105 protein-coding genes, 3 tRNA genes and 3 pseudogenes (2 of these 111 running past the window's edge) are annotated in these 115,343 nt (G+C 64.9%); 54 read left to right on the top strand and 57 right to left on the bottom strand.

The annotated features are described in order from the left end of the window. Positions 1-509 carry the start of a hypothetical protein gene (locus MVA47_RS04005; protein WP_247206763.1) on the bottom strand. 838 nt of this gene lie to the left of the window's left edge, so the window shows 509 of its 1,347 coding nt (coding positions 1-509); its start codon is at positions 507-509; its stop codon lies off the left edge, out of view. A gap of 163 nt (positions 510-672) precedes the next feature. Between MVA47_RS04005 and MVA47_RS04000 the strand changes: the two genes are divergently transcribed. Beyond that, positions 673-2,244, top strand: coding sequence for an acyl--CoA ligase family protein (locus tag MVA47_RS04000; protein ID WP_247206762.1), 1,572 nt, complete (start codon positions 673-675; stop codon positions 2,242-2,244). A gap of 24 nt (positions 2,245-2,268) precedes the next feature. Here MVA47_RS04000 and MVA47_RS03995 read toward each other — a convergent pair whose 3' ends face one another. Then, on the bottom strand, positions 2,269-3,006 hold the full coding sequence (locus MVA47_RS03995) for a DJ-1/PfpI family protein (protein ID WP_247206761.1): 738 nt from the start codon (positions 3,004-3,006) through the stop codon (positions 2,269-2,271). A gap of 150 nt (positions 3,007-3,156) precedes the next feature. Between MVA47_RS03995 and MVA47_RS03990 the strand changes: the two genes are divergently transcribed. Beyond that, positions 3,157-3,837 carry an alpha/beta hydrolase gene (locus MVA47_RS03990; RefSeq protein WP_247206760.1) on the top strand — a complete coding sequence of 227 codons (681 nt, stop codon included), beginning with the start codon at positions 3,157-3,159 and terminating at the stop codon, positions 3,835-3,837. A gap of 5 nt (positions 3,838-3,842) precedes the next feature. Here the strand turns inward: MVA47_RS03990 and MVA47_RS03985 are convergent, their stop codons facing one another. Then, the gene (locus tag MVA47_RS03985; RefSeq protein WP_247206759.1) at positions 3,843-4,172 is read right to left on the bottom strand and encodes a hypothetical protein; all 330 of its coding nucleotides are present in this window, start codon (positions 4,170-4,172) and stop codon (positions 3,843-3,845) included. Between the two features lie 467 nt (positions 4,173-4,639). On the opposite strand from MVA47_RS03985, the gene MVA47_RS03980 reads away from it, so the two are divergent. The 3 genes from MVA47_RS03980 to MVA47_RS03970 all read left to right on the top strand — a co-directional run bounded on the left by MVA47_RS03980 (position 4,640) and on the right by MVA47_RS03970 (position 6,861). After that, positions 4,640-4,879 carry a hypothetical protein gene (locus MVA47_RS03980; RefSeq protein ID WP_374474470.1) on the top strand — a complete coding sequence of 80 codons (240 nt, stop codon included), beginning with the start codon at positions 4,640-4,642 and terminating at the stop codon, positions 4,877-4,879. 101 nt (positions 4,880-4,980) lie between these two features. Beyond that, entirely contained in the window at positions 4,981-5,721 is a 741-nt protein-coding gene (locus tag MVA47_RS03975; RefSeq protein WP_062796012.1) for a glucose 1-dehydrogenase, read from the top strand. 63 nt (positions 5,722-5,784) lie between these two features. Then, entirely contained in the window at positions 5,785-6,861 is a 1,077-nt protein-coding gene (locus tag MVA47_RS03970; RefSeq protein ID WP_247206758.1) for a diacylglycerol kinase, read from the top strand. 28 nt (positions 6,862-6,889) lie between these two features. Here MVA47_RS03970 and MVA47_RS03965 read toward each other — a convergent pair whose 3' ends face one another. Next, complete coding sequence (locus MVA47_RS03965) at positions 6,890-8,593, bottom strand: bifunctional diguanylate cyclase/phosphodiesterase (protein WP_247206757.1); 1,704 nt, start codon at positions 8,591-8,593, stop codon at positions 6,890-6,892. A gap of 356 nt (positions 8,594-8,949) precedes the next feature. On the opposite strand from MVA47_RS03965, the gene MVA47_RS03960 reads away from it, so the two are divergent. Next, positions 8,950-10,014 carry a GAF domain-containing protein gene (locus tag MVA47_RS03960; RefSeq protein ID WP_247206756.1) on the top strand — a complete coding sequence of 355 codons (1,065 nt, stop codon included), beginning with the start codon at positions 8,950-8,952 and terminating at the stop codon, positions 10,012-10,014. A 309-nt stretch (positions 10,015-10,323) separates the two neighbouring features. Here MVA47_RS03960 and MVA47_RS03955 read toward each other — a convergent pair whose 3' ends face one another. Continuing rightward, on the bottom strand, positions 10,324-10,497 hold the full coding sequence (locus MVA47_RS03955; RefSeq protein WP_247206755.1) for a hypothetical protein: 174 nt from the start codon (positions 10,495-10,497) through the stop codon (positions 10,324-10,326). A 404-nt stretch (positions 10,498-10,901) separates the two neighbouring features. Here MVA47_RS03955 and MVA47_RS03950 point away from each other — a divergent pair, with 404 nt between their 5' ends. Continuing rightward, complete coding sequence (locus tag MVA47_RS03950; RefSeq protein WP_247206754.1) at positions 10,902-11,279, top strand: Lsr2 family protein; 378 nt, start codon at positions 10,902-10,904, stop codon at positions 11,277-11,279. A 13-nt stretch (positions 11,280-11,292) separates the two neighbouring features. Here MVA47_RS03950 and MVA47_RS03945 read toward each other — a convergent pair whose 3' ends face one another. From MVA47_RS03945 to MVA47_RS03935, 3 genes are all read right to left on the bottom strand, one after another. Continuing rightward, entirely contained in the window at positions 11,293-11,703 is a 411-nt protein-coding gene (locus tag MVA47_RS03945) for a hypothetical protein (protein ID WP_247206753.1), read from the bottom strand. A gap of 203 nt (positions 11,704-11,906) precedes the next feature. Beyond that, positions 11,907-13,226 carry a transcriptional regulator gene (locus MVA47_RS03940; RefSeq protein ID WP_247206752.1) on the bottom strand — a complete coding sequence of 440 codons (1,320 nt, stop codon included), beginning with the start codon at positions 13,224-13,226 and terminating at the stop codon, positions 11,907-11,909. Between the two features lie 70 nt (positions 13,227-13,296). Beyond that, on the bottom strand, positions 13,297-15,447 hold the full coding sequence (locus MVA47_RS03935; RefSeq protein ID WP_247206751.1) for an MMPL family transporter: 2,151 nt from the start codon (positions 15,445-15,447) through the stop codon (positions 13,297-13,299). Positions 15,448-15,658: 211 nt separating this feature from the next. Between MVA47_RS03935 and MVA47_RS03930 the strand changes: the two genes are divergently transcribed. After that, positions 15,659-16,777 carry a histidine kinase gene (locus tag MVA47_RS03930; protein WP_247206750.1) on the top strand — a complete coding sequence of 373 codons (1,119 nt, stop codon included), beginning with the start codon at positions 15,659-15,661 and terminating at the stop codon, positions 16,775-16,777. Then, positions 16,765-17,409, top strand: coding sequence for a response regulator transcription factor (locus tag MVA47_RS03925; RefSeq protein WP_247206749.1), 645 nt, complete (start codon positions 16,765-16,767; stop codon positions 17,407-17,409). The genes MVA47_RS03930 and MVA47_RS03925 overlap by 13 nt, the downstream gene beginning before the upstream one ends. A 2-nt stretch (positions 17,410-17,411) precedes the next feature. On the opposite strand, the gene MVA47_RS03920 is transcribed toward MVA47_RS03925, so the two are convergent. After that, positions 17,412-17,627, bottom strand: a complete 216-nt coding sequence (locus MVA47_RS03920) for a hypothetical protein (RefSeq protein ID WP_247206748.1) — start codon at positions 17,625-17,627, stop codon at positions 17,412-17,414. 101 nt (positions 17,628-17,728) lie between these two features. On the opposite strand from MVA47_RS03920, the gene MVA47_RS03915 reads away from it, so the two are divergent. After that, a complete protein-coding gene (locus MVA47_RS03915) occupies positions 17,729-18,148 on the top strand; it encodes a YccF domain-containing protein (protein ID WP_062796028.1) in 420 nt (139 codons plus the stop codon). Positions 18,149-18,166: 18 nt separating this feature from the next. Here the strand turns inward: MVA47_RS03915 and MVA47_RS03910 are convergent, their stop codons facing one another. From MVA47_RS03910 to MVA47_RS03895, 4 genes are all read right to left on the bottom strand, one after another. Beyond that, positions 18,167-18,568 carry a nitroreductase/quinone reductase family protein gene (locus MVA47_RS03910; protein WP_099382834.1) on the bottom strand — a complete coding sequence of 134 codons (402 nt, stop codon included), beginning with the start codon at positions 18,566-18,568 and terminating at the stop codon, positions 18,167-18,169. A 21-nt stretch (positions 18,569-18,589) separates the two neighbouring features. Further along, on the bottom strand, positions 18,590-19,462 hold the full coding sequence (locus MVA47_RS03905; RefSeq protein WP_247206747.1) for a hypothetical protein: 873 nt from the start codon (positions 19,460-19,462) through the stop codon (positions 18,590-18,592). A gap of 87 nt (positions 19,463-19,549) precedes the next feature. Continuing rightward, positions 19,550-20,020 carry a guanosine-3',5'-bis(diphosphate) 3'-pyrophosphohydrolase gene (locus tag MVA47_RS03900; RefSeq protein ID WP_247206746.1) on the bottom strand — a complete coding sequence of 157 codons (471 nt, stop codon included), beginning with the start codon at positions 20,018-20,020 and terminating at the stop codon, positions 19,550-19,552. 58 nt (positions 20,021-20,078) lie between these two features. After that, the gene (locus tag MVA47_RS03895) at positions 20,079-20,573 is read right to left on the bottom strand and encodes a DUF6328 family protein (protein ID WP_247206745.1); all 495 of its coding nucleotides are present in this window, start codon (positions 20,571-20,573) and stop codon (positions 20,079-20,081) included. Positions 20,574-20,672: 99 nt separating this feature from the next. Between MVA47_RS03895 and MVA47_RS03890 the strand changes: the two genes are divergently transcribed. After that, positions 20,673-21,566 (top strand): alpha/beta fold hydrolase, encoded by an 894-nt coding sequence (locus MVA47_RS03890; RefSeq protein WP_247206744.1) that lies wholly within the window; start codon positions 20,673-20,675, stop codon positions 21,564-21,566. Between the two features lie 43 nt (positions 21,567-21,609). Beyond that, complete coding sequence (locus MVA47_RS03885) at positions 21,610-22,995, top strand: MFS transporter (RefSeq protein ID WP_247206743.1); 1,386 nt, start codon at positions 21,610-21,612, stop codon at positions 22,993-22,995. Between the two features lie 80 nt (positions 22,996-23,075). Here the strand turns inward: MVA47_RS03885 and MVA47_RS03880 are convergent. Next, positions 23,076-23,158, bottom strand: a tRNA-Leu gene (locus MVA47_RS03880). Between the two features lie 352 nt (positions 23,159-23,510). Between MVA47_RS03880 and MVA47_RS03875 the strand changes: the two genes are divergently transcribed. The 7 genes from MVA47_RS03875 (at position 23,511) to pknB (ending at position 33,216) form a co-directional block, all read left to right on the top strand. Next, entirely contained in the window at positions 23,511-24,893 is a 1,383-nt protein-coding gene (locus tag MVA47_RS03875; protein ID WP_247206742.1) for an FhaA domain-containing protein, read from the top strand. 157 nt (positions 24,894-25,050) lie between these two features. Next, a complete protein-coding gene (locus tag MVA47_RS03870) occupies positions 25,051-25,515 on the top strand; it encodes an FHA domain-containing protein (RefSeq protein WP_030167109.1) in 465 nt (154 codons plus the stop codon). After that, complete coding sequence (locus tag MVA47_RS03865) at positions 25,512-26,999, top strand: PP2C family serine/threonine-protein phosphatase (RefSeq protein ID WP_247206741.1); 1,488 nt, start codon at positions 25,512-25,514, stop codon at positions 26,997-26,999. The genes MVA47_RS03870 and MVA47_RS03865 overlap by 4 nt, the downstream gene beginning before the upstream one ends. Then, positions 26,999-28,426: an FtsW/RodA/SpoVE family cell cycle protein gene (locus MVA47_RS03860; protein ID WP_023955257.1), complete on the top strand. Its 1,428-nt coding sequence runs from the start codon at positions 26,999-27,001 to the stop codon at positions 28,424-28,426. The genes MVA47_RS03865 and MVA47_RS03860 overlap by 1 nt, the downstream gene beginning before the upstream one ends. Beyond that, positions 28,423-29,925: a penicillin-binding protein 2 gene (locus MVA47_RS03855; RefSeq protein ID WP_247206740.1), complete on the top strand. Its 1,503-nt coding sequence runs from the start codon at positions 28,423-28,425 to the stop codon at positions 29,923-29,925. Before MVA47_RS03860 ends, MVA47_RS03855 begins: the two co-directional genes overlap by 4 nt. Before the next feature lie 4 nt (positions 29,926-29,929). Further along, positions 29,930-31,309 carry a protein kinase gene (locus MVA47_RS03850; protein ID WP_247206739.1) on the top strand — a complete coding sequence of 460 codons (1,380 nt, stop codon included), beginning with the start codon at positions 29,930-29,932 and terminating at the stop codon, positions 31,307-31,309. Next, the gene (pknB, locus tag MVA47_RS03845; RefSeq protein WP_247206738.1) at positions 31,309-33,216 is read left to right on the top strand and encodes a Stk1 family PASTA domain-containing Ser/Thr kinase; all 1,908 of its coding nucleotides are present in this window, start codon (positions 31,309-31,311) and stop codon (positions 33,214-33,216) included. The genes MVA47_RS03850 and pknB overlap by 1 nt, the downstream gene beginning before the upstream one ends. 75 nt (positions 33,217-33,291) lie before the next feature. Here pknB and MVA47_RS03840 read toward each other — a convergent pair whose 3' ends face one another. Beyond that, entirely contained in the window at positions 33,292-33,957 is a 666-nt protein-coding gene (locus MVA47_RS03840; protein ID WP_247206737.1) for an aminodeoxychorismate/anthranilate synthase component II, read from the bottom strand. Between the two features lie 100 nt (positions 33,958-34,057). Between MVA47_RS03840 and crgA the strand changes: the two genes are divergently transcribed. Together crgA and MVA47_RS03830 are read left to right on the top strand one after the other, a co-directional pair. Beyond that, entirely contained in the window at positions 34,058-34,348 is a 291-nt protein-coding gene (gene crgA, locus MVA47_RS03835; protein ID WP_023959067.1) for a cell division protein CrgA, read from the top strand. 118 nt (positions 34,349-34,466) lie between these two features. Further along, a complete protein-coding gene (locus tag MVA47_RS03830; protein WP_247206736.1) occupies positions 34,467-34,880 on the top strand; it encodes a PH domain-containing protein in 414 nt (137 codons plus the stop codon). A 29-nt stretch (positions 34,881-34,909) separates the two neighbouring features. Here the strand turns inward: MVA47_RS03830 and MVA47_RS03825 are convergent, their stop codons facing one another. After that, positions 34,910-35,797 carry a rhomboid family intramembrane serine protease gene (locus MVA47_RS03825; protein WP_247206735.1) on the bottom strand — a complete coding sequence of 296 codons (888 nt, stop codon included), beginning with the start codon at positions 35,795-35,797 and terminating at the stop codon, positions 34,910-34,912. Positions 35,798-35,843: 46 nt separating this feature from the next. Continuing rightward, on the bottom strand, positions 35,844-36,383 hold the full coding sequence (locus tag MVA47_RS03820) for a peptidylprolyl isomerase (RefSeq protein ID WP_189339215.1): 540 nt from the start codon (positions 36,381-36,383) through the stop codon (positions 35,844-35,846). Positions 36,384-36,547: 164 nt separating this feature from the next. Here MVA47_RS03820 and MVA47_RS03815 point away from each other — a divergent pair, with 164 nt between their 5' ends. The 5 genes from MVA47_RS03815 (at position 36,548) to MVA47_RS03795 (ending at position 39,124) form a co-directional block, all read left to right on the top strand. Next, entirely contained in the window at positions 36,548-36,745 is a 198-nt protein-coding gene (locus MVA47_RS03815; RefSeq protein WP_247206734.1) for a hypothetical protein, read from the top strand. Beyond that, positions 36,742-36,996 carry a DUF6480 family protein gene (locus tag MVA47_RS03810; protein WP_247206733.1) on the top strand — a complete coding sequence of 85 codons (255 nt, stop codon included), beginning with the start codon at positions 36,742-36,744 and terminating at the stop codon, positions 36,994-36,996. Before MVA47_RS03815 ends, MVA47_RS03810 begins: the two co-directional genes overlap by 4 nt. A 173-nt stretch (positions 36,997-37,169) precedes the next feature. Next, positions 37,170-37,787 (top strand): hypothetical protein, encoded by a 618-nt coding sequence (locus MVA47_RS03805; RefSeq protein WP_247206732.1) that lies wholly within the window; start codon positions 37,170-37,172, stop codon positions 37,785-37,787. A gap of 371 nt (positions 37,788-38,158) precedes the next feature. Further along, positions 38,159-38,500, top strand: coding sequence for a DUF4190 domain-containing protein (locus MVA47_RS03800; RefSeq protein ID WP_247206731.1), 342 nt, complete (start codon positions 38,159-38,161; stop codon positions 38,498-38,500). An 81-nt stretch (positions 38,501-38,581) separates the two neighbouring features. Continuing rightward, positions 38,582-39,124 carry a DUF1707 domain-containing protein gene (locus MVA47_RS03795; protein ID WP_247206730.1) on the top strand — a complete coding sequence of 181 codons (543 nt, stop codon included), beginning with the start codon at positions 38,582-38,584 and terminating at the stop codon, positions 39,122-39,124. A gap of 31 nt (positions 39,125-39,155) precedes the next feature. On the opposite strand, the gene MVA47_RS03790 is transcribed toward MVA47_RS03795, so the two are convergent. The 12 genes and pseudogenes from MVA47_RS03790 to dnaA all read right to left on the bottom strand — a co-directional run bounded on the left by MVA47_RS03790 (position 39,156) and on the right by dnaA (position 52,990). Then, on the bottom strand, positions 39,156-40,082 hold the full coding sequence (locus MVA47_RS03790; protein WP_247206729.1) for an LLM class F420-dependent oxidoreductase: 927 nt from the start codon (positions 40,080-40,082) through the stop codon (positions 39,156-39,158). 82 nt (positions 40,083-40,164) lie between these two features. After that, positions 40,165-40,237 (bottom strand) — tRNA-Ala (locus MVA47_RS03785). A 10-nt stretch (positions 40,238-40,247) separates the two neighbouring features. Then, the gene (locus MVA47_RS26640) at positions 40,248-40,376 is read right to left on the bottom strand and encodes a hypothetical protein (RefSeq protein ID WP_281504639.1); all 129 of its coding nucleotides are present in this window, start codon (positions 40,374-40,376) and stop codon (positions 40,248-40,250) included. 49 nt (positions 40,377-40,425) lie between these two features. Further along, positions 40,426-40,499: transfer RNA gene (locus MVA47_RS03780), tRNA-Ile, on the bottom strand. A 65-nt stretch (positions 40,500-40,564) separates the two neighbouring features. Beyond that, positions 40,565-41,614 carry a DUF3566 domain-containing protein gene (locus MVA47_RS03775; protein ID WP_247206728.1) on the bottom strand — a complete coding sequence of 350 codons (1,050 nt, stop codon included), beginning with the start codon at positions 41,612-41,614 and terminating at the stop codon, positions 40,565-40,567. Between the two features lie 23 nt (positions 41,615-41,637). After that, the gene (gene gyrA, locus MVA47_RS03770) at positions 41,638-44,145 is read right to left on the bottom strand and encodes a DNA gyrase subunit A (protein ID WP_023954152.1); all 2,508 of its coding nucleotides are present in this window, start codon (positions 44,143-44,145) and stop codon (positions 41,638-41,640) included. Between the two features lie 48 nt (positions 44,146-44,193). After that, on the bottom strand, positions 44,194-46,230 hold the full coding sequence (gene gyrB / locus MVA47_RS03765; RefSeq protein ID WP_247210570.1) for a DNA topoisomerase (ATP-hydrolyzing) subunit B: 2,037 nt from the start codon (positions 46,228-46,230) through the stop codon (positions 44,194-44,196). Positions 46,231-46,609: 379 nt separating this feature from the next. Further along, a complete protein-coding gene (locus tag MVA47_RS03760) occupies positions 46,610-47,197 on the bottom strand; it encodes a DUF721 family protein (RefSeq protein ID WP_281504638.1) in 588 nt (195 codons plus the stop codon). Then, positions 47,197-48,369, bottom strand: coding sequence for a DNA replication/repair protein RecF (gene recF, locus MVA47_RS03755; RefSeq protein ID WP_247206727.1), 1,173 nt, complete (start codon positions 48,367-48,369; stop codon positions 47,197-47,199). Before recF ends, MVA47_RS03760 begins: the two co-directional genes overlap by 1 nt. Before the next feature lie 20 nt (positions 48,370-48,389). Further along, positions 48,390-49,286: a phosphogluconate dehydrogenase (NAD(+)-dependent, decarboxylating) gene (gnd, locus tag MVA47_RS03750; protein ID WP_247206726.1), complete on the bottom strand. Its 897-nt coding sequence runs from the start codon at positions 49,284-49,286 to the stop codon at positions 48,390-48,392. A gap of 184 nt (positions 49,287-49,470) precedes the next feature. Further along, a complete protein-coding gene (gene dnaN / locus MVA47_RS03745; RefSeq protein ID WP_099382810.1) occupies positions 49,471-50,640 on the bottom strand; it encodes a DNA polymerase III subunit beta in 1,170 nt (389 codons plus the stop codon). A gap of 716 nt (positions 50,641-51,356) precedes the next feature. Continuing rightward, positions 51,357-52,990, bottom strand: a pseudogene (gene dnaA, locus MVA47_RS03740) (chromosomal replication initiator protein DnaA). Positions 52,991-53,423: 433 nt separating this feature from the next. On the opposite strand from dnaA, the gene rpmH reads away from it, so the two are divergent. From rpmH to MVA47_RS03695, 9 genes are all read left to right on the top strand, one after another. Further along, complete coding sequence (rpmH, locus tag MVA47_RS03735) at positions 53,424-53,567, top strand: 50S ribosomal protein L34 (RefSeq protein WP_081729590.1); 144 nt, start codon at positions 53,424-53,426, stop codon at positions 53,565-53,567. A gap of 42 nt (positions 53,568-53,609) precedes the next feature. Continuing rightward, complete coding sequence (gene rnpA / locus MVA47_RS03730) at positions 53,610-53,978, top strand: ribonuclease P protein component (protein WP_308280475.1); 369 nt, start codon at positions 53,610-53,612, stop codon at positions 53,976-53,978. Next, entirely contained in the window at positions 53,978-54,337 is a 360-nt protein-coding gene (gene yidD, locus MVA47_RS03725) for a membrane protein insertion efficiency factor YidD (RefSeq protein ID WP_374474064.1), read from the top strand. Before rnpA ends, yidD begins: the two co-directional genes overlap by 1 nt. 4 nt (positions 54,338-54,341) lie before the next feature. Further along, positions 54,342-55,574 (top strand): membrane protein insertase YidC, encoded by a 1,233-nt coding sequence (yidC, locus tag MVA47_RS03720; protein WP_247206724.1) that lies wholly within the window; start codon positions 54,342-54,344, stop codon positions 55,572-55,574. A 47-nt stretch (positions 55,575-55,621) separates the two neighbouring features. Continuing rightward, on the top strand, positions 55,622-56,236 hold the full coding sequence (locus tag MVA47_RS03715; RefSeq protein ID WP_247206723.1) for a protein jag: 615 nt from the start codon (positions 55,622-55,624) through the stop codon (positions 56,234-56,236). 145 nt (positions 56,237-56,381) lie between these two features. Continuing rightward, positions 56,382-57,047 (top strand): 16S rRNA (guanine(527)-N(7))-methyltransferase RsmG, encoded by a 666-nt coding sequence (gene rsmG, locus MVA47_RS03710; protein ID WP_247206722.1) that lies wholly within the window; start codon positions 56,382-56,384, stop codon positions 57,045-57,047. 11 nt (positions 57,048-57,058) lie between these two features. Continuing rightward, entirely contained in the window at positions 57,059-58,060 is a 1,002-nt protein-coding gene (locus MVA47_RS03705; protein ID WP_081906721.1) for a ParA family protein, read from the top strand. A gap of 20 nt (positions 58,061-58,080) precedes the next feature. Further along, entirely contained in the window at positions 58,081-59,145 is a 1,065-nt protein-coding gene (locus MVA47_RS03700) for a ParB/RepB/Spo0J family partition protein (RefSeq protein WP_247210566.1), read from the top strand. Positions 59,146-59,365: 220 nt separating this feature from the next. Continuing rightward, the gene (locus MVA47_RS03695; RefSeq protein ID WP_247206721.1) at positions 59,366-60,079 is read left to right on the top strand and encodes a hypothetical protein; all 714 of its coding nucleotides are present in this window, start codon (positions 59,366-59,368) and stop codon (positions 60,077-60,079) included. A gap of 79 nt (positions 60,080-60,158) precedes the next feature. On the opposite strand, the gene MVA47_RS03690 is transcribed toward MVA47_RS03695, so the two are convergent. The 3 genes from MVA47_RS03690 to trxB form a co-directional block, all read right to left on the bottom strand. Next, positions 60,159-61,340 carry an N-acetylmuramoyl-L-alanine amidase gene (locus MVA47_RS03690; protein ID WP_197037757.1) on the bottom strand — a complete coding sequence of 394 codons (1,182 nt, stop codon included), beginning with the start codon at positions 61,338-61,340 and terminating at the stop codon, positions 60,159-60,161. Positions 61,341-61,549: 209 nt separating this feature from the next. After that, positions 61,550-61,882 carry a thioredoxin gene (gene trxA, locus MVA47_RS03685; RefSeq protein WP_023954118.1) on the bottom strand — a complete coding sequence of 111 codons (333 nt, stop codon included), beginning with the start codon at positions 61,880-61,882 and terminating at the stop codon, positions 61,550-61,552. A 60-nt stretch (positions 61,883-61,942) separates the two neighbouring features. After that, entirely contained in the window at positions 61,943-62,929 is a 987-nt protein-coding gene (gene trxB, locus MVA47_RS03680; RefSeq protein WP_023954116.1) for a thioredoxin-disulfide reductase, read from the bottom strand. Positions 62,930-63,122: 193 nt separating this feature from the next. On the opposite strand from trxB, the gene MVA47_RS03675 reads away from it, so the two are divergent. Continuing rightward, positions 63,123-64,022 carry a phosphatase PAP2 family protein gene (locus MVA47_RS03675; protein ID WP_247206720.1) on the top strand — a complete coding sequence of 300 codons (900 nt, stop codon included), beginning with the start codon at positions 63,123-63,125 and terminating at the stop codon, positions 64,020-64,022. 677 nt (positions 64,023-64,699) lie between these two features. Here the strand turns inward: MVA47_RS03675 and mug are convergent. Together mug and sigM are read right to left on the bottom strand one after the other, a co-directional pair. Next, the gene (gene mug, locus MVA47_RS03670) at positions 64,700-65,278 is read right to left on the bottom strand and encodes a G/U mismatch-specific DNA glycosylase (RefSeq protein WP_247206719.1); all 579 of its coding nucleotides are present in this window, start codon (positions 65,276-65,278) and stop codon (positions 64,700-64,702) included. 91 nt (positions 65,279-65,369) lie between these two features. After that, positions 65,370-65,957: an RNA polymerase sigma factor SigM gene (gene sigM, locus MVA47_RS03665; protein ID WP_247206718.1), complete on the bottom strand. Its 588-nt coding sequence runs from the start codon at positions 65,955-65,957 to the stop codon at positions 65,370-65,372. Between the two features lie 379 nt (positions 65,958-66,336). Here sigM and MVA47_RS03660 point away from each other — a divergent pair, with 379 nt between their 5' ends. Then, positions 66,337-67,776 (top strand): stealth family protein, encoded by a 1,440-nt coding sequence (locus tag MVA47_RS03660; RefSeq protein ID WP_247210564.1) that lies wholly within the window; start codon positions 66,337-66,339, stop codon positions 67,774-67,776. A 16-nt stretch (positions 67,777-67,792) separates the two neighbouring features. Here the strand turns inward: MVA47_RS03660 and MVA47_RS03655 are convergent. Then, positions 67,793-68,703 (bottom strand): annotated as a pseudogene (locus MVA47_RS03655) (phosphodiesterase). Positions 68,704-68,922: 219 nt separating this feature from the next. On the opposite strand from MVA47_RS03655, the gene MVA47_RS03650 reads away from it, so the two are divergent. Next, on the top strand, positions 68,923-69,387 hold the full coding sequence (locus tag MVA47_RS03650) for an NUDIX hydrolase (RefSeq protein ID WP_247206717.1): 465 nt from the start codon (positions 68,923-68,925) through the stop codon (positions 69,385-69,387). Positions 69,388-69,445: 58 nt separating this feature from the next. On the opposite strand, the gene MVA47_RS03645 is transcribed toward MVA47_RS03650, so the two are convergent. Genes MVA47_RS03645 through MVA47_RS26935 form a run of 4 tightly spaced genes read right to left on the bottom strand, consistent with a single transcriptional unit; the run spans position 69,446 to position 77,564 of the window. Then, on the bottom strand, positions 69,446-70,054 hold the full coding sequence (locus tag MVA47_RS03645; RefSeq protein ID WP_247206716.1) for a DNA-3-methyladenine glycosylase I: 609 nt from the start codon (positions 70,052-70,054) through the stop codon (positions 69,446-69,448). A 12-nt stretch (positions 70,055-70,066) separates the two neighbouring features. Beyond that, complete coding sequence (gene murJ / locus MVA47_RS03640) at positions 70,067-73,906, bottom strand: murein biosynthesis integral membrane protein MurJ (RefSeq protein WP_374474062.1); 3,840 nt, start codon at positions 73,904-73,906, stop codon at positions 70,067-70,069. Further along, positions 73,903-76,455, bottom strand: coding sequence for a DUF6049 family protein (locus tag MVA47_RS03635; protein WP_247206715.1), 2,553 nt, complete (start codon positions 76,453-76,455; stop codon positions 73,903-73,905). Before MVA47_RS03635 ends, murJ begins: the two co-directional genes overlap by 4 nt. Next, entirely contained in the window at positions 76,452-77,564 is a 1,113-nt protein-coding gene (locus MVA47_RS26935) for an NUDIX hydrolase (RefSeq protein WP_247206714.1), read from the bottom strand. Before MVA47_RS26935 ends, MVA47_RS03635 begins: the two co-directional genes overlap by 4 nt. A 137-nt stretch (positions 77,565-77,701) precedes the next feature. On the opposite strand from MVA47_RS26935, the gene MVA47_RS03625 reads away from it, so the two are divergent. Continuing rightward, positions 77,702-79,177, top strand: coding sequence for a CCA tRNA nucleotidyltransferase (locus MVA47_RS03625; RefSeq protein WP_247206713.1), 1,476 nt, complete (start codon positions 77,702-77,704; stop codon positions 79,175-79,177). A 16-nt stretch (positions 79,178-79,193) separates the two neighbouring features. On the opposite strand, the gene MVA47_RS03620 is transcribed toward MVA47_RS03625, so the two are convergent. The 3 genes from MVA47_RS03620 to MVA47_RS03610 form a co-directional block, all read right to left on the bottom strand. Beyond that, positions 79,194-80,000, bottom strand: coding sequence for a transglutaminase family protein (locus MVA47_RS03620; protein WP_247206712.1), 807 nt, complete (start codon positions 79,998-80,000; stop codon positions 79,194-79,196). A 97-nt stretch (positions 80,001-80,097) separates the two neighbouring features. Beyond that, positions 80,098-80,997, bottom strand: coding sequence for a diacylglycerol kinase (locus MVA47_RS03615; protein WP_247206711.1), 900 nt, complete (start codon positions 80,995-80,997; stop codon positions 80,098-80,100). Beyond that, a complete protein-coding gene (locus tag MVA47_RS03610; RefSeq protein ID WP_374474058.1) occupies positions 80,994-82,619 on the bottom strand; it encodes an FAD-binding oxidoreductase in 1,626 nt (541 codons plus the stop codon). Before MVA47_RS03610 ends, MVA47_RS03615 begins: the two co-directional genes overlap by 4 nt. A 20-nt stretch (positions 82,620-82,639) precedes the next feature. On the opposite strand from MVA47_RS03610, the gene MVA47_RS03605 reads away from it, so the two are divergent. From MVA47_RS03605 to MVA47_RS03595, 3 genes are read left to right on the top strand one after another with little or no spacing between them, the layout of a single operon-like run. After that, a complete protein-coding gene (locus MVA47_RS03605; protein ID WP_247206710.1) occupies positions 82,640-83,236 on the top strand; it encodes a TetR/AcrR family transcriptional regulator in 597 nt (198 codons plus the stop codon). Further along, positions 83,233-84,798 (top strand): glycerol-3-phosphate dehydrogenase/oxidase, encoded by a 1,566-nt coding sequence (locus tag MVA47_RS03600; protein WP_247206709.1) that lies wholly within the window; start codon positions 83,233-83,235, stop codon positions 84,796-84,798. Before MVA47_RS03605 ends, MVA47_RS03600 begins: the two co-directional genes overlap by 4 nt. Before the next feature lie 15 nt (positions 84,799-84,813). Next, positions 84,814-85,980 (top strand): acyl-CoA dehydrogenase family protein, encoded by a 1,167-nt coding sequence (locus MVA47_RS03595; RefSeq protein WP_247206708.1) that lies wholly within the window; start codon positions 84,814-84,816, stop codon positions 85,978-85,980. Here MVA47_RS03595 and MVA47_RS03590 read toward each other — a convergent pair. Continuing rightward, positions 85,974-87,064: pseudogene (locus MVA47_RS03590) on the bottom strand (aminotransferase class V-fold PLP-dependent enzyme). The gene MVA47_RS03595 and the pseudogene MVA47_RS03590 overlap by 7 nt on opposite strands. Positions 87,065-87,178: 114 nt before the next feature. Between MVA47_RS03590 and MVA47_RS03585 the strand changes: the two are divergent. Together MVA47_RS03585 and MVA47_RS03580 are read left to right on the top strand one after the other, a co-directional pair. Beyond that, on the top strand, positions 87,179-87,724 hold the full coding sequence (locus tag MVA47_RS03585; RefSeq protein ID WP_247206707.1) for a hypothetical protein: 546 nt from the start codon (positions 87,179-87,181) through the stop codon (positions 87,722-87,724). A gap of 188 nt (positions 87,725-87,912) precedes the next feature. Further along, positions 87,913-89,415: an AMP-binding protein gene (locus MVA47_RS03580; RefSeq protein WP_247206706.1), complete on the top strand. Its 1,503-nt coding sequence runs from the start codon at positions 87,913-87,915 to the stop codon at positions 89,413-89,415. 19 nt (positions 89,416-89,434) lie between these two features. Here the strand turns inward: MVA47_RS03580 and MVA47_RS03575 are convergent, their stop codons facing one another. From MVA47_RS03575 to MVA47_RS03565, 3 genes are read right to left on the bottom strand one after another with little or no spacing between them, the layout of a single operon-like run. After that, positions 89,435-90,238, bottom strand: a complete 804-nt coding sequence (locus tag MVA47_RS03575) for a hypothetical protein (protein WP_247206705.1) — start codon at positions 90,236-90,238, stop codon at positions 89,435-89,437. Beyond that, positions 90,235-90,651 (bottom strand): hypothetical protein, encoded by a 417-nt coding sequence (locus MVA47_RS03570; protein ID WP_030166927.1) that lies wholly within the window; start codon positions 90,649-90,651, stop codon positions 90,235-90,237. The genes MVA47_RS03575 and MVA47_RS03570 overlap by 4 nt, the downstream gene beginning before the upstream one ends. Then, positions 90,648-91,061: a hypothetical protein gene (locus MVA47_RS03565; RefSeq protein WP_030166924.1), complete on the bottom strand. Its 414-nt coding sequence runs from the start codon at positions 91,059-91,061 to the stop codon at positions 90,648-90,650. Before MVA47_RS03565 ends, MVA47_RS03570 begins: the two co-directional genes overlap by 4 nt. Positions 91,062-91,121: 60 nt before the next feature. On the opposite strand from MVA47_RS03565, the gene MVA47_RS03560 reads away from it, so the two are divergent. After that, positions 91,122-91,838, top strand: a complete 717-nt coding sequence (locus tag MVA47_RS03560; protein WP_247206704.1) for a hypothetical protein — start codon at positions 91,122-91,124, stop codon at positions 91,836-91,838. 3 nt (positions 91,839-91,841) lie between these two features. Here MVA47_RS03560 and MVA47_RS03555 read toward each other — a convergent pair whose 3' ends face one another. Together MVA47_RS03555 and MVA47_RS03550 are read right to left on the bottom strand one after the other, a co-directional pair. After that, positions 91,842-92,648, bottom strand: coding sequence for an LLM class flavin-dependent oxidoreductase (locus tag MVA47_RS03555; protein WP_247210560.1), 807 nt, complete (start codon positions 92,646-92,648; stop codon positions 91,842-91,844). A gap of 48 nt (positions 92,649-92,696) precedes the next feature. Further along, entirely contained in the window at positions 92,697-94,055 is a 1,359-nt protein-coding gene (locus tag MVA47_RS03550; protein ID WP_247206703.1) for an MFS transporter, read from the bottom strand. A gap of 24 nt (positions 94,056-94,079) precedes the next feature. On the opposite strand from MVA47_RS03550, the gene MVA47_RS03545 reads away from it, so the two are divergent. Both MVA47_RS03545 and MVA47_RS03540 read left to right on the top strand, forming a co-directional pair. Then, positions 94,080-94,676: a YqgE/AlgH family protein gene (locus tag MVA47_RS03545; RefSeq protein WP_374474054.1), complete on the top strand. Its 597-nt coding sequence runs from the start codon at positions 94,080-94,082 to the stop codon at positions 94,674-94,676. 100 nt (positions 94,677-94,776) lie between these two features. After that, on the top strand, positions 94,777-96,825 hold the full coding sequence (locus tag MVA47_RS03540) for a CocE/NonD family hydrolase (protein WP_374474052.1): 2,049 nt from the start codon (positions 94,777-94,779) through the stop codon (positions 96,823-96,825). Positions 96,826-96,861: 36 nt separating this feature from the next. On the opposite strand, the gene MVA47_RS03535 is transcribed toward MVA47_RS03540, so the two are convergent. After that, positions 96,862-97,275 (bottom strand): SdpI family protein, encoded by a 414-nt coding sequence (locus MVA47_RS03535; RefSeq protein ID WP_247206702.1) that lies wholly within the window; start codon positions 97,273-97,275, stop codon positions 96,862-96,864. 83 nt (positions 97,276-97,358) lie between these two features. On the opposite strand from MVA47_RS03535, the gene leuS reads away from it, so the two are divergent. Then, positions 97,359-100,211 (top strand): leucine--tRNA ligase, encoded by a 2,853-nt coding sequence (gene leuS, locus MVA47_RS03530; RefSeq protein ID WP_247206701.1) that lies wholly within the window; start codon positions 97,359-97,361, stop codon positions 100,209-100,211. Positions 100,212-100,247: 36 nt separating this feature from the next. On the opposite strand, the gene MVA47_RS03525 is transcribed toward leuS, so the two are convergent. The 3 genes from MVA47_RS03525 to MVA47_RS03515 form a co-directional block, all read right to left on the bottom strand. Further along, entirely contained in the window at positions 100,248-100,688 is a 441-nt protein-coding gene (locus MVA47_RS03525) for an SRPBCC family protein (protein WP_062797405.1), read from the bottom strand. Positions 100,689-100,787: 99 nt separating this feature from the next. Further along, entirely contained in the window at positions 100,788-103,082 is a 2,295-nt protein-coding gene (locus MVA47_RS03520; RefSeq protein WP_247206700.1) for an FHA domain-containing protein, read from the bottom strand. An 11-nt stretch (positions 103,083-103,093) separates the two neighbouring features. Continuing rightward, a complete protein-coding gene (locus MVA47_RS03515; RefSeq protein ID WP_247206699.1) occupies positions 103,094-103,885 on the bottom strand; it encodes an LppX_LprAFG lipoprotein in 792 nt (263 codons plus the stop codon). A gap of 160 nt (positions 103,886-104,045) precedes the next feature. Between MVA47_RS03515 and MVA47_RS03510 the strand changes: the two genes are divergently transcribed. The 5 genes from MVA47_RS03510 to MVA47_RS03490 all read left to right on the top strand — a co-directional run bounded on the left by MVA47_RS03510 (position 104,046) and on the right by MVA47_RS03490 (position 109,468). Beyond that, positions 104,046-105,539: a cytochrome b5 domain-containing protein gene (locus MVA47_RS03510; protein ID WP_374474049.1), complete on the top strand. Its 1,494-nt coding sequence runs from the start codon at positions 104,046-104,048 to the stop codon at positions 105,537-105,539. 48 nt (positions 105,540-105,587) lie between these two features. Further along, complete coding sequence (locus MVA47_RS03505; protein WP_247206698.1) at positions 105,588-106,775, top strand: type III polyketide synthase; 1,188 nt, start codon at positions 105,588-105,590, stop codon at positions 106,773-106,775. 12 nt (positions 106,776-106,787) lie between these two features. After that, the gene (locus tag MVA47_RS03500) at positions 106,788-107,963 is read left to right on the top strand and encodes an ABC transporter transmembrane domain-containing protein (RefSeq protein ID WP_247206697.1); all 1,176 of its coding nucleotides are present in this window, start codon (positions 106,788-106,790) and stop codon (positions 107,961-107,963) included. Continuing rightward, positions 107,891-108,490, top strand: a complete 600-nt coding sequence (locus tag MVA47_RS03495; RefSeq protein ID WP_247206696.1) for an ATP-binding cassette domain-containing protein — start codon at positions 107,891-107,893, stop codon at positions 108,488-108,490. The genes MVA47_RS03500 and MVA47_RS03495 overlap by 73 nt, the downstream gene beginning before the upstream one ends. 105 nt (positions 108,491-108,595) lie before the next feature. Continuing rightward, complete coding sequence (locus MVA47_RS03490) at positions 108,596-109,468, top strand: DUF4436 family protein (RefSeq protein WP_247206695.1); 873 nt, start codon at positions 108,596-108,598, stop codon at positions 109,466-109,468. A 7-nt stretch (positions 109,469-109,475) separates the two neighbouring features. Here the strand turns inward: MVA47_RS03490 and MVA47_RS03485 are convergent, their stop codons facing one another. The 3 genes from MVA47_RS03485 to lon form a co-directional block, all read right to left on the bottom strand. Continuing rightward, a complete protein-coding gene (locus MVA47_RS03485) occupies positions 109,476-109,799 on the bottom strand; it encodes a TfoX/Sxy family protein (RefSeq protein ID WP_247206694.1) in 324 nt (107 codons plus the stop codon). Positions 109,800-109,884: 85 nt separating this feature from the next. Then, positions 109,885-110,166, bottom strand: coding sequence for a DUF3140 domain-containing protein (locus MVA47_RS03480; protein ID WP_247206693.1), 282 nt, complete (start codon positions 110,164-110,166; stop codon positions 109,885-109,887). Between the two features lie 171 nt (positions 110,167-110,337). Then, positions 110,338-112,674 (bottom strand): endopeptidase La, encoded by a 2,337-nt coding sequence (lon, locus tag MVA47_RS03475; RefSeq protein WP_247206692.1) that lies wholly within the window; start codon positions 112,672-112,674, stop codon positions 110,338-110,340. A gap of 219 nt (positions 112,675-112,893) precedes the next feature. Between lon and MVA47_RS03470 the strand changes: the two genes are divergently transcribed. After that, on the top strand, positions 112,894-113,502 hold the full coding sequence (locus tag MVA47_RS03470; protein WP_247206691.1) for a hypothetical protein: 609 nt from the start codon (positions 112,894-112,896) through the stop codon (positions 113,500-113,502). 49 nt (positions 113,503-113,551) lie between these two features. On the opposite strand, the gene MVA47_RS03465 is transcribed toward MVA47_RS03470, so the two are convergent. After that, positions 113,552-114,790, bottom strand: coding sequence for an acyl-CoA desaturase (locus tag MVA47_RS03465; protein ID WP_247206690.1), 1,239 nt, complete (start codon positions 114,788-114,790; stop codon positions 113,552-113,554). Positions 114,791-115,318: 528 nt separating this feature from the next. Then, positions 115,319-115,343, bottom strand: the final stretch of a protein-coding gene (locus tag MVA47_RS03460) for a GAF and ANTAR domain-containing protein (RefSeq protein ID WP_247206689.1). It continues 782 nt past the right edge of the window; only the last 25 of its 807 coding nucleotides appear in the window; the start codon falls outside the window, past its right edge; its stop codon occupies positions 115,319-115,321.

The following is a 115,343-nucleotide window of genomic DNA, read 5'->3' as shown; positions in this document are numbered from 1 at the left end:
TCTACCCAAAGCTCCTCGAACTCTTCGGAGCCCAAGAGTGATCTCACGGTTTGGTCGATGAACGATTTCGCCTGTTCGGTCAGCACCGGGGCCAGCCCGACGACCGTCGGGGGCACGTTGGGCGCATTCTGTGTGAGCGCGGACAGCGCCTCTCGCGTCACCTCTGCGATCTTTGCTCGCTCCATGATGACTGCGGTGATCTGGGTTGAGAGTTCGTTCTGGAGTGCGGTGTTACGGGCCAGCGGGGACACGGTCTCGACGTATCGATCGGTATCCAACACCTCGCTGCGCGCGAAGCGGGCAAGCACTCCCGAGATTGCCAGTGCGGCAACGATGATGAGGAGCAGAATGGTTGCCGTCCATCGCAGTGCCCGGCGATCGGTGGGGATACCGGAGCCGGCACCTCCGTCGAGTTGGTCGCGCCGGCTCTCTGCAACCTGTCGGCGCAAACGATCGAGCTCGGCTCGCTCGGCACGATCGAGAGGTTGATCGGCCCTGGTAGCCATCATGTTTGCCCCACATCGTCGAGAAAGGCGTCCGACCGCAGACGACCTGCTGCCCTTGTAACTCTTCGTCCTGCCACGCGGACGTGCATCATCCCTTTGGGGTGAATGCAACCAGACGCGGAGCATACGATTGCAGGATCGCGATTTGTACGAGGGAGCTATGACGATGCCAGCAGCACGAGCAGCCGACCCCGATCCGGGCGACTTCACCTTCGCCCCACTGACCCCGGCGGCATTTCTGACGCGTGCGGCGCAGGCCTTCGCGCACCGAACCGCCATCGTCGACGGCGATCTCACTTTCACTTACGCCGACTACCACCGACGCGCGCTTGCCCTCACCGGCGTGCTCGAAGACCTGGGGATCGGTGAGGGCGACAGGGTGGCGGCTCTGTGTGCCAACAGCCACGTGATGCTCGAACTGCACAGTGCCATCCCTCTGCACGGTTCGGTTCTGGTGCCCCTCAACATTCGCCTCTCTGCGCCCGAGATCGAGTACATCCTCGACCACAGTGGAGCGAGGGTCCTTGTGGCAACAGCCGAGTTCGCCGACGTTGCTGCGAAAGTCGCCACTGCAGTGGGTATTCGGCTGATCGTGGCAGGAGGACCCGACGACGAGTACGAACAGTTGCTCTCTCAGTCTCCCGGCGCGGTACAGCGCCAACCCAGCGAACGTGGTCTGTTGGCCATCAACTACACCTCTGGGACAACCGGGCGGCCCAAAGGCGTTATGTACCACCACCGGGGCGCATACCTGCAGGCCGTTTCGATGGCCTACCAGTCGCGTCTCGACCCGGGCTCGAACTACCTGTGGACCCTCCCGATGTTCCATTGCGACGGTTGGTGTTTCACCTGGGCCGTCACCGCGGCAGGCGGAACTCATGTCTGTTTGCGGGCGATCGACACGGCCGAGATCTGGCGCCTGGTCCGCGACACCGGCATCACCCACTTCTGCGCTGCGCCGACAGTGTTGACGATGATCGCCGAGGATCGTTCTGCCTCACCGCTCGACGCCCCGATCCAGGTGTCCACCGGCGGTGCTCCGCCGTCGCCCGCCCTGTGCGCCCGGATGGCCGCACTCAACGTCGAAGTGACCCACCTGTACGGGATGACCGAGACCTTCGGCCCCATCGTTGTCAATCAATGGCAACCCGAGTGGGACGCAGCCACCCCCGATGACGTGGCCGAGAAGAAGGCGCGTCAGGGCATCGGGAACATCACCGCCGGGCCAGTGCGGGTCGTTTCACCCGACGGCGACGACGTGCCGGCCGACGCCGTGACGCTCGGGGAGCTGGTGGTCAGCGGCAACAACGTGATGCTGGGCTACTACCGCGATCCCGACGCCACCCGGGCCGCGACCATGGACGGGTGGCTGCGCACCGGCGACCTGGCAGTGATGCATCCCGACGGTTACGTGGAACTCAAAGACCGCAGCAAGGACGTCATCATCTCCGGCGGCGAGAACATCGCCTCGGTCGAGGTCGAACGTGTCCTCGACGCGCATCCAGATGTTGTGGAGTCGGCTGTCGTCGGCCGTCCCGACGAACGCTGGGGTGAGGTGCCGGTCGCCTATGTCACCGTCCGGTCAGGCCACGACCTCACTGCAGCCGACCTGATCGAGTTCGCCCGAACCAGACTCGCCCGGTTCAAGGTCCCCAAAGAGATCGTGTTCAGCAACCTGCCGAAGACCTCGACTGGGAAGATCCAGAAGAACGTGCTGCGGTCGGGCCATGGAGGGTGAAATCAGGCACCGCCGTCGAATCTCTCACTGCCGGTTCTGATGCCTGCTCATCTTGACCCGCGCCGCGGAGATCACCTGCTCCCACAGCAGTTTCGACGCGGCGGAGATCTGAGCCTTGTTGAGACTCTCTTTGGCGAGTATTGCTGTCGCGAGCGCCTTGGTTCCCATATCGGCTTTGCTCTGGTGCCCCGAATTGAAGGGTGGTTGCGGGTCGTACTCGATGGCCAGCTGGATCGCTCTGGCTCGCTTGTCATCGGCGATCTGAGCAGCCAGCCACAGGGCCAGGTCGATACCGGCCGACACCCCTGCGCTGGTCGCGATCTTTCCCTCGTGCACGATTCGCTGGTCCCCCACCGGCGTGACACCGAACAACTTCAGGGCACTCAAGGTCTGCCAATGTGACGTTGCCCGCTGACCGTCGAGCACGCCGGCAGCAGCGAGCACCACTGATCCGGCACACACTGAGGTGGTCCAGGTGCTCGAGGTGTGGACGGATCTCAGCCACTGCAGTAACTGCGCGTCCCGGGCCTGATTCATCACCGAGGCGTTGCCCCCAGGAACGAGGACCACATCGGGCGACGGCGTTTCGTCCAGTGTGTGGGTTGCACCAAGGATCAACACCCCCGAATCGGCCACAACGGGACCAGTCTCGTGCCAGACGAAGCGGACGTCTGCATCGGGCAACATGCGAAACACCTCGTACGGCCCTACGACATCGAGCGCTGTGAAACCCGGGTACACAACCAGCGCAATCTGTGTCATGTGAACTCCTCTCTCATCGATAAAAATCGGCAATGCCGTCCGTCGCGGTTCCGGGTCGACAGGACGAGCCCTCACTCATCCCGGCCATCGGTTCGTGCGTATCGCTCTCGACCAATCTCGCCATCGCTTGATCTCAGGCAAACTCAGGGTATGGAGACCATCGATTACGCACCCGGACGACAGGCAGACCTCTTCGGCGACCCAGCACATCCCACCGTGTTGCTCTGGCACGGGATGCAGACCGATGCACGTGCAGCTGTTCGCCCGCTCGCAGAACGCATCGCCGCACACGGGGTGAACGTGATTGCTCCGGACTGGGATTCGCACTCCGCCGATGGCGGTCGAGCAGATCTGCTCCGATCAGCGCAGGTCGCAATGGACCGGACCGAATCTTCGAGCGGATTTGTCATCGTCGGGTGGTCACTCGGTGGCCTCGCAGCGGCCGGACTCACCATCGACGCCGACGCACTCGGAGTCCGTATCCATCACGCCGTGTGCCTCGCCGGAGCCTTCACGGCGACCAATCCGCTCACCGGTGAGAAGCTCCCCGAGGAACTGACGTCGACCGGTCAGCGACCGCCGTTCACGTTGCTGCACGGCCGATCCGACGACGTCGTACCGATCAGCTCCAGTCAAGGTTTCGCCGCCACCCTTCAGCGCAGCGACTGGCCGGTCGAACTCGTCGAACTCGACGCCGATCACGGTTCGATCGCCGGAGCGGCCTACGACGTCGCCTCCGACCACTACGTGCCCTCGGATGCGCCCGACACCGCAACAGTCACCACTGACGTGGCATCCCGTGTCGCGGCCGCCTGCGGCGTCACTCCCTGAGGTCGTCAGTCAACCAATGTGAAATTGTTGTTGTCCCAGTTGACGTCCCATGAAGTGGTCGCTGCGAAGATTCGCTGCGGCCACGAGAGGTCATAGAAGTAGCAATCGCCGTAGTTCAACGTCTTGGTCTCACCTGGCGCGATCGTTCCCACCCACCGAGGAGCGACTGGCGCCGGCGTCGTCGGTACGACAAAGACGTTGTCGGCCGCCGCGGTCCCGGTGTTCGTCACGTTCACAGGACAGCCGAAACCGGTGCCCCAGGACAGCGCCACGTCCGTGTACCCCGGTGCCGCAGTAGCGGGCGCCGCGGCAGCCCACCCTCCCGCCAAGGCCATTACACACGCCAATGAACCAAGGATGCTCCTCATCCAACCCACCCCATTGATCTCGATTTCGGATTCTTTCTGAGAAAAAGATAGTCCGGGATGAATGAATTTATCGTGGAACAAAGAGCGCATCAAAACACAATAGATTTTTGTAGCGTCAGTAATTAAATCGGTACAACGCGCATCGCACCCAGCTGAATGTGAGGGTGACACTCCGCCGCCGAGCGGCGTATTCGGCTCCCCCGACGAACCGCACGGACTCATTCGTTCCGGGGACGCGCACACCTGCCGTCACGAGATATCAATGAGGGTCGCAAAGTTTGCTCATTGCCGATCCCGGGGGTTCGCGTGCCGTATTTGAGTCTGATCGTGCTCGTTGTCATGATCGCCGCGCTGGTCGACATCATCGGCAGTGACGCCGCCGGCATTCGGGGCCTCCCCGCTGGGCGTGGCTTCTGCTGGTGATCATCCTGCCGTTGGTCGGCTCTATTGTGTGGTTCCTCGCGGGCCGTCCGGTCTCCGGCATCTCGGGCCGGGTCAGCGGTTCAGGTCGCGCCTCCGCACTCGGCTACCCCGAATACGACGTACCGGGACGATTCGAACCGCAAGACCCCGAGGCAGATGCGGAGTTCTTGCGTCGATGCCGCGAACGCGCGGAACAGCAACGACGTCAGGGTGAACTCGACCGCCGTCGACGTGAGCGCGAGGCCGACTGACTCGCTCTCCAGTTGCCAGACTGCAGCGTCCGTGGGCGTTGGACCAATTGCGCGACACGGGTCTGGACACATGTCTGGATTTGCAGGTACCGTGACGCCCCATGGGACGCGTGGACGGAAAAGTGGCAATCATCAGCGGCGGTGCGCGAGGAATGGGCGCATCGCATGCGCGGTTACTCGTCGCCGAAGGCGCCAAGGTCGTGATCGGCGACATCTTGGACGACGAGGGCAAAGCGCTTGCCGACGAGCTCGGTGACGCCGCACGCTATGTGCACCTCGACGTGGCCCAGGCGGATCAGTGGCAAGAGGCTGTGGGCATTGCCGTCGGTGAGTTCGGCAAACTCAACGTTCTGGTGAACAACGCCGGCATCGCCAATGGCAGTTCCATTCAGGCGTTCAAGCACGACAAGTGGCAGAAGATCATCGACGTCAATCTCACGGGCACGTTCTACGGAATCCAAGCCTCGACGGATCCGATGATCGCGGCCGGCGGCGGTTCGATCATCAATGTGTCGTCGATCGAAGGACTTCGCGGAGCACCCTGGGCCCACGGGTATGTCGCCACGAAATGGGCCGTCCGCGGGCTCGCGAAGTCGGTGGCACTCGAACTCGCCCCCCACAACATCCGGGTCAATTCACTGCATCCGGGTTTGATCCGCACACCCATGACCGAAAAGTTCCCTGACGATTTGGTGACGATCCCCCTTGGCCGCCCGGGTAACTCCAGCGAGGTCTCCACGTTTGTGTTGTTCCTGGCAAGTGACGAGTCGTCGTACGCGACGGGTACCGAGTTCGTGGTCGACGGCGGGTTGGTCACCGACGTGCCGCACAAGTCCATGTAGGGCACACCTGGCAGCACTCGAACTCTGATCGCAACTCGCACAACATTTCACGAGGAGACACCCATGGCGATTCGCGTCGCTCACATCGGAACCGGGAACGTGGGGAGTTTGGCCTTGACCCAACTCATCACCAGCGCGGACTACGAACTGACCGCTGTCGGCGTCTCCACAGAGTCCAAGATCGGCCGCGACGCGGGTGAACTCGCGGGCCTGGACGTCGTCACCGGGATCACCGCGGTCGGCGACATCGACGCGGTGCTCGCGACCGAACCCGACTGCGTCGTCTACTGCGCGATGGGAGACACCCGGACCGGTGATGCACTCCGGGACTGCCAGAAGATCCTGGAAGCCGGCGTCAACGTCGTCGGGTCGTCTCCCGTGATCCTGCAGTACCCATGGCAGCTGTTACCCGACAAGAACATTGCCAGGGTCGAGGCGTCGGCGAAGCAGGGTGATGCCAGCATTTTCATCACCGGAGTCGACCCCGGTTTCGCCAACGACCTCATCCCGCTCGCGCTGGCCGGGACGTGCCAACGCATTGAGCAGGTCCGCGTCATGGAGATCGCCGACTACGCCACCTATGACGGCGCCATCGTGATGTTCGACGTGATGGGCTTCGGCAAACCGCTCGACGAACTCCCCATCCTCTTCCAGCCCGGCATCCTCGGGTTCACCTGGGGCACAACGATCCGTCAGCTCGCTGCCGGCCTCGGCATCGAGGTGGACGAGATCACCGAGAGCTTCGAGCTCGAACCCGCGCCGGATTCGTTCGACGTCGCTGTCGGACGAATCGAGAAGGGCACTGTCGCGGCCATGCGTTTCGAGATCCATGGGAAGGTCAACGGCCACTCGGCGATCGTGGTCGAACACGTCACCCGACTACGCGACGACCTTCGGCCCGATTGGGCCCGCCCGGCCCAGGAAGGGGGTTCGTACCGCGTGGAGATCACCGGCGAACCCAGCTACACGGTCGACATCTGCCCCACCAGCGAGAAGGGCGACCACAATCATGCCGCGATCGTCGCCGCGGCAGGCCGCATCGTCAACGCGATCCCTGAGGTCATCGCAGCGGCGCCGGGCATCCACACCACGCTTGATCTGCCGCTGGTGACCGGTCGCGGGCTGTACGCCCACGCCTGACGCCCGCGAAGCCCGATCCTGACCGAGCTCAGCGCACCAATTTGATTGCCGCCGGGGTGAATTCCCGACTCGGGTGTGCCTTGTCGTGCTCCACCGTATGGCCGCCACCGCGGAGTTTGGCCTGGTACATGGCCGTGTCTGCATCGCTGATGATGTCCTGGGCGGTGCGCTTCTCTCCGTCGCGAATCCGGACGATGCCTACACTCGTGCGCATCCGGAACTCCTCCCCGTTGATCTCGATCGGATCGAGGAGCAGCAGGTGGATGTCGTCGGAGATGTCTTCCATGTCCTCTTCGTCGGCCCCGATCAGCACAGCTACGAACTCGTCGCCGCCGACACGCCCCACGAAATGCGGTGCGGGCAACGCCGCACGCAGCCTCCGGCTCACCGCTATGAGGGCGCGGTCGCCGGCGCGATGTCCGTGAGAGTCGTTGACGTGCTTCAGTTTGTCGAGGTCGATGTACATCACCACGTCGATGCTGCCCGAATCATGTTGTGCGGCACGGTTCTCCAACATTGTGGTGAGGCGACGCAGCACATAGGAACGGTTGGGCAGATCGGTCATCATGTCGTGGTCGGCGGCGTACTCGAGTCGTGCTGCACGCGCCCGACTCTCGGTGACGTCGGTGAACGAGATCACCACCGACGAGTGGTCGGGGTCGTTGGGGCTCAGGACAAAACCATTGCACGACAGCCACACTCTGCTGCCATCGAGGCGGTCGAAACCGACTATCGCATCGATGACCGGCTTGTGCGTGGCAGTCACGATCTGCGACGGCCAGTTCTGCGGCGGAATGGGTATGCCATTCAGGTCCACGATGGTGATGCGCTCCGCGGTGGAGCCTGCGGCCCTGCGCTGTTCGCTCTCGAACATTCGCCGAGCAGCGGGGTTGGCGGATTCGATCAGTCCGTCTTGAGAGATGAGCAGCACGCCCTCTTGGAGTGAATTGACGACCGAGGTGAACTTGGTCTCGGCTTCGATCTGTGCGGTGTTGTCCGAACAGACCACCACATATCCGCCGTCCATCTCGGAGACAGCCAGACGCATCATCCTGGGAGTGCCATCTTTTGCATAGTGCACAACGCTTTCGGCGGGTTTGCCGACACGGCGACGGAGGTTCATCGGCGCCCCCAGTACCTCGGCAACCGGACAGCCGATCGCCTCGACCGCGGTGGAGCCGTAGATGGACTGTGCGGCAGGATTCCAGCTGACCACTGTTCCGGCGGAATCGGTGGCGATGATGGCGTCGCTGACGGTGGCCACCAGCGCGACCTGATGACGGATCGCCTGCTCCGCGGCCTTGGTCGCCGTCAGGTCCCGGAAGATGACCTGGTAGGCAAGCGCACCTCGCCACTTGGTGCGGACAGACACGATCTCCATGTCGATGACCGAGCCGTCGAATCGGACCATCCGGACCTCGACTGCGTCGGTGAAGTCGCCGTCCGTCGTGAGCGAGACCAACTTCGTGGTGATCTCGCGGATCGAGTCAGGATGCATGAAGTCGGTGATCGGCCGGCCGACCAAGTCGTCAAGCGAAGTGGCGCCGATCTCCACGATCGCCGCGCGGTTGACATAGACGATGACGCCGCCGGAGTGGACGGCAATCGGATGGGGGTTGTGCTCGACGAGAGTTTGATAGTGCTCGTGCTCCCGCAACGCACGCTGCTCGGACGCGTCCTCAACGGCCCCGATGGCCTTTCCGCTGATCACGTCTCTGTTGTTGTCGCTCATCGCACGGCTGTCCCCCTCTCGATCAAGTACAGCATGCGACCCCTGAGACCGTGCTGTGAGAATCCACCAACCTGGATGAGGTTGTTTTGGAGTTGTCGCCGTGTGGAGACCGATCAGAAAGACCCGGGTGATATTCAGTGGAATTGCAGGTCCGTCGAAACATTTCCGGTCGGCCGTCTTTGCAAGTAAATAGCCACGCGTCCAGAACTGAAATCGTGCGATGCCCGGCTGCTGCCCCGTAGGCCGGCACGCGATTGTTGAGACGTCGGCGCACACCGCACAATGGGGCTTGGAATGATGGGGGTTTCCGTAGGGATCGAGATGTCACCCGCGGGAGGCGGCGACATGGGGGGCAGATGACTGTTTCACCCGGCACGTGGTTGCTGATCGCGACCTTTCGCGGTTCCATCGCGGGCGTGGTGGCCAAGGGCGACAATCCTGCGGTGCCCCCCGGTGCCGATGGGTTCCAGCAGCTCAAGCGAGTCGACCTTCCGCTGCCCGTCATCTCGAAACTCGTCAAGCCGGCCGTCGAGGTCGCGGTGGCGTCGCAGGCTCCTGTTCGCAGGGAGCTATTCCTTCGAGGGGACCGACTGCACGCGTACGCCGAGCCGGTGACCTCTGGTTCGGGGAACGTTCACGCGGTCTGGGTATGGGTCGGCGGTGCAGCCGAACCGGTGTATCCGCATGTCAGCACCGGCGCTTGGGAATGGGACCTGGAGAGCCTGACCGTGATCTACGGCCCTGGCATACCCGATATCTATGGGCGCGATTGGGCGATCGGGAAGCCGTATCCACTGCACAACACGGTCGACACTTTCTCCGAAGCGGACATGGTGGCGGCTGCCGAAGTGCTTGCGAGTCGCGCAGACGGCACCCGTTACCCGATGACCGTCCGGATCGATCGCCCATCAGATGGCCCCAACGGCAGTTCAGACCCCAGGTCGCTACGGGCGGCCACCGAGGTGGTCAAGACAGATACCGGGTGCTTCTGGCGCGGGGTGACCTGGGACGTGACCCCGTTCGACCCGCCTCGCGAAAATCCCCTCCACGCTGCCAACAACCTTCTGGCACAAGAAATGGCCGGGTGGACCGCGATCGTCTACTGGAAGCTGGATCGGTCACAAACGCATGGTGACCGCTTCCCCATCATGGTGGCCCGCTGGCAGGGCCAGAAGGTGCTCGATGGCATCTATGTGGACCCAGATACCGGGCGCGCCCGTGTTCATCCCGACGATCACGGACTCCCGCACCGTTGGGCGGAAATACTCGAACGCGAGGCTGAACTCTCGGTAACGCTTCGGCTGTGGGGCGACGACGCGCGCTGGCACACGCTGGATCTCGTCTGCCAACGAGTCAAGGGCACCGAACCGCCGGCGGCCACTGTTCGCATCACCCGACGCGCAGAGCGGCATGGAGATTGACGCCTCCGTACGCCGCCGTGACCTGCTCACCGGCGACACCCCAGCGGTCTCGTATCGGACCGCATACGTCGGCGGCAATGGAGAAGCAGATTCATCCACGACATTAAACACGTCCGTCCCGAGCGATGTTTCTATCGGGACCGATTGATCGTGACATCAATGGGCCCACCATTCACTCCAGCCAATTCGCGTAAACGAAGCTTTGGACTGTGCGTGTCCTGCGGGTCAATTATTAGACGAGTGTCCACGGCGGACGAACAGTTTCATTAATGCCCCGACGACAATGAGTCAGCGGTTGCTACGCTGTCGTCAATTGGCCAGTTCGATGAGCACGATCACGCCTATGACCAGGCCTAAAAGCGCAGTGAGGGCAAGGACCTTGATCAGATCGCCCCCGATCAAGGTCTGTTTTGCCGGCGGCACCCGGTCTGCATCGACAACTGACGCATCCTGCGGCATCGATGAATCATCCTTGATTTCCATTGATTCGTTGTAATCGTTCACGAAATACCGACCAGCTCTGATTTGTACACTTCATAACCCCCCATCCGGCTTATCTTGCCACGCCGGAGTTGTAATCGCGAGGTCGATAAGACCTACACGGTGATCTTTACCGTCAGAGATGAAGCGTCACCGATCGCTGCCGATACTGCCCCGAATGTCGAGAGACCACTTGCAACAACGGCGAGGGCTCGGAGAACCGATCACCCGAGGTTCGCCCCAGCGGGCACAACCCTTCGGCCGAGCGGTCAGAAGTGGCCAGAACATTCTTGCCAGCCGAGCCATTCATCTGTTCGGACGACGAATCACATCGTCCGCGAGACGTTTTGCGGACGGATTGTCTTTTTAGCCCGCGTACCGACACCAACTTGGCTATCTTTAGCCGCATGGCGAAAAAGACCGTCGTTGAATATGTCGACGACTTGGATGGCAAGCCGGTTCACATTGATCAGTTGCACACGATCGAGTGGTCGTGGCTGGGAGTGGACTACGTAATCGACACCAGTGCAACGAATTTGGAGAAGATAGAGAACGGCAGAGTTCCGGTCTCGACATTGCTGAGCAAGTCGGCCCGCGTAGGTGGCCGTAGGCGGTCAAGCGCACCCAAGCACCACACCAACGGCCGCCAGGGGCCTGTTGTCGGCGCCGACGAACGGACATCCATTCGGCAATGGGCCCGTGAGCAAGGCTATGACATCGGCGATCGCGGACGCATCAGCCAACAGATCACTGCCGCCTACCGGGAGCAATCGGACGGGCGTTGAACGAAGACCCGCGCTACCCGCGGGACCACCCACCCTTGGTGGGCTCCTCACGAGCTACCGACGGCACCAGCCACTGGCAATTCTCTATCGCCGAACCGACCCCACTCGAGTAGGACGAGGTGCGGTCCAGCCGTATGTGCATCTCCACGCAGCCTGCGGGGTAGCGCGCCGCCACTTGCGCGATCCTGTTCGCCCACAGCAAGTTCGACCCCAGCAGGAAGCCGTCGGGCAGCGGGGTGGCCCAGACAGCCTCAGCCAGAGCCCCTGCCTGATCGGTCGCGAACAGCTTGGTGGTCAGAGGATCGAGTCTGACGACGTAGCCCTCCTCTGAACCGACGGGTTGTGCCGCCACAACGGGGGCGGTAAGAGTGGCAGCGCCGATGACGGCCACCGCCGATGCTGCTGCTCGGATCCATCGGGTCATGTCCGCCTCATTCTTCGCGTGTATACATCGGCCGGCCGACCACGGCGCCGCTCGCGACAGATGTTCGGCCCTGATATGCCTATCAGCTGGAGGTCGGTGCCGATAGGTACCAATTGTGGGGGCACGTACATCGTCCCCGTGAGTAATTGTTGAGGGCTATTCACCCTCGGACTTCACAAGCGGGGATGAAAATGGTGCGACGATCAGATCCCGAAACGCCGATCGAGCAACCGGACCCTGCCGCGGACGAGGGCTTCGTCGCGATGACCTGGGGGCAGCGTCTGTGCCCAGCGACGCCACGCCGTCAGGTCTTCGCGCCCGTGCACCGAGCCGGTCCACACGCGCAGCAGCTCGGGGTCGCGTGCCGCGAGGACCGTCGAACGCATGTCTTCCTTCAGCTCCTCGAAGACATCGGCTATCCCAGGGGCCAGTGACGCGGCGAGCAACCCACCGCGACCGAACTTCTCGAGGGCGCCGGCGACATCACCTCCGCGCAGCAAGCGACGCACCTGCTCGATGTCCGACTCGACGGGCACCGTGAGGCGATACGGTCGCGACGCCACCAGGTCCGCACCCAGGTCGCGTCGGAGCCGGGAGATCTCGGCACGTACGGTCACCGGGTCGATCCCGTCCTCGGCGAGCATGGTGGCGATCTCCTCGGTACCGAGACCATCCGGGTACTCACCCAGCAAAACCAAGATCTCCGCGTGACGGCGGGACAGTCGGAGCGCAGGCGCCGAACCGGTCCGCCAGAAGTACCGATCGCCGTCCAGCACAAGCAATTCCGGGCCCGTCGCCGGCGCCACCGCAGGCGCATTGCCGGTCAGGGTGCGCACCCGCAGCTCGCTCTCCACCGCCGCGACAACCGATTTCACCATCGACAGGGCAAAGGGCGCAGCCACCCGCTCGCCGCCCGTCACATCGATCACGCCGATCACGGCGCCGGTCACGGGATCGTGCACCGGAGCCGCCACGCAATTCCACTCCTGGACAGGTACCGAGAAGTGCTCGGCGCCGAAGATCTGCACACCGTGGTCGACCTCGAGAGCCAGGCCGGGGGCATTGGTGCCGGCAACGCGCTCCGCCCACACCGCTCCTTCGACAAAATTGATGCCGCCGGCCTGGTCTCGGGCTTTGTGGTCGCCCTCTACCCACAACAGCCGACCCACGTCATCGGTGAGAGCTACCACCACACCTGAGTCGGACACCTCGTCGAGCATCAGCGAGCGGACCAGAGGGTAGGCGGCTGCCATCGGGTGTCCGGCGCGGTACTCGAGGAAGTCGTTCCACGACATCCCTCCCGCGTCGATCATTCCCGACGGGTTGACGCCGCCCTTGACCGAGCGCAGCCACGAGTCCCGGACCACCGACCGCACCGAGGTGGGGCCGGTGGCCGGGGCAAGTGTGCCCGTCTGCACAAAGAGCTCGTGGGCGCGGCGTACCTGTTCGAGCCGGGCAGCCGGGTCTTCGCCGGGGGTGAGAGCAGTCCAGAAGTCGCGGGCCGGTGACGTTGTCTCACTCATCGCGTCCTCCGATCTGTTCTCGGCGTCTGTCACGGCGCGGCCGTGAGCCTGCCCTCAATTGTGCACTACCTCACACCCGGACAGGTGCGACCCGAGGATCCGGAGCCTGACGCCGGACAGCGCGGTCACGCCGTGGCCACCACGCCCGGTCACCGAGGAGTACCAGGATGGACGGCAACAGGAGCAAGCGCACGATGGTCGCGTCGATCAGGATCGCTGCTGCCAGCCCCACCCCCATCTGCTTCATCTCCACCATGCTCTGCGCCGCGAACAACGCGAACACCGAGACCATGACCAGCGCCGCGCTTGTGACGACCCCGGCGGTCTGGGTGACGCCGGCGCGCACCGCGGCCTTAGGCGTCAATCCCATGTCGATACCTTCACGAATGCGGCTCAGGACGAACACGTGATAGTCCATCGACAACCCGACGAGCACAGCCAGCATGAACAGCGGTATCCACTCCACCACGGTCCCGTTCGAGTTGAAGTCGAGAATGCTCTCGGCCCACGAATGCTGGAACACCAGGGCCAGCACCCCGAACGCGGCACCCACCGACATCAGGTTGAGCAGCGTGGACACCACTGCGATCACCGGGCTCCGGAACGTCGCGATCAGCATCAGCATGGTGAGAGTCAGGATCACCGCGATGACCACCGGCAGACCATCGGACTGGTTGTTCGCCGAGTCGTACTGTTCGGCGAGGTCGCCACCGACAGCAAACCGCGCGCCGTCCACAGGGTCGATCTGATCGGGCACCACGCTTGTCCGAAGTGCCACCAGGGCGTCATCACCTTTCGCGTCGTCCGGCGGGTAGGTACTGGCGAGTTCGAGGACGCTGGTGCTGCCGGACGGCGAGATCGTCGGCTCTCCGGTGACCGTCCACTCGCCTGAGCTCTCGGCCTGTTTGCCGATGTTGTCCAGTGCAACAGCAACTTCGGCAGCATTGCCGCCCTGTACAACAACCTTGGCCGAAGGGCCCTCTGACGGGAACTGCGTGTTCATCGTCTGCGCGACCTGCACCGGAGGTAGATCCTGTGGCAGCGTGTCGAGGTTGGCGCTGCGCATCGTCATCGACAACGCGGGCACTGCCAGGGCGAGCATCACGACCAGCCCCACCAGCAGCGCGGTGATGGGCCTACGGATGACGGGTCCGATGATCCGCGAGCTGATCCCGCCCTGACCGATCCGGTTGTTGACGCGCCAGAGCAGCGGCACCCCGGGACGATCCACCCATTTGCCGAGCTTGGCCAGCAACGCCGGCAGCACGGTGAGGGAACCGATCACCGCCACCGACACCACGATGATCGCCGACGTGGCGAGCGAGTTGAACGTCGCACTGCCCAGCGCATAAACGCCGGCGAGTGAGGCGATCACCGCAACACCGGACACGATGATCGAGTGCCCGGAGGTGGCTGCCGCTATCTCCACCGCATCGATCGTGCTGTGACCCTTACGCCGCTCCTCGCGTTCACGTTTGAGGTAGAAGAGCGAATAGTCCACTCCGACAGCCATTCCGATGAGCATCACCATCGACGACGCAGTCGACTCGGAAGGAACGAGGTAGGAGATGGGAGCGTAGATTCCGATGGTGGCGACCACTGAGGTGATCGCCAGCAACACCGGGATGCCGGCGGCTATCAGCGCACCGAAGGCAACGAGCATGATGCCGAACGTGATGGGGATGCTGATGATCTCGGCCGAGACCAGGTCGTCGGCCACCCGCTCGTTGATCGACTCGTCGAGCGAGACATCGCCGGTCTGACCGAACGTCAGTTCCGGGTGATTCGAACCAACCGCCGCGACGGCGGTCTTGATATCGGTGATCGACGCGTCCTCGTCGCCCGGTGGGGCACGTAGCGAGATCGCCGTCAACAGCGTCGTGCCATCAGGACTCCACACCGGCGCCACGACCTCTTGCACTTGATCCGAGCCGGCCAGTGCCTCGCGCAGCTCGTTTGCGGCGAGCAGCGCCGCGTCGCGGTCGCCGGTGACGACGACGTACTCGGTTTCCGGTGCGGCGAGACCGGCTTCGTGGATCATCTGGTCGGCAGTCCCCGACTGACCGACCCGGTAATCGGCGTCGTCGGTCGTCTGGGTGGGGATCAACGCGCTCAATCCCACGGCCAGCACCACAAGCGCAAGCCAGAGTCCTATTGCGCGCCAAGGGTTGTGCGCACTCCACCGCGCCACTGCCTGTGGCCCTCGGGTCATCTTTCCCATGTCAGCTCCTGATGCGTGAGGCGGTGCGCCTCGACGGGTGGCCCGGCGAACACCGAGCACCACCTGAGACTGCTCGCTTCCCGGAGCCCGGTCAGGAGCGTCAATCCCCCAGGTGAGGGCGGAATATCCCACCCCTGGGGTAGGCCCAGGTCTACTGTCATCTACTGCCCGCTTCGGTCACGATGGAGACCTGAAGAGTGGAAGGACCGCTGTGAGATCCGACGAAGAACCGAGGCCGATTGTTCGGTGGCTGAGGGCGGCCATGTATGCCGTTGTCACCACTCTGCTCGCGCCGGTCGCACTGGTGCTGTTCGTCGTCCAGGTGGTCGCGATCCCACTGGTCCTGGTCTCCGTCGGCGCCCTGGTGCTGTGGGTCAAGGTGCCGATCACCGGCGCGTTCTGTGACCTTCATCGGCGGATGGCGGCAGGCGTTCTCGACCGGCCGTGGCAGCCGGGTGATTACCGGCCCACGAACAATCGAGGGATCTTCCATCTGTTGTCCGTGTGGAGTACCGATTCCCTGCGCTGGCGCGACCTCGGCTGGCTGGTGATCGCGTCGACGGTCGGATTTGTCATCTCCCTGGTGGGGGTGATCTTCACGGCGACCCTCATCCTGCTGCCCTTCGTGGAGCCATTGATGAAAACCCGTGCCGTGATGGACCTGTGGGCGCTGGGCCGCAGCCGCAACGAAGTCCTCGAGGCACGCGTACACGAGGTGACCGAGTCACGGGCTGCGACAGTTGATTCCGCGGCAGCCGAGCTGCGCCGGGTGGAGCGGGACCTCCACGACGGGGCTCAGGCGCGGCTGGCCGCCCTCGGTATGACGATCGGCCTGGCCGAGAGTCAGATCGCCACCGACCCGGAAGGGGCCCGACAACTGATGGCCGAAGCGCGGGCGTCGGCCACCTCGGCCCTCGGCGATCTGCGATCAGTGGTCCGCGGCATCCATCCCCCGGTGCTGGCCGATCGCGGCGTCGGACCGGCAGTCGAAGCGCTGGCCCTCGACATGCCCCTGCCCATCACACTCAATCTCGGTGTGCACGAACGTCTTCCCGTCGCCACGGAGAACGCTGTGTACTTCGCGGTTGCCGAGGCGCTGGCCAACATCGGAAAACACGCCCGTGCACGTAACGCGTGGATCGCCATGGGTATCTTCGACGGTGTGCTGCGCGTGGAGGTCGGCGACGATGGAGTGGGCGGCGCTGCGCCCTCGGGTTCGGGACTGCACGGTGTCACCCAGCGACTGACAGCACTGGACGGAAGGCTCTTCGTGCACAGTCCGATCGGTGGCCCGACCATCGTGTCGATGGAGGTGCCATGCGCGTCGTGATCGGCGAAGACCACGCCCTGCTGCGGGACGGGCTCACCCGGATCCTTCAGGCCCACAGCATGGACGTGGTGTCCGCCGTCGACAACGCCACCGAGCTCGACGTCGCGCTCGGCGACGACTCCATCGACGTTGCGGTGCTGGACGTTCGGATGCCACCCACCTTCACGGACGAAGGTCTGCGCGCTGCCATCAAGATCCGGGCCTCCCGCCCCGGCTTCCCGGTCCTGGTGCTCTCTCAGTACGTAGAACAGCTGTACGCGAGGGAGCTGCTGGAGAGCGGCGAAGGCGCGGTCGGCTATCTCCTCAAAGACCGGGTCGCCAACGTGGCCGGGTTCATCGACGCCGTACGGCAGGTTGCCGCGGGCGGCACCGTCCTCGACCCGGAGGTGGTGTCGCAGTTGCTCACCGGTCAGCGGGCCGACGGGCCACTGGAACGTTTGACGGTGCGGGAACGCGAAGTACTGGCGTTGATGGCGGAGGGCCGCTCGAACGCAGCCATCGCCGAGGCCATGTACTTCTCCGAGAAAGCGGTCAGCAAGCACTCGAACAGCATCTTCACAAAACTCGATCTGCCGGTGTCGGCCGACGACAATCGGCGGGTCCTGGCGGTGCTCGCCTATCTCGGGGTCTGACCTCAGCCGCGGATCACGTTGTAGAGAAAGGTGCTGCCGGCCAGCAGGATGCCCGAGACAGCGGCCGGCCAGAACCAGTTGTTGAGCAGGTCCGACCGAAACGCCACCACAACCCAGCCGATGATCAGCAACGCCGTGGTGAGGGTGGTGACGATCCGGACCAGCAGGATCATGATCATCCCCAACGACCACACGAGCTCTCGAAGCCCAGATCTCATCAGACTCCTCAGAAGCGAAAGTCCCGTCAGCTTCTCAGAAGAACGCACAGGGTAGCTGCGTTCATCCATGCGGAGTCGGTCACATTTGGCAGACTGAACTGATGAAGACCATTCTGAATGTCATCTGGCTCGTGCTCTGTGGATTCTGGATGGCGTTGGGCTACGTCGCCGCCGGAATCATCTGCTGCATCCTCATCATCACCATCCCCTTCGGGATCGCATCGTTTCGGATCGCCGCGTACGCCCTGTGGCCGTTCGGCCGAACCGTGGTTCGCAAACCCACAGCCGGGGTCGGCTCGGCCATCGGCAACGTGATCTGGTTGATCTTCGCCGGTATCTGGCTTGCCATCGGCCACATCGTCACCGGAATCGCTTTGTGCCTCACCATCATCGGCATCCCGCTAGGCATCGCGAGCTTCAAGATGGTCCCGGTATCGCTGCTGCCGCTGGGCGCGGAGATCGTCGATTCGGACGAGGTCGGTGTCATCACCGCTCCCCCGCCCCGCCAGCGCACATACTGATCGCGCGCCCGCCCGACCTCAGGCTCGAGACAACGCCAGCACCGGAATCGTGCGGCTGGTCTTCTTCTCGTAATCCGCGAAGCCCGGCATCAGACCGGCCTGCTCGGCGTAGATCCGGTCGCGGTCGGCGCCGGTGACCTCGGAAACGGTCACCGGGACGGTGTCGTCGCCGATTTCCACCTCGGTCGCCGGATCGGCGAGCAGATTCCGGTACCACTGGGGGTCCTCGTCGGCGCCCGCAGCGCTCGCGAAGATGTACGAGACGCCGTCCTTGGGCAGATAGACCAGCGGCGTCACGTACTGCTTACCGCTCTTGATCCCCTTGTGATGCAGCAACAGAAGCGGCGCACCCTCGAAATTGCCACCGACCTTGCCGTGATTGGCGCGGAACTCTTTGATGATCTCGTCGTTGAAGCCCATGGCGAAAAGTCTAGGCGCTCATCACCCGACATCGTCGAGATCGAGACCCATCGGAGTGACCGACGGGATGTCGCCGCTCGCGACCACTGTCTTCGTCAACGTCATCAATGCCGAGGTGAGTTCATCGACCTCGACTTCGGACAGGATGTTGTACGCAGGTGCGGCCAGCCGATCGGTGGTGGTCTCGATGTCACCCTTGAGTGCTCTCCCGGACGGCGTGATCGCCCCTGAGTGGTCGAGCAGGCCGCGCTCGGCCAAACGTTCTGTGAGCGCAGACCATTCGTCGGGTGTGTACTTTCGGCTGGTCTCGAGAACCGACCGTGGGATGGCAGCGGCACTCGAATGCAGCACCCCCGCCTCGCGACCGGTGACACCGGCGGTCGTCAGGGCGGCCACGTGGCCGTCACCGCGATGTTCGCGCAGCAGGGTCGCGGCATGCCAGAGTGCCCCGTATCGATCCTCCGGCCACGGCAGCGCGGCGTTCGCCGCGAACAGCGCCCGACCACCCAGGTCTGCGTTCTGCGCTGCCGGCCTCAGCAGCGCCACCACCCGATCGACCACCTCGTCGTTCCCCGCCGAACCCAGCATCCGCTGCAGAGTGGCCACCGCGGCCTGTCGGCGCACATCGATCGCCGTCTCCGGCGGAGCGAACCGCCAGGCGTCCGGGATGGCGCGGGCGACATGGTCGGGCGCGAAGTTGTAGAACAGCGCGGTCACGATCTCGGGACCCACCTCGCCCAAGGGCGCGGCACGACCCGCGAAGTACCCCATCCAAAAACCGCGATAACCGGCCGCTGCCAGTGCCTCTCGCGTCTCGTCCGAGAAGTAGGTGACGGCGTGGATCGGTTCGAGCAGTCGCCACAGACGACGCGCTGTGGACAATTCGATGGCCATGGGCTCGACAATGCCATTGCGCGCGCAGATCAGCCATGGTTCTGCGACGCCCGACCCAATGGATCCGCGACCGGCAGGCGTTGCCGACTACAGGGCGTCAGCGAGAGACTCGACCCCGAGACACCGGTAGGCGCTGCGGTACTTGATGCGCAGCCGTGCCTGGATGTCATCGGGCAGGCGGTTCAGCCGAGCCGGATCGGTGTTGTCGGCGAGGTCGGCGAGTTTGACGGCCAGAGCCATCCGGTTCGTTCGGATACGTGCGTAATACTCCTGCGGCGCAACATCTTCGGTTCGGGTCAGCAGCGTCACCGCATCCACCACGGTTCCCGGGATGCCCTCTGCCAGCAGATCCGAGGCGGTGATGTCGGAGTCCTCGATCACGTCGTGCAGCAAGGCGGTTGCGATGTACTCGGCCGACTGAGGCGTGACCCTCGTCGCGACCGAACGAGGATGCACGATGTACTCGCCACCGACCTTGTCGACCTGCCCGTGATGCGCGCGGTCTGCGATGGCTTCGGCTGCCGCGATCAGATTTTCACCGCTGCGAGATTGCGCCATGATCCGCCTTTCCCAGATGCTCCGACTGTAAGGGACCGCCAGGCCCATGTCTGGACGATCAGCTATCGCGCCGGCGATAGCGCCAGGGATAGGCGAACCAGAAGAACGCGAAGGTGAGCAAAGCGACCAGACCCGCGACCCACCCCACCGACTTGCTGACCACCAACTCGAACACCAACGTCATGACGCCGGTCAGCGCCACTCCGAGCAAGACGATCCCACCGAGGGCGAATCGCTGGGCCGAGTTCACCAGCTCTTCGAGACGATGCCTCCGGAACAGCAGCCGGTGCATGGCCACCGGCGCGAGCAGCAACACCGTTGCACCGACCGAGGCGGTCACCGTCACGAGATACACGTTCTGGAACAGACCGTCCTGCTCGTAGAAGCGGTCCTGGAACGGCACCGTCAACAGGAATCCGGTGAGTAGCTGAACGCCGGTCTGCACCACCCGGAGCTCCTGCAGCAAACTCGCCCAGTTGCGGTCGAGACGCTGTGTGGGACTCTCGTTGCGCTCCCTGCGCAGCCAGTCGTCGTCGATCGTCTCGTCGCTCATCTGCCAATGGTCGACTCCTTCCTTCGCACTGGCAAGTGCCTGCCGAAACGCGGTGGATATGGTCAGCCGAGAGGTTTCACCGTGGCGAAGGAGCAGGCAATGGCAACGGGTCGGTCCGGAACAGCAACACCCGCGTGGTTCACCGCCGCCATCGAGCAGTCGCCCGACCATCGCGACGTCGAGGTCGAGGGTGCGTCGGTACATCTGCGTTGCTGGGGCGAGCCCGGCACGCCCGGTGTTGTCCTGGTACACGGCGGCTCCGCGCACTCGGGTTGGTGGGATCATGTCGCGCCACTTCTGGCTGTTTCCCACCGAGTGGTCGCCCTGGACATGACCGGTCACGGCGACAGCGATGCACGCCCCGACTATCCGCTGGAGATCTGGGCCGCCGAGGTTCTGGCCGCCGCCGAAGCCGGCGACATCGCGGGCAAGCCGTACGTGGTGGGGCACAGCATGGGCGGCTGGGTGACATCGGCAGTCGGCGCCCTGCACGGCGACTCCGTGGCGGGCATCGTGGTGATCGACTCGCCCCTACTCGACGAACCGCCCGAGGAAGTGATCATCCGGCAGCTCAGCCGCAAGTCGCGGGCGTATCCGTCCAAGCCCGAGATCGTGGCCCGCTTCCGTACCGAACCGGCACAAGAACTGTTGCTGCCCTACGTGGCCGAGCATGTCGCCGGCGAATCGGTGCGAGACACCGAGGCCGGCTGGATGTGGAAGTTCGACCCCGACATGTTCCGCAAACGGCACGAAGGCGGCCAGCGCGTCAAGGTACGGGACTTCCTGGCGCAGGTGAGCACGCGGGCGACTTACATCCGCTGCCAGAACGGCATCGTTCCTTCGGAGACCGCCCAGGAGATCGCCGGGCTGTTCGTCCCGCGGGCCACCGTGGTCGAATTGGCCGAGGCCGGGCACCACCCGATGATGGATCAGCCTCTGCCATTGGTTGCCACATTGAGAACCATTCTTGCGCACTGGGATTCGGCTCAGTGACATCCAACGCCGCGCCGACGGCGATGGCGGTGCTCCACCACTGATGCCAACGGAGGATGGCGGCGCGCCGCGATACCGCACCTTGTTGCTGACCCTGGGTCTGCTGACCACCATCACCGCGATCGTCAGCAGCCTCGGGGCCCCGCTGATCCCGGCCATCGCCGACGAACACAACGTGACGCTCACCGAAGCGCAGTGGGCTCTGACCGCCACCCTGCTCACCGCGGCGGTGGCGACACCGATCATCGGAAGGCTCGGAGCCGGACAGATGCGTCGGCCGACGATCATCACCGGTCTGGTCATCGTCACCCTGGGTTCGATGCTGGCCGCACTTCCCTGGGGCTTTGCCCCGCTGTTGATCGGCCGGGCGATGCAGGGCGTCGGACTCGCGCTGGTCCCCCTTGCGATGGCCGTTGCTCGCGACGTCATCAGACCACCCAGGATCTCGGCCGTCATCGCGATGTTGTCGGTGACAGCTGTCGCCGGTACCGGCCTCGGATACCCGCTGACGGCCGTGGTGGCCCAGACCTGGGGCTTGGCTGCCGCTTACTGGATGGGCGCCGTGCTCAGTGCCTGCACCCTGCTGATGGCGCTGAGTTTTGTTCCGCGGGCCCAGTCGGTGATCCGCGCACCTGTGGACTGGGCAGGCGCGGTGATGCTGTCCGCCGGTACCGGGTCCACACTCCTGGCGGTCAGCAGGGGTGAGACATGGGGCTGGACGTCGCTTCGCACCGTTGTCCTTGCGCTGGTGGGACTCACGTTCCTCGTCGTGTGGGGGCGATGGAGTTTGCGACGCGATCACCCGCTGGTCGATCTCCGCCTGGCCACTCGCTCCGGAATCGCGGCACCGAATCTGGTGGCCTTCGGCGGCGGCATCGGTATGTACACGTTGCTGACGTTGACCATCGTGCTGGTCCAGAGTTCGGATCCTGGCTGGGGGCTTGATCATTCGGTCACCGTCGCCGGGCTGATGCTGGTGCCCTACTCGCTGACGAGTGTTGTCGGCAGCAGACTCGCGCTGGCGGCCGGCGCCAAGTACGGCCCCGACATCCTGCTGCCGCTGGGCTCGGTCGTGTTCATGGGTTCCACTCTCGGTCTGGCCTTCGTGCACAGCAACGTCTACTGGGCTCTGGGCTGGATGGCCGTCGGCGGACTGGGCAGCGGCTTCACGTTCTCGTCGCTGGCCGTGCTCATCGTCCCGCACGTTCCGCAGGAGGAAACCGGTAGCGCGATGGCGTTCAACATGGTGCTGCGCTATCTCGGCTTCTCGGTGGGAAGCGCGGTCAGCGTGACGTTGATGGCCGTGTACGGCGGCGGGCAACAGGGGTTCGTCTGGACGCTCGTGACCATGGCAGCGGTGTTCGCCGTTGTCGCGGTGGGTGCGTGGTTGCTGACCACTCGGCAGAGACCACCCGCTGTTCCGGCATGAACCCGTCGAGGCCACAAAAGAAGTCGAGGCCACAAAAGAACAGGCCAGGAACTCTTGGTTCCCGGCCTGATCTCACTCTGTGGGCGAAGGGGGACTTGAACCCCCACGTCCCGAAGGACACTGGCACCTGAAGCCAGCGCGTCTGCCATTCCGCCACTCGCCCGTGGCTGCTCGTCGGTCTTCAAACGAACTGGAAAACGGTAACATGGGCCGGCCCTGCGTCAGAAATCGGCCAGCTCTGGACCGCGAGGGTGACAGGTCGAACACGCGGCGCGTCAGGGGCACGTGCGACCCGATGAGTTGTACGTCACTTCTCGCACATCTTTTGCATGGCCTATCCCCGCCGATCATCCCACGTATACGGCCGAAACGGACACCAGGCGTCTACTGGGACATCTGTGGCGGACGGTGCAGAAGTTCCGCCTGGAGTGTCCAACGCGGGGTGTGAGTCGCTATCATCAAACAGCACGATTGGCACGCCGACACGCTGAGAACTCGAAGGGAGGTCGTCGGTAGTGGGGATTCTGCAAAGAATCGAACGCAAACTCGAAGGTGCGGTAGATGACGGCTTCGCCCGCGTCTTCGGCGGCAAGGTCGCCCCGCAAGAGGTCGAGAACGCTCTGCAACGCGAAGCCGAAGACAACTTGGAAGACCTCGGCGATGGTGGCAAGCTCGCCCCGAACGCCTACAACCTGGTGGTCAGCTCCACCGACCACCGCGAGATGGTTGCCGAGTACGAGCTCAACCGGAAGACCTTCTCCAAGCATCTCGAGAATTTCATCCGTGACAACGGATGGCAGACATACGGTGACGTGGTGGTCGAGTTCTCCCACTCACCCACCCTGCACACCGGTCAATTCCGGGCGCGGGGCACGGTCAATCCGGACGTCCGGCCGATGCCTGTGCAACAAGCAGGCCATCGTCCTCCAGATCAATCAGGGCCGCCGTTGCCCCACCCGCCGCCCGCGGCGCCAAACCGAAACCCACAAGTAGGAGCCACTCCCATGACGCAGAACTCCGGATACGACCCCCGCGGAGGTTACGAACAGGGCTCCTACCCACCGCAGGCGGCCTACAGCCAGCAGCCCTACGAGCAGGGCCAGGACAACTCCGGCGACGGGGCGCAGGCGTACAGCCAGCAGGGTGGCTACGACCAACAGGGCTACAACCAGGCCGGCTACGACCAGCAGGGCTACGACCAGCGTGGCTATGACCAACGCGGTTATGACCAGCACGGTGGTTACGACCAGGCCGGGTACGACCAGGGTGCCTACCAGCAGGGCGGCCATGACCAGCAGGGTTACAGCCAGGGCGGCTACGCCCAGCCGCCGGCTAATCAGGAGCAGGGCTTCGACCCGCGCAACTACCAGCAGAACTACGACCAGGGTGGCTACCAGCAGCCCGGATACGACCAGCAAGGTTACGACCAGGGCGGCTACCAACAGCCCGGGTACAGCCAGAACGAGTACGACCAGCAGGGCGCCTACAACCAGCAGGGCGGCTACGCCCAGGGATATCCGCAACAGGGCGGGTACGACCAGCAGGGTGGCTACGACCAGCAGGCCGGTTACGCCCAGGCTCCCGGCTACGGCGCTCCCGCCGCTTACGCACCGACGGCGATCACGCTACTGCTCGAAGACGGCAGCAACCGCACGTTCCAGCTGCGCAACGGATCGAATGTCATCGGCCGCGGCCAGGACGCCCAGTTCCGCCTGCCCGACACCGGTGTTTCGCGTCGCCACGTCGAGATCCGCTGGGACGGTTCGAGCGCCCTTCTCAACGACCTCAACTCCACGAACGGCACCACGGTCAACGATGTCCAGGTCAGCAGCTGGGAGCTCGCGGATGGTGACCGGATCCGCGTGGGGCATTCCGACATCACCGTCCGTTTCCAGTGACGCCCGCACAAACCGTCACTACCCAGTAGCGCGCTCCCTCGATTCGCGTGGCTCACAGCTGCTCGATGCACAAGTGAGACATCCGAATGCGTGATGGAGCGACACTGGGCCATAAGATGCACTGGACGTTGATGGCTGGCCCAGGAGGTGGAAAAGCGTGCAGGGCATAGTGCTGCAACTGACGCGTGTCGGCTTCTTGTTGCTGCTGTGGCTCCTGGTGTGGGCAGTACTACGGGTCATCCGCACCGATGTGTACGCCGCCACCGGCCAGCGACCCATGACACGCTACGAACGCCGCAATCGCGGTGGCTCCCCTGCCAAGGTCAAAGGCGGGGCCAGATACCTCGTGGTCACCCATGGCGCCCTGGCCAACACGAGGATCACCCTCGGCACGCAACCGGTGTTGCTGGGGCGCGCCGACGACTCGACCCTGGTGCTCACCGACGAGTACGCCTCCGAGCGCCACGCACGGCTCATCCGCCGGGGAGATGACTGGTACGTCGAAGACCTCGGCTCCACCAACGGCACCTACCTCGACCGTGCGAAGGTCACCACCGCTGTGCGCGTGCCGCTCGCAACTCCGGTCAGGGTGGGCAAAACCGTGATTGAGTTGCGCCCGTGACCCTGGTGTTGCGCTATATCGCGCGTAGCGACCGCGGCTTGGTCCGTGCGAACAACGAAGACTCCGTGTACGCCGGTGCCCGACTGCTGGCCCTTGCCGACGGCATGGGCGGCCACGCAGCCGGTGAGGTGGCCAGCCAGCTGGTCATCCAGGCACTACGTCCCCTCGACGACGACGAGCCCGGCGGCGACCTCCTCGCGAAACTCGAAGAGGCCACTCGCCATGGCAACGAGGCGATCGCCGACCAGGTAGCCGAGGCCCCCGAACTCGATGGCATGGGCACCACCCTCACCGCCATCCTCTTCGCGGGCTCGCGCCTGGGTCTGTGCCACATCGGCGACTCGCGCGGCTATCTGTTGCGCGACGGCCAGCTCACCCAGATCACCCGCGACGACACGTTCGTTCAGACCCTTGTCGAAGAAGGTCGGATCACGGCCGAAGAAGCACACACACATCCGCAACGGTCGTTGATCATGCGTGCGCTCACCGGCACCGAGGTCGAGCCCACGCTCACGGTGCGCGAGGCCCGCGCCGGCGACCGCTACCTTCTGTGCAGCGACGGCCTGTCCGACGTGGTCAGCGAAGAGACCATCGCCGACACCATGACGTCGGTGGAGAACTACCGTGACTGCGCCGACCGGCTCATCGAGCTGGCCCTGCGTGGCGGTGGGCCCGACAACGTCACCGTCGTGGTCGCCGACGTCGTCGATGTGGATTACGGCGACAGCCAGCCAATCGTCGGCGGAGCGGCCGGAGGCGACGATCAGGAGTACGTCCCCGATCCGCGGACCTCGGCCGGTCGTGCGGCGGCGCTGCGCCCGCCTGCCCAGTCGCCCCGGCGGCCGACCATCGGAACCCCCGAACCCGAACCGCCGCAAGCACACCCGCGGCGCAAATGGATTCTCGGCGGCATCGCTCTCGCCGTGATCGCCGTACTCATCGCCGGTGTCTTCGTGGGCCGCGCGATCGTCAGGTCGAATTACTACGTCAGCGCCGACAACGGCGAGGTGGTGCTCTACCGCGGATTGCAAGGGTCATTCCTGGGCCTGAGCCTGCACGAGCTGAGCAAGATCACCTGCACCGGAGCCATGGACACCGACAGGCCGACGGTCACCATCGCCGACTACGACAACCGTCCCGAGAACTGTGTACCGCTGAAGGTGTCCGACCTCACCGGCACGGCGCCCGCGTCACTCGACGGCCGCGACCCGGTGCCTCTCGACGATGCCGAGGAACAGGTCCGAAACCTGATGGACAACCTCGTGCCGCTGTGCCCCGAGGAAGAGTCCGCCTCGGCCGAGGGCGTCACCCCGGGCCCGGCCCAGCCCCTTGCCCCGGGTACCGAGAGTCCCGCACCGCCGCCGGCCACACCGGGACAGCCCGCTCCGGTGCTCCCACAGTCGGGCAGTGCCAGCACGCAGCCTCCGCTGACGTCCACCACCACGCCGCCCGTCACGGCCCCGGAAAACTGTCGGGGGCGCTGATGTCACAGGCCGCCGTCACACAGACACCGGCTTCCGGGCCGATCCGCAACTACACAGGCCGCAACTCCGAACTGGTGTTGCTCGGCCTGTCGACCATCATCGTCTTCACCGCGCTCATCCTGGTCGAGGCTGCGCAGTCCCAGAGCATCACCTGGGAACTGGCCAAGTACATGGCCGCCTACGTCCTGCTCTACGGTTTCGCCCACCTCGTCGTGCGGCGATTCGCGCCCTACGCCGATCCGCTGATCCTGCCGCTGGTGGCCACCATCAACGGTCTCGGGCTCGTCCTGATCCATCGACTCGACCTCGGGACCGGTCAGAACGGTGAGACCGCCAACCCCATCGACCGCACCAACGACGCCGATCAGCAGGTTCTGTGGGCCGTTCTCGGCATCATCGCGTTCGCGGCCATCCTGATCCTGATCCGCGACCACCGGACGCTGTCGCGGTACAGCTACCTACTGGGCCTGAGCGGTCTGATCTTCCTGGCCATCCCGGCGATCCTGCCGTCGTCGATGTCGGAGATCAACGGTTCCAAGATCTGGATCCGCACCCCGCTGTTCAACATCCAGCCAGGTGAGTTCTCGAAAATCCTGATCATCATCTTCACCGCGTCGCTGCTGGTGTCCAAGCGTGATCTGTTCACCACCGCGGGCAAGCATTTCCTCGGTATGGACCTGCCCCGCGCTCGCGACCTCGGCCCGCTGCTCGCCGCGTGGATCATCTCCATCGGCGTCCTGGCGTTCGAGGCCGACCTCGGCACCTCACTTCTCATCTTCTCGACCATGCTGGTGATGCTGTACGTGGCGACCGAGCGGGTGAGCTGGCTCATCATCGGCGTCAGCCTGTTCGCCCTGGGCGCACTGGTGGCCTACCAGCTGTTCTCGCATCTGCAGGTGCGTGTCGCGGTGTGGCAGGACCCGTTCAGCGACTTCTACGGCCAGGGCTACCAGGTCGGCCAGAGTCTGTTCGGTCTGGCCACCGGCGGTCTCTTCGGCACCGGTCTGGGTTCTGGCCGACCCAACATCGTGCCGTTCGCCAACACCGACTTCATCATCGCCACCATCGGTGAAGAGCTCGGCCTGGTGGGACTCGCGGCGATCCTGCTGCTGTATCTGGTGTTGATCGTGCGCGGTCTGCGCACCGGCATCGCCGTTCGTGACAGCTTCGGCAAGCTCCTCGCCACCGGGTTGTCGTTCACGATCGCCGTGCAGATCTTCGTGGTGGTCGGCGGTGTGACCAAGCTGATCCCGCTGACCGGCCTGACCACACCGTTCATGTCCTACGGCGGCTCATCGCTGCTGGCGAACTACATCCTGGTCGCGTTGCTCATCCGCGTGTCCAACGCCGCACGTGAGCCCGATCCGACCAAGAAGAAGTCGACGCCCATCGCCGAGGCGCCCACCGAGATGGTCAAGCGCTCATGAACATTCCCATTCGCCGCGTGGTCATCGCGGTCATGGTGATCATCCTCGTGCTGCTCGCAAACGCCACCTACGTGCAGGTGTTCAAGGCCGACAAACTACGGGCCGACCCCCGCAATCAGCGGGTGCTCCTCGACGAGTACTCGCGTCAGCGTGGCCAGATCACCGCCGGACAGGACGTGATCGCCCAGTCGGTGCCGACCGACGACCGGCTCAAGTACCTGCGCACCTATCCGGGACCGTGGGCGCCGGCCTTCGCACCGGTCACCGGCTACTACTCGTTCCAGTACGCAAGTTCGGGACTCGAGCAGGCCGAGGATTCCATCCTCAACGGCAACGACGACCGACTGTTCGGACAGCGCTTCGCCGACATGTTCTCCGGTCGTGATCCTCGCGGCGGCAACGTGATCACCACCATCGACCCGCGGGCGCAGCAGATCGCCTTCGACGAGATGAACAAGGGATGCAACGGGGGCTGCCGCGGAGCCGTGGTGGCGCTCGCACCGAACACCGGCGCGATCCTGGCGATGGTGTCCACACCCAGTTACGACCCCAACCTGCTGGCCAGCCACGACACCACCGTCCGTGAAGACGCCTGGGCCGCCTGGAATCCCACCGAGGATTCAACCGGGTTCCAGCCGATGCTGAACCGGGCCCTCAACGAGACCTACCCACCTGGTTCGACGTTCAAGGTGATCACCGCTGCCGCAGCGCTCGAGCAGGGCATCGGCCAAGACGAACGCCTCACGGCGGCAAGCAGTTACACGCTGCCGCAGACCGAGACCGGGCTGACCAACTACGGCGGTCAGACCTGCCCCGACTCCAGCGGTGGCCAGGTGACGATGCATCAGGCCCTCGAATACTCGTGCAACACAGCGTTTGTGCAACTGTCCACCGAGAAGCTGCAGAACCCGATCGAAGCGGTCAAGAACCAGGCCAACGCTTTCGGTGTCGACACCGAACTACCCGACACCCCGCTGCCCGTCTCCGAATCGTCGGTCGGCCCGATCCCTGACCTCGCCGCTCTCGGCCAGAGCTCCATCGGCCAACGTGATGTGCGGTTCACCCCACTACAGAACGCGATGATCGCCGCGACCATCGCCAACGGTGGGGTTCGCATGCAGCCGTACCTGGTGGACAAGTTGCAGGGTCCGGACCTCAAGACCCTGAACACCACCCGGCCGAATTCGCTCAACGAGCCGATCAGTGCTCAGACCGCCGCGACCCTGACCGAGATGATGATCGACTCCGAACGCAACACCCGCGGATCCGGCGGGCCGGTGTCGATCGCATCAAAGACCGGCACCGCCGAGCACTCCAACACCCAAGGCACCGATGAGACCCCCTACGCCTGGTACATCGCGTTCGGTCCGTCCAGCAATGCCAAGGTGGCGGTGGCGGTGATCGTCGAGAACGGCGACGGCGGACTACAGGCAACGGGCGGCTCGTCAGCCGCCCCTATCGGGCGTGCCGTGATCAACGCGCTCGCAGGTGAGAGGTGACCGGGTGAGTTTGCAGGGTGGCACGACCATCGCAGGCCGGTATCGGCTGATGCGGTTGATCGCGACCGGAGGCATGGGCCAGGTGTGGGAAACCATGGACACCAGGCTCGATCGGCGCGTGGCCGTCAAGGTCCTCAAGGCCGAGTTCTCCGACGACCCCGAGTTCTTGGAACGGTTCCGCACCGAGGCCCGGACCACCGCCCAACTGAACCACCCCGGAATCGCCAACGTCTTCGACTACGGCGAGGCGCAGGATCCGGGTGCGGGTTCGGTGGCCTATCTGGTGATGGAACTGGTCAACGGGGAGCCGCTCAACGCCGTGCTGTCCCGTGTCGGCCGGCTGTCATTGAACAACTCCCTCGACATGCTCGAGCAGACCGGCCGGGCGCTCAAGGCCGCCCACGACGCCGGTCTGGTGCACCGCGACGTCAAGCCCGGCAACATCCTCATCACGCCCACCGGCCGGGTGAAGATCACCGACTTCGGTATTGCCAAGGCAGTGGATGCGGCGCCGGTCACCCAGACCGGAATGGTCATGGGCACAGCGCAATACATCTCACCCGAGCAGGCGCTCGGCGAAGACGCGACTGCGGCGTCCGATGTGTACTCACTCGGCATCGTCGGCTACGAGGCGATCGCAGGCCGTCGTCCATTCCTCGGTGACGGCGCCATCACCGTGGCGATGAAACACATTCGCGAAGAGGCACCACCGCTGCCGACCGACCTCCCGGTCAACGTCCGGGAGCTGATCGAGATCACCATCGCAAAGGACCCCACACAGCGGTACGCCGATGGCGGAGAGTTCGCCGATGCGGTGGCTGCGGTGCGCGCGGGCCGTCGGGCACCGTTGCCGGGTACCGCCGCCGCAGCGGGAGCGCGGCCGGCCACCGCGATGATGGCCCCGATGACGGGCGCTACCCGTCCCACCCCACCGCCGCAGCACCGTGCCGCGGTCGCACCGGTGCCGGTGGACCGCCAAGACGGTTGGTCCACAGGGCAGAAGGCGCTCGCCGCCGCAGCCGTACTCCTGCTGCTCGGTGCGCTGGTCCTGGTCGGCTTCTTGATCCTCAACTCCGACGACACCACCGGCGACGTCCCGACGAGGTCGACGACACCGACCACGACGACAACAACGAGGACCACCACGCCTCCGCCGACGACCACCGAAGAAACCACCACCGAAGAAACCACGACCACAACGACGCGTACGACCACGACAACCACTGAAGAAACGACGACGACCACCGAGTCGACGACCGGTGGGTTCACCTTGCCGAGCATTCAGATCCCCGGCCTGCCGGCCCGGGAGAGCGATGACCAGCTCGGCCAGGGCGACGAAGACGCCAGTACGAGTGCGCAGCCCGAACCGCAGGATGGTGGTTGATGGCCGACCCCCGGCAGATCTCTGATCGATACGAACTGGGCGAGACCCTCGGTTTCGGCGGCATGTCCGAGGTCCACCTCGCGCGTGACCTGCTCCTGCACCGCGATGTGGCCATCAAGGTGCTGCGCGCCGATCTGGCCCGCGACCCCACGTTCTACCTGCGCTTCCGGCGTGAGGCGCAGAATGCGGCGGCCCTCAACCACCCGACGATCGTCCAGGTCTTCGACACCGGCGAGGCGACCACCCCCGAGGGGCCGCTGCCATACATCGTGATGGAGTTCGTCGACGGCGAAACCTTGCGTGACGTCCTGCGCGCCGAGGGGTACATCAAGCCTCGGCAGGCGATGACGTGGATCGCTGACGTGGCTGCGGCACTGCACTTCTCACATCAGAACGGCATCGTTCATCGAGACGTGAAGCCGGCGAACGTGATGATCGACAAGTCCGGCGCGGTGAAGGTGATGGACTTCGGCATCGCCCGCGTGCTGGCCGACACCGGCAACTCCGTGACCCAGACCGCGGCCGTCATCGGCACCGCGCAGTACCTGTCGCCCGAACAGGCCCGCGGCGAGAGCGTCGATGCCCGCAGCGACGTCTACTCACTCGGCTGTGTGCTGTTCGAGCTGCTGACCGGAGAACCGCCGTTCACCGGCGACTCGCCGGTGGCCGTCGCCTACCAGCACGTACGTGAAGATCCCCCTACCCCGTCGTCGGTACGCGAGGGAGTGCCGCACGAGCTGGATTCCGTGGTTCTCAAGGCCATGAGCAAGAACCCGGCCAACCGCTACCAATCGGCCTCCGAGATGCGGTCGGATCTGATGAAGGTGCTCGCCGGCGGCAAACCCAGTGCCCCGATCGTGATGTCGGACGAGGACCGCACCGCGCTGATCGACACCGGTCCTCGCGCGCGGGTCTCCCGGGTCGGGCCGAGCGGCACCAGCCACCGTCGCGACGATGACGACGATGACTCACAGACGCGACGCAAGGCCCTCAAGTTCGCCGGATTCGGTGTGCTCGCGGCCTTGGTGATCGCTGCTGTGAGCCTGTTGCTGCTGCGTCCCTGGGCGTCGGATGTGACGCCGCAAGTGTCGATTCCGCGGGTCACCGACATGTCCGCCGTGGACGCAAAGGCCGAACTCGAACGGATGGGCTTCCGCGTGAACCAGCGCGACGAGCCGAGCCCGACCGTCGCGGTTGGTGCGCCCACCCGGACCACCCCGGGTGAAGGCGTGAAGGTGGACAAGGGGGCCACGGTCACCTTGTACGTCTCCACCGGTCCACTGCGCCAACAGGTCCCGGATCTGCGTGGTCGGACGTTGGCGCAGGCGACGGCGGAGCTCGGGAATCTGGGATTCACCAACACCCGGTCGATCGAGGTGTCCTCCACCGCCGACCTGAAGGACAAAGTGGTCGCCACCGCACCTGCCGCGCGTAGTACGCAAGCGGTCACCGAGCTCATCACCATCCAGGTCGGTACCGGTCCACGCAAGGTCACCGTCCCCGACCTCACCGGGCAGCGCGAGGCGCAGGCGCGAACCAATCTCGACCAGCTCAACCTCGATATCGCTGTGGTTGCCACCGACTCGGAATTGCCGTCGGGCACGGTGATCAGCTCATCGCCGAACGCCGGCGAGGTGGTCGACGAGCGCAGTGTCGTGCAGGTGACCATCAGCCGCGGCAACATGTTCGTGGTGCCCGACCTGCGCGGCCGGACGGCGGCGCAGGCCCAGTCGATCCTGACGTCGGCAGGGTGGGAACGAACCACCCTCACCACCGTGCAGCGCAACGTGCCGCTGGGCAGTCCCGACGACGAGAAGGTCCTCGAACAGGCTCCCGTGGCCGGCAGTCTTCTCCGTAAGGACGCGGCGGTGTCGATCACGGTCGGACGGGCGAGCCTACTTCCCTGACCGCTACTTCCCTGACTGCGGGGAGGACAGCAGTCACACCAATCCGTCCGGCAATGGGGAGCGGTCCGGTGGTCCTCAGCCGAGCGCTGCGGCCACCTGCGCTTCGAGGGTGCTGACCTGTCCATCGGGGACGGTCATGCCGCACACGGTCAGCCAGTTCGCCAGCATCCGGTGCCCGCCCTGGGTCAGCACGCTCTCCGGATGGAACTGCACACCGTGGATGGGGAGTTCGCGGTGCTTCATGGCCATCACGATGCCGCTCTCGGTGTGCGCGGTCACCTGGATCTCGGCCGGAATCGTCTCGGGTAGCACGGTGAGTGAGTGGTACCTGGTTGCCGTGAACGGGTTGGGCAGGCCCGCCAGGACGCCATCTGCGTCGTCGTCATGGGTGACCAACGACGTCTTGCCGTGCAGTAGTTCGGGCGCGCGGTCCACGGTGGCACCGAAGGCCGCGCCGATCGCCTGGTGGCCCAGACAGACCCCGAGCAAAGGGGTGCCCTGGTCGGCCGCAGCTTTCACCAAGGGCATGGTGGCGCCGGCACGCTGAGGGGTGCCCGGACCCGGCGACAGCAGAACACCGTCGAAATCCTTGATCGCACCGTCCGGCTCGGCGAGCCGAGCATCGTCGTTGCGCCACACCTGCGCATGCACACCCAACTGGCCCAGATACTGGACCAGGTTGTAGACAAAGCTGTCGTAGTTGTCCACCACGAGTATTCGCGCGGGCTGTGGCTCATTCACAGTGGTCAACAATACCTGGGTGCGCGCGAGGGCCTCCCATCGTCGATCCCAGGTGGGCTAGGTTATAGGGAGACGTTTTTGCCCGCGAACCGAGGAAACCATGCCCAAGTCGAAGGTCCGCAAGAAGACCGATTACACGATCAACCCCGCCAGCCGCACTCCGGTCAAGGTGAAGACCGGACCGTCGAGCCCGGTGTACGTCTCCACCATGCTCGGCCTGATGGTGCTGGGACTGCTCTGGCTGATCGTCTTCTATCTGGTTGCCACCCCGGAGTCGCTCGGCGCCGACGGCAAGATCCTCAACTGGATGTACGAGTTGGGACCCTGGAACTTCCTGATCGGTTTCGGTTTCATGGTGGCCGGACTCCTGATGACCATGAAATGGCGCTGACCAGGCGTTATGGTTCATCCACAGTCTTGAACAACATGTGTGTAATTCATCCCCACTGTGGATAAGGCCTGTGGATAACTCGGCACAGCCTTCTCTCGCGTGGTCCACCCCGGCTTCGATGGGCGCGGTCATGGTAGTCGGCGGCATACTCCTCGGCGGCGCCGCAGCATTCTCTGCTCCTGACCCGGCCGGCCTTGTGCTGATGTCGATCGCAGCACTGTTGTTGGTGGTGCTCGGCGTGATCGCGCTGGTGGTGCGGCCCAGGCTCGCCGTCATCGACGGACACCTGATCCAGATCCGCACGGTGACCGGCGCGCGCAGATATCCATTCGATGCGGTGCGCCGCGCCCAGGTGCTCACCTACTCGCGCTACGGCCGCCAGGTGCCGCATCTCGAGTTCGACCTCGACGACACCGCGGCCCGCGAAGGGGAGAGATTGGTGATCCTCGGCCGGTGGGATCTCGGGACCAACCCGCTGGATGTGGCAGATGCACTACGCGGGGCCGGATTGCCCGTGGAGACGAGAAAGTAGCTGCCGCTCGCGTCTTGCGATCGGCTGGATCAGGCGGTGAGAGTTGCTGCGCGCACCACGCCGATCAGCAAGGCCAGCACGATCAGCCCGGCAATCGAAGCCCACCCGACGGCGGCGACGTTGCGGGCGGTACGCGAACTAGCGGGTAGAAGACCGGGGCCGTAGAGGACCCCTGCGGCCGCGGCGGCGCCGAAGACCAGTCCCCCGAGGTGGGCCCACAGGGAGATGTTGGGGATGGTCAGCGAGAGAACGATGTTCAGCCCGATCACACCGAGTACGAACCCCGCCGGAACCTTGGCCCGCAGCACCACCACCAGCGTGGCCCCCATCAACCCGAAGATGGCTCCGGAAGCGCCCGCGTTGATGGCGTTCGGGTTCTCGAACAGCATGACCATCGCGCTGCCACCGAGCAGCGACGCCAGGTAGATGCCTACGAAACGTGCTGTGCCCAAAGTGATTTCGACGTCACGGCCCAGGATGTACAGCGAGAACATGTTGACCGCGACATGAATCAACGAGAAGTGTAAGAAGCCGGCGGTGAGCAGGCGCCAGTACTCGCCATCGGCGAGGAAGGGCCCGAAGAGCGCGCCCTCGTAGAAGATTCGCGAGCCGCGGACTTCGGTGAAGCTACCGGCCTGCGCCACCGTGGCCACGAACACCGCGATGTTGACGGCGAGCAGGACATACGTCGCCCACGGGGTCTTCGACCCGATGCCCCGAGGTCCGGCCACGGTTGCCCGTGGGGTGTCCCGCCCGGATGCCCGGACGCAGTCGACACAGTGCTGGCCGACTGCGGCCGGGGTGAGACATTGTGGACATGCCCGACGGCCGCACCGGCTGCATGCCAGACCCGTCGGCCGGTCAGGATGCCGGACGCACACCTGGGTGGGCGGCGACGGCGGATTCTGGAATGTCACACAGTCCTCATCTGAGCAGAACTCGGCACGACCGAATGGCGGTCTGTCAGGACTCGATGGTGACCTTTTCGATGATCACGTCGTCCAGCGGACGGTCACGACGGTCGGTCGGGACGGCCTCGATCGCGTTGACGACCTTCTGGGACTCCTCGTCCTCGACCACACCGAAGATGGTGTGCTTGCGGTTCAGGTGAGGGGTCGGGCCGACGGTGATGAAGAACTGCGACCCATTGGTGCCGGGTCCGGCGTTTGCCATGGCCAGCAAATACGGCTGGTTGAACGTGAGTTCCGGGTGGAACTCGTCCTCGAACTGGTAGCCCGGTCCGCCCATACCGGTCCCGGTGGGATCGCCGCCCTGGAGCATGAAGCCCGAGATGATGCGGTGGAACACCGCGCCGTCGTAGAACGGTCCGGCGTCGCCGCCGGAAGCGTTGGGCTTGGAGTACTCCTTCGACCCCTCGGCGAGGCCGGTGAAGTTGGCGACGGTCTTGGGCGCGTGGTTACCGAACAGGGCGATTCTGATGTCACCGTGATTGGTGTGCAGGGTCGCGGTTGCGGTTTTCAATGCTGTGGTCACGGCCTCCATGGTGCCACTGAACGCCGTCGGCGCAGACGTCAGCCGACGAGCATGCCAGGTTTTGCCATCGCCACCGCGGGTACTACCCACCTCACGGGAGCCCGGCAGTAGTCCGTGGCCCCTCCACCTTCGAGATCCTCGCTGGTGACGAGTCGAGACGAAAGTGAGAGACGATGACCGACGCAAAGAAGGACGTTTCCGGCACCACCCCGGGAGTCGACGAGGCACCGCAGGAGCCAGAGACAGCCCTCGACGGAACCACCGCTCCGGACGCAACCGAACTCCCGAAAGACGGCAGCGATCTACCCGACAATTGGGACAACAGCTCGGGATACGCGGGGGCATCTGCCGAACAACTCGAGGATCGATGACCCAGAACTCAGGCCCGGTCCACAGCGAGACCAACCCGGATCCGGCGAACACACCAGGACTCGAGGCTGGGGGCGGGGTGGCGCCGGGATCGACGCCACCTGATGCACCACAGACCTCAGGCCTGTCGGACTCCGAACCGAGAACCAGTAATCGGTTCCCACCCACCGGCATCGCCATGGTCATCGGGCTGATCATCCTGGTGCTGTTGTTCGTCGCCGCGGCGGTCGCGATAGTCGTCCAGATGGCTTAGATCCACCCTCCACAACGCCGCACCTTGTAGCCCCCGGCATGGGTTCGCCGAAGGTGCGGCGTTGTGGTGTGTGCAGGCGTATCAGGGGCAGTCCCCGCTCCCCACCGGGTGAACCCCTGACCCCGCCCCGCGCACTAGGGTGGTCAAGAGTCTGGTTTCACCGAGGAGGTTTCATGAGCAAACTCGAATCCGAACTGAAAGCGGTCCGTCAACGTGCCGCTGCCCGCAGCGCCGGGCAGCGGGTGAAGCTCGGCGGTCGACAGACCCTGGCCGGGTTGTCGAACCTCACCCGTGGGTCCGCCGGGTTGAGCGTCGCCGGCGCGCGCAAGTCGCTGCTCGGTGCCTCCGTGGCCACCCGAGGGGCCGGCAATGTCGCACTCGCCGGCGCCAAGAAGGTCGCGGCCCAGGCGCGTTCGAAGGAGTCCGAGCTCGCCGCCGAGGCTCGCGAACTCACCGCTGCGTACCGCGACCGGGCCGCCGACGTGCTCCCGGTGACGATCAGCAACCCCACCGTCATCGATGCGCTCGAACGCGCCGGTCTCGTCGATGCCCTCCCCAACCAGCTGGTGACCACGAAGTCGCCGTCTCGTCGTCGCCTCAGGATCGCCCTCATCGTGGTCGGGCTGGTGGGCGCAGGTGCGGCCGCATTCACGATCAGTCGTCGCACGCGTCCGCAGCCGCCATCGGTGGCCGCTGCGCCCCCGCGTCTGGCCGACGTACCGGTTGTCGAGACCGAAGCCGAGTCCGTCGACCCCGCCGGCCAGTCCACGAACGGGCAATCCGCCAATTGAGGTTCGCGCGGCAGTTGAGGTCGCTGCGGCAGGTACGGTGTGACGGGTGAGTGTTGAGAACGGCGAGGGCAACCGACGCCGCCATGGCGAGCCCATCCCGGCATGGCAACCGCGCACCGGGCCTGCCGAGGGCCCACCGCCGGGTTACCGGCCCGGTCCCCCGCAGGCTCCGGCACCTCACGGTGGCCTTCCGCCCGAGCCGGGTCGTGGTTATGCCCCACGGCCTGGTCCCAGCGGACCACCGCCTTTCGATCCCGGCCCGGTCGGCCGCCCGCGAGAAGATCCTCGGCGCCGTCAGGCGCCTCCCTCCTCTCCGGCACCACTGAGCGGCCCCGCGGCTGGTCTCGGTGCCTCACCCGCGCCGTTGAGCAGTGCCGTACTCGCAGACGTCCGATCCGGCAGAAACCCGATATGACGGTCCGCAGGGCGACAACCCAGCAGATCAGGAGTCCGGAGCCGAGATGAGTCCTGCGCCCGCGTCGCGATCCAACAAGACCAATGTCACCGCCATCATCGCCTTGATCCTGTCGGTGCTGGGAGTCACCTCGGTGATCGGGATCGTCTGCGGCCACGTTGCGCGGTCGCAGATCCGGCGGACCGGCGAGCAGGGTATGCCGTTCGCCGTGGCTGCCCTGTGGGTCGGGTATCTCTATCTGGCAGCGGGCATCTTGGTCCTCGCCGGATATCTGTACATCGTCGGCCAAGGCAACTGAGCCTCTCGACCACAGAGCCTTCCAACCGCAGAGCCTTCCAACCACAGGGCACGGACCGCCGGCGCGTGATCGAATTGCTCCATGGACGATGACAAAACCCGCGACATCCGGATCGGCAACGATGAGCGGGGTCGCGCACTCGACGCACTCGGTGAGCATTTCACCAGTGGTCGACTCGACCACACCGAGTACGAAGAACGCGTTCAGCTGGCCGCGGCCGCGCACACCCGCTCCGAGCTCGACAAGCTCTTCGGCGATCTACCCGAACCCACCCCGTTCGGCTCGGGGTCGTCGGCGCCTGCCCTCGCGCGTGATTCTTCCCCTGCGCAGGCACCTCGCAACAGCGTCCAGAACGCGCCGGGCAAGAAGCTGATACAAACGCTCAACCTGTTCGCCGGTGGCGGCACCCTGCTGCTCTTTCTTCTGCTGCAAGTGGTTTTCGACGTCCCAAACGCCTGGCTGGTGTTCATCGTCTTCCCGCTTGTCCTCGGCGGTATCCGCATCTGGTCCGGCCAAGCAGGCGGTGACGAAGCTGACTACGACGACACCGGGCACCTCGATCAGGCCGAACTCCGGCGTCGGCGCGAGATCGAGTCACGCCGACGTCGGGAGTTCGGCTACTGAGCGACGCTCACACGGTCAAAGCGCTGCGAGATCAGAGTTGCGGGATCACAGTCTCGGCGATGAACTCGACGTGCTCGAGGTCCGACATGTCGAGCACCTGTAAGTAGATCCTCGTGGCGCCGATGGCCGCGTAGGTGCCGATCTTGTCCACGATCTCGTCCGGTGATCCCGCCAGCCCATCTCGGCGCAGATCGTCGAGCCCGCGCCCGATGTTGTCGGCGCGGCGGGCCAGCTCGGCGTCGGAACGACCGGCGCACACCACCAGCGCCGCTGAGTACGTCAGGTCGTCGGCCGGGCGGCCCCGGTCGGTACAGGCGGCCCGGACTCGTCCGAACGCCGCCTCGACGTCCTCGACGGGTGCAAAGGGCACGTTGAACTCTGCGGCGTACTGCGCCGCCAGAGCTGCCGAGCGCTTCTTCCCGGCGCCACCGATGACGATGGGCGGTGCGGGCGACTGAACGGGCTTGGGCAGTGCCGGAGAGTCGGTCACGGAGTAGTGATCGCCCGAATACGAGAACTTCTCCCCGACCGGCGTAGTCCACAATCCGGAGATGACGGCGAGCTGCTCGGTGAGTCGGTCGAACCGTTCGCGAAGATCCGGGAACGGGATCGCATAGGCCTCGTGTTCAGCGGCATACCAACCGGCGCCGAGCCCGAAGTCCACCCGACCGCCCGACATCTGATCCACCTGGGCGACGGTCACCGCGAGCGGGCCCGGATGGCGGAAGGTGGCCGAGGACACGAGGGTGCCCAGCCGGATGGTGCTGGTCTCGCGGGCGAGTCCGGCCAGCGTGGTCCATGCATCGGTGGGGCCCGGCAAGCCCTCGACATTCATGGCCAAGTAGTGGTCGGAACGGAAGAACGCCCCGAAACCGCCTGCCTCCGCGGTTCTGGCGACCGCAAGCTGGTCGTCGTAGGTGGCGCCTTGCTGGGGTTCGACAAATATTCGCAAATCCATACAGCCACTCTTACGGGCTTTGATCGCATTCGCCACCTCGGGGGCCTGACGGCCGAATCAGGGTGGTGCAGTTCGTTCTTTGTGGAGCCTAGGAGATTCGAACTCCTGACATCTGCCTTGCAAAGGCAGCGCTCTACCAACTGAGCTAAGGCCCCGTTTGCCGGATCAACCGGCTGTCAGATCTCTCTGACCTTCGGGTAGACCATGCCACACCTCGATGTTGCGCCGAGATTCCGTGAGCAGGCCCGCGACGACGAGTGCGACTGCGGCGATCGCCAGTGCAACTGCCTTCATCCGCTCATCCCCTTGGGTGGTGGTCCCTTGGTTCGGTTCGTCGTCACAGTGGGCCTAGGAGGACTTGAACCTCCGACCTCTTCGTTATCAGCGAAGCGCTCTAACCGCCTGAGCTATAGGCCCGTGAACCGAAGTCAGAGATTACCCGACTGCGTGCCTCCGCGACAAAACGGCTGGTCAAAAGCCCCTCAGTCGCGGTCGGCGAGGGTTACCTCCACACCACCCACGAGGTCGGACGACAGGTTGTAGATGAACGATCCGACGGTCGCCAGAGCGGTGAACAGCACGACGTTGACCGCGCCGATCAGAGCCGCGATACCGAACACACCTCCGGCGCTGATCTCGAACGAGGATTCCGCCGTGGTGTCACTGGACACCAGCGTGCCGAAGGAGTTGTTCAGCTGATCCCAGACGCCCATGCCGTCGAGGATGAGATACAGCACACCCACCGCGATCATCCAGATGAAGAACGAGGCGACCGACAGGACCGCAGACACCTTGAACGCCGACCATGGATCGATTCGACGGATCTGGACAGCAGCGCGCAACGCACCCATGGCACTCGGCGAAGGCATCGCCTCGAACGACCGATTGGCCGGCTGCGAGGCCTCCGGATGATGGATGGCATCGAGGTCGGGTAGATCTTCCTGCGGAAGGTCGCGCCGGTCGATGTTGCGGGTCGGGCCGTCGATCGGCTTCGACAGCGGGGACCGGCTGTTCGCGTCGGTCTCCGAGCCCGGCAACTTGGGTGCCGCGGTGCCGGTGATCACCGGGCGTTTGGTGGTCGGCGCCGGCGCACCCTGACCGGGCTGACGGCCCGGAGGTGGGCCGGCCGGACCCCTACCCGACCCCTGCTGAGGTGGCTGCTGGGGCGGCTGCTTGATCTGCGGCTGTGGACCGGTAGCCGATGCCGACGGCTGCCCGGGACCGGTGGGCTGACCCTGACCGCCCTGTGCACCGGCGCGCTGCCAAGGAGGCACACCACCGGGGCCGGTCCCGTTGCCGGGAGGCCGACCCTGGGCCGGAGCCTGACCCTGACCGGCGTCCGGGCGCGGGGCCTGATCCTGCACTGACACCGAAGGACGTGCGCCGTTGGCCGAGGAGTTCGCCGCGGCCGAAGCCGCCGTGTCCTGCTCACCACCGCTGCCCGACGATCCCTGCGGACCTTTCGGCGGCCCACTGGTGCCGTTCGGTTCGCCCGCGACCTTGGGTTCGTTGGGCTCGTCAGTTGTGCTCATGCGTTCCTTTGCGTTCGCCTCAGCTACTTCTTGCCGGCCGGCCCGTTCTGCGTGTCAGCCGGTTCGTCCGGCTCATCGGCATTGCGGGCAATAGCCAAGAGCGTAGTTCCTTCGCCCAGGTTCATCAGGCGGACGCCCTTGGTTTGGCGTCCGGCCTTGCGAACCTGCCGCGCACCGGTGCGGATGACGCCGCCCCCGGAGGTGATCGCATAGAGCTCACTGTCGTCGTCGACGATCACTGCGCCCACCAACGCGCCGCGGCGTTTGTCGTACTGGATCGTCAGGACGCCCTTGCCTCCGCGACCCTGCACGGGGTAATCGCTCATCGCGGTGCGCTTGGCGTAGCCACCCGATGTCGCGACCAACAGGTAGGTGTCCTCACGGACCACATTCAGCGACAACAACTGGTCATCGTCGTTGAAACGCATGCCCTGGACACCGGAGGTCTGCCGTCCCATCGGACGCAAGACGTCGTCGGTGGCCGAGAAACGGATCGATTGTCCCTTCGTCGACACGAGCAGCAGGTCGTCGTCGGCGCTGCACAACTGTGCGCCCACCAACTCGTCCTCACCGCGCAGGTTGATCGCGAAGATTCCGCCGGAGCGATTGGAGTCGAAGTCCACCAAACGCGACTTCTTCACCAGTCCGTTGAGGGTCGCGAGCACCAGATACGGCGCATCTTCGTAACTCTTGATCTGGATGACCTGGGCGATGCGCTCCTCGGGCTGGAACGCCAGCAGGTTGGCGACGTGCTGGCCACGGGCGGTGCGGTTGGCCTCCGGCAGTTCGTACGCCTTCGCCCGGTACACCCGGCCCTTGGTGGTGAAGAACAGGATCCAGTCGTGCGTGGAGCACACGAAGAAGTGCCGGACGATGTCGTCCTGTTTGAGACCGGCACCCTGCACACCTTTACCGCCGCGCTTCTGGCTGCGGTAGAGATCGGTCTTCGTCCGCTTGGCATAGCCGGTTTCGGTGATGGTGACCACCACGTCTTCGCGCGCGATGAGGTCCTCGTCGGATACATCCCCGTCTGCGGCAATGATTTTCGTGCGTCGCTCGTCCGCGAACTTCTCGACGATCTCGGCCAGCTCGTCGCGCACGATGGCGCGCTGACGCTCCGGCTTGGCGAGAATGTCCTTGTAGTCGGCGATCTCGATCTCGATCTCCGCCAACTCGTCGACGATCTTCTGCCGTTCCAGCGCCGCGAGCCTGCGCAGCTGCATCGCCAGGATGGCGTCGGCCTGGATCTCGTCGACGTCGAGCAGCTCGATCAAACCGGTACGCGCCAGGTCGACGGTCTGGGACCGGCGGATCAGCGCGATGACCTCGTCAAGTGCGTCAAGGGCTTTGACCAGACCGCGCAGGATGTGCGCACGCTCTTCGGCCTTCCGCAGCCGGTAGCGGGTGCGCCGGATGATGACGTCGATCTGATGCTCGACGTACAGGCGGATCATCTTGTCCAGGCGCAACGTTCGCGGAACACCGTCCACGATCGAGAGCATGTTCACGCCGAAACTGGTCTGCAGCTGGCTGTGCTTGTAGAGGTTGTTCAGCACCACCTTGGCCACGGCGTCGCGGCGCAGCGTGACCACGATCTGCATGCCGACACGGTCCGACGACTCGTCGTCGATCCTGCTGATGCCCTTGAGCTTTCCCTCGTTCACCTGTTCGGCGATCGACAGGATCATGTTGTCGGGATTCACCTGGTACGGCAGCTCGGTGATGACGAGGGTGGTGGCACCCTTGTTCTCTTCGATCCGCACCACGCCTCGCATACGGATGCTGCCCCGGCCGGTGGTGTACGCGTCGCGGATGCCCTGGCCGCCGACAATCAGTCCGGCGGTTGGGAAGTCGGGTCCCTTGATGCGTTCCATGCAGGCTTCGAGGGTGCTCTCCTCGTCGGCCTCGTAGTTGTCGAGTGCCCAGAAGATGGCGTCGGCGACCTCACCGAGATTGTGCGGCGGGATGTTGGTGGCCATACCCACCGCGATGCCGCTCGACCCGTTGATGAGGAGGTTCGGTACACGTGAGGGCAGGACCGTCGGTTCCTGGGTCTTGCCGTCGTAGTTGGGAGTGAAATCGACTGTCTCCTCGCCGATGTCACGCAACATCTCCATGGCGAGCGGCGTCAGCCGGGCCTCGGTATACCGCATCGCGGCCGCGCCGTCGTTGCCGCGGGAACCGAAGTTGCCCTGGCCGTCGACCAGCGGGTACCGCATCGACCACGGCTGCGCCAATCGCACCAGCGCGTCGTAGATCGCGGTGTCGCCGTGCGGGTGGTAGTTACCCATGGTCTCGGCGACCGGCTTGGCCGACTTGACGTAACTGCGGTCGGGCCGGAACCCGGCGTCGTTCATCGCGTAGAGCAGTCGGCGGTGCACCGGCTTGAGTCCGTCGCGGACCTCGGGCAACGCGCGGCCGACGATGACGCTCATCGCGTAATCGATGTAGCTGCGCTGCATTTCCTGCTGGATGTCTACCGGTTCGACGCGGTCTCCGGCGCCACTGTCCGGTGGCAAGGTGTCGGTCATCAGTTCACTTTCGTCGTGTCAGGTCGTAGCAGATGGAAGCGGAGTCCGTCAGACATCCAGGAAGCGAACGTCTTTGGCGTTGCGTGCGATGAAGCTCCGCCGGGCCACCACGTCCTCCCCCATCAACACACTGAACAGCTCGTCGGCGGCAGCGGCGTCGTCGAGCGTCACCTGACGCAGGACGCGCACCGAGGGATCCATCGTGGTCTCCCACAGCTCCTTGGCATTCATCTCGCCGAGACCCTTGTAACGCTGGATGCCGTCGTCCTTGTTGATCTTTTTGCCGGCCTGGGCACCGGCCTCGAGCAGACCGTCGCGTTCGCGATCGGAGTATGCGAACTCCGGTGCAGCGCCCTTCTGCCACTTGAGCTTGTACAGCGGCGGCTGAGCGAGGTACACGTGACCGTGCTCGACGAGTGGCCGCATGAACCGGAACAGCAACGTCATCAGCAAGGTCGAAATGTGTTGTCCGTCAACGTCTGCGTCGGCCATCAGGACGATCTTGTGGTACCGCAGCTTGGAGATGTCGAACTCGTCGTGGATACCGGTGCCGAAGGCGGTGATGATGGACTGGACCTCGGTGTTCTTGAGTACCCGGTCGATTCGTGCCTTCTCGACGTTGATGATCTTTCCGCGGATCGGCAGGATCGCCTGGTACATCGAGTCGCGCCCCGACTTGGCGCTACCGCCGGCCGAGTCGCCCTCCACGATGTAGACCTCACACTTGCTGGGATCCTTGCTGCGGCAGTCGGCGAGCTTGCCCGGCAGTCCACCGATATCGTTGGCGCTTTTGCGGCGCACCAGCGCGCGGGCGTTACGGGCCGCGATGCGCGCATTGGCGGATTCGACAGCCTTACGGATGATGATCTTCGCCTCCGCCGGATTCGACTCCAACCAATGGCTGAGGTGTTCGTTGCTCACCTTCTGCACGAAGCTCTTCACCTCGGTGTTGCCGAGTTTGGTCTTGGTCTGACCCTCGAACTGCGGGTCGGCGACCTTCACCGAGATGACCGCAGCCAGTCCTTCGCGGATGTCTTCGCCGGCGAGCTTCTCATCCTTGCCCTTGATCAGGTTCTTCTCGGCGGCGTACTTGTTCACCGTCGCCGTCAATGCGGCACGAAAACCCTCTTCGTGAGTGCCACCCTCGTGGGTGTTGATGGTGTTGGCAAACGTGTGCACCGACTCGGCGTACCCGCTGTTCCACTGCATCGCGACCTCGAGCTCGTGCCCGGTGCCCTTCGCGGTGAAGCTGACCACGGAATTGTGGATGGCGGTCTTGCGGATGTTCAGGTGACGGACGAAGTCCTCGAGACCACCGGGGTAGTGGTAGATGCGAGTACGGCTCTTGTTCTTCGATCCTTCTGGCTTGCCCTCCGAGTCGACAACCGATTCCTCGGAGAGCTCGGTGTTGTCGGCTTCTTCGGAAAGCTCGTCCTCGGACTTGGGTGCCTCGGCCACCTCGACGTCTTCGGCGTCGCCCGCCGCAATGGTCGCGGGCCGCTCATCGGTCAACGTGATGGTGAGGCCCTTGTTGAGGAAAGCCATCTCCTGCAGTCGGCGTGCGATGATCTCGAACTTGTAATCGGTGGTCTCGAAGATCTTCTCGTCGGCCCAGTAACGCACGGTGGTGCCGGTCTTCTTCGTCGGTGCACCCTTTTTGAGCTCACCGGGGACCGCGTTCGTGTAGGTCTGCTGCCACGAGTAGCCCGCGTGATTGATCTCGAGCTCCACGGTCTTCGACAGTGCGTTGACCACCGAGATGCCGACACCGTGCAATCCGCCCGACACGGCGTATGAATCAGAGTCGAACTTTCCACCCGCGTGCAGCTGGGTCATGACGACCTCGACGGTCGGGATGCCGGTCTTGTGCATGCCGGTCGGTATTCCACGGCCGTCGTCGACCACCTGCACGGCACCGTCCGCGCGCAGTGTGACATCCACCCGTGAGGCATAACCCGCCATCGCCTCGTCGACCGAGTTGTCGACGACCTCCCAGATCAGGTGGTGCAGACCGCGCTCACCTGTGGAACCGATGTACATACCGGGACGCTTCCGAACCGCCTCGAGGCCTTCGAGGATGCTGATCGAATCCGCACCGTAGTCGCTGCCCTTTTTCTTGGCCGGGGCCTTCTTGGTCGGTTCCGGCTGTTCCGGCTGTTCCGGATTCTGGGGTTCGGTGCTGTCGGCCACGAGTGCGTCCGCTCCTTACATCGCCATTGAGTCACACCACGCGGTACGCGCCCGGCAGCCATCGCTGTTCTGCTTCGGGGTTCCCATGCGGCGGTCTACCCCGGTTCGGGGCAACTCTCTACATACTACTGGGTAAGGCGACAAGGAATGGCCCTGCAACACCCCTGACTTGTCCGCAGACGGATTTTCTCGGATGAGCCCTAGTCCGACCGACACAGCGGGTACGTCGTCCACGTTCTGACGGGATTCGTGGCCGGTTCGCCAAAATCCGCGTCTAGCCGTAGGTGTCGCGGGGTCCTCGGCCACGGACATGACGTTCACCTTTGCGCCAGGACGGGCTCTGCGGACCGGTGATCCGCAGGCTCGTGACAACCCCGTGGCCGGCCGAGGCCGCGATCTTGGCCAGGATCTGGCTCTGGATCAGCCGTAGTTGGGTGGCCCAGGCGGTCGACTCCGCCGTGACGTGTAAAACCTTGTCGCGCAATGCTTTGGGCTGCGCGTGCGCCGCGATCTCGGCGCCGACGATCCGGTCCCACGCACCGAAGACGGTGCCCTCACTGAGCTTGGCGTTCCAGCCGCGCCGGCCGGCGAGACCTCCGGCGACACGACCGAGAGGTTGTGGGTCGTAGGCGTCGGGGTGAGCACCTGTCCACGATCGACGGGTGACCTTGCGCGGTGCCGCCGTCCGTCTGCCAGGAGACGCACGGCCCTGACCGACCGATTTACCGGCCGCGCGGGCAGCAGCGCGGGCGTCTTCGAGAGCTTTGCGCGCCATGTCGTAGCCGCTGCCCTCGGACCTGCCGCCGCCTCCGGACTCGTTTCCTGTGCCCGGCTCTTGCCCCTTGCTGGGTTCCTCGGTCATCACCCGACCACCAATTCCGACGTTCGAACGCCTGCCGACTCGATGATATTCACCGCGACGGTCCTGCCGCCGATCTGAGAGGGGATGTCGTCGGCCACCGCCGCGGTGATGAGCACCTGTTCGGCTCCGGCCGCGACGTCGGCAAGCTTCTCGCGGCGCTTGGCATCGAGTTCGGCGAACACGTCATCGAGCATCAGTACCGGTTCGACGCCGTCGGCACGCACCAACTCCACAGAGCCCAGGCGCAGTGACAGGGCCATTGACCAAGACTCGCCGTGACTGGCGAAACCCTTCGCCGGTTCGGTGCCGAGCAAGAGATCGACGTCGTCTCGGTGGGGGCCGACCAGCGTCACACCGCGGTCTATCTCTTTCTGACGCAGCGCCGCGAGGTCGCTGAGCAGGGCCGCTTCGATGTAGTCCACATCGGCCTTCTCCCCGTCCGCCGGGATCACATCGATCGACGCCGACGACCGGTAGCGCATGTTCGCCGGCCGAGAATGCGGCGCGATCGTCGAATATGCCTGTGCCACATGTGGTTCCAGTTCGTTCACCAAGTCGATCCGCGCGGCGCTCACCTGGGCACCGTAGGCGGCGAGCTGGGCGTCCCACACGTCCAGCGTGCTGATCACCGACTCGGCGTCGCTGCCGCCCCTGCGTAGGGCGGCCGCCGCCGTCTTGAGCAGTGCGGCCCGCTGACGCAACACCCGGTCGTAGTCGGACTTGGCGGCGGCCCACCGAGGACCACGCATGGCGACCAGTTCATCGACGAAACGACGTCGCTCCCCCGGATCGCCACGCACCAGCGACAGGTCCTCGGGGGCGAACATCACCGCCCGCAGGATCCCCAGCACATCGCGTGGCCTGCGGCACGGCGCACCGTTGATGGCCGCCTTGTTGCTTCGAGCTCCGCCGATCACCAAATCCACCGTCAGTTCACGTCCGTCGTTCTCCACCGTCGCGGTGACCCGGGCCTGGTCTGCCCCGGTACGGATCAGTGGCTGATCAGTACTCACCCGATGCGACCGCAAGCCGGCGACGTAGTAGAGCGCCTCGAGCAAGTTGGTCTTGCCGAAACCGTTCCTCCCCACGAAAAGTGTTGTGCCCGGGCTGAGTTCGATCGAGACCTCATCCCAGGAACGGAAGTCGCGCAGCGACAGATTGCGGACGTACACCTGCTCAGATCAACTCCCGATCAGTCGCCCGACGACTTCGGAACCACCGAGTGTCCGCCGAACTGGTTGCGCAATGCCGACACGGCTTTGAGCGCAGGTGAGCCACCTTCTTGGCGCGAGGCGAAGCGTGCAAAAAGTGCCGCGGAGATGACATTGGCGGGTACCGAATGCCTGATGGCTTCTTCGACTGTCCAGCGGCCCTCGCCGGAATCGGTGGTGTAGTCGGAGATCTCGGCAAGGCCCGGATCTTCCTGCAGTGCCTTGACCAGCAGCTCGAGGAGCCATGACCGCACTACGGTGCCGTTTGTCCAGGCCCGCAGGGTGCCGGTGACGTCTTCGATGAGGGGTTCGGCATCGAGGATCTCGTAGCCCTCGCCGTAGGCGTGCATCAGTCCGTATTCGATGCCGTTGTGGACCATCTTGGCGTAGTGGCCGGCGCCGACCTGCCCGGCGTGGACAAATCCATCGGCCCGCTCGCCGGGAGGCCGCAGCGCGTCGAAGATGGGCATCGCTCGTTCGACGTCGTCTTTCGCACCCCCGCACATCAGGCCGTATCCGTTCTCCAGGCCCCAGATACCACCCGACACCCCGCAGTCGACGTAACTGATTCCCTTGGCGCTCAACAATTCTGCGTTGATCGCGTCGTCGGTGTACTTGGAGTTCCCGCCATCGATGACGAGGTCTCCGGGCGAAAGGATGTCCGAGAGAGTCCGCACGGTGGACCGGGTCGGTTCACCCGAGGGCACCATCACCCAGATGATCCTCGGGGCCTCGAGCGCGGAGGCGAGTTCGGCGAGCGATCCGACGTCGGTGACCTCCGGACGCGGGTCGTATCCGATGACCTCGATTCCGGCGTTCTTGACCCGGGTCCGCATGAACCCGCCCATCTTTCCCAGTCCCACCAAACCCAGCTGCATCGTTCCACCAGTCCTTTGCCAGTCACGGTCCTCGCGGTCAAATGGCCGCGAATCGATTCGAGTCGGATCAACGCTCGGGCAACCTGCGTCAGTCGCTGATCACCGCACTCATTCTCGGTCAGTGTGGCTCGGTGCGCTGACCTTTCCGGCCGACCTGGTCATCTGACGCGGTGTCGTCGACAGATCAGCCCGGCAGCCGAACCGGCATCAGCAGGTAGGTGTACTCGCTGTTGGGTGCGGCGTACGCGCCGTTCTCGTCGGTGACCGGTTCGGTCTCGGCGCCCGGCCGCAGCACTGCCGGCCTCGACGGTGTGGTGAACCCGAAGTCAACGGTGGACGAATGCAGCGACGTGAGTCCGTCGAGCAGGTAACCCGGGTTGAACGCGATGGTCAGTGGGTCGCCGTAGAACTTCACATCCAGCTGTTCCTCAGCGCGACCTGCATCGTCGCCGCCGGCGGTGAGCAGCACGGTGTCCTCGCCGAACTCGAGCCGCACCTGCGCACCGCGCTCGGCGACCAGAGCCACACGTTTGATCGCCTCGGTCAGCGGTGCGATCTCGATGTTGGCCACCGATGTGTGGGTGGGGGGCAGCAGCTGACGGAACTTCGGGAACTCCGCATCGAGCAGTCTGGTGGTGGTGCGACGGCCAGATCCCAGGATGCCGAGCAGTCCGTCCGCACCGATGCTCCCGCCAGATCCAAAGGCCAGGCCGACGGCCGAGGTTCCGTCGGATCCGGCTGTGCGAGCCGCTTCGGCAAGTGTCTTCGCCGGGACGAGCACAGCGGACGTGGTGCCTGCGACTTCCGGTTTCCAGGTGAGTTCACGAACTGCCAACCGGAAACGGTCGGTCGCGGCGAGCACCACGGTCTCGTTGTCGATCTCCAGGCGGATACCGGTGAGCATCGGCAAGGTGTCGTCGCGGCCGGCGGCCACCGCAACCTGGGTGATCGCCTCGGCGAAGACATCGGCCGGGATGGACCCGGTGTTGTCGGGCACCTCGGGAAGCTGCGGGTAGTCCTCGACCGGCATCGTCGGCAGCGAGAACTTCGCGCTACCGCAGACGATCGCGACGCGGGTTCCGTCGAGTTGCACGTCGACGGGCTTGGCAGGGAGGGCGCGCGTGATGTCGGCCAACAACTTGCCCGACACCAGGACCTGACCTTCGTCGGCGACCTCGGCTGAGACGTTCACCTGTGCCGAGACCTCGAAGTCGAAACCCGAGACTGACAGTCCGGTCTCGGTCACGGTCAGCAAGACACCGCCGAGGACCGGAACCGGTGGCCGGCTGGGCAGGCTGCGTGCAACCCACGCGACCGAATCTGCGAACTCGTCGCGAGTCACCCGAAACTTCATCGTCTTCAGTTTCCTTCTGGTTGATCGTTCCATTGCGCAAGAGGTCGCCGGCGGGCGGTGAACTCCTCGGAGCGCAGGCGTCAGGGTCTCCACTCTAAAGCGGATGACAAGTATTCGGTGGCGATGGGGTGCGCTCGCCCCGACGTCCCCGGATGTCTTGTGAGACCTGTGGACGAGGGTTGTGCACACACCTTCTTTTAAAGAGTCTTGTTAAGAGAGAAATTCTTCTTAGTAATAGGTCCTGTGAAATCTGTGGATGACAGGTCTTGTTGGCTGGTGGCCGGTCTGCGGGCCTGGGGGCGAAACGTTGGCCGATGTCGCGTGAAGTTGAAGTACATGTGAACACAACCCGGCGCCGCGGGAACGGTCCACTGTCTATCCACAGATTTCGGTAGTTATCCACGGGCTTGTACACAGGCAGATCGAGTCACGCAGATCACCAGGGAATGGGATGACAAGTCTGGAAAGTCTGCGGGAGTGGTCGAGACTTGTCGTTTTCTGCGGGACGCCGGGTGGGATGCGGCTCCCCGAGGCACGCTCTCCAGGGGCCGCGGCGCCGGCGCGGAGGTAGGTATCAGCGACGCATTGTGATCATGGAGGGTGAGTCAGGACGCAGGTATCAGCCAGGACGCAGCACCGGACCACGCAGAAGCGCTCTGGGCGCGGGAGAAGAACGGCGTGTAGGAGAAGAACAGAAGGGTGTGAGACGGCAGGCGTCAGCGGCGTGAGCGCTGCTTGATCCTGGCGGTGAGTTCCTGGACCTGGTCGTACACGCGCCGACGCTCGGTCATCTCTTTGCGAATCTTCTTGTCTGCGTACATCACCGTGGTGTGATCACGGTCGAATGTCTCGCCGATCTTCGGCAGGGACAGGTCGGTGAGTTCGCGACAGAGATACATCGCGATCTGCCGCGCCTGGGCGATCGAGCGGGTCTTGCCGGGCCCACGCAGCTCTTCGATGCTGATGTCGAAGTACTCGGCATTGACCGCGAGGATGGTCGCCGCGGTGATCTCCAGGCTGGCCGAATCGGGTAGCAGCGCTTGCAGCACCACATCCGCCAGGGCGGTGTCGAGCTCGGAGTGGTTGAGGGACGCGAAAGCGGTCACGCGGATCAGCGCACCTTCGAGTTCGCGGATGTTCCGCTCGATCTTCGACGCGATGAGCTCGAGGACGTCGTCGGGCACACGGATGTCGTCCATCTGCGCTTTCTTGCGCAGGATGGCGATGCGGGTTTCCAGCTCGGGCGGCTGGACATCTGTGATGAGACCCCACTCGAACCGGGTTCGTAGCCGATCTTCAAGTGTCGCAAGTTGTTTCGGAGGCCGATCGGACGACACCACGATCTGCTTGTTCGCGTTGTGCAGGGTGTTGAAGGTGTGGAAGAACTCTTCCTGGATGCCTTCTTTGCCCTCGAGGAACTGGATGTCGTCGACGAGCAACACGTCCATGTCACGGTAGCGGCGCTTGAACGCCACTCGCCTGTCGTCGCGAAGGGAGTTGATGAAGTCGTTGGTGAACTCTTCGGTCGACACGTACTTCACCCGCATGCCGGGGAACAGCCGCTGCGCGTAATGGCCCGCCGCGTGGAGCAGGTGGGTTTTTCCGAGGCCGGATTCTCCCCAGATGAACAGCGGGTTGTAGGCCCGGGCAGGTGCCTCGGAGATGGCAACGGCAGCGGCGTGCGCAAAGCGGTTCGAGGCACCGATGACAAACGTCTCGAAGGTGTACTTGGAGTTCAGACTGGAGTCGCCGCTGGAATTGCCCGACGTGCTGCTCCGCGACGAGTCGACGTGGCGCCTCGAACCGGAGTCGGTGTTGAAGTAGCTCGGCCAGTCTCCACCGGAGCCGCCGTTGATGTCGCGGTCGCGGTCGGCGAAGGTCTCCGGCGGCGGCGATGCCATCGAATGGACGTTCCGGGAATCGCCGTCGAGCCGTGGTCCGGCGTCGATGCGGGAGTCCCCGTTCATCCGGGGGCCACCCCCGATGTCGTCTATGCGGTGGGGCCGGCCGTTTGCCACGACCGCCTCGGGCTCGGCGGGAGGATCAGGCTCGTAGGCGTCGGCTGCGATCGGATCGATGCGCACCGCGAGATCCACCGAATGGCCGAGGTGACGACTGAGGGCGGACACGATCGGTTCCCGCAAACCGCGTTCGATCTGTTCCTGGACCCGGGGGTCGGGACGGTGAGGAGCGCGAAGCCTTCGGCGAGTGTCAGCGGGCGGACGAGCGAGAGCCACGCCTTCTGCTGTTTGGAGAGGGGGTAGCTACCGGGAGATGTGTCGTCGTTGAGTTCTGTGACCACCTTGCGCCAGATCACACTGAACGAATCGTGATCCGAATCGGCTGGCATGGTCATCCCTCTTTGTGGTTCGTCACCAATTGTCCACACCGTTATCCACAGGTGTGGAGGAACAGCGAGACACAGCGAACCCCAGAAAGGGTTGTCGCGATTCCGCCCCGGGTGGATAGCTTGGGTGAAGTTAACAGACATTGGCCGGGGCTCACAACTGATCACCACATGTTGCAGGTAAAGGCAAGAATCTGGCCGATCGAGGCGTGTCGTCCGCCGATACCGCAGGTCGCGGCCCGCTTCGTGGTACGGAGGCGGTTTGACCGGCCGTTGGCGAGTCAGTAGTCTCGAACGGTCGCCGAACGTCGATTCCGGCTGAGGTGAACCACTCGCGAGTGGTTCGGGAGCCGAAGCATCGGGGTAGCGACCAGACCACCTATTAACAAGCTGGGCTCAATCATGGACGCGAGCCCGTCACACGAGGAGTTTCACCGTGGCCAAGGGCAAGCGGACCTTTCAGCCGAACAACCGTCGTCGTGCACGCGTGCACGGATTCCGGTTGCGTATGCGTACCCGTGCGGGTCGCGCGATCGTCAACACCCGTCGTCGCAAGGGACGCTCGAGCCTGACGGCCTGAGCCGACACGGTACCGCAGCCCGCGCAGCCGGCCGCAACACACGTGTTGGCCCCACCTAACCGGATCACCCGGCGATCGGACTTCACCCGCACTCTGAAAAATGGGGTGCGGGTTGGTCGGCGTGATGTGGTCGCGCACGTGCTGGTACCCGAGTCTCCTGACTTCGTCACCCACGGTGGTCCACGGATCGGTCTGATCGTCGGCAAGTCGGTGGGCAACTCGGTGGTTCGTCATGCGGTTGCCCGACGGCTTCGTGCGGCTGCCCGTCCTCTGGTGGATCGATGCGATCCGAGCACGATGGTGGTCGTGCGTGCGCTACCCGGTAGCGCCACGTGCCTCGAACCGGAACTGGAACGACAGCTCACGGCGGCCGTCGCCAAAGCCGAGCGTCGTCTCGAATCGACCGTGTGATGTCACAGTCGGTGTCGTCCGATCAGGAAGTCCGCTCAGGTATGGGCGCGCGGACCTGGCCACGACGCGCCGTCATCTTCTTGATCGAGCTCTACCGCACGTGGATCTCCCCCATGCGGATGCCGACGTGCCGGTTCGAGCCCTCCTGCAGTACGTATGCGGTCGAGGCGCTCACCGAATACGGGGTGCTGTACGGCGGCTGGCTGTCGGTGGTCCGGCTGCTCAAATGCGGTCCCTGGCACAAGCCGGGTTACGACCCGATTCCCGAGCGGCGCGGCCATATGTCGTCGCCGACGGAACCCAATCCTGATGAACCCTCGGCCTGTGAGCCGGAATCTGCTGTAACAGTGAGGAACTGACGACGTGCTCGATTTCATCTATTGGCCGGTCTCGGCGATCATGTGGGTGTGGTACTGGCTGTTCAGCCACGTTCTCCCCGACTCCCCAGGCGGGTCCGGCATCGCCTGGGCCCTGTCGGTTGTCTTCCTTGTCTTCACCTTGCGCGCGATCCTCTACAAGCCGTTTGTGAAGCAGATTCGCACCACGCGGAAGATGCAAGAGATCCAGCCGCAGATGCAGGCGATCCGCAAGAAGTACGGCAAAGACCGGGTCAAGATGACCGAGGAGATGCAGAAGCTCCAGAAGGAGCACGGGTTCAATCCCCTGCTCGGATGTCTGCCGATGCTGGCGCAGATCCCGGTGTTCATCGGTCTGTTCCACGTGCTGCGTTCGTTCAACCGGATGGGCACGGGCTTCGGCCAGCTGGGCATGACGGCCGAGGAGACACGGTCGTACGGCAACTACATCTTCAACGTCGACCAGGTCCAGAATTTCCTCGACGCGCGGTTGTTCGGTGTGCCGCTCTCGTCGTACATCATTCAGCCCACCTCGGAATGGGTGGCGTTCAGCGCTGACGGGTCCATCGACTTCACGCGTCTGAACATCATCATCTTGGTGATCCCTCTGGTGATCATCTCCTCCATTGCGACGCACATGAACTCTCGTGCGTCAGTCGCCCGACAGAGTGCGGCGGCGATGGAGAATCCACAGACGCGCATCATGAACAACCTCGCGCTCTACGTCTTCCCGCTGGGCATCCTGGTGTCGGGCGCATTCTTCCCGGTCGCCATTCTTCTGTACTGGGTCTCGAACAACTTGTGGACCTACGTTCAGCAGCACGTTGTGTTCGGCAACATCGAGAAGGAAGAGGAAGCCGAAAAGGCTGCCAAGCTCGAGAAGCGGTCGAACAACGCACCCAAGCCCGGTGCGAAGCCGGCGGTGTCGTCCAAGCCGAAGCCCGGTGCGAAGCCGGCAGGCAAGTCGAAGACCGACGCCGCAGGCGATAAAGGCGCAGCCGTGAGCATGTCGAAGGACGCGTCGACCGACGATGAGGTGGACCTGTCGAAGACCTCGTCCAACGGTGCGACCGCTTCGGGTGCGGACAAGACCAAGAGCGGTTCACCCAAGGGCGGTACCCCGAACGCCGGCGGCTCCCCCGGATCAAACGGTGCGAAGAAGCCGGCGTCGGGACGGCCGGCCTCCGGGCCGGGCGGTCAACGCGGTGGCAACCAACAACGTCGTAAAAAGAGGCGCTGACCCATGAGCGGTCGGTTCCCGAAAGAGTGCAAAGCGAGGGTAGTTCGATGAGTGCAGAGACGAAGGACGTTGCTGTCGACGATCTGGTCGATCAGCCGGCGTCCGAGGACCATGTGTCCGAGGAGTCCGTGTCCGAAGATCCCGTGTCGGAAGAGTCGGTGTCCGATGACGACACCACCAGAGATTCAGACATGACTGACGAAGAGCGTCTGGTCGAAGAGGGCGAGATCGCGGGCGACTACCTCGAGCAGTTGCTCGATGTTCTCGACTTCGATGGCGACATCGATCTGGACGTAGACGGTGACCGCGCAGTGGTGAGCATCGACGGTGGAGCGGATCTGGTGAAGCTCGTCGGAAAGAACGGCGAGATTCTCGACGCGTTGCAGGAGTTGACCCGTCTGGCGGTGCAGCGCACCACGGGTGACCGTAGCCGTCTCATGCTTGATGTCGCACGGTGGCGGGCTGATCGCCGGGAGCGTCTTGCTCGGCTCGGTGGCGAGGTCGCTGAACGTGTGCTGGAAACCGGCGAGCGCGAGACGCTCGACCCGATGTCTCCGTTCGAGCGCAAGATCGTTCACGATGCGGTTGCCGCTGTCAGTGGCGTCTACTCCGAGAGCGAAGGGGCTGAACCCAATCGTCGGGTTGTTGTCTTGAAGTCCTGATCGAAACCTAGAAGTGGGCCCCCGGCGAATCCGCCGGGGGCCCACTGCTTTCTCGGGTCCGAATTACACCGATGTCGTTTGGTCGGTTCGTAGGTGGCGCGAGAGGATGTGTGGGGAAGTTGTTTCACGTGAAACGGAGGCGCGGGTGACCGCAGAATTTTCTGCCGAGAACGGCGAGCAGTTGCAGCGAGCCGCAGCAACGGTGTTCGGCGACCAACTGGGTAAGGCAGAGACCTACTGGGACATGCTGGCGAACGCCGGGGTTGAACGTGGACTGATCGGGCCCCGCGAAGTTGACCGACTCTGGGCGCGCCACATTCTGAACTGTGCTGTGGTTGCACAGCTGATTGCCGATGGGGAGACAGTGGTCGACATTGGCAGTGGCGCGGGTCTACCCGGCATCGCTATTGCCATCGCCAAACCGTCGCTGCGAGTGACCCTCGTAGAACCGCTGCTGCGCCGGGCGACATTCCTCGACGAGGTTGTCGCAGCGCTGGAACTGGACGTGAAGGTTGTTCGCGGACGGGCCGAGGAGAAGTTGGTGCGCAAGGCGGTGGGTGATTCCGACGTTGCGACTTCGCGCGCCGTAGCCCCGCTGGATCGTCTCGGCAAGTGGTGCACTCCCCTGCTCCGTCCCGGCGGCCGGCTCTTGGCTGTCAAGGGATCTTCCGCCGCCGACGAAATCGCCACCCACCAAGGCACCCTGAACCGCATCGGTCTCGCGAGACTGCGGGTAGAGGTGTGCGGGACAGGACTACTCCCCACCCCCACGACGGTCGTCTCTGGCGCGCGGGTTGGTGGTCGTCGGTGACAGAGCGCAGAATGTTCAGCAGGCGTAGCCGAAGGAGCCCAAGCGTGTCCAACGAATCGCACGTTTCACGTGAAACAGTTTCACGTGAAACCAGCGCGTACGAGACCACATCCACATTCCGCAAGGAGTCCCCGCTGGACACCCCGATTGCGGCTGCTGCTGAACGAGCCAGCCGCGTATTGACGCCCGGAGGCTCGGGTGCACTCCCCCGGCCCAAGCACACCCGGATCATCACTATCGCCAATCAAAAGGGTGGAGTGGGCAAGACGACCACCGCCGTGAACATGGCCGCGGCACTGGCGGTGCATCAGCTTCGCGTCCTCGTGATCGACCTCGACCCTCAGGGCAACGCGAGTACAGCCCTCGGTGTCGACCACCGGTCGGGGATCCCGTCCGTGTACGAACTCCTCATCGGTGAAGTGAGTTTTGCCGACACGATTGTCCAGAGCTCTTCGAACGAGCGGCTGTTCTGTGTGCCGGCAACACTCGATCTGGCCGGCGCCGAGATCGAACTGGTGTCGATGGTCGCGCGGGAGAACCGGCTGCGGAACGCACTCGATCAAGAAACTCTCGACCGGTACGACTTCGACTTCGTGCTGATCGATTGCCCGCCATCACTGGGACTGTTGACCATCAATGCGATGGTCGCGGCGAGAGAAGTGATGATCCCGATCCAGTGTGAGTACTACGCCCTCGAGGGTGTGAGCCAGTTGTTGTCGAACATCAACCTCGTGCAGGCGCACCTCAACCCGAACCTCCATGTGTCCACCGTGGTGCTGACGATGTACGACGGCCGCACGAAGCTGGCCGACCAGGTCGCCGAGAGCGTGCGTGAGCACTTCGGCGACCGTGTGCTCAACACGGTCATTCCACGCAGCGTCAAGGTCTCTGAAGCGCCGGGCTACGGCACCACCATCATCGAGTACGACCCGGGTTCACGTGGAGCCATGAGTTATTTGGATGCTGGCCGCGAGTTGGCGTTGCGGTCAGATCGAGAAGAGGAGAACCGGTAGTGACCGAGTCAGAGCAGGCCATCGGCCCTTCGAAAACTCCGGCCAAGACCGCGGGCGGCAAGCCAAAGGCACCACAGCGCAAGGGTGGCCTCGGGCGAGGCCTGGCGGCACTCATCCCGACCGGGCCCACCGAGGGCCCCCGGATGGGTTCCGCGGCGTCGGACGCCGTGTTCGGCCCGTCGAAGGAATCCATCACCTCGTCGGAATCCGCCACTTCTCCGGTACCCACTCCCCCGACCGTGACGGATCCGCGTGGTGTGGATGACACGGTGGGTGCCATCTACCGCGAGATCCCCCCGGCTCTGATTCAGCCGAACCCGCAGCAGCCGCGTACAGCGTTCGACGAAGAGGCGCTCGCCGAACTCGTGCACTCGATCCGCGAATTCGGATTGATGCAGCCCATCGTCGTACGCCGCCTGACGGAACCAGATGGCGGTGCCGAGTACCAACTCGTCATGGGCGAGCGTCGCTGGCGAGCGAGTCAGGAAGCCGGGCTCGAGACGATTCCCGCGATCGTTCGCGAGACCGCCGACGGTGACATGTTGCGCGATGCGCTCCTGGAGAACATCCACCGGGTGCAGCTCAATCCGTTGGAAGAAGCGGCCGCGTACCAGCAGCTGCTCGAGGAGTTCGGGGTGACACACGAGGAGCTGGCAACTCGTCTCGGTCGGTCGCGTCCTGTGGTCACGAACATGATCCGTTTGCTGCGGCTGCCGATTCCCGTGCAACGACGTGTCGCAGCCGGCGTTCTGTCGGCCGGACACGCACGTGCACTACTCGCGCTTGAAGCGGATTCAGCCGCACAGGAAGCACTCGCCGCACGAATCGTGGCCGAGGGTATGTCGGTGCGAGCCACCGAGGAGGCGGTGCATCTTGCCAACCGAGGCGATGGACCGGCTGCTCCAGCTCAGCAGAAACGCAAACCGATGCAGATGCCCGGGCTCCAAGACGTCGCCGAGCGCCTGTCAGACAAGTTGGATACGCGCGTGACGGTCGCGATGGGCAAGCGCAAAGGCAAGATCACCGTCGAATTCGGGTCGGTCGGCGACCTCGAACGACTCGTGGAGATCATCGCGCAAAGATGAGATTTGAGCCGCGAATTTCCGAGTACCCCAGTGTCGGGATGAAACGTCACTGTGACGTAGCCCCGTCACGAGGTGCTCGGAGAACGTGGAACTCGCTGTTGCACATGGTCTTTCGGAATCTGCGCGGCTCATCTCAACCGATCACCGATCATCACTTAAACTGGAAAGCGTTCAGGGCAGAATTCGTTCCAATCAGGTGTGTTCAGGAGGCGGCGGGGCCGTGTCGGTAACGATAACGCCGCTCACCATGGACGGATTCGAGTCACTGTCCACGCACACTCGTCGGTGTGTCTTCTGGGAGATGGATCCAGAGCTCATTCCCGCGAATCCAGGCGGCGGAGAGTTCGACAGCGAGTTCGACAAAGAAGCCTGGGTGTCGATGATGCTCCTCGAGTGGGGCACGTGCGGACAACTCGCGATCAACACCCATACCGGCAAAGTGGTCGGGGCGGCCTTCTACGGTCCCCCACGCAGCGTGCCGCGTTCGTTGATGTTCCCCACTTCCCCGGTGTCGGCTGACGCAGTGATCCTGACGTCGCTCTGGGTCGACCCGGGCTTTGACGGCACGGCCGACGAATTGGCCACCGCCGTCGTCGGCGATCTCACCCGTCGTGGCGTCCGGGCGATCGAGTCGTTCGGAATCGTCCGGTCGGCGCACACCACATCGGTGGAGGAACCCGATCAAGAATCGATCTGTCCGCATTGCATGATCGACGCGCACTTCCTCAAAGGTGCAGGGTTCGACGTCGTGTCGGCTCACCACCGATACCCGCGACTGCGTTTGGAACTCGATGACGATCTCGGCTGGAAGGCCGGCGTGGAAAGTGCGCTCGAGAAACTTGTCGTGATGGCAGCCATTGACGTTGCGGGGCGCGAGCGGACGGCAGTACCGGTCGGTCAGAAGGCCGGACTGCGACGGGGGACCGAGCAGTAGCCAGTCAGGGGTGCGTGCGAGGTATCCGAACCAGGCGACGTCGTGCGTTCAACCGCCAGACGCGGTCACCGGCGAGCGGTCAGCGGGCGAGTTCCTCTGAGGCGAGCAACTCGGCGAAGGTGTAGGTGCCGGTCGGCTGATCATCGCGCCCAAGTAGGTACAACCGCTTCACGGCGACCAAGATGGCCTCGGCGATGGTGTCGCGTACCGCCGGGTCACTCAGCTCGGTCGCATCGTGGAGGTTGCTGATATAGCCGACGTCGAGCTGCACGGCAGGCATTCGTGTGCGCCGCATGATGTCCCACGTGCGCTCGTGCCACCGGCAGTCGCGCAGATGGGTGCGGGCGACGATCTCACGCTGGATGAACCCGGCGAGCGATCGGCCAATGGTGGACGAAGAGCCGTGTGGCGTACCGAAATAGAACGTCGCGACGCCACTGGCGCGGTCGTTCGGATAGTGGGCGCACCGTAGCGCGAGAAGTAGATCGGCACCGATCGCGTTGGCGGTCTCGGCGCGCTCCTCATCGGTGGGGTCCTCGCCTTGGGCGCGCGAGAAGAAGGTCTCCATGCCGGCGGCGATCATTCTGCCTTCGAGCCTGCGGGCGAGGTCCCACAGGATCTCTTCTTCGATCTTTGCCGTTGCCGGGTCGGTGCCGGGGTGAGATCCGCCGGAACCCGGGTCGATGACGATCCGCTTGCCGGAGAGTTGGGGACCGAGTCGGCGGACGTGTTCTTCTTCGCGGATCGCGTGCGGTGATCCACCGGTGACACGTGTACCCAGCAGTTCGAGGGAACGAAGGGTCGCAGGCCCGCAGATGCCGTCTGAACTGAGCCCGAACTCGGACTGGTAGCTGCACAGCGCGTTGTACGTGTCCGCACCGAAGAACCCGTCGACCAATCCGGTGTAGTAGCCGAGGTTCTGCAGGCGCGCCTGCAGAGTGGCGACGTCGTCGCCGTGCATGGGAGCGGAGAGTTGGTACGAGAGCACTCGTGCACCGAGGCGGTACGACGCCTCGCGGAGGGCACGGAATGTCGCGGGCCCGACAACACCGTCGACGATCAGACCACGTTGCTGCTGAAATGCCCGGACCGCGTGGTCGGTTGCGAGGTCGAAGACGGCTTCGGGTTGTGCCCAGCCGTTCGGATCGACCAGCCGGCCGGCCGGTGAGGGGGCGTCGTTCAGCAGACCTTGTCCGGTGAGAATGCCACGAATTTCGGCCACAGCCGAGCCGTGATCTCCCAACCGGAACAACGGCGTCACGGGGCCTTCCCTTCTGGCGTCAACTCGGGCGTCGGCGGCACAGCGGTACCGCGCTCGGCGTGGTTTTCGGAGCGCAGGGCTCCGAGTCAGCTACGAGTGTCTCAGCAATCGACCGTCAGAGCCAATACGGTCACGTACCAATTTGATGACCGTAATCATCTCAGTACTGGTACGTGACCGCTGGCGAGGGGGCTGCTGATCAGGGACGACTACTTGCCGAGAACCCCGTCGAGTTCGCGGAGGAGCGCTGCCTTGCCCTTGGCCCCGACGATGGTCTTGGTGGGCTTGCCATCTTCGAAGAGGATCATCGTGGGGATCGACATGATCTGGAAATCCCTTGCGACATTTGGGTTCTGGTCAACGTCGAGCTTGGCGACGGTGAGCTTGTCGGAGTTCTCCCCGGCGATCTCCTCGAGCACCGGAGCGACCATCTTGCATGGTCCGCACCAGGTGGCCCAGAAGTCGACCAGCACCGGCTTGCCGGCACCGAGCACTTCCTCCTTGAATGTGGCATCTGTCACTGCAACGGTGTTTGCACCCATTTTGATCTCCTTTGGTTCGTTTGTGGGGGCCGGTTCGGTCGAACCGGTCGGTTCGAGCGGTCAGGCCTGAACGCCGGCTGCCTCGGGAACCTCGAGCGGGCTGATGTCGTTCTGGTCGGCCAGCCAACGCTCGGCGTCGATGGCGGCGGCACAACCGGAGCCGGCGGCCGTGATGGCCTGCCGGTAGGTGTGGTCCACCAGGTCACCGGCAGCGAATACGCCGGGCAGCGAGGTATACGTGGTACGGCCCTGAACCCGCACGTAGCCGTCGGGATCGAGGTCGACCTGGTCCTTGACCAGCGCGCTGCGCGGGTCGTGGCCGATGGCCACGAACATGCCGGTGGCATCGATCTGCGAGGTGGCGCCGGTGACGGTGTCCACCAGCTCCAGGCCGGTGACCGACGTCTCGCCGAGAACGCGGCCGATGGTCGCGTTGGTCACGAAGCGGATCTTGTCGTTCGCGCGGGCCCGCTCGAGCATGATCCGTGAGGCACGGAACTCCTCGCGGCGATGGATGACGGTGACGCTGCGTGCGAACTTGGTGAGGAAGGTCGCCTCCTCCATGGCGGAGTCACCGCCGCCGATGACGGCGATGTCCTGGTCACGGAAGAAGAAGCCGTCGCAGGTGGCACACGCCGACACACCTCGGCCGAGCAGATCCTGCTCGCCGGGAATGTCGAGGTAGCGGGCTGCGGCGCCCATGGCGAGGATGACGGCCTTTGCCCGGTGGGTCTCGCCGCCGGCGTCGACCTCTTTGATCTCGCCGGTGAGGCGGACCGCATCCACGTCTTCCATGCGCAGATCAGCACCGAACCGAATGGCCTGCTCACGCATCTCGTCCATGAGTTCGGGACCCTGGATCCCCTTTTGGAATCCCGGGAAGTTCTCCACCTCGGTGGTGGTCATCAACGCACCACCGAACTGGGTGCCCTCGAAGACCACCGGAGAGAGTTCGGCACGTGCGGCATACACGGCTGCTGTGTATCCGGCCGGTCCGGATCCGATGATGATCACGTCGTGGACGGTCTCGGTACCTGCTGAGGTCATCGGTGCTCTACTTCCTTACGGTGGTTCAACCTGGGCTCGTGGCCTGTCGGGGCGAGGCGGTGGGCTCCGCTGTCAGCGAAGCCTTGACGTTTTCTTCACCCGCGATGGACAACACCAGCCTAAAGGGATCTGTTCCCGGAACAGGTGCGCAGACCCTGTGAGAGCTCACAGAAATGTTCGGCACGATGGATCCATGCTCCTGCGACCCTCGCGACTCTCCACGTGGCCTCCGCTGGCCGGTGTGGCGACGCTGACAACTGCCATGGGCGCCGTATACCTACTGGCTGTCCGTACCCAGTGGGGTCAATATCTCGACCAGCAGGCCTACCTGACCCTCCTCGGCACCGGGGCGAGTGCTGACCTGCCCCACATGGTCGGTCTGGGGTCCATCACCGACTACCGACTGTGGACGGTTGCAGCGGCCCTGATCATCGGTCTGGGCTTTGTCGCGGGGCGGCGCTGGAGTCTGCTGCCTTTGCTGCTGTTGCCGATCGCCGGGATCCTGCTGGCTCAATTCCTGCGGGACGAGGTGCTGCTGCGCCCCGACTTCGTCGGAGACGCCTGGCTGTCGAACACCTTCCCGAGCGGGCACGCCGCCGCAGCTGCCGGATGTGTGGCGGCCATCGTACGAGCGGCTCCGAGACGGGTGGCCCCGGTATTGGCCGTCCTCGGAGTCGGATGGTTGACGCTTGTCGGTCAGGACCTGATGGTCTGGGGATGGCACCGGCCGAGCGACCTGATCGGGTCGATCCTGCTTGCGACGGCCCTGATGCATCTGGTGCCGCCGACCCGGCGACATACCTACGAACTCGGCGGTCGCACAGTGTCAGGCGTGCGGGCGGGAGTCTGGACAGCAGCCGCAGCAGCGACGGGACCGGTGGTGTGGTCGGTGGGAACGGGGCATGTGGCGGTGCTGCCGGTGGGACTCATCGCGGCAGCTGCCGTGGCGTCACTTGTTGCCGATGGTGGTGCGACTGAGCGTCGCCGGATTGGCCGTGTCGCAGTCGGCTCCGACCACCAGCGCATCGAACCGTCCCGCCATACCCGTGCTGAGCAATATCACCACCGCAGGGCCGCCACCGGCCTGAATTGAGCTCGTACCCAACACAGGAGTGGCCGGTTCTATCTCATTGGCCGCCAGACATCGGTCGCGGCGGGCGAGGTCGCCGAACGCGGTGTCGGCCGACTGGCCGAGCGCGCTGAGCAGGGTGGCATCCGAAGGCACGGCAATGGAAGTGGGGGTGGGAGCGTTCTGTTCGGCGATTGCGGGCTCGGAGCGTCCGCTGAAGGCAAAGGTGGTCGCGACCGCGATCGCAGCCACTGCTGCCGCCGCGGCGACAGCAGATAACAGAATTACACCCCGATGCCGCCTCAGTGGGGTGACAGCCTCTGTAGGTGCATCGTGATGGTCAGCGGCCATCATGTGAAGCGCCTGGTCGAGCTTGTGCTGCGCGTAGGCGGGCAATGGCTCCTCCACGACCGGCGCAGAAGCTAGTTCGCCGGCGGTTGCGTCCAGCGCTTTCCAGATGGCCATCGAATCCGGGTCGTCGAACACCTTTGCGCGCAGGGCATCGGCCACCTCGTCGGGATAGACGCCGGCGTGGAGGTCAGCGATCATGTCCAGCGGGTACGGCGGATCTGGCAGCTCGCGGTCAGTGTGGTGCCGATTGCCGATTCCGAACATCGTTCGAACCCCAGTTTCCCTCGTTTTCTTGATGTGACAGCTAGGACGCCAGTTTCTTCGCAACGGTTCCCTCGACACACTGTCTTTTATTGCCGACTTTCCTGGACCACGCCCGCCTCGATCGCCGCGGCCCGATACGCCTCCGCAAGGGTGTCGACGGTGTGGTGTGCGTTGAGACCACTCGGGTTGGGAACAACCCACACCACCGTGTCGCCGATCGTACGGTCCTGACGTCCGGCAGTTGCCTTCCGGTCCCCAAAAGCCGTGCGGTAGGCCGTGATTCCCGCGACCGCGATGACCTTCGGGTGCACGCGGGTGACCGTCTCGATCAGCTTGCGGCCGCCCTCGACCAATTCTTCGGTGGTCAATTCGTCGGCCCGTGCAGACGCCCTCGGGACCACGTTGGTGATGCCTATCCCCCGGTCGAGCAACAGGGCCTGATCGTCATCGCTCATACCCGCCGACGCGTCGATCAATCGATCGACGATCCCGGCTCGCCACAGAGCGGGATAGAAGCGATTGCCGCGCCGGGCGAAGTGTGCGCCGGTCGCCGCCGTCCACAGTCCGGGATTGATCCCGACGAACAACAATCTGCAGTCGGGCCCGATGAGATCGGGGACGACGGCATCGCGATACGACTCGAGTTCGGCGCGTGTGAAGCCCATCGAACCAGTAGACCGCACGGTCTCGCGCGGATTCCACAGACGGTCCGGATCAGCTCAGCGTGAAGCCGTGGCCTGAAGTGGTGGAGGGTGGCTATCCCTGGGCCTCGTCGGCAGTGTCACGCAGGTGTCCCAGCAGTACCGCAAGCTTCGCGCGGCCGCGGGCGCAGCGACTCTTGATGGTCCCGGAGGGAACGCCGAGGAGCTCGGCCGCCTCCGCCACCGAGTAACCCTCGACATCGATGGCAACGATCGCCGCTCGCTGCTCAGGGGGCAGAGAGTCGAGCGCACGCCCGATCGACATGGACAGGTCGACGGTGCCGGTGCGGTCATGGGGGTCTGCGAGTTGTGCGATGTCGAACTCGGGTAGAGGAACTGTCTGCCGAGATTTGTTGCGGCGGATCCGATCCAGGCATGCGTTGACGACGATACGATGCAGCCACGACGTGACCTTGGCGTCGGCGCGGAACCGATGGGCCATGCGGTGGGCGTTGAGGAGGGCTTCCTGAAGTGCGTCGGCGGCGTCTTCGTCGGAATGCGAGGTGCGGCGGGCGACTGCCCACAGATAGCTCTGATGGCGGGTGATCAGAACCGCAAACGCATCCCTGTCCCCCTGCACATGCGCTGCAAGCAATTCCCCATCGGTCCGCACGTCACCGCCGGCCCTCCCCCATTTGGCCATGGGAGTGAGACTAATGGACCCCAATGTCTCGTGCGAGACCAGATGCAAGTGCATCTGTTTGTATGACAACACGTCGAAAAAGGCCTTGACCGGCACCGATGGGCCCACCGTACCGAGCAGCGGACGGGGTAGACCGGGGAGAGCATTAGACTTGACCGATCGGCGGGGAATTCTCGGCTGTGCTCCCCGGAAGGATCACCACATCACTCTGTCGTCTGCGCCACATGAGATCTACCTCGTTCCTCCGGAGCTCGACAAACCGGAGGCCGTTCTTCGTGAATCACCGGCTTCGGTCGCGCGGCTCCGGGAGCGGCCCGACGTCGTCGGGTTCGAGGGTCGATACGCGCTGACCATCACCTCGACCACACCTCACCAGGCGATGGTCGACGATCTGCTGTTCATCCGGGATGTCCTCGACGGAGCGCAGATCGAATACCTGCTTGTACGTGGGAACGACGAACGTCCGGTGATCGCAGTGGCATGGACCGACCGCAAAGCGATGACACGAGCTCTCGCGGATGCCTGCGAACGCGAACCTTTCTACTCGAAAACCGTTGACGCAGAACGTGGTAAAGCCGTCTTTGTCGGTGACGGCCGCCTCTCGGCGTCGTCCAAGGCGCGGATCTTCCGGCTGTACCGGCCGCGGGTGGAGCCGGTCAGCGGCCTGCATTACGGCGCATCCACGGCTGTCCAGGTGGAGCTGTGGTCGTTCACGCCGACGGAGATCATTCTCCCGATCGAGAATTCACTCACCCGTCGCACGATCCGCAAAGAAGAGGCGGTGCGCGGCACGGTGGACAAGTTCGGCAAGACGTGGCCGACCATCGAGAACATGTTTGCCGGTCATGCCTCCGACATCAACTTCGACATCGACATCGTCTTCTCCTGGGTCGACGGTTCGTCGGCCGAGTTCCAGGCCCAGCGCGCCAAGCGGATGCAGAATTACGTTGTCGGAGAAGGGGATGCGTCGGCTGCGCGGTACCGGCAGATCGACGAGCTGAAGTATGCGCTGCGGTCGGTGTACATGTACGCACCCTGGATACGCCGTATCTTCGTGGCCACCGATTCCGAGCGGCCGTCCTGGCTGGCCGACGACCCGCGGGTCACCTTCGTGCCGAGCGAGGAGTTCTTTGCCGACACATCGGTTCTGCCGACACACAATTCGCAGGCCGTGGAATGTCAGCTACACCGTATCCCGGGGTTGTCGGAACACTTCCTGTACTCGAACGACGACATGTTCTTCGGTCGGCCGGTCAGCCCTGAGGCGTTCTTCTCCTCCGGCGGCGTGAGCATGTTCATCGAGGCCACCACGCGCATCGGGCTCGGATACAGCGACCAGGACCGCAGCGGGTTCGAGAATGCGGCGAGAGTGAACCGTCGGCTGTTGCAGGATCGGTTCGGGCTCATGACAACTCGGCACCTCGAACATGCCGCCACCCCGCTACGCAAGAGTGTGCTCGAAGAGATGGAGAGGGAGTTCCCCGCGGAGTTCGCCGCCACCGCGGCGAGCGCGTTCCGGTCGAGCAGCAACATCTCGGTGACCAACTCGCTCTACCACTATTACGCGTTGATGACCGGGCGCGCGGTGGTGCAGAAAGACGCGAAGGTGCGCTACATCGACACCACCGAGTACGCCGGGCTCAAGGACATGGAGAAGATGCTTCCCAAGCGTGCGGTGGATTTCTTCTGTCTCAACGACGGCAGCGTTCCGGAGGTCGACCTCGAACTGCGGACGCAGACGGTCACGAGCTTCCTCGACCGCTACTTCCCCATCGTCGCCCCATGGGAGACCGCTGCGACGGTAGCGTCCTCCGCGTAGGCGGCCACGTCTCCGCTCAGACGCGACTGACCGAATCGGTTCTGCGCCCGTCGGCGATGACGATGCCGGCCTCGGCCAGTCGGCGCGCGCTCTCGGCCGGCGAAACATACTCTCCGACAGTCTCATACGTACCGATCGGCACCGCTGAGTGGACGATGGTGGTGTCGTAGACATGCACCAGGTTGTAACCCTGGCCTCCGTCGCGGCCACGCATGGCGCCGGCAGGGACATTGAGATCTTGGTTGTAGCAGGTGGCTGCGGCCACCGACACCGGGATGCCGGCGAATGTGGCGGTGGTGGAGTAGTGCAGGTGTCCGGCGATGATGGATCGTACGTCGGTGCCGCGCAACACGTCTGCGAGACGGTTCTGGTCGTGTAGTTCGACCAGGACAGCCAGGTCCAGCACACAGGGCACCGGAGGGTGGTGCATGGCGAGGATGGTCCCGAAGTCGGCGGGAGTGGCGAGAACCCCTGCCAGCCAGTCGAGTTGCTCGTCGGCGATCTCGCCGTGGTGGAGCCCGGGCACCGTGGTGTCGAGGGTGACGATCCGCAGACCATCGATGTCGTACACCGCGTCGACCGCTGTGGTCGATGGCTCCTGGTCGAGCAGCTTCACCCGGAAGTTCGCGCGGTCGTCGTGATTGCCCATCGCCCAGATCAACTGGGCTCCGAGGTCGTCGGCGACAGGCTGGACCATCGTCCGGAGGGTCTCGTAGGCGCGTGGATCACCCTTGTCGGCGAGGTCGCCGGTGAAGACCAGAGCATCGATCCTCGAACCGGAACCGGTGAGTTCGGTGAGTATCTGACGAAGGCGTGAGGTGCTGTCCACTCCCCGTAGAGATCGCCGTCGCCGTCGATGAGGTGGGTGTCGCTGACGTGCACGATGCAGTGGTTGGGCCGGGGATACTCGGCCGTCCGAGCCATCATCGGTCTCTCGCTTCCGATCGGATTGGCGCTGGAGGAGACTGCTGGCGTGGAGTGGTGCGGTGATCAGGTGACCGCCGCGGTGTCCACAGTAGCCAAACAGTCTGAAACTGCCAGCCGGGGCCCGTGCCGCCGCGGCAGGGTGAACAGCTGCGGTCGTGCGGATGTCGCGGCACCAGGACCGGTCTGGCACGCTGGGAGCCGCCTGAGAGGTGGAGAGCTGTGAAGATCGTTCGCCGGCTGCGTCGCGCCGCCCGCATCATCCTCATCGACGAGGAGGGCCGCACGCTGCTGTTCCGGGGTGTGGATCCACAGAACCCGTCGGCCGGGCCGTGGTGGTTCACCCCTGGCGGCGGCCGAGAAGGCGACGAGACCGATGAGCAGGCGGCGCGCCGTGAGGTGTACGAGGAGACCGGCTTGCAGGTCACCGAGATGTCGGCGCCCGTCTATGCCCGTGAGTTCGACATCGTCTTCGGGGGCGAGCCGATCCATCAGGTGGAGACCTTCTTCGTGGCGCATGTGGGAACGTTCGAGCCCCACTCGGCGGGCTGGACGGATTTGGAGCGCAGCTCGATACTCGGCCATCGGTGGTGGAAGCCCGAAGAGATCGAGTCGAGTGACGAGATGATCTACCCGGGCAATCTTGCGGATCTGGTCCGACGGCACCTGGGCCGTCCCACCGGCTGACCGACGCCCGTCCCCTACGGAAGTGCCCGGCACGGACAAACTCCTGGGCGTTCGCCTATCAGGGCCAGATACCGGAACTGCCGCGGCGGTGGGAGCTCAGCAGATGGGTGTCGACGATGCCGATGGCCTCCATCAAGGCGAACATCGTGGTGGGCCCGACAAACCGGAAGCCGCGTGCGCGCAGGGCCTTCGACATCGCGATGGATTCAGCCGAGGTGGTCGGTACGTCGGCCATCTCTTCGGGCTCAGGGGTGCGATCGGGTTTGAACGACCACAGGAAGTCGACCAGGCCACCATCGGCGCGCAATTGCTGTGTGGCTCTGGCATTCCCGATGGCGGCCTCGATCTTTCCGCGATGGCGGATGATGCGCGCGTCGGCCAGCATCGCTTCGATTTCGCGGTCGCCGAACGCGGCGACGGTGTTGACGTCGAAATCGCGGAAGACCTCACGGAAGGCGGGTCGCTTGCGCAGGATGGTCGCCCATGACAGGCCGGCCTGAAAGCCTTCCAGCACAAGTCTTTCGAAGTGGGCGTTCTCGCCGGAGACCGGCATGCCCCACTCGTTGTCGTAGTAATCGCGCATCAGGCCGGTCTGTGCGGCCCACAGCGGACGGATGAGCCCGTCCTCACACCGCACTGCACCCGCGGGCAGTCCGTCGGTTGTCACCGCTTCGTCGGCCTAGGAACCGGTGAGCGTGACTTGGGCGACCGACCCCTGGTAGCGGCCGCTGTCGTTGCGGGGCAACGACGTCAGCCACACCATGACGTACCGCGAGGGGCCGGCGCCGGCGATCGGGATGGTGGTGGTCTCGTTGTCCAGGGTCGCTGCGCCGACCTGTGTGGTGGCCTCGAACGGGGCGCGTGGGTCGTCGGCGGTGCGGATCTGGACCTGGAGGCCCGGTGTGGGGGTCCGGATGACGGCCTCGGTCAGCGTGGCGTCGCGGTCCAGTGTGAACATCAGACCCAGACCGGGTTTGAGGTTCCCGAACCGCGGTCCGCCGCGGTACTCGTCTGTCTGCCATGCCGGGGCCTGGCCCGAGATGACGTTGTTCAGATTCGTCCGGCTGTCCGGCTCCTGGTCGGAGTAGTCGAGCATCGTCACGCCGGTCAAGGCAAGCGGAGCCGACCCGACGGCAGGCGCGGGTGCACCGGGGGACGGGGCGCCGGCCGAGGACGAGAAGATCTTGTCGATGTCGGGGGTCTCGTTGCTGCCCCCGACCGAGTTCGAGATCCAGACCACCATCGCGATGATGAGGAACAACGTGAGCAGCACGGCCCCGGCGATCAGCGCCATCATCCGCACCGACCGTGGCTTCTTACCGTCACCCCCGGTGCCGAGCATGCGCGGTGTCGCGCGCGACGACGAACCGGGCCCGTCGTCGTCGCGGACCTGGGCGATGAGATCGGTCTTCTGATCCAGCACGGTTGCCTGGTCGAGAACGTGCTGAACCGTTGCCGCGGTACGTATCCCGCTGTTCCCCTCAAGAGCCCGGGCGGCGACCGCCGAGATCTCGAACGGGACGTCGGGACGCTCGGCGCGCGGCTCGCGGGGCAGGTCGCCGGCCCCGGGTGATGCCGGGAGCAGTCCCCCGACGGGCTCGTTCGATGTCCGGTTGGTCGCCAGTTCCCTACCCGTGTCGGCGTCGAGTGGCCAACGGGCCAGCAGCAATGCGTACAGGACGGCACCGAGACCACGGACGTCGGTGGACTTGTCGGAGTCGGCCAGCGTGCCGGGGAACGCGACGAACGCGTTGCCGTCCTGGCTGATCCGGATGCGTTCGGGATGGTCGATGGACAGCGCGCCGCCGTTGCGGTGTGCCGATTCGGCCGCGGCTGCGAGAGCCCGGACGGCGCGGGCCGCACCGACCGGAGACGGGCTGGTCTTGGCGACATCGGCCAGTGACGAGCTCGGAACCCATTCGGCGACAACGATTCCGCCGGACGATCCGCGCACCACGTCGAGTACCCGAGCGATCCCGGGCGAGTTGATGCGTCCCAGTCGCAGGGTGCGCGAGAGCACCGCCTGTGGACCCTCGTCGCGCGGATCGATACGCGCGCCGGGGTCTGGTGGTGGTGCGAGCTGCTGTGCGTCGACGAACGTCAGGGCGACGTCGCGGTCCAAGTTGATGTCACGGGCCTGCCAGAACTGGAGTCCGCGCGCGCCACCGTGGTGCTGCAGCAGACGGTAGCGGCCCCCGGCGACGGCAGCGCCCGGGACCAGCCGGGGACCGCGTCGTGGCCGTGGGCCCGGCAATGGCGCCTCGGGAGGACGCGGGGCTCCGTCGCCAGCCGCCGCGGGTGGGCGAGGTCCGGGTAAACCTGATGCTGGTCGGTCGGCCGGCGGTTGCTCGCGAGCGGGTTGACGGGCGCCGGCCTGACTGGGCATCGCCTTGGTGGCGGGAGTGTCTTCTGGCGAGACGGCGGTGGAACCGGCAGCAGGCGTGGGCGGCCCGGCCGGTTTGCTGTCGGGCTCTGGTTTGTTCAAGACACCTGCTCCTCTCCTCCGATAGCGAAGATCTTGGGGTTGGCGGACGCCCATTCCGGCGGCACCACCACTGGTGACCGAATACGCCTGCCAACTCGATGTTCCCCGGTCGAAGCGCTGAATGACCTCGACCTGACCAGAATACGGAACCGATTCGTCGCCAGAGATCCGCGGGAATTGAACGGTCATGGTGGCAGCACCGTCGGTAGCGGGTTCGGGGGCCGGGGCGACAGCGGGGATGAACCGGCCGATGACCCGCCGGACCGCAACAACCACTGCGAGTACGTCGGGAACACGCAGCAGGGTCAGGACCGTGTAGGTGAGGCCGATGGAGACAACCGCGACGAGCAAGAGATAGGCGAGGGAGCCGACCTTGCCGTGGTCGGTGCTGAGGTTGTGGAGTCCGGACACCTCGGCCAGCGCCCACACCAGGGCGCTGCACGCCACCGACACCACGATGGTCCAGATGACCGTGCGGCCGACGTTGGTCATGCGGGCGCCACCGAGCCGGCTGCGCAGCAGATAGTGGCCGACCACCGCACCGACGAGGTAGCCGAGACCGTTGGACAGGGCCAGCCACCGGACGATCGCGTCGGGGTCGTCGAACAGGACCGGGCCGAGATAGGACGCCGCCACCTTCACCGCGGTGATCCCGATGACCATGTAGGTCGGGGTCCAGGCGTCCTCGCGGGCGTAGAACACGCGGAGCTGCACCAGCGTCATCGCGTACGGGATCATCGTGAACGCGCCCCACGAGAGCACGCTGCCGAGCTGTGAGGCGGTCTCGGCGTCGAACTTGCCGAAGTTGAACACCGCGATACCGATGGCCGGTCCGAAGAACGTCATGAACGCGATGACCGGCACCAGCGAGACCATCGTCAACCGGGTGGCCAGGGAGAGATCATCGACCACCGAGTGGGTGTCGTCCGCGGCGGCGTTGCGGGAGAGGCGGGGCATGATCGCGGTCAGGATGGTCACGCCGAGAACGCCGTAGGGCAGCTGCAGGAGCTGCCAGTGTGTCGCGTAGACGCTGACGCCGGATTCGGCTGCGCTCGAGGCGATGCGATAGGTGACGATCAGACCGACCTGCAGAACCGCGACGTACAGAACGATGGCGAGCGCCATGTTGCCGAACTTGCGCAACCTGTCGTCCAGACCCCACTGCAGTTTCAGCTTCACCCCGCTGCGCCGGATGGCGGGGAGCAGGATCGCGGTCTGGGCGACCACACCGAGGGTGGTGCCGACGCCCAGGATCAGGAGCTTGGTGTCGCCCATGCTGACCGGGTTCAGCGAGATGTCACCCGGGGCGACCGCATAGGCGATCAGGGTGACTATCTGTACGACGTTGTTGAGCACGGGTGCCCAGGCGCCGGGCTTGAAGAAGCCCTTCATGTTCAGGATGGCGATGAACAGCGCCGACAATCCGTAGAACAGCACCGCGGGCAACAGCAGGAACGCGAGTGCGGTGGCGAGGTCGCGGTTGACCTTGCCGTCACCGAGGTTGAGCATCGTTAGCGCGGGAGCAGCGATCAGGGCCGCGAGGGTGGCCACCCCCAGCACGGTCACCGCGAGGGTGAAGATTCGGTTGATGAATCCCACTCCCCCGTCCGCGTCTTCGGATTCGGCGCGTACCAGGACCGGGATCACGATGGCGGTCAGGACGGCACCGAGGACCACCTCGGCGACCATGTTGGGCAGTACGTAGGCGGCCTGGAACGAGGAAGCGACCGCGGCGCCGAGCAGAGCCAGCACCAGGACCGTGCGTACGAATCCGGTGATGCGTGAGACAAGGGTGGCCAGCGCGATGGATCCGCTGGTGCGCAGGACGCTGTCGTCGGACGGCTGTTCGCGGACGCGAGCACCGGGGTCGATCGCCGTGGACGTCGTCATCTTGCCGGACGCAGCCGACGCCAGTTCACCGGCTGTCAGGCGTGGTCCGGGTGCGGGGTCGCGTGGTGCACCGGGCGGGACCCCCACAGACCGGGGCGGGGGCCGTCGGCGCGGAGGTGGCGGCTGCATTCCACCGTTGGTCATGACCTGTCGCCGCCGGTGTCGTGATCAGGGTGATGTCGGCCGAGGTGGTGCTCGCGCTCGGGTGGACTGTGCAACGCGCGGCTGTCCGCCATCAGACGATCGCGTTCGTCGGGTTCGGGCCGGTCGAGGTCGGCGGGATCGGGTTCCCCACGGAATCGATGCCACAACCGTCTGCCCGACAAGAACACCAGGAGTGCGCCGGCACAGATTGTGATGATGAATAGCGGTTTACCATATGCATTGGAATGTACTGACAGGTTGATCGAGTCGCCCAACGGGACTCCGCCTGTGGTCACCAGACCGATCTCCACCGTGATCGAACGGGACCGGTCGGCGCGGGTCGGGACCTGGATCTGACGGGTGCCCCTGGGCGGGATCTCCAACACACCCATGTCTCCGACGGTCATGCCGCTCGGTGCCGAGACGTTCAATCGAGTTCGCATCGCCACGGGCAGATCGTTGCGGATCACCAGGAGCAGCGGGCTGCGTTCGGAGGCCAGGGTGAACCGCCCACCGGGGTCGAGGATGCCCACACCGTTGCGGATGTTCGTCAGCGTGGTCGCGACCGCAGATGTGCGCATCGACGCCGACCGCGCCGCGGCCTGCTGATCCTGCGGCGCCACGGACGCCATTGCCCGCAGCATGTCCTCGCGCAGCGGCGCCAGGTAGGCACCCGGGGTGATCGGCACGTCCGCGCGGCGCGTCATCGAGTCCTGCAGGTCACGCGTCTGCTGAAGGTCGGCGCGTACCGAGGCGATGACCCGGGGATCGGGACCGGTGACGGCGGCCTCGGGTGGGGCCACCAGTTCTGCACCCGCGGGCGCACCCGAGGTGGCGGTGAGATCAGTCGCCACCCCCGCCAGCGGCCGGGGAATCGCGAGGTCTGAACCGAGCAGCAGCGACATCGCCGACAACACCGCACGGGTGTCATCCTCGGACGCCGACCACGTGGGCGGGGGCACCAGCACCGCGCCGCGCCCGATGCGTTCGGCGATCGGGTCGGCCACGGCCTGCGCGTCCGACGATTGCGTGCCCGTGTCGGCGGTCCCGGAGTCGTCGGCGAGTGTGGACGGTGCGAGCGCAGAGAACATCATCGCCGCGACCGCGTTCTGGCGGCGGACCTGTTCGGTGCCGGCCAGCCAGCCGGCTCGCTGGGCTGTCGGGGTGACCTGGGCCGACCGCGGACCCGGACCGAGTGCCGACAGGCCGCTTGCCACCGCCGGGTCATAGGTCTGGACGGCGAGGTCCTCGCCCAGGGGGTATTCGCCGTTTGTCGAGGTGGGGGTGAGGTTTCTGACGCTCGACGCTGCGACGACGGTGCCCACCGCGCCCTTGTCGCGGATCAGTTCGGCGCCTGCGGTGTCCAGGACCCCCGAGGCCGGAATCGCCAGGCCACGCACACTCTTCACGTTGAGGATGCGGTCGACGATGTCGGCGGGTGCGCGTAATGCGGTGTCGGACAGGTCGGAGTCGGCGACCTGGGTCAGCGCGGTGATGTCGACGTGCGCGAACGGGGTGGCCACCACGCACATCCCGGTGGCCAGGGCCTGCAGCCGAGCGAGCCAGGCCGCCGCGACCTCGGACCCGGTGCCCTCACGAGCCGGACCGGTCGGATCGGCGGGGTCGGTGGTGACCAGATAACTGCCGGTCATCGCCTGCACGCTGATCAGCAGATCGGGGTCCACCGCCAGACACAGACTGCGCGCCAGCGGCGACTCCAGATCTCGCGTCCGGATCTGCTCCATGGTCGCCACGAGTCGATCGAGACGTCCTCCGGCGGCCAGTGACTGCTCGAGACCGTTGTCCATCAACCGGACCGTTTCGTCGCCTCCCCCGGTGACACCCGGCGCGAGCGACGCCGGTGCGGCAATCGGCCAGAGCATGGTCATGCCGACCGGTTGTGAGATGTCCGGCGCCACCGAACCGTCGGCTCCGATGGGCGCGGCGACAGGGTCGCCTGAAGCATTGTCGTCGGCCTGGGATTGAGCGCGCAGCGGGTTCGGCGGGAGGCCGACCACGGGCAGGAGTACTCGCGCGTCGTCGAGCCGTGCCGGGTTGCCGAAGTCGGGGGTGCCGTTGACGTTGACCAGCACCGGATAGACACCGGGCTTGTCGATCTGGAAGCTGGGCGCACCAGAAGCATTGACGGACAGATCAATTCGTAGCGAGAAGGGAATCGACCGCCCGGGTCCGAGCTGCTGACTGACATCGGTGAAGTCGCCGACGGTCTCGAAACTGTTCGCGTCGGCGGACAGGGAGTCGCCGAGGCCGGCACTGGTGGTGATGGCGGCCCCGCGCTGCAGGCGCATGGCGATGTTGCGGACCGGCCGGTCCCCGACGTTGGTCAGCGTCCCGCTGGCGGTGACGACGCCGGGACTGGAGGTGGTGACTGTGGAGGGATCGATCGACTCGAGCGAGATCCGCAGGAACTCCCCGGTCTGCGAGGTGTCGTCGGCGGGTGCGGCCACCGCCGACACCGCGAGGGGCCCGAACACCAGGGCGAGAACGCTGACCAGGATCGTCAGCGCCCGCATCGATCGGCCGTTCACGTCGCGACGTGCGGGCCGGATTCCGGCGGTGGTGCATGGGCGGCCGGTCCCCCGCTGTTGCCGACCCCGCTGTTCTCGGATGTGGTCTCGGTTCCGCCACCGCCGCCGCGACGTCCCCGGCGGCGTCTGCGGCGAGGCCTCGCCGGTGCGGGCGGAGGCTCGTTGCGCTTCTGGTTCCGCGCGGCCGCGGCCTTCTCGTAGGCGTTCGGCTCGGTGCGCGCCCCCTTGGCCTCAGACTCGGCCATCCGGTCGGGGTCGGCGACGAGCTCGGCGATGACGTCCTCGGCGACGCGCGCCAATCGTCGCTCGTCCGAATAGGTCAGTCGACGAGGGAGCTCGGCGAGTGGAACCCAGGCGACCTCGGCCACCTCGTAGTCGGCGTCGGAGAGTTCACCACCGGTGAAGCGCATCAGGTAATGGTGCACCGTCTTGTGGATCCGTTTGCCCTCACTGACAAACCAGTAGTCGATCTTTCCGAGGGGGGCCACAACGTTGCCCTCGATGCCCGTCTCTTCGGCGACCTCACGGATCGCCGTCTGTTCGGCGGTCTCCCCCGTCTCGATGTGACCTTTCGGCAGCGACCACATCATTCGGCCGCGGCGATCGACCCTCCCGATGAGTGCGGCGCACCGCTGGTCGTGCGGGCCGTCGAGGCCCGACACCATCAGCCCGCCGGCCGAGGTCTCCCGCACCGTGCGAAGTCGTTGTTTGGCCAGGTTCGGAGGCACCTTGGCAGGGGCTTTGACCTTGCCCACATCCGACGGCTTGACCTGCGCGGTCCGACCTTCGACAACATGGGTTCCGGCGACCCCGGTGGATTCACTACGGGCGGCCTCGACGCTGTGGTCGGCGGGGCGTGACGGCTTTCGGCGACGTCCGCGGCGCGATCGCCGCGATCCGGGGGCCGACGCGGTGGCGTCGGTGACGGCCGAATCGTCGCTGCGTTGCGGTTCCGGACCTGGCTGAGGACTCGGCTGGGGACGGGGCTCTGCTCCACTGTGATGAGAGCTGTCGATCCCGGTGGCTGTCGATCCGCCGCGCCGATTGCCGCGCCTGCGCCGCGGACGTCGAGGGACGTCCCTATTCGGCTCGGTGGGTTCGGCTGACACTCACACGATGCTAGTCGCCGTTAACCCACCGTTTCTGCCAGCGGGGCCGATGGCGGCGCCCTGGACCCGCTGCGGTTTGGTCATGCCGCGCGATCGGGGTTCGGATCGTCGCCGGTCGGTCGGTAGTCTGGCCAGTCGTGACAACTCCCCCTTCTTCCACCGGCACCTCGGCCGCCGATGAGCGACGCACCAGGTTGCTCGCAGCCGCTGCGGTGTCGTTGCGGGGACTCTCGGACACCCTCGATCCCCTCGGCGCGCGATTTGCCGCAGCGGGACACGAGCTGTTCCTCGTGGGCGGCTCGGTGCGCGACGCGGTGCTGGGCCGGCTCAGCACCGGCGACCTGGACTTCACCACCGACGCACGTCCCGAGCAGGTGCAGGAGTTGCTGCGCGGGTGGGCCGAGGCCATCTGGGACACCGGAATCGAGTTCGGCACCATAAGCGCGGTCCGGGCGGGTATCCAGATCGAGATCACCACGTTCCGGGCAGATTCCTATGACCGGGTGAGCCGCAACCCGCAGGTGCGGTTCGGTGATCGACTCGAAGACGATCTGGTGCGCCGCGACTTCTCCATGAACGCGATGGCCGTGAAGATCGGTGCCGACGGCAGCCAGGAGTTCATCGACCCTCTCGGTGGGATGGACGCGTTGCTGGCCGGGGTGATCGACACGCCCGCCGCGCCCGAGGATTCGTTCAACGACGATCCGCTGCGCATGTTGCGTGGTGTGCGGTTCGTCTCGCAGCTCGGGTTCTCGCTGTCACCACGGGTGTTCGCGGCCACGGTGGAGATGGCAGGCCAGATCGAACGGATCACCGTGGAGCGGATTGCAGCCGAACTCGACAAGCTGATCCTCGGCGAACATGCGGTCGAGGGAGTCGAGACGCTGTGTGAGACCGGCCTGGCCGAGCTGATCATCCCCGAGATACCCGGGATGAAGCTGGCCATCGACGAACACCATCAGCACAAGGATGTCTACACCCACTCCCTCACCGTGCTCGCCCAGGCGATGGACCTCGAGGACGGCGATCCCGATCTGGTCTTGCGGTGGGCGGCGATCCTGCACGACATCGGCAAGCCGGCAACCAGGCGTCATGAACCGAACGGTGGGGTGAGTTTTCATCACCACGAAGTGGTCGGCGCCAAGATGGTCCGTAAACGCCTGCGAGCTCTGAAGTATCCGAAGGCGGTCATCGAGGACGTCGCGAACCTGGTGTTCCTGCATCTGAGGTTCCACGGCTACGGCGACAATCAATGGACCGACTCGGCGGTGCGACGCTACGTGACCGATGCCGGTCCCCTGCTGCCGAGGCTGCACAAACTGGTGCGGGCCGACTGCACCACTCGCAACAAGCGCCGGGCGCGCAAGTTGCAGCAGAACTATGACAACCTCGAGCAGCGCATCGCCAGGATCGCCGAACAGGAAGACCTGGCGAAGGTCCGGCCCGACCTCGACGGCAACACCATCATGGAGTTGCTCGATCTGCCCCCCGGCCCGATGGTCGGCAAGGCCTGGCGGTATCTCAAGGAATTGCGGCTCGATCGCGGACCCATGTCGCGCGAGGAGGCCGAAGAGTCGTTGCGGCAATGGTGGGCCGCCGAGCAGCAGAGCTGACCCGGCTGTTCCTCGGCTAGCTGAGTGACACCATCTCGCAGATGTCGTCGTTCGGGAACGGACCGTCGACCACAGCGGTCACCGTTGCCTTGTTCAGGGTGATCGCACCCCTGTGGTTGTCGAGGAAGGCGGTGTCCGCGGCGTCACGGCCGGTCGAGATACGGACCAATGTCTGGCGAGGCGCCAGGCAGGTGGCATCGACAACTCGCCACCGGCCGTCGACGAATGCCTCGGCGACGGCGTGGAAGTCCATCGGATCGCAACCGGGCGCGTACACGGCGACAAGTCGAGCCGGGACGTTCACCGCCCGCAGGATCGCGACCACCAGGTGTGCGTAATCGCGGCAGACGCCGGCGCCGGCCAGCAGGGTGTCGGCGGCACCGTCGATGGGGTCACTGGAACCCGGGACGTAGTCCAGATGCGTACCCACCCACGAAGCGACCTTTTCGAGCAGCTCCGCGGGGTCGGTCAGGTCGCCGAATTGCTTTGCGGCGAAACCGAAGAACTTGTCGGCCTCGGCGTATCGGCTCGGCCGCAGGTACATCGACAGGTCGTGGTCGGACACCGGTGCCGGGTCGGCGGAACCGAGGACGGTGGCGGTGTACTCCACCTGCAGATTGCCCACCCCGGCGTGCAGCATGTGGATGCGGCTTCCGTGCGTACCGCTGATCTCCTTGGCGGACAGGGGTTTTCCGTCCAGTACAAAGGACAGCGACTCGGTGACCTCGGCCCCGGGATGCGGGGCAACGGTGATCTGGAACTCCAGATCGGTCTCGCCGGTGATGTCGACGTCGAGATGGGCGGATACATCACGTTTGAGCACAGGAACTCCTCGACAGAACGGGACTCGGCAGAGACGGGACTCGGCGTGAAGGGAAGAGCCCCGTGCGGCTTACATGGGTGCCCGACGACGACGGCGGCTACGCCAGGAACGTTACCGCACCCGGTCGTACCTCGATGGTTGCCGGCAAACGCCCGATCCGGTCGCCATCGGCATAGATCGGCGCGGTGGGTACGCAGTCCAGCACAATGCGTGAACCACGGAACTGCTCGACCTCTTTGTGCTCGATGTGCTTGCCGCTGTACATCGTCGGGAACAACCCGAACATCTTCAGACGTGGTCCGTGAGAGATCAGCGTGAGGTCGAGCAGACCGTCGTCGATGACCGCCGACGGCGTGATCTTCATCCCGCCGCCGTATGAAGGTGTGTTGCCCACCGCCGCCAGGATGAGGTCGCGTTCGAATGTGTTGTCATCCACCGTGATCCGATAGTGAAACGGCTTCATCCGCGCCAGTTCGGCGACCGCCGCCAGTGGATAGCGCAATTGTCCCTTTGGCCAGGACATGTTGTTCGCGCGCTCGGTGACCAGTGCATCGAGCCCGGTGGCCGCGACCGTTCCGAAGATCGCACGTGGCCCGTCGGCCGGCGTGATGACCGCGATGTCGAACGGTCGGCGACGCCCGGCGACGATGATGGCGGCAGCAGCAGCAGGGTCGTCGGTGGGGATCCCCAGAGCGCGCGCGTGGTCGTTGCCGGTCCCGGCCGGGATGAGACCCAGCGGGACACCGGTGTCGCCCATGGCCTCCAGGGCCAGGCGAACGCTGCCGTCGCCGCCGACCACCACCAGGGCGTCGATGTCGGATGCGGCCGCCGTGCGCGCGAGTTCGAGGGCTTCGTCTGGGTCGCGGCCGACCAGTTCGGTCACCTCCACACCGCGGTCACGTAGCGCGGCGAGTGCGGTGGCTGCGGCTCGCACGCCGAGGCCATGACGGGCAGCGGGATTGATCAGAGCGGACACCCTGGTGATCGCAGTGCTCATGGGATGAGTTTGCCCGGGTTGAGGATGCCGGTGGGGTCGAGCGCGGATTTCACCGCGCGCAGCACCCGCAGTCCCACGTCGCCGACCTCGTCGGCCAGCCACGGCCGGTGGTCGGCGCCGACGGCGTGATGGTGGGTGATCGTCGCACCGGAATCGATCATCGCCTGTGATGCAGCGCTTTTGGCAAGCATCCACTGCCCGATGGGATCATCTGTGGCCCGGTAGACCACCGTGAAGTACAACGAAGCCCCGGTGGGGTAGGTATGGGAAATGTGGCAGAGGACGAGGGCGGGGGACCCGGATTCCTCGATGGCGGTGGTCAGGGCTGTGGCCACGGCAGCCTTCGTGTCTGCCAGCTCGGCCCACGTGGTCGCGGTCTCGAGGGTTTCGCAACCGACGCCGATCGCGAGCAGCGCATCACGTAGGTATGGGGCGTTGAACCTGCCGTGCGCCCAGGCGTCTGCTGGTTCGGCGCCCATCGATGTGGCGCCGGCAGCCGAGAACAGGGCGGCGGTGAGGTCGCGGCGCGCGGCGGCGACATCGTCTGTGCCCTCGAAGGTGGTGATCGCCAGGCAGCCGCCTGACCGGTCGCCGCCCTGATCACCTGCGCCGATCTCGGCAGGACTCGCCAGGTTCACCCCGGTCTCGGCCTCATCCGACAACCGCATCACCGTAGGACCACCGCCTTGCTGTGCCACGGCACGCAACGCATCCGCGCCGGAGGCGAAGTCGGGAAAGTGCCACGCTTCGCCGACGGTCACCTGGGGGATGCGGCGAACCCGCACGGTGACCTGCGTGATGATCCCGAATGTGCCTTCCGAACCGAGGAACAATTGCCGAAGGTCCGGTCCCGCAGCGGTTTTCGGCGCGCCGCCCAGGTCGAGGGTGCCAACGGGCGTGATCACTCGCAGGCCGGTCACCATGTCGTCGAAGCGCCCGTACCCGGCTGATGCCTGCCCCGACGACCGGGTGGCGGCGAATCCGCCGATGGTGGCGAACTGAAAGCTCTGCGGAAAGTGCCCGAGTGTGAAGCCGTGCTCGGCGAGAAGTTGTTCGGCGGCCGGTCCGGTCACCCCTGCGCCGAGGGTGGCCTGCCCCGACACGGTGTCGATCGCGATCAATTCGTCGAAACGGCGCAGGTCGACCGACAGCGTCGCGCGGTGCTCGCCGCTGTCGGGATCGAGGCCACCGACCACGCTGGTGCCGCCGCCGAAGGGCACCACGGCCACCTCGGAGAGCGCGCACCACTGCAGCAGGGCGTGCACCTCGTCGTCGGACGCGGGGATCGCCACACCGTCTGGCGCGGCCTGCTCTATCTGCTTGCGTCGCAACAGGTCCAGGGTCGATTTGCCGCCGGATCGGATCAGCCGATCACCGTCGGCGGTCGAGACGGCGTCCACGATCGCGCGCAATGCGTCGGGGTCGGCGTCGGTCAGGCGGGTGGGGGACAGGCGCACCTGATCGGCGGTCGGTGCATCGATCGGATCGCCGGAGATGCCCAAGACGCCGACAAGAAGGTTCTTGATGTCGGCGGAGAGGTGGGTGGCCGCGGCTTCCGCTCCCCACGCATCCCACTTCATCGGGGGAAGCGGAAGTGCGTGTTGTGGGTAGTTCACCGTCATGCGTTACAGTTTTACACAATATGTCAATCCGTCACGCCAAGATCGCCGCAGTGGGTGATCCCTCTGTCGCCGACCGCGTACTCGACGCGGCGCGGATATGTCTCGTGCGCGCAGAAGGCGGCAAGATCACCCTCGCCGAGGTCGCGCGACTGGCCGGAGTGAGTCGGCCGACCGTGTACCGACGCTGGCCCGACGTGCAGTCGGTGACCGCCGACCTCGTCACGAGGGAAATGAGCCGGGTCATCGCCGGCGAGCCGGCACAAGGCACATCGCTGGGGGACAAGGTCGACCGAATTGTTGCCGTAGCCGACGCCATCCGGCACAACGACCTGTTCGCGGCCTTGTGGAGTGAGCCGTCGGCAGCGCTGGCACCGTATGTGTTCGTCAGGTTCGGGCGGAGTCAGCAAGCGGTGCTCGCTCTTCTGAACCGCACGATCGCAGACGGTCAGCGCCGCGGCGACATCCGCGACGGCGATCCCGACCAGCTGGCCACCATGGTTCTGCTGATCTGCCAGTCCACGATCCAATCCCACGCGATCGTCGAACCCATTCTCGGTGAGCGATGGTCGCCAGAACTGCGGCACGCACTCATGTCCTATCTGAGGAGCGCGCCATGACCGGCCGACCCCTGTCTTTTGCCGACGCGTCGTTGAACGCCGACCGCCGCACCTGCGAACTCGCACAACTCGCTTCGCGCACCGATCCGGTCGACGTACTGGTCATCGGTGGGGGTGTCACCGGGGCCGGGGCGGCCCTCGATGCAGCAGCCCGCGGGCTGTCGGTGGTGCTGGTGGAGGCGCATGACCTGGCCTTCGGAACCAGCCGATGGAGCAGCAAACTCGTCCATGGCGGTCTGCGATACCTCGCGACCGGCAACATCTCGATCGCACGCGAGTCCGCGCTCGAACGTCATCGGGTGATGACGGTGATCGCACCGCATCTCGTACGACCGGTCGGGCAGCTGCTGCCTGTCTACTCCGACACCCCGTTTGTCGCCAAGGTCGCGGCCCGCGCCGGCATGCTTGCCGGAGATGTGCTGCGGCACAACGCCGCGACCCCTGCCACCGTACTACCGCGTTCACGCCGGATCTCGGCGCAGCGGGCGGGCGAACTGTGTCCGGGGATCCGGACCGATGGGTTGCGGTCGGCGGTCCTGGGACACGACGGGCAGCTCATCGACGATGCCCGTCTGGTGGTCGCCCTCGCGCGTACCGCGGCGGGCCTCGGCGCCAGTATCTGTACCTACACCCGCGCCTCCGACGTCACCGGACACGGCGCTGTGCTCACCGACACCCGGACGGGCAACAGCTTCCCGATCGCAGCCCGGTCGGTGATCAACGCAACCGGGGTGTGGTCGGGACAGGTCGACGACTCGATACGCCTACGACCAAGTCGCGGAACGCATCTCGTGGTCAACGCCGCTGCTGTGGGGAATCCGACTGCAGCCCTCACCGTTCCGATGGCGGGCAGCATCAGCCGGTTCGTCTTCGCGCTGCCGCAGCAGCTGGGCCGGGTGTACATCGGGCTCACCGACGAGGACGCACCAGGCGGCATCCCGGACGAGCCCACCCCGTCCAAGAACGAGATCGATCTGCTGCTCAACACGATCAACCAGGCACTCAGCCGGGAGCTCACCCGGTCGGACATCCGCGGTACCTACTCGGGACTGCGACCGCTGATCGACGACGGCGGCGCGGGGGAGCGGGCCACCGCGGACCTGTCGCGTAACCATCTGGTCCGGGTCAGTCCCACAGGTGTGATCACGGTGGTCGGCGGGAAGCTGACGACCTACCGCCAGATGGCCCAGGACGCCGTCGACGAGGCCGTCCAGCGCGGCGGCATACGCGCGGCATCCTGCGAGACCGAGTCACTGGCGCTGGTGGGCGCTGTCGGGCGGCCAGGCGACAGCACATTGCCGGAGTCGCTGGTGGCGCGGTTCGGTGCCGAGGCCGGGCGTGTCCTCGAGATGGCCACGGTGAGCGACCCGGACGGTCGAATAGCCGAGGACATCGACGTCACCCGGGCCGAAGTGCAGTACGCGCTGACCGCCGAAGGCGCGCTGACCGTTGATGACATCCTGGCCAGACGTACCCGAATTGCGTTGGTGCCCAGCGATGCCGACGCGGCACGCCCGGCAGTCACCGAGATCGTCAAGGCGACCGTGTCTGCGAGCGCTTGACCCTATCCTGGTGCGATGAGCGAAGTCACCGAGGACGACCTGGCCGACATCCTGGCGGCAACCCGGAGTTTTGTGCGTGAGCAGGTGGTTCCGCGCGAGCAGGAGATCGCCGACTCCGACGCGATCCCTGCCGACCTCCTGCAGGCGGCCAAGGGCATGGGCTTGTTCGGGTTCGCGATCCCGCAGCAGTGGGGTGGTCTCGGCCTGGATCTCGAACAGGATGTCCGACTCGCACAGGAATTGGGCTACACGAGTCTGGCCTTCCGGTCGAGCCTCGGCACCAACAACGGCATCGCCGGTCAGGTGCTGGTGGAGTTCGGAACCGATGAACAGAAAGAAGCCTGGCTGAGCCGGATCGCGTCGGGCGAAGTGGTGGCGTCTTTTGCGCTCACCGAGGATGGGGCCGGTTCGAATCCGGCCGGCCTGCGAACGAAAGCCGTTGCCGATGAGGACGATTGGGTGATCAGCGGCGAGAAGCGCTACATCACCAACGCGCCGTGGGCTGATCTGTTCGTGGTGTTCGCGCGCTACCGGCCGGCCGACGAGACCGGTCCGGGCATCGCGGTCTTCCTGGTGCCTGCCGATACCCCCGGAGTGATTGTGGGCCCGAAGGATTCGAAGATGGGCCAACAGGGGTCGGTGACTGCCCAGGTGTTCTTCGACGACGTCCGGGTACCTGGTGCGTCACTTGTCGGCGGCGATCCAGAGGTTGGATACCGGGCGGCCATGACCATTCTCGCCCGTGGCCGCATCCACATCGCGGCAGTCGCAGTGGGGCAGGCGCAACGTGCATTGGACGAATCGGTGCAGTACGCCGCGCTGACGACGCAGGGAGGCACCACGATCGGCGACTTCCAGTTGGTGCAGGCAATGCTCGCCGACCAGCAAACCGGTGTGATGGCCGGCCGGGCGCTGGTGGCCGAAGCGGCGCGCAAATGGGTCAGCGGCGAGGACCGGCGCATCGCACCCTCGGTGGCAAAGCTCTATTGCACCGAGATGCTGGGCAAGGTCGCCGATCTCGCGGTTCAGGTTCACGGGGGCAGTGGGTACATCAGAGGTGTTGTGGTGGAACGCATTTACCGAGACGCGCGACTCCTGCGGTTGTACGAGGGCACCAGTGAGATACAGCGGCTGATCATCGGCTCAGGCCTGGTGCGAGCGGAGAAGAAGAGGACTCAGTAACCCATCCCGCGTAGTTCGTTCGCGAGCTGGTCCAGGTGCGACCGCTGCACGTCGAGGTGCGGGCTGATCCGCAACACCGACTGCTCGGCACTGAGCGGCGCACGCCAGCTGTCGGCGCAGGTGACCAGGATGCCGATGGACCGCAACTTGTCTCGTGCTGCCAGGACGTCCGACGGCCCCCAGCCCGGGGAGGTGCGAGGGTGACGATCGCCGAGGGCTCGTTGATCGGTTCGATCACCTCCCAGCTGCCGATGCCGTGCAACCGATCCCGGGTGAATTGCCCGATGGCCGCCAATTCGCGGCTGACGCGTTCGGGGCCGAAGCTCTGTAGCTCCTGGATAGCCACACCCAGACCGAGACGTCCGGCGACAAACGCTTCGGAACTCTCGATCTCCGCGGGCCGTACCGAGTCGCCGCGCACGGCGAGGAAGCCGACGCCGCGAGGACCGGCCAGCCACTTGCGGCTCGTTCCGTAGACCACGTCGGCACCGGAAGCGCAGTCTCGTTGACCGAACGACTGGGCGACATCGACCACCACCGGTACCCCGGCGGTGCGCGCCAGCTCGACGATCTTCTCGACCGGCTGCACGACTCCACTGTGAGAGCCGATGTGGCACACGTGGATGAAGTCGGGCTGCTCGAACTGCAGCATGTTCTCGAGCGCATCGGTGTCGACGTGTCCGTACACGTCGGCGGACGGGATGGTGTGCACGGCGTACCCGCGGCGCTCGAACTCGTCGAGGTTGGGTCCGAACTCGTTCTTGGCCACCCACACCGATGCCGAGATCGGCAGGTTCCAGAAGGTCAGCAGCGCTCGGAGTGCGGCCTTCGCCGACTCGCGGAACGCGAGCTCATGCGCCTGGCGCCCGACGAGCGTGGCGATGTCACGACGGCACCGGTCCAGCGACTCGGTGATCTGTTCCTGGGCCACGTAGGCGCCGCGCTCGGCTTCACGCCACAGGTGAGCGGTGATGGTTTCGATGACCTGATTCGAAGCTCGCGATGCCGCGGCGGAATCGAGGTGGATGCTGACGGGCTCTGTTCGGGCCCGATGCCATAGGTCACCGAGCTCGCTGACGTACATCCGAAGGTCCTCCTCGCAGGTCATGCTGGGTGGCGCCGGGCACTGGGGTCGCTCATACGCTACCGCGAAGGGGCACGGTGGAACCCGTCACCCACCAGCGCCGTCCAAGTACCCATGGAACCGACGATCGAGTATGTCTTCGGGGCCGGTGACGGGCGGACCAGCACCTGGACCTCGTCGGCAGATCTGACCCTCGGAGGAGGTGCCCCGGATGCGGTTCGGCTCGACTTCGACGGCGACGGACTGTCCGACGATGCGTTGTGGGATCGCGACCATGACGGACGGGCCGACTGCAGCGCACTCGACCTCGACGACGACGGCACCGTCGACGCCTGGTTCACCGACGATGGTTCAGGGGTGTGGGGAAAGCGGTCCGAGGGCCTTGCCGGTGCCGGACCGGACGTGCCGCCTGATCCGCCCCGTTCGCCCTCGCCGGCCGACCCGCAAGAGCCGCTTGCACCATCAGGCGATCGTACGTTCGACAGCAACGCCGATGGACAGGACGACATCGCGGTGTCGCGCACCGGCGGGCGGCTCTACATCGACACCGACGGCGACGGGAAGTTCGATCAGGTCCTGATCGACTCCGATCTGAATGGTATCGCCGATTCGCGGGCGCATCCCGGGCCGGAGGGTTTGACGTTCGACCGCTATGGGTAGCTCCGCTAACAGTCCACTGCTATCGACTTCATCGAAGAATTGCCGGATAGTTCGCACAGACGGCTGCTCGGATGAGGCGACGAGTCTCAGGGCGGTTGCCGCCCCTGTCAGCAGCCACCCTGAGAGCCACCCCTCGCTCCACTTGAATGACCGTTACGATCAGAAATGGAAGTAAGGCTCAGTCAACCATGAGGGCAGATGCAGTGCAAGACTTCGGGGCGGCCCAGGACGACGTCGAGCCTCTGGTGCTGTGCGGGTCCACCGCCCGCACCCATCGGGAGTGTTTCGACCGGGCGGGTCGGCTGGCATCAGCGCTGGTCGACTGCGGGGTCGAGTTCGGTGAGAGGGTCGGACTCCTCGCATTCAACAGCGTCGACTTCCTCGAGATCTCCATCGCCATCGCCTCTGCGGGAGGCAATCCGGTACCCATCAACTGGCACTGGACCGCACCAGAGATCACCTACATCCTCGACGACTGCGAGCTGCGGATCCTCTTCTGCGACACGATGCACATGCGCACCGCCCGCCAGGCCGTTGCCGCGGCACGTTCGACTGTGCAGATCGTGGAGGTGACCGACGACGGGGTCAACCGCCGCAATTCGCATGAAGCACTCATCGCAAGTCGGTCCGACGGGCTCGAGTACCGGGAGGGGGCCATGGCGGCCTCGCTCGGCCTGATCTACACCTCGGGTACCACCGGACGGCCCAAAGGAGTTGTGCGCGAACGTATGAGCGCCGATCAGCTGTTCACCGTGGCTGCGGCCACGGCCGAACACATGGGACTTCGGCAAGGCGGCCAACTGCTCGTCGCCGGACCGCTGTATCACGCAAGTCCCAATGCGTTTGCTCTCCTGGGCCTGCGGGTCGGCTCGAACGTGACCCTCATGCCGAGGTGGGACGCCGAAGATTTCCTCGAGTTGATCCACACCAGGCGTATCGAGCAGGCCAAGGTCGTCCCCACGATGCTCTCCCGGTTGCTGTCGCTGCCACCCGAGGTTCGGACCGCATACGACGTGTCCTCTTTGACGCATCTCGTCCATTCGGCAGCGCCGTGTCCACCGGCCATCAAACGCGCTTCCATCGAGTGGTTCGGTGACGCGGTCAAGGAGTTCTTCGGCTGCACCGAAGGCGGGATCATCACCTGGATCGACGCGCAGGAGTGGTCGGAGCGGCCAGGATCGGTCGGCCGTCCGGTGGACGGTTCTTCGGTGAGGATCGTGGACGACGCGGGTCGGCCGGTGCCGGCCGGAACGCCGGGACGTGTGCAGATCCAGCCTCCGCCTGACTGGCCGGCCTTCACCTACCTGCGCAGTCCGACACCTGCTCGGTTCCCTTTGGATGTGGGTGATGTCGGCTACGTCGACGACGACGGGTACCTGTACCTGACGGGCCGCAGCACCGAGGTGATCATCTCCGGCGGGGTCAACATCTATCCCGCCGAGATAGAGGCCGCAGCGATGGAACTGGTGTACGTCGAAGACGCTGCCGCAGTCGGCCGACAACACGAAGGTGACCTGGGGGAGCAGGTGGCCCTGTATGTGGTGGCGAGACCCGGCTACGACGTCCAGCCGACCCAGCTGCTCGATGCACTCAGCGAGCGCCTGGCGTCGTACAAGCTGCCACGGATCATCGAGGTGCTCGACCATCTCCCGCGCGACGACAGCGGCAAGGTCTACAAGTTCAAGCTGTGAGGTGGTTGCCCAAGTCGTTTCAGGCGGCCGGATTGTGCCGACGCAGTCGCCGGTCTTCGAGGGCTCGCGCGGTCCGGTAGGTGCGGCCGGCCCGCCACACCTGGAACGCGGCCTCGACACTGAGAAGCAGCGACCCGGCAACGCAGAAACCGAGCGCCAGCAGTCCCAGTGTGACGCTGACCGGGCTTGTCTCGGCTATCGGGATGTCCGCGATCCAGATGAGCGCAGTTCCGACGAACTTCCACGCCGCCCAGCCAACACCGAAGAGACCGCCCAGGCCGACGAGGTAACGCAGCGGGCCGAGTTCGGAGCGCACTACCGTCCAGCCGAGAAAGCCCGCCGGAAGGCCGATCCAGATGGCGAACACGGCCTCGTACAGAACAACGTTGAAGTGGTCACCGTATTCGGTGAGGAAATTGGCCGACGGCGGGAAGTCCGCGTGCACGAGGGTCATGTTGATCACCGCGACGGACGCTGCGGCACCGAGCACCAGGATCATCACCCGTTGATGCAGTTCGGGATCGGTCCATTCGTCGCCATCGGGATCCAGGCTGTTTCTCCGGATCGCGATCAACGCACCGACCAGCGCACAACCGGCAAGCACCGCTGACGTTGCGCCCCACATGCGCTCGGCAGTGGTCATCAGATGTCGCACCCCGTCTTCGGGTACGAGCGCTAGGTAGTTCTCTCCGGTGAGGCAGTAAAACGTGATGCACACACCGAAGACGATTGTCGTGGCACGGCGATACCAACCGCCTCGGAGGGCGATCAGAATTCCCAGGGCCACCCCTGTCCAAGCCAGGGCCCCGAGAAGGGTGTTCATGCCACGATGCCAACAGCTCCGAATGCAGCGGTCAGGGCGCGATTGGTCCGGGGCTCGTTGCCGCGGCCTTCGGCGAGCGTGCCCACTGTGGTGGCAAAGGCCTCGGCCTTGGCCTCCCGGCGTGAGTTCTGATCGCAACCGTCGTGGCCTGCCAGCAGGTGCCAGGCCTCGTGCGCGGCGATGTGGATGCGATGGGCAGTGGAGACGTTGCCCGGGATGACGATGATCGCGGTGCCATTTGCGGTACGCAACGCCGCCCCCGTCAGTTCGCCTGAGGTCAGGCTGTCCGAGGTGATGCAGCGAACCGCGCAATCGAGTTGGCGGGTGAGGCGGTGTTCGAAGTCCTCCCAGGACCAATCACCTTCGGGGGTGATCGCTGCGGCCAGGCGGAACATCTTCTGTCGGGTCATCATTGTCCGACGCTCTTCTCTGCTTCCAGTACCCGGCTCACCTCGCGGAGCAACGTTGCCAGTTCGGCTCGCCCGGTCGACGACAGCTGGTCGGCGCGAAGTCCGGCCACCTGTAGTCCCGTTTCTTCGATCGCCGCCTGCACCTCTTCACCTAGAGTGCGGGGGTTGCTCGAAAAGTGGTCTTTGGAGACCCCGAAGAAGGAGCAGATGGCGTCGCGAACAGCGCCGTCGACCTTCATCACGCGACCCTTGCGGATCCGCCACACGAACTGCCGGTCGATGTTGCGGCCGGTTTCTGCCGTGACCCAATCAGCGATCTCGGCGTTCGCGGTACGAGACCCACCCGGCCACCGAATGGCACAGAGCTTATTGAGCTCGATTGCGAACTCCGACACCTCATCACGATTGCGCATGCGGTAATAATGCCAGGTCCAATACCACTTTGTCGCCACAGTCTGCAGTCGAGGTCGAGCATGGAAAAAGTCATGATGTCCGTTCGTGCCCCCGTTCCCGACGACAAATGGTGCTCTGAACTGCGAAAACGTGTCGTGGAATTGACCGCGACAGCGGATTTCTCGGGGGTCACCATAAATGTCCGGGATTCGCCTGTGACCGACTCCATCATGACTCTGACCACGCTGGACCCTCCGATTGTGGCCGTCATCAGCGTTTGGACACAGCAAAGCTACGGTCGCGGTGTCTCGGAATTGATCAACACTCTCGAGCGCGAATATCAAAATTCTGATCACGGAAACATCGCCGCCTATCTCGTCACCGAATCAATTCCGCTCCCGGTGCCTGTGGTCGAACCCGGCACCCGAACGCCCGGGTTGGCGAACATGGCGTTTCTGCGTAGGCCAGAACACATCGACGAACAGACGTGGCTGCGACGGTGGCATCTCGACCACACCAGCGTGGCCATCGAGACCCAGTCGACGTTCGGCTACGTACAGAACGCGGTGGTCAGGCCGCTCACGGCGGCCTCGCCTTCCGTCACCGCCATCGTCGAAGAACTGTTCCCGATCGAGGCGGTCAGCGATGTGCACGCCTTCTTCGGTGCCGCCGACGACAACGACCTGGCGGACAGGATGGGCCGGATGCTGGCCAGCACCGGGGCCTTCGGTGCCGACCAGAACATCGACACCGTGCCCACGAGCCGCTACGTCTATTCGACCCCGTTCCGCGACTGAGCGTCAGGGTCTAGGTGGGCCGGCCTCGATCCGTTCGAGTTGATAGGCGATGGGGTCGGCAGGGGCGGATTCCCAATCGGAGTCGAGCCACCAGGTGATGCCCGCAGCGGCGAGCTCGGTTGCCTGTTCGCGCTCGGCGGCCGGGTCAGACAGGTCGGCAGTGCCTTCGTAGACGATGTCGTAGTTTCCCGTGAAACCAAGTTCGGCTCGCAACTCGCGGATCTCCCTGGCCACATCCGCCCAGCGCTCCACCGGAACCGGCACCACGCCTTCGATTCCGGGGTCACGAGGGAAGTTCGGTAGGAGCCCGTCGCACCGGGCCGCCCGGGCCATCGACTTACGGGCGCCTTGCAGACCGACACACCAGGTGGTGATCCGCGGCTGCTGGACCGGCGGCAGTGGCAGCTCGAAGTCCGTCGGCTGCACCTGATAGTGCTTGCCGTCGTAGGCGAACGGCTGCCCGGCCCAGAGACCGAAGAGCACGTCGAGCCCCTCGTCGAACAGCTCGGCGCGGGTTCTACGGCCCTGGTCGCGCTCGAAGGCCAGCCACCCGGGATGCAGGGCGCCCATCCCGACTCCGAGGATCACGCGGCCGTTGCTCAGCCGGTCGAGCGTGGTGGTCGTGGACGCCAGATCCCACGGTTTGCGGCGGGGTAGTGGGGTGAGCATCGTGCCCAGGCGGATGCGCTCGGTGCGCATCGCCGCGGCGGTCAGCGAGATCCAGGGGTCGTTGCCCCATAGTGCCTCCCAGCCGAAGACGGCGTCCCAACCGGCCGCTTCCGCCGCGACCGCCAAATCGGCGAACTCCATGCCGGCGCCCTTCGGGAACACGATTCCGTACTGCACGCCGCCTCCTGGTCAGATGGTGATCTTCTCCGGTGATGTCCGATTGTTGATCACACGTACGACAAAGATCGCCACCACGTAGACCACGGAGCCCGCGATGATCAGATCGGGTGACATGCCGTTGTCCGCAATCGTCAAGGCCGCCACGAACACCGCACCGACGAATGCGAAGTTGAAGAGCGCGTCCTGGAATGAAAATGCCTGCCCGCGACGGGCGTCGTCGACGTCCATCTGCATCGCGGCATCGGCGCACAGCTTGCAGACCTGGCCGATCAGTCCGAGCACCACGGCGGCAACACAGATGACGATCCCGTTGAACGTGCAGAGAGCGATCTGGGCAAGGGCTCCGACCGCCAACGCCGAGACCACCGCCCGTGTTCTGCCGATGCGGGCGACGAGGAACGGCGTGATCACCGCGGCCAGGAACATCCCGACCGCGATCATCCCGGCCACCAGGCCGAAGCCGGTCAGCCCGCCACCGAGCGACGAGTGTTTGGTCAGCACCAACAGCACCAAGGTGTTGACCCCGAAGACCAGCCGGTGGGCGCCGACCGCCGAGAGGGCCGCGGCCACCGACGGCACCTTCCAGACGGCCCGGGCTCCGTGGCCCAGACCCACTGCGACCGCACGTAGTGCCGAACCGGCCGGATTTCGTGCCCGCGATCCGCCGACGATGTCGGGGTGGTCGGGTCCGAGCTGAAGTGGTTCGAAGCGGTGGGCTACGAAGGCGGCGATCAGAGCGACCACCACTGCACCCATCGTGGTCGCGGCGCTTCCGGTGTTGTCGGAACCGAAGATCTCGCGCAGGACGAGAGCTCCGCCGGCTCCGGCGGCCAGAGCGCCCGCACCGATGGTCGTGAAGAAGGAGTTCATTCCGACGAGGTGCTCGCGCGCGGCCACGTGTGGCAGTCCCGCCGAGAGCCCGGACGCCACGAAACGACTCGCGCCGGTCACCGCCAGGGCGGCGATGAGGACGCCGGTGTCGCCGGTTCCGGTGGCGATCACGATCGCCACGAGACTCACCAATACCGCGCGCAGGACATTCGCCCACACGAGCACGGTGCGCCGATCCCAGTGGTCGAGGAGGGCGCCGGCGAAGGGGCCGATCACCGAGTAGGGGAGAAGTAGTACGGCCATTCCGGCGGCGACGGCCATGGGGTCGGCGTGCCGTTCGGGATTGAACAGGATCGCGCCGCCCAGGGCGGCCTGGAAGAGGCCGTCGGTGAACTGGCTGCCCAGACGGACCGCGAGCAACCGCGAAAGACCCGGTGAACAACGAAATGACCTGATGAAGTCCCGCAGAGGTAACCGCTGGTCACCGATGGGGGAGGGCGGCACGGTTGCCGCCGTGGTGGGTTCGACGTTCACCATGTCCAGCGTACAAACACCTAGCCGGTGGCGTGCGATGATGAACGCGTGTCACCGAGTACCGCCCAGGTGTCTGCCGGCAGTCTGCTGATGGCCTCAGCCGATCTCGCCGAGCCCACGTTTCGCCGCACGGTGATCTACGTCATCGAACACAATGACGCGGGCACGCTCGGGGTGGTCCTGAACCGGATGAGTCAGACTGCCGTGCACAATCTTCTGCCGGCATGGACCGACACGGCCGCCCGGCCGAAGGCGATCTTCGTCGGCGGGCCGGTCAAGCAGGACTCCGCTCTGTGTCTCGGCGTCGTCAAGCCGGGTATGCCCATCGACCACCTTCCCGCCCTTCGTCCCGTCGAAGGCCGCGTGGTGCTGGTGGACCTCGATGCCGACGCCGATGATCTCGGGTCGGTGCTGACCGGTGTCCGGATCTTCGCCGGATACGCGGGCTGGGGTATCGGGCAACTGGGTGACGAACTCCGCCAGGGCAGCTGGATCGTCGCGCCGTCGCTGGCCGACGACGTCCTGGTGCCCGCGGATGTCGATCTCTGGGCACAGGTGCTGCGTCGTCAGCCGTGGCCGCTGCCGTTGTTGTCCACTCACCCGATCGAAATCGAACGAAACTGACAACCCGTCCTGGCCGGGTCACCGAACTGTTACGGTTCGATTCGGAATCGGTGACGGCGCAAGACGAGCGTCGCCGGGTGTGGGGAGTTGGAGGGGTCCAATGTCAGGGTGGGTTCGGAGAAGCGGTTTCGGCAAGGTCACGGTGATGGCCGGTGTCACCACGGTGGCACTGATGGCCGGATTGATCAATCCGATTGCGGCGCAAGCTGATCCGACCGCAGGAGTAAACGGGCAGCAATGGACTGCCGGACACGATCAGGGCCTGCGGTACCCGGACGTCAACGTCCAGTGGGACGTGCCGATCACGATGAGCGACGGCACGGTCCTCAAGGCCAACGTCTACCGTCCGGCGGATGCCGGCCGGAACCCCGTCGCCACCAAGACGCCCGTGATCGTGAACATGACCCCGTACACCAAGCTGGTGTCGGCGGTGGCCGATGCGGCGTTGTCGAACCCGGTGCTAGGTCCGCTGGCCGACCAGCTCGCGGGGATGATCAATCTGTCGGGTACTCCGATCGATGGCATCAACGACTTCGCGGGCACGATCCGCGGTGGCTTCGCCCGTACCTTCTCCGTCGACCAGAAGCTGGTCCGCAGCGGTTACACCCAGGTGGTGGTCGATGTGCGCGGAACCGGCTTCTCCCAGGGTGTCTGGGACGTCTTCCGTGAGCGCGAGCAGAAGGACACCGTCGAGGTGATCAACTGGGCGGCAGCGCAGGGATGGTCGGACGGCAACGTCGGGATGAGCGGTGTCTCCTATTCGGGGATCAACCAGATCCAGGCTGCCAACAAGAACCCGGAGCCGCTCAAGGCGATCTTCCCGGTGGAGCCGGGCGGCGACCTCATCCGCGACATCGTGGCGCCGGGCGGCGCCCTCGGCGTCGGCTTCCTGCCGGCGTGGCTCGCGTTGGTCAACGGGTTGAAGTTCGTCCCCGACGTCCAGTCGATGCTCAACGGCTCCTTCGACTGGAAGTGGTTGTCGGACAGGCTCACCGATCCGGCGGTGTTCGCGCCGCAGCTGTTCGATGCGCTCTTGTCGCCGACCATCGAGTCGATCCCGCCGCGCACGATGAACCTGCTCGACAGCGCGTCCGCCGAACGCGTGGGCTGGCGTGACCTTGCCGAGAACATCGAGGTGCCGACGATGCTCTACGGCGGCTGGTTCGACCTGTTCACCAACAGCGAGTGGCGGATGTACAACAAGATCCCGCTCTCCGGCGGCAAGAAGCAGCTGATCATGGGCCCCACCTACCACATCACCGGTGGCGCCGGCTTCGGTGATCCCGGCAGCCCACCGCGGCTCGACGTGCTGCAGAAGGCGTGGTTCGACAAGTGGCTCAAGGGCATCGACAACGGCATCGAGAACTACGGGCCTGCCACGCTGTACCAGTTGGGCAACGGCTGGACCACGGCGTCGGACTTCCCGCGCCCGGGGATGAACTACCAGCGGATGTACCTGTCCGACCGCTCGAGCGGTACCGCGCCGCACGCCGTCCGCGACGGCTCGCTGTCGACGGAGCCCTCACCGAGTCGGGGCCGGATGACCGTTGCCCCCGGCCTGGCCACCCTGTGTTCCCGCGATGCGGCCCAGCAGACCGCGGGCTTGGTGGGAATCTTCCCGTTCTGTGCCGACGACGCGCGGATCTCGGAGTCCACGGCCCTGGCGTTCACCAGTGCGCCGGTCCAGGTTCCGACAACCATCAGCGGGCCGGTGAACCTGCACCTCAACACGGTGATGGACGCAACCGATGGGTACTGGACGGCAACGCTCAACGATGTCGCGCCTGACGGCACGTCGACCGTCCTGACGTCGGGCCAGGTGATGGCGTCCCTGCGTGCCCTCGACGCGGACAAGACGGGTTACGCACCCAACGGCGACGTGGTGGACCCGGTCAACACGTTGACGCTGGAAACCCGGCAACCGGTGCAGCCGGGCAAGGCAGTCCAGCTCGACGTGGGTCTGCTCGCGACGGACGCGTTGATCAAACCCGGCCACCGGCTACGGGTGGACGTGTTCGCCATGAACTTCCCGAAGGGGCTGCCGCTTCGGCCGCTGCTGAACGAGTCGGAGCTCAAACCGGAACACATCCAGCTCGATCCGAATGCCCCGAGCTTCCTGAGCATCCCGGTGTCGATACCAGCACCCTGACTTGGGCGCGATGCTGCTGACAGTTTGCGCCGGTGGCTAGTTGGTGCACACCTTCTGCAGTGAGCAGCTGGCGCAGCCACCGCTCTGGCCACAGTCCGACGCCGGCTCTTCGACGGTGGTCGCCGCGCGGATGCCGAACGACCCGATGACGCCGGCGATGACCACACCCACCACGATCGCGGCGAACGCGAGGAGGACACCCGCTCCGCCGCCGAGCGCGAAGGCGAGGATGGCACCCATCGCGAGGATGGCGCCGGCGCAGATCAACCCCGGGCCGGCCACGCGGTTCGCGACGACAAACGCGTCGTCATTGCGCATGGTCTCTGCTGACCGGACACCGAACCACCGGTTGCGAGGCAGCTTGCGAGTGGTGCCGAGGGCACCCACCGTGAGGAAGATCAGCGCCAGCACCAGCGTGATAGCGGCGAGGATGAAGGCGGTGATGGTCACCCCACCACCATACGATTGCTGTGCAAATCGCCCGTCGGAAGGCCTGCGTACGGCGGCTGCGAGCAACGCTTTACGCTGGTCAAGTGACTGGTTCGACGACCCCTGGCCCTGACGACACCCTGCAGCACCGCTATACCGCGGACCTGGCCGGGCAGATCGAGGAGCGCTGGCAGCGGAATTGGACCGAAGGCCGTACCTTCGAGGCCCCCAATCCGACCGGTGAACTGGCCGGCGACCTCTCGTCGTTCAGCGGACCGGACGCCAAGCTGTTCGTCCAGGACATGTTCCCGTACCCGTCGGGTTCGGGGCTGCACGTCGGTCACCCGCTGGGCTTCATCGCCACCGATGTGTACGCGCGCTATCACCGGATGAACGGCTACAACGTCCTACACACGATGGGCTTCGACTCCTTCGGATTGCCCGCAGAGCAGTACGCCGTGCAGACCGGCACGCATCCGCGCACCACCACCGAGGCCAACATCGAGCGGTACCTCGAGCAGATCCGCCGGCTGGGCCTCGGTCACGACGAGCGGCGCCGTGTGGCCACCACCGACGTAGAGTTCTACCACTGGACGCAGTGGATCTTCTTGCAGATCTACGGCGCCTGGTACGACGCAGAGCAGGGTAAGGCGCGGCGTATCCCCGAACTGATCGCCGAGCTGGAATCGGGCGCCCGCACCCTGGCGGACGGCCGCACCTGGTCGGAGCTGGACCAGGCCGCCCGCAACGACGTGATCGACGAGTACCGGCTGGTCTACCAGAGCGATTCACTCGTCAACTGGTGTCCCGGGCTGGGAACTGTGCTCGCGAACGAAGAGGTCACCGCGGACGGTCGCAGCGACCGCGGCAACTTCCCGGTCTTCCGTAAACGCCTGCGCCAGTGGATGATGCGCATCACCGCCTACAGCGATCGCCTCCTCGACGACCTCGAGCTGCTGGACTGGCCCGAGAAGGTCAAGACCATGCAGCGCAACTGGATCGGCCGTTCGCGCGGTGCTCAGGTGTCGTTCGGTGTGCCCGGCACCGATCACGAGATCGAGGTGTTCACCACCCGGCCCGACACGCTTTTCGGAGCCACGTACATGGTGCTCGCGCCCGAACACAAGCTGGTCGACGAGCTCACCACTGCTGCCTGGCCTGCAGACGTCAACTCGCTGTGGACCTTCGGTGCCCCGACTCCCGCAGCCGCGATCGCGAAGTACCGGGAGACCATCGCGGCCAAATCCGACCTGGAGCGCCAGGAGAACAAAGAGAAGACCGGTGTCTTCACCGGCAGCTACGCGACGAATCCGGTCAACGGACAACAGATCCCGATCTTCATCGCCGACTACGTGCTCATCGGTTACGGCACCGGCGCCATCATGGCGGTGCCGGCCCACGACCCCCGCGACCACGAGTTCGCGACGTCGTTCGGTCTGGAGATCATCGAGGTTATCGGTTCGGAACAAGGTGTCGCCGAGCAGGCGTACACGGGTGACGGAACGCTGGTGAACTCCGGATTCCTCGACGGGATGACGGTGGAGGACGCCAAGGCGGCGATCATCGAGCGGCTCGAGTCCGATGGTGCCGGCAGCGGGACGATCCAGTACAAACTGCGCGATTGGCTGTTCGCCCGGCAGCGCTACTGGGGCGAGCCCTTCCCCATCGTCTACGACGAGAACGGCGCACCGCATTCGATCCCGGATTCGATGTTGCCGGTCGAGCTGCCCGACGTGATCGATTATGCGCCAGTCTCTTTCGATCCTGACGATGCTGACAGTGAGCCGTCGCCGCCGCTGGCCAAGGCCACCGATTGGGTGCATGTCGAACTCGATCTCGGGGATGGTCTCAAGGACTACACACGGGACACCAACGTGATGCCGCAGTGGGCGGGCAGCTCCTGGTATCAGTTGCGCTACATCGATCCGGAGAACTCGGAAGAGTTGTGCGCCAAGGAGAACGAGGCCTACTGGATGGGCCCGCGTCCCGAGTTGCACGGACCGCAGGACCCCGGTGGCCTCGACCTCTACGTCGGCGGCGTGGAGCACGCCGTGCTGCACCTGCTGTACTCACGCTTCTGGCACAAGGTGCTGTTCGACCTCGGACATGTCACCTCGGCAGAACCGTACCGCCGTCTCTACAACCAGGGAATGATCCAGGCGTACGCGTTCACCGATTCGCGGGGCATCTACGTCCCGGCCGAGGAGGTCACCGAAGAAGGTGGCAAGTTCTTCTACCAGGGTCAGGAAGTCAACCGCGAGTACGGGAAAATGGGCAAGTCGCTCAAGAATTCCGTTGCGCCCGATGACATCTGCCGCGAGTACGGCGCCGACACCCTGCGTGTTTACGAGATGTCGATGGGTCCGCTCGACACCTCCCGCGCCTGGGCGACCAAAGACGTGGTGGGCGCCCAACGATTCCTTCAAAGGGCGTGGCGCCTGGTGGTCGATGAGGCAACCGGCGACATGCGGGTCACCGAAGAACCGCTGGCGGATGAAACCAATCGTCTGCTCAACAAGACCATCGAGGGCGTTCGGGAGGACTACGCGAACCTGCGCGACAACACCGCGGTGGCCAAGCTGATCGAGCTCACCAACCACCTCACCAAGCAGTATCCGAAAGGTGCTCCGCGAGAGGCCGTATCACCGTTGGTGTTGATGCTCGCACCGGTCGCGCCGCATATCGCCGAAGAGCTGTGGGGCAGGCTGGGCGGCAAGGGATCGCTGGCCCACGGGCCGTTCCCGACCCCGGATCCGCAGTGGCTGGTCGAAGACACCATTGAGATCCCGATCCAGGTCAAGGGCAAGGTCCGCAGCCGGATGACGGTGGCCGCCGACGCAGACGAAGCCACGCTGCGGGCAACGGCATTGGCAGATGAGAAGATCGCGCCGTTGCTCGACGGCGAGCCGCGCAAGGTGATCGTGGTGCCCGGCCGAATGGTCAACATCATCCCTTGACCTGACGTGGACCCAGGCGACAAGCCCGCCCTTTCGTCAGGCGGGCTTGTCCAACTGGGACCGCAACGCTGAGTCGGTGTGGCGTACAGCCTGTCCCACGACGGGCTCGATGATCGCGCCCAGAGCGCGACCGGCGATGCCCCCAGGGAGGTCGTACGACAGCTCCGCCTCGACGGCCGTGCCGGCACCGGAGTCCTCGAAACGCCACACTGTGGCGGCGGAGAAGCCATTGATCGACTCCAGGCGAACGATCTCGTTCTCCACGAACTCGGTGACCTCGAGGGTGGCCTTGAGGGCCTTGGGGCCGACGTTCATGACGACGTCGAACGTGGCTCCGAGCCCGTAGATGGTCTCCGACACCGGTTCGAACTTCTTGACACCGAACATCCAATCCGGGACGTGCCGGTGGTCGTTGACATAGGCAAAGGCTCGTTCTCGCGTCGCCTTCACCTCGGAACTGTGTCGGACAACTCCCATGAACAACCCCACCAATCGTCTGCGATTCGCGGACCCTCCACTGGGCCACGGCTTTCTGCACCTTATCGCGACCGCATCCCGGAGCGACGGGTCGTGGCTTCAGGCTGATCGCTTGAGTCGCAGACGGCTGTAGATGAACACCAGTAGCAGCAGCGCGATGACCCCGAGGACGCCGTAACTCAGGCCGAGGGTTGCCATATCGTGTTTCCACATCGGTTCGTCCTCGGTGGCGGCACCAGGGGTCGTCCATTGGACCTCCACGGTGGACGCCGCGGCGGCAAAACCCCACCGGGCGGGGACAAGCCAGGCAAGCTGCTCGAGGCCCATCCGATCGTGGAGGGCGAAGAGCCCGCCGCAGAAGACCAACTGCACCATCACCACCACCACAAGCGGCGGCATCGTCTGTTCCGGGGTGCGGACCGTCGCCGAGATCGCCAGGCCGATGAGCGCCCCGATGCAGGTGAGCAGTGCGAGGTCGATGCCGAGTTCGATTGCACCAGGCAGGTATACGCCCTTGCCCGGTGTGCCCCGACCGGCATAGGTGATGACGAGCATGATCACCGTCTGTGCGATGGCGGCGAAGGCGAACACGATCACCTTGGCGGTGAGGTACGCACCTGGCCGTAAGCCGACGGCACGTTCTCGCTCGAAGATGGACCGCTCGCCGACGAGGTCGCGCACCGTGAGCGCCGAGCCCATGAATGTGGCGCCGATCGACAGCACCACCAGGATCTGCAGTGTCTCGGTGGTGCCGGGAGCGTTCAGACCGAAACCTGCCGACCCCGGGATCACCAGGGTGAGTGCCCCCAGGACAACGGGAAGCAAGATCAGGAACATCAGATAGCCTCTGTCGGCGAAGATCAGGCGTATCTGACGACGTGCGATCGTACTGACCTGCCGGAAGGCGCTGGTCTGGCGGGGTCGTGGCCGCGGCGTTGATGGCGGTGGGGGTTGCGGTGGTCGGCGGCGCAGCGCCGTCGACCGGTATCGGGTCGCCGCTTCATCGGGTCGTGCCGCGACATACGCGAATATCTCCGCCCAATCACCGGTCCCCATCGCGGCATTCACCGACTCCGGCGGACCACAGAATGCTGTCTTACCGCCGGGGGCCAACAGCAGGACCTGATCGCAGATCGAAAGATGCGCCACGGAGTGGGTGACCACTATGACAACCCGGCCTGCGTCGGCGAGTCGGCGCAAGGTCTGCATCACCTGGCGGTCGAGCGCCGGGTCGAGGCCAGAGGTCGGTTCGTCGAGGATGAGAAGCGCAGGACCGGTCAGCAGCTCCATCGCCACCGATGCCCGTTTACGTTGTCCCCCTGACAGTTTGTCGATGCGGGTGCCGGTGTGCTCGGTCAGTTGCAACTCGGCGAGCACCCCGTCGATCACGGCGTCGCGGTCGGCACGGGACATGTCCGGTGGCAGTCGCAACTGCGCGGCGTAGCGCAGGGCCTGGCGCAGGGTCAGTCGTCCGTGCAGCACGTCGTCCTGCGGGACCATGCCGATGCGCGTTCGCAGGGCTTCGTACTCCTCGTGGACGCTCCGACCTTCGAAGGTGACCTGGCCGGCGGTGGGATGTCCGGCACCGGACACTATTCGGGAGACGGTGGACTTCCCGGCGCCCGACGGTCCGATGATTGCGGTGAGAGTACCTGGCGCAGCGCTGAACTCGATGTCGCTGATGAGTTGTTTGCGGTCGACCGTGAGGCTGACCGAGCTGACGTGGACACCGCCGGCGACCACCGACTGGTCCTGCCCGCGGACGAGTTTGCCCTCGGTGACCACGAAGTCGCTGTTGCCGATGGTCACCACGTCGCCGTCGGTCAGCTGGTGTCGCATCACGCGGCGACCATTGACGTAGGTCCCGTTGACACTGCGTAGGTCTTCGATCAGCAGCCCCTGAGGTCCGCTGATCATCTGGGCGTGACGACGCGAGGCGAGCACATCGCTGACCACGATGTCGTTGTCGGGTGTGCGCCCGATGCGAACCGTGGAACCACGGGCGATGTCCATGGCCTCGCGCTGCGGTGGCGGCGACTGGTTCTGCGCAATGGCCTGCAGGTGCGGCATATTCGCGGGCGCGATGCTCTCGACCACCCGGATCTGGAGGAGCGGGCCGTTGTGGGGGTCACCGAGGCGAATCTGCTGACCACGGCCCACCGGCACGGATTGCACACGCCGGCCGTCGAGATAGAGACCGTTGGTGCTGCCCTCGTCGGTCACGATCCAGCCGCCCTGCCAGCTCACCATCGCGTGGCGCCGAGAGATGAGCGGATGGTCGACGGTGATGTCGCATTCGGGTACCCGGCCGATGGCCAGCTGCGGGGCCGGTCGTACCGAGCGGGGCACACCGTCGACCCACACCTGCAGCTCGGTCCGTGTGGGCGCGGTCATCTCACCACTCGTCACTGCTGTGGGCTGGCGATGGTGAACGGCTTCTGCCAATCAGAGGTGATGATGTCCACCTTTCCGTCATCGACGGTGATGGTCGCCTGGACGAGGTTGTACGGCGCCTCGGCGGCCACCCACAGGGTGATCGGCAGGGTGGGTTGTGTCTTGTCGATCTCGGGGAGGATCGGCTTGAGCTCGGCACTGGCAATGGTGCCCTCCACCTTGATTGCCTTGACTCCGTTGATCTCCTCGGTGCCGGCAGAGGTCGGATCCTGCACCTTGGCAATCACATTCGCCAACCCGAGGTCTTTGTCGAGGATCACCGCGGGGTCGTAGATACGGTTCGCCGGTCCCATGTTCGTGTACTCGGTGCCGCCGTCACCCTTGGTGTAGAGGTTGCCCTCGGAGACGATGAACTCCGACTGCGACAGGTTGTTGTTGATCCGGAACTCGCCGTCACCCTGCGCTGCGACAGCGGGGCGGTTGGTCACGTCGCCGTTCAGATTCTGGATCGGCAGACTGTCGATCGAATCGCTGACATCCAGCACGATGTGTACCGAGTTCATCATTCGTGTCGTCTGAGAACTCTGCTCGACGACCGCGGTGGGATCGGACACCGCCACCGACGGCGGGGCCTCCCGTGAACTCTCCAAAACGGGCGGAATCGACTGTGTAGTAGTGGGATCGGAGTTCGACCCACCACCGCATGCGGTGAGCAACACGGCAGAGAGCGACAGGGCGGCGGCGGCCGCGACGAGGGTGGTTCGCGAACGGACGGTCCGCGCTGGGCTGGGTTGATTCGGCATGGTGACGGACGCTAGTGGACCGCCGGCGACCCCGGAAGTCGGTCATTTGAATTCACGTCGGTGCACGGCTCGGGAACATTCCGGCATGGCCCTGCCTCCTATCCCCGACTGAGGCAGAGGCCGTCCCCAAACGGACGGTGTGACACACGAAGGACAGCGCATGACTGACACCCATGTCGGGGATGAGGCCACCGACCTCGACCAGCCGGCGGAGGATCATGATCTCGGCAGGATGCCCGGTCCCGACGGCGGGCCTCGGCTCGCGAACGTCTGGGTCTATCGAGGGCGCGCCTACGACCTGACCGACTGGATCTCCAAGCATCCCGGTGGCGAGTTCTTCATCGGACGTACCAAGAACCGTGACATCACCTCCATCATCGGTTCGTACCACCGTGATCCGGAGAAGATCGAGCGGATGCTCCAGAAGTATGCGCTGGATCGTGACGCCGTCGTCGAGGACATCCACCCGAAGGCCAATGCCCCCGACTTCCTCTTCAAGGAGAACTTCGACAGCTGGCGCGACACCCCGCACTTTCGCTTCGACGACAAGAACGATCTCCTCCACAGGATCAAGGCCAGGCTCAAGGAACCCGAGCTGGCCGCCCGTCTGAAGCGGATGGACACGGTGTTCAACGTTGTGGTGATCGGCCTGGTGGTCGCCTACTTCGCGGTACAGGCACTCCGGCTGTTCGATGCCAGCTGGATGCCGTTGCCCGCCTTCGTGATTGCAATGGTGGTGCTGCGCTGCGGCATCGCCGGCTACGGACACTATGCGATCCATCGTCCCCAGAAAGGGCTGACAAAGGCGTTTGTCAGCGCCTTCGACGTCAACTACGTCGCGCTGTCGTTTGTCACCGCGGATGGCCATGCACTGCTACATCATCCGCACACGCAGAGCGAAGTGGACATCAAGAAGAACGTCTTCACCTTCATGATGGATCTGCCCAGGTGGTTCCGGGTGCCCATCCACACCGTCCACAAGTTCGGCCATACCGCGACGGGCATGGTGGTTCGGTTGCTGGAAATCTGCAAACTCACCCGGCAGGTCGGCATCGCCGACATGTATGGGTCGTGGAAGGGCGGCCTGCCCCACTTCATCGGTGCCTTCGGTGTCAGGGCTCTGTTGATCTCCGAACTCGTGGTCTTCATCGCGATGGGTGATGTGTGGGCCTGGGTTCTGCAGTTCGTCGCAACACTGTGGTTCAGCACATTCCTCATCGTCGCCAGCCATGATTTCGACACCGACGCACACGAACATCCCGACATCGACACCGACGACTGGGCGGTGGATCAGCTCGAGAAGGCCTACGACTTGAAAATCGTCGGCAACCGTTACATCGACTGCTTCCTGTCTGCCGGCCTGAGCTCGCACCGCGTCCACCACGTACTCCCGTTCCAGCGCAGCGGTTTCGCCAACATCGCCACCGAGGACGTGGTGCGCGAGGAGTCCGCGGCGTTCGGGGTCGAGTGGCTGCCCGCCAAGAGCTTCGTCACCGACCGATTGCCCAAACAGTGCCGTGTCTACCTGGGATCGCGGTCGCGGCCGGCCCAAGAACACGGCTGGGGGTTCTTCCGCGAACACTTCTCACCTGCGGCGCTCAAGACCTGTGCCGACTACACCATCAAGGGATTCACCGGCCTCGGAACGGTTTGAACCCGAACATATTGCATCACAACATCATTGCACCTGAAAGGAACTCCCATGACCGTCATCCCAGAGCACCCGCTCACCGGACCACACTCCACCTATGTGGGCCGCCACCCGGTGGCCCGGCCGACATTTCCGCCTGCTCCGCCGACCACGGTTGCGGTCATCGAAGGAATCGCCACCGGCGCACCCGACCAGGTCTTCACCCAGCGCGAAGCCGCCGATGAGGTCGCCGCACTGTTCGACGATCCGAAGCAGCGCGAGCGCATCTGGCGGGTGTACGACAAGACGCGGATCAACGAGCGACACCTGGCAATCAACCCGACCGATCCCGAGTTCAGGGCCTTCAGTCAGAAACGCGCGACCATCCGCGAGCGCATGAGCTTGTACCTCGAACACGCCGCGCCGTTGGCAGTCGACGTCGCGCGTCGTGCGCTCGGTGCCGTTCCCGGTGAGGTCCAGGTCGGCCTCTTGGTATTCGTCACGAGCACCGGATTCATCGCTCCCGGGGTGGATGTGGCTGTGATCAAGGAACTGGGCCTGCCCCGCACGACCAGTCGTGTGGTGGTCAACTTCATGGGCTGCGCTGCAGCGATGAACGGTATCCGGATGGCGACGGACTACGTGCGAGCCAATCCTGACAAGAAGGCCCTTGTCATCTGCCTGGAGATCTCGTCGGTCAACGCCGTATTCGCCGACGACATCAACGAGGTCATCACCCACAGTCTGTTCGGCGATGGCTGCGGCGCGGTGGTGGTCGGTGCCAGCGAGGTCCGCCACCCGATCCCGGCCGGGAACATCGTCATCCGCGAGACGTTCAGCCACCTGCTGGACGGCGCCGAGGACGGAATCGTGTTGGGCGTCAACCACAACGGGATCACCTGCGAACTGGCCGAGGATCTCCCGGGTTACATCTATCGGGGTGTCGATCCGGTGATCAGCGCGATTCTCCGGTCCCACGGACTCGGTAAGTCCGACATCGACCTGTGGGCAATCCACCCCGGCGGACCGAAGATCATCGATGAATCGGCGCATTCCCTCGGCCTCGACCCGGCCTGTGCCAAAGCGAGCTGGGACATCCTGGCGCGCTACGGAAACATGCTCAGCGTCTCGCTCATCTTCGTTCTCGAGCAGATGGCCAAGCGAACCTCCGACGACAACAAGGTCAGCACGGGCATCGCCTTCTCTTTTGCCCCCGGGGTCACGCTCGAAGGCCTTCTCTTCGACATCGTCCGGAAGTAGCAGGCAATCACCATGCAACTCATCCGCTTTCTCGTGTCGGTGTCGTGGAAGGGCATCGCGATTGCCGTATTGGCCGGCCTGATCGGTGGTGCAGCCAACGCGTACCTGGTCACCCAGATCAACAGCATCATCTCGCCGGACAAGCATCCCGGTCATACCGTCGAGCTGTTCTTGCTCACCGCCACCGTCGTCCTGGTCACCGGTCTGCTGTCCCAGATCCTGCTGATCCATCTGGCGCAGAACGCGATCTACCGTTTGCGGGCCAAGCTCAGCACCGGCGTGGTGTCGGCGCCCCTCGAGCATCTCGAACGTCTTGGCATGCACAGGTTGATGGCAACGCTCACCGAGGACGTACGTGCGTTGTCGCAGGCAGTGTCGGCGATCCCGAGCATCTGCATCGACGCCGCGACCATCGTGGGTTGTCTGGTGTACCTGTCGGTGGTGTCGGGAGTCATCTTCGCCATCACCGTCGGCTCCACCCTTGCCGCCATCGCCTGCGTGGAAACCGTGCTCAAGCGTGTCCGCAAGATCTACCGGAATGCCCGCGAGAACGAGGACGACCTGCTCAGATCATTCCAATCGGTGACGCTCGGTATCAAGGAGCTGAAACTGCACCGGGGCCGTCGACGTGACTTCATGGACCGTCACCTCCTGGGGACCGCGGAAGCGTTGCGTGCCAGGAACGTCGAAGCCGGCACCAAGTTCTCCGTGGCCCAGGGATTCGGACAGCTGTGTCAACTCGGCACCATGGCGTTCATCCTGTTCGGACTGGCGGTCATCCTCGAACTGCCGCGCGAGGTGATGGTCGGGTACGTCCTCATCACCACGTTCCTCGCCATGCCGATGCAGAACATCATGCATCTGATCCCCGACCTGTTGCGCGGCGATGTGGCCCTGAAGAAGATCCAAGAGATGGACCTGTCGATGTCGTCGATGCACGACGAGTCGAGTCTCCCGTTCACCGACCGGCCGCTGGCCAAGCATGCGCGGCTCGAACTGTCGGGGATCGGCTACACCTATCGCGGGGAACAGATGGCCGGTCCGCCGCCACCGCCTGGCGCACCCCACCCGGCCGCCCCCCGGCGGCGGGCTTCCATCTCGGACCCATCGATCTGGTGCTCGACCCCGGCCAGGTCACCTTCATCGTGGGCGGCAACGGCAGTGGGAAATCGACGCTGGCGAAACTGATCACGGGGCTCTATGCCCCGCACTCCGGCAGGCTCACGCTCAACGGTGAGCTGATCACCCACGGCAACGTCGAGTGGTTCCGGCAGAATGCATCAGCGGTCTTCACCGACTTCCACCTCTTCGAGGACTACCTCGGGTTCCGGCGGCCCGGCATCGACGACGAAGTGCGGCGCTACCTCGACCAGATGCAGATTTCGCACAAGGTGTCGGTCCACGACGGCCGATTGTCCACGCTTGCGTTGTCGCAGGGGCAACGTAAACGGCTCACGTTGGTGACCGCACTTCTCGAGGACCGGCCGATATACGTGTTCGACGAATGGGCCGCTGATCAGGAACCGCAGTTCCGAGAAGTGTTCTACCGCAACATCCTCGCCGACCTCAAGAGGGCCGGGAAGACGGTTGTGGTGATCACCCATGACGACCGCTACTTCGACGTCGCAGACCAGCTGGTCAAGCTCGACTTCGGCCGGCTGCAGCAGAGCCGGCCGTTGTCGCACGGAGCGATCCTGAGCGAAGCCGCAGGTTGACCCGCCTCGGCCGATACACTCACTTCGAGCCGAGGCCGATCCGTCGGCATCGTGAAGCGGTGTATCGAGGGCGGGAGGCCACGGGTGGCGTCAAAGGTGGACAACGTGTCGGCGGACGGTCGGGAGACTGTCAAACGAGGTCCGTGGTGGCGTGGTCTGCTGATCGTGCTGGGCGTCGTGGTGGTCTACGTGGCGGTTCTCCTCGGTTATGCGTCCGGTGACGGCGACTCCGGAGAGGACGGCCGGGTGGCCGCCGACAACAGCGTGCTGGTCTACCTCGACATCGACGCCGTCAGCGGGAGTGATTTCTCCATCGCGGCGAATGTCTCGGTGTATCCGGGTAAAAACCTGGTGGGTGACAACGGATATCTGAAGAACGAACTGGTGGTGGATGTCTCACCCATCGCCGCAGATGGGCGGCTGGTGTTCAACAGTGGGACCAGGGTGGGACCGCTGCCGGTCAAGCTCTATGCGAACGGCGACATCCGCGAGTGGCCTTTCGACGAATATCAGTCCGACAACGTGGTGGTGCGCGCCTTCAGCCAGGCGTCGTCGCCGGAGGCCGGCACCGTCTCGTTCCCGTTGCCGACAGATGTGGTGGTGACCGACTCACTGACAGGCTGGGACGTGACGTCCGATGATCAGGATGCCGGTGGGGGACAAGCGTTCACGATCTACGCGGACCGGACGGCCGGATCGCTCGTCTTCGATCTCGCGCTCTGTGCGGTACTGATCGTCCTCCCCGTGTGTGCCCTGTTCGTGTCGATCCAGACCGTGCGGCGGCGCAAGGCTTTTCAGCCGCCGATGGTCACGTGGTTCGCGGTGATGCTGTTCGCGGTGCTCCCTCTGCGAAACATTTTTCCGGGGTCGCCACCGTTCGGTTCCTGGGTGGACTACTCGGTTGTTCTCTGGGTGGTCGCCGGGTTGGTGACCGCGATGTCGCTGTACGTCATCGCATGGTGGCGCCAGGCGCCCTGACCGCCGGCTACGCCAGCCGCGCTCGCGCGACGCCGCGGTCCACCCACGTCTGGAGTTGCTTTCTGGTCTTGACGCCGTCCGTGGCCACCCGGATCCACCCGGCAAGCTCCTTCCCGCGCATCACCATCGGCGACACGTGGGCGCGGCCGAGCAGAGTTTTCGATTGGGCCGGGTCGACCCGGACCATCAGCCCGCCTTGCCCGCTGACCGCCACGGCCATGTGACCGTCGATCAGGAAGGCCAGACCACCGAACATCCGCTTTTCCGAGACGCCCGCCTCTGGACCCATGAGTTCCCGAACGCGGTCCGCCAGATGCGTGTCATAGGCCATGGATCAAGTGTGCGGCAACCGACTTCATTTTGTGGGGTCGTGCCCCCAATTCATCAGTGAGTATCTCCAGGCGGTGTCGGAAACGTCACCGGAGGGAACGCTGAGCCAGATGTCGATGGACGTAGCCGACGACCTTGTGCATGTGTGCGGCATCGTCATCGGTCAGGTCGCTCTTGTTGGCACGCAGGATGTCCACGATTCGCCGGCCTGACTTGTGGCCAGTGGATTCGCCGCCCGAGCTCTTGTCTCCCACGTCTTTCGATTCGGGGGTGTCGAGGAAGGACTCGAGTTCACCGGCCGTCATGTTGACTGCTTCCTGCCAGCCATCCCACACTTCGGCCACGGCATCGTTGGTCTGTGCACTCATCGGGCGGTCCTTCCCTCGGACTTCGAGATCAATACTGAGCTCTACCTCGATCCACCCGTGCCGAAACCTTGTACAACCTGTCCGTGACAGAACTCCGCCCACCCATTCTCGGGTACCCACCCCGCCAGGGGGCGGGGGAGCGATATGAGAACAGGTGGGCAGAGATGTCGATCAGGCTGCGACGGTTGCCTTTTGATCCGCAGCGGGCTCGAGCGCCTGGGCGATGATGTCGGCGACGTCGGTCATCGGCAGCACGGTCAGTGCCTCCAACACCTCGGCAGGCACGTCATCCAGATCGGGCTCGTTGCGTTGCGGGATGAAGACCGTCGTCATTCCCGACCGCGCGGCCGCCAGCAGCTTCTGCTTCACGCCACCGATGGGCAGCACCCGTCCGTTGAGGGTGACCTCGCCGGTCATCGCGACGTCGGCCCGCACCTTGCGTCCGGTTGCCATCGACACCAGCGCGGTCACCATTGTGACACCCGCGGACGGACCGTCCTTGGGAGTTGCGCCGGCCGGGACGTGCACGTGGATGCTGCGTTCCAGCGACTTGGGGTCGATGCTGAAATCGGCTGCGTGGGAACGCACGTAGCTCAGCGCGATCTGTGCAGACTCCTTCATCACGTCCCCGAGCTGCCCGGTGAGGACCAGTCCTTCGCCATCGGTGGACCCGGCTTCGATGTAGAGCACATCGCCGCCCAGCCCGGTGACCGCCAGCCCGGTTGCCACACCCGGCACGGCCGTCCGCTCTTCGGCATCAGGTGTGAAGCGTGGGCGGCCCAGGTACCCGACCAGGTCGGGCTCGTCGACACGCACCTTGACGGAACCGTCTGTGCTTTCGGTGCCGGCCAGTGCCGTGGTCACCTTGCGCAGCAGTTTGGCCAGGAGCCGTTCGAACTGTCGCACACCGGGTTCACGGGTGTAGTCGGCCGCGATCTTGCGGAGCGCAGCGTCCGTCACCTCCACCTCGTCGTCGGTGATCGCCGCCCGTTCCTGCTGCCGAGGCAGTAGGTAGTTGCGTGCAATGGCAACCTTGTCGTCTTCGGTGTAGCCGTCGATGGTCACCAGTTCCATACGGTCGAGCAGTGCCGACGGGATCTGCTCGATCACGTTGGCGGTCGCCAGGAACACCACATCCGACAGGTTGAGGTCCAGGTCCAGGTAGTGGTCGCGGAAGGTGTGGTTCTGGGCCGGGTCGAGCACCTCGAGCAGTGCCGCACTGGGGTCGCCGCGGTAGTCGGCGCCGACCTTGTCGATCTCGTCCAGCAGCACAACGGGATTCATCGATCCCGCTTCGCCGATGGCACGCACGATACGTCCGGGCAGCGCGCCGACGTAGGTACGCCGGTGTCCACGTATCTCGGCCTCGTCGCGGACGCCACCGAGGGCGACGCGGACGAACTTTCGACCGAGGGCGCGGGCAACGCTCTCACCCAACGACGTCTTGCCGACTCCGGGAGGTCCGGCCAGCACCATCACCGCACCCGACCCGCGACCACCGACGACCTGCAGGCCGCGTTCGGCGCGGCGAGCCCGGACGGCCAAGTATTCGACGATGCGGTCCTTCACGTCGTCCAACCCGTGGTGGTCGGCGTCGAGGATGGCCCGGGCACCCTTGATGTCGGTGGAGTCGGTGGTGGTCACATTCCACGGCAGGTCCAGCACCGTATCCAGCCAGGTTCGGATCCAGCCGGTCTCGGGGCTCTGGTCGCTGGCGCGCTCCAGTTTGCCGACCTCGCGCATCGCAGCTTCGCGCACGTTGTCGGGCAGCTCCGCCGCCTCGACGCGGGCGCGGTAGTCGTCGCTGCCGTCGGGTTCGTCCTCGCCCAGTTCCTTACGAATCGCGGCCAGTTGCTGACGCAGCAGGAACTCCTTCTGCGTCTTCTCCATGCCGTCGCGGACCTCGCCGGCGATCTTGTCGTTCACCTCGACCTCGGCCAGGTGGTCGCGGGTCCACGTGATCAGGGTGGTCAAACGCTCTGCCACGTCGGGAGTTTCGAGCATCTGTCGCTTCTGGACATCAGTGAGGTACGACGCGTAACCGGCGGTGTCGGCCAGTGCCGACGGATCGCTCAGTTTGTTGACCGAGTCGATGACCTGCCAGGCCTCGCGACGTTGCAGCATGGCCAGTACGAGCTTCTTGTACTCGGCGGCCAGTTCGCGCACCTCGTCGGTGACCGCGGGTTCGGACACCGCTTCGACCTCGACCCACAGCGCCGCGCCGGGCCCGGTGGTTCCCGATCCGATGTGAGCGCGGGATTCGCCCTTGAGGACCGCCGCCGATTCGCCACCGGCGAGGCGGCCGAGCTGCACGATCGACGCGACGACGCCGTAGGCGGGATAACGGTCGTCCAATCGAGGGGCGACCAAGAGTTTGCCCGCCTCCGAGGCCTTCGCGGCGTCGACGGCGGCGCGTGCGGCATCGTCCAGTTCGACCGGGACCACCATGCCGGGGAGCAAGACGGGGTCGGTCAGGAACAACACCGGCAAGCGATTCAGTTCGCTCATGTTTCCTCCAAAGTTAAGTACTTCGGGCTCAACTTTCTGGTGATGGCCTTTGTTCCTCAGGTAGTCCATGTTCTTCGAGAGCGAAATCAAACGATCGTGGCGAGGTGACGATGAGCAGGAGTTCGATACTCGACGACGAGAGAACCTTTAGCAGAGGGGCAACTCGCATGGTTGTTTTAGACTCGGCCGTAGCTGTGACGGTCAAAGGGGGCGTTCGAGATGACCGACGATCGGGTGTTCAGCGACCAGTACGGGCCACTGCGGCCGCGGTGGGATCGACTATTGGCCGCGCTGTCCGAGCGCGGTGCGCATCGCACCGTTGAGTCGTTTGCTCCGGGCCTGACGTACGACCAAGCCGAGCGGATCCTCGAGGAAGCCGGGTTCGCTCCAGGGGCCGTACGTGGGCAGATCCTCGACTTGTTTCAGTGCGTCAATGGGTTCCTTGAGGGGCGTTGGACGCGTGTGTTCCCCGACGTGGATCTCCTGTCGTTGCGGGACATGATCAGTGTGCGTGCGATGATGCTCGAGGTGGCTGGCGCCAGAAGCGGATACCCTAGTTACGCAGGCTTTCCCGCGTACGGCTTTGTCCCGGAATACTTCCCATTCGCCGACCGTGACGGGTACTTGCTGGTCGCTGACCTACGAACCGGCAGCCAATGGGGCGAAGTGCTGCGCTACGACAAGATCGATGCCGACGACGGCACCACCAGATGGCCCAGCGTCGCATCTGTGCTCGACGATCTCATTGGGGCGATCGCGACCGGCAGCGAGTTCGATGGGTGGACTACCGACGTTGTTGACGGAGAGCTGACCTGGTCGCTTCGCTGAGCCACCGGCGTGGGTGCACGCTTGTGTACCGCAGCTCCCCGTCACGTGTTCACCGATGCGTGGCGCGCAGGGCTCCGATGGCAGCTTTCAGTCCACGGCGTGGGCTCACCGTTTCCACGTTCGTCGCGCGCGGGTCGGTGATTCCGAAGCGGTGCTCGCTGCTGGTCTCTGGCGCGTCATCGGACGACCGCGAAAGGAAGCTGTCGGGAAGGGCGAGTTTGTGGATGGTGCGCAAGGCCAGCCAGTACTGCCGCGGCAAGGACCCTGTCGTGTACGGGAGATCAAACTTCTCGCAGAGGGCCTCGACCCGTTCGGCGATCTCCGCATACCGATTGCTGGGCAGATCTGGGAACAGATGATGCTCGATCTGATAGCAGAGGTTCCCACTCATCAGCGCCATCAACGGACCGGCCCTGAAGTTGGCGCTGCCGAGCATCTGTCGCAGATACCACTGCTGCCGTGTCTCTGACTCGTACTCGGCCATCGTGAATTTCTCTGCGCCGTCGGGGAAATGACCGCAGAAGATCACCGCATACGCCCAGAGGTTGCGGATCAGGTTCGCCGACGCGTTGGCCGTCAGCGTGGTCTTCCACGCCCGTCCGGTCAGAGCAGGAAAGAGGACAAAATCCTTGCCCATCTGCTTGCCGATTTTTCGCCAGAAGGTGCGACTGGCTTCGGACTTGCCGATCCGGCTGACGTCTGTGCCTGGATCACGCTCGACGTCCATTCGCTTTTGCGCGTCCAGATCGTGGCGCGCGATACCCCATTCGAATGTGGTCGCGAGGACAACATTGGCCAACGGCTGAATCAGATTGACCGGGCGCCAAGCGACGTCGCGAGTCATCCTGAGGATGCCGAACCCGATGTCGTCATCCATGCCGACGATGTTGGTGTAGAGGTGGTGCGAGTAGTTGTGGGCCCGCTTCCACTGAGACGACGGGCCGACCTGGTCCCATTCCCACGAGTTGGAGTGGATCTCGGGGTCGTTCATCCAGTCCCACTGCCCATGGCTGATGTTGTGACCGAGTTCCATGTTCTCGAGAACCTTCGAGCAGGCCAACATCGATGTCCCCAGAATCCACACCGGCCTTCGCCGGGATCCCATGAGTACGACGCGGGCCCCTATCTCGAGCCCACGTTGCAGGGCGATGACGCGATGTATGTACCGCCAATCGCGCTCACCGCGTTGATCTTCGATGTCGCGTCGGATGGCGTCGAGTTCGCGGCTGAGCGAGTCGATGTCGACGTCGGTGAGATGGGCGTATCGAGCTATGTCGGTGATGGCCACGGGGTGCGCTCCGCTCCGGCGAGCCTTCTGTCGAGAAGGTTCATCGGTGATGTTCAGACGTACACGACCCTCACTGATAGAGGTCGAACTCGTCTGACACAAAGTTTCCGGGCAGCGAACGTGTGTGGCAGTTGCGCGGCCGGTGGCGGCGAAACCGGCCCCGGGCCGGCTGGGTTTCTCAGCACTGTCTACGTTCCGCGCATTTTGCCGAACTGTCAATGTACGACTGACGACGGTCGGTCACACCGTGAACAGTTGGCGGCCATGCGCTGACGATTGCGAGTCGCGCGTGCCGAGCGCGGTCACAATCTGCGCGGTTGAGGTTTGACAGCGTCAGCGATCACCACGCGTGCAGCGTCGGCCGACTCGATCAGGATCGCCACCATTTCCGTCATCAGCGCAGCGAGGTCAACAGTTGGGTCGATCAGCCCTTCTTGCAGCGTGGTGAGGTCAATGGTGGTTCGAACTCGAGGGGTGCATCCTGAGCTTTACCCGCCGCTGACCAGCGAACCGAAACCTGTGCTGTTTTCAGGATCCGGAGCGGCGAGCCTGT

Source organism: Williamsia sp. DF01-3 (assembly GCF_023051145.1).
Taxonomy (GTDB): Bacteria; Actinomycetota; Actinomycetes; order Mycobacteriales; family Mycobacteriaceae; genus Williamsia.
Note: the sequence above shows the minus strand (reverse complement) of the source record. Positions and strands in the feature narration are given on the sequence as shown.

Excerpts from the sequence above, each read along its gene's own strand:
- MVA47_RS03960 (WP_247206756.1), top strand. The coding sequence starts at position 8,950 with ATGACTGTTTCACCCGGCACGTGGTTGCTGATCGCGACCTTTCGCGGT.
- MVA47_RS03790 (WP_247206729.1), bottom strand. The coding sequence starts at position 40,082 with ATGGATTTGCGAATATTTGTCGAACCCCAGCAAGGCGCCACCTACGAC.
- MVA47_RS03795 (WP_247206730.1), top strand. The coding sequence starts at position 38,582 with ATGGACGATGACAAAACCCGCGACATCCGGATCGGCAACGATGAGCGG.
- MVA47_RS03585 (WP_247206707.1), top strand. The coding sequence starts at position 87,179 with ATGGAACCGACGATCGAGTATGTCTTCGGGGCCGGTGACGGGCGGACC.
- MVA47_RS03610 (WP_374474058.1), bottom strand. The coding sequence starts at position 82,619 with ATGACGGTGAACTACCCACAACACGCACTTCCGCTTCCCCCGATGAAG.
- trxA (WP_023954118.1), bottom strand. The coding sequence starts at position 61,882 with ATGGGTGCAAACACCGTTGCAGTGACAGATGCCACATTCAAGGAGGAA.
- MVA47_RS03510 (WP_374474049.1), top strand. The coding sequence starts at position 104,046 with ATGACTGACACCCATGTCGGGGATGAGGCCACCGACCTCGACCAGCCG.
- MVA47_RS03915 (WP_062796028.1), top strand. The coding sequence starts at position 17,729 with ATGAAGACCATTCTGAATGTCATCTGGCTCGTGCTCTGTGGATTCTGG.
- MVA47_RS03970 (WP_247206758.1), top strand. The coding sequence starts at position 5,785 with ATGGCGATTCGCGTCGCTCACATCGGAACCGGGAACGTGGGGAGTTTG.
- crgA (WP_023959067.1), top strand. The coding sequence starts at position 34,058 with ATGCCCAAGTCGAAGGTCCGCAAGAAGACCGATTACACGATCAACCCC.
- MVA47_RS03470 (WP_247206691.1), top strand. The coding sequence starts at position 112,894 with ATGACCGACGATCGGGTGTTCAGCGACCAGTACGGGCCACTGCGGCCG.
- MVA47_RS03480 (WP_247206693.1), bottom strand. The coding sequence starts at position 110,166 with ATGAGTGCACAGACCAACGATGCCGTGGCCGAAGTGTGGGATGGCTGG.
- MVA47_RS03600 (WP_247206709.1), top strand. The coding sequence starts at position 83,233 with ATGACCGGCCGACCCCTGTCTTTTGCCGACGCGTCGTTGAACGCCGAC.
- MVA47_RS03945 (WP_247206753.1), bottom strand. The coding sequence starts at position 11,703 with ATGACCCGATGGATCCGAGCAGCAGCATCGGCGGTGGCCGTCATCGGC.
- MVA47_RS03975 (WP_062796012.1), top strand. The coding sequence starts at position 4,981 with ATGGGACGCGTGGACGGAAAAGTGGCAATCATCAGCGGCGGTGCGCGA.
- MVA47_RS03920 (WP_247206748.1), bottom strand. The coding sequence starts at position 17,627 with ATGAGATCTGGGCTTCGAGAGCTCGTGTGGTCGTTGGGGATGATCATG.
- MVA47_RS03675 (WP_247206720.1), top strand. The coding sequence starts at position 63,123 with ATGCTCCTGCGACCCTCGCGACTCTCCACGTGGCCTCCGCTGGCCGGT.
- MVA47_RS03500 (WP_247206697.1), top strand. The coding sequence starts at position 106,788 with ATGCAACTCATCCGCTTTCTCGTGTCGGTGTCGTGGAAGGGCATCGCG.
- MVA47_RS03815 (WP_247206734.1), top strand. The coding sequence starts at position 36,548 with ATGACCGACGCAAAGAAGGACGTTTCCGGCACCACCCCGGGAGTCGAC.
- mug (WP_247206719.1), bottom strand. The coding sequence starts at position 65,278 with ATGGGCTTCACACGCGCCGAACTCGAGTCGTATCGCGATGCCGTCGTC.
- MVA47_RS03515 (WP_247206699.1), bottom strand. The coding sequence starts at position 103,885 with ATGCCGAATCAACCCAGCCCAGCGCGGACCGTCCGTTCGCGAACCACC.
- MVA47_RS03580 (WP_247206706.1), top strand. The coding sequence starts at position 87,913 with ATGAGGGCAGATGCAGTGCAAGACTTCGGGGCGGCCCAGGACGACGTC.
- MVA47_RS03810 (WP_247206733.1), top strand. The coding sequence starts at position 36,742 with ATGACCCAGAACTCAGGCCCGGTCCACAGCGAGACCAACCCGGATCCG.
- MVA47_RS03965 (WP_247206757.1), bottom strand. The coding sequence starts at position 8,593 with ATGAGCGACAACAACAGAGACGTGATCAGCGGAAAGGCCATCGGGGCC.
- dnaN (WP_099382810.1), bottom strand. The coding sequence starts at position 50,640 with ATGAAGTTTCGGGTGACTCGCGACGAGTTCGCAGATTCGGTCGCGTGG.
- MVA47_RS03950 (WP_247206754.1), top strand. The coding sequence starts at position 10,902 with ATGGCGAAAAAGACCGTCGTTGAATATGTCGACGACTTGGATGGCAAG.
- MVA47_RS03595 (WP_247206708.1), top strand. The coding sequence starts at position 84,814 with ATGAGCGAAGTCACCGAGGACGACCTGGCCGACATCCTGGCGGCAACC.
- MVA47_RS03575 (WP_247206705.1), bottom strand. The coding sequence starts at position 90,238 with ATGAACACCCTTCTCGGGGCCCTGGCTTGGACAGGGGTGGCCCTGGGA.
- MVA47_RS26640 (WP_281504639.1), bottom strand. The coding sequence starts at position 40,376 with ATGAAGGCAGTTGCACTGGCGATCGCCGCAGTCGCACTCGTCGTCGCG.
- MVA47_RS03705 (WP_081906721.1), top strand. The coding sequence starts at position 57,059 with ATGTTCAGCAGGCGTAGCCGAAGGAGCCCAAGCGTGTCCAACGAATCG.
- murJ (WP_374474062.1), bottom strand. The coding sequence starts at position 73,906 with ATGACCAACGGTGGAATGCAGCCGCCACCTCCGCGCCGACGGCCCCCG.
- MVA47_RS03995 (WP_247206761.1), bottom strand. The coding sequence starts at position 3,006 with ATGACACAGATTGCGCTGGTTGTGTACCCGGGTTTCACAGCGCTCGAT.
- sigM (WP_247206718.1), bottom strand. The coding sequence starts at position 65,957 with ATGGCCAAATGGGGGAGGGCCGGCGGTGACGTGCGGACCGATGGGGAA.
- MVA47_RS03940 (WP_247206752.1), bottom strand. The coding sequence starts at position 13,226 with ATGAGTGAGACAACGTCACCGGCCCGCGACTTCTGGACTGCTCTCACC.
- MVA47_RS03905 (WP_247206747.1), bottom strand. The coding sequence starts at position 19,462 with ATGGCCATCGAATTGTCCACAGCGCGTCGTCTGTGGCGACTGCTCGAA.
- MVA47_RS03935 (WP_247206751.1), bottom strand. The coding sequence starts at position 15,447 with ATGGGAAAGATGACCCGAGGGCCACAGGCAGTGGCGCGGTGGAGTGCG.
- MVA47_RS03890 (WP_247206744.1), top strand. The coding sequence starts at position 20,673 with ATGGCAACGGGTCGGTCCGGAACAGCAACACCCGCGTGGTTCACCGCC.
- MVA47_RS03540 (WP_374474052.1), top strand. The coding sequence starts at position 94,777 with ATGTCAGGGTGGGTTCGGAGAAGCGGTTTCGGCAAGGTCACGGTGATG.
- MVA47_RS03830 (WP_247206736.1), top strand. The coding sequence starts at position 34,467 with ATGGGCGCGGTCATGGTAGTCGGCGGCATACTCCTCGGCGGCGCCGCA.
- MVA47_RS03895 (WP_247206745.1), bottom strand. The coding sequence starts at position 20,573 with ATGAGCGACGAGACGATCGACGACGACTGGCTGCGCAGGGAGCGCAAC.
- MVA47_RS03985 (WP_247206759.1), bottom strand. The coding sequence starts at position 4,172 with ATGGCCTTGGCGGGAGGGTGGGCTGCCGCGGCGCCCGCTACTGCGGCA.
- MVA47_RS03560 (WP_247206704.1), top strand. The coding sequence starts at position 91,122 with ATGGAAAAAGTCATGATGTCCGTTCGTGCCCCCGTTCCCGACGACAAA.
- gyrA (WP_023954152.1), bottom strand. The coding sequence starts at position 44,145 with ATGACCGACACCTTGCCACCGGACAGTGGCGCCGGAGACCGCGTCGAA.
- MVA47_RS03505 (WP_247206698.1), top strand. The coding sequence starts at position 105,588 with ATGACCGTCATCCCAGAGCACCCGCTCACCGGACCACACTCCACCTAT.
- MVA47_RS03660 (WP_247210564.1), top strand. The coding sequence starts at position 66,337 with ATGGTCGACGATCTGCTGTTCATCCGGGATGTCCTCGACGGAGCGCAG.
- MVA47_RS03820 (WP_189339215.1), bottom strand. The coding sequence starts at position 36,383 with ATGGAGGCCGTGACCACAGCATTGAAAACCGCAACCGCGACCCTGCAC.
- pknB (WP_247206738.1), top strand. The coding sequence starts at position 31,309 with ATGGCCGACCCCCGGCAGATCTCTGATCGATACGAACTGGGCGAGACC.
- MVA47_RS03550 (WP_247206703.1), bottom strand. The coding sequence starts at position 94,055 with ATGGTGAACGTCGAACCCACCACGGCGGCAACCGTGCCGCCCTCCCCC.
- MVA47_RS03525 (WP_062797405.1), bottom strand. The coding sequence starts at position 100,688 with ATGGGAGTTGTCCGACACAGTTCCGAGGTGAAGGCGACGCGAGAACGA.
- MVA47_RS04000 (WP_247206762.1), top strand. The coding sequence starts at position 673 with ATGCCAGCAGCACGAGCAGCCGACCCCGATCCGGGCGACTTCACCTTC.
- MVA47_RS03925 (WP_247206749.1), top strand. The coding sequence starts at position 16,765 with ATGCGCGTCGTGATCGGCGAAGACCACGCCCTGCTGCGGGACGGGCTC.
- MVA47_RS03885 (WP_247206743.1), top strand. The coding sequence starts at position 21,610 with ATGCCAACGGAGGATGGCGGCGCGCCGCGATACCGCACCTTGTTGCTG.
- gnd (WP_247206726.1), bottom strand. The coding sequence starts at position 49,286 with ATGCAGCTGGGTTTGGTGGGACTGGGAAAGATGGGCGGGTTCATGCGG.
- MVA47_RS03760 (WP_281504638.1), bottom strand. The coding sequence starts at position 47,197 with ATGACCGAGGAACCCAGCAAGGGGCAAGAGCCGGGCACAGGAAACGAG.
- MVA47_RS03775 (WP_247206728.1), bottom strand. The coding sequence starts at position 41,614 with ATGAGCACAACTGACGAGCCCAACGAACCCAAGGTCGCGGGCGAACCG.
- trxB (WP_023954116.1), bottom strand. The coding sequence starts at position 62,929 with ATGACCTCAGCAGGTACCGAGACCGTCCACGACGTGATCATCATCGGA.
- MVA47_RS03860 (WP_023955257.1), top strand. The coding sequence starts at position 26,999 with ATGTCACAGGCCGCCGTCACACAGACACCGGCTTCCGGGCCGATCCGC.
- MVA47_RS03565 (WP_030166924.1), bottom strand. The coding sequence starts at position 91,061 with ATGCGCAATCGTGATGAGGTGTCGGAGTTCGCAATCGAGCTCAATAAG.
- MVA47_RS03855 (WP_247206740.1), top strand. The coding sequence starts at position 28,423 with ATGAACATTCCCATTCGCCGCGTGGTCATCGCGGTCATGGTGATCATC.
- lon (WP_247206692.1), bottom strand. The coding sequence starts at position 112,674 with ATGAGCGAACTGAATCGCTTGCCGGTGTTGTTCCTGACCGACCCCGTC.
- MVA47_RS03900 (WP_247206746.1), bottom strand. The coding sequence starts at position 20,020 with ATGGCGCAATCTCGCAGCGGTGAAAATCTGATCGCGGCAGCCGAAGCC.
- MVA47_RS03615 (WP_247206711.1), bottom strand. The coding sequence starts at position 80,997 with ATGAGCACTGCGATCACCAGGGTGTCCGCTCTGATCAATCCCGCTGCC.
- MVA47_RS03805 (WP_247206732.1), top strand. The coding sequence starts at position 37,170 with ATGAGCAAACTCGAATCCGAACTGAAAGCGGTCCGTCAACGTGCCGCT.
- MVA47_RS03520 (WP_247206700.1), bottom strand. The coding sequence starts at position 103,082 with ATGACCGCGCCCACACGGACCGAGCTGCAGGTGTGGGTCGACGGTGTG.
- MVA47_RS03715 (WP_247206723.1), top strand. The coding sequence starts at position 55,622 with ATGAGTGCAGAGACGAAGGACGTTGCTGTCGACGATCTGGTCGATCAG.
- yidD (WP_374474064.1), top strand. The coding sequence starts at position 53,978 with ATGTCACAGTCGGTGTCGTCCGATCAGGAAGTCCGCTCAGGTATGGGC.
- MVA47_RS03990 (WP_247206760.1), top strand. The coding sequence starts at position 3,157 with ATGGAGACCATCGATTACGCACCCGGACGACAGGCAGACCTCTTCGGC.
- MVA47_RS03910 (WP_099382834.1), bottom strand. The coding sequence starts at position 18,568 with ATGGGCTTCAACGACGAGATCATCAAAGAGTTCCGCGCCAATCACGGC.
- MVA47_RS03570 (WP_030166927.1), bottom strand. The coding sequence starts at position 90,651 with ATGATGACCCGACAGAAGATGTTCCGCCTGGCCGCAGCGATCACCCCC.
- MVA47_RS03955 (WP_247206755.1), bottom strand. The coding sequence starts at position 10,497 with ATGGAAATCAAGGATGATTCATCGATGCCGCAGGATGCGTCAGTTGTC.
- MVA47_RS03605 (WP_247206710.1), top strand. The coding sequence starts at position 82,640 with ATGTCAATCCGTCACGCCAAGATCGCCGCAGTGGGTGATCCCTCTGTC.
- MVA47_RS03485 (WP_247206694.1), bottom strand. The coding sequence starts at position 109,799 with ATGGCCTATGACACGCATCTGGCGGACCGCGTTCGGGAACTCATGGGT.
- MVA47_RS03555 (WP_247210560.1), bottom strand. The coding sequence starts at position 92,648 with ATGGAGTTCGCCGATTTGGCGGTCGCGGCGGAAGCGGCCGGTTGGGAC.